This is a genomic window from Streptomyces sp. NBC_00354 (assembly GCF_036106915.1).
GTDB lineage: Bacteria > Actinomycetota > Actinomycetes > Streptomycetales > Streptomycetaceae > Streptomyces.
This window is the reverse complement of sequence record NZ_CP107983.1, coordinates 7,720,706-7,834,492: the sequence shown is the minus strand read 5'-3', so window position 1 is coordinate 7,834,492 and position 113,787 is coordinate 7,720,706. Positions and strand designations below refer to the sequence as shown.

Below are 113,787 nucleotides of genomic sequence, written 5' to 3'. Positions count from 1 at the left end.
CGCTGCGTCCGCGAGGAGGAGCAGCGCCGGATCCACGACCCGTTCCCGCTGCCCGTACGGTGGCGGTCGGCGCCCGAGGATCTGCTGGACCACTGGGACAACATCCGCGGCACTCCCCCCGGGGCCGTCTCCACCCCGCTGTCCCTGGACGGCGGCCTCGCCGACATCGCCGACGTCTACCGGCGCGTCCGGTCCGGACGGCTGGTGGTGCTCGGCCGGGCCGGCTCCGGCAAGACCGTCCTGATCCTGCGGTTCGTCCTCGACCACCTGATCAAGCGCTCCGACGGCGAGCCCGTCCCGGTGGTCTTCAGCATCGGATCCTGGGACCCGACCGCCACGACGCTGCGCGACTGGCTGATCGACCGCATGCTGCGCGACCACCCGAACCTCGACGCGCGCGCACCGGGCGGCTCGACGCTGGCCGCCGCCCTGGTGGACGCCGGATGGATCCTGCCGGTGCTCGACGGGTTCGACGAGATCGCCACCGGCCTGCTCGGCCGTGCCCTGCAGGAGCTCAACACGAGCTCGCTGCCGCTTCTGCTGACCAGCCGTACCGAGCAGTTCGCCGAAGCCGTCACGGTCGAGGTGCTCCGCAAGACCGCCGGCATCGAACTGATGGACCTGAACACCGACGACCTGGTCCACTACCTGCCCCGCACCGCGCGCCCGACCGCACCGACCGACCGGGACGGACGGGACGGAAGAGCCGCCACCGTGTGGGATCCCGTCCTGGAGCGGCTGCGCACGGACCCGGACGGCCGGGCCGGCGCCAACCTCGCGAAGGTGCTGAGCACTCCGCTGATGGTCCTGCTCGCCCGGACCGTCTACAGCGACACCCTGGCCCAGGACCCGGCCGTACTGCTGGACACCACCCGCTTCCCGACCCCGGAGGCCATCGAGGAGCACCTGCTCGCCGACTTCGTGCCGACCGTCTACCGCCGCCGCCCCACCACCGCGGCCGGCGCCCACCACCTGCGCCGCCCCCGCACCTGGGACCCGCAGCGCGCCCGGCACTACCTGGGCTATCTCGCCGAACACCTGGACCGGCCCGAGCAGCACGAACGCCAGGACCTGGCGTGGTGGCAGCTGCGGGACTCCCTGCGACCGTCCTCCCGCATCCTGGCCGTGGTAATCGCCTGCTCCCTGGTCACCGCCGTCGCCGACTGGCTGGTCTTCCCGGCCAAGAACCTCGCCGCCGGCCGCAGCCCCGCGTTCGCACTGGGCGCGGGCCTGCTGGACGCGCTGCTGTTCGGCCCGGCGGTCGGCCTCGCCTTCGGGCTGGTCTACGGGCTCATGACCGCGTTCCGGATCAAGGCGTTCGAGCCGTCCCGGGTGAGAATGCGGCTGCCCGGCCGCGGCCGGCGGGCCGTCGGCCCCTCCGCCCGCCGATTCGCCACGCTGTCAGCCGGGCTGCTCGGCGGCTTCGTGATGGGCCTCGGGTGCGGGCTCGGCTCCAGTGCGGTACCGCAACTGATCAACGGCCACCTGGTGGTCAACCCGGCGGTGATCGAGGCGACGGTCGTCAACTCGCTCGTGTACGGGCTCACGTTCGGCCTGGCGGGAGGACTGGTGCTCGGGCTCGTGGCTACCCTCGAGACCCCGATCGACCTCGGCTCCGCCGCCACCCCGACGGACCTGCTGGCCATCAACCGCAGCATCGTGGTGCGCCAGACCCTGTTCCTCGTCCCCATGCTCACCCTGATGATCGCCCTCGGCGGGCGGCTGATCACCGCGCTCCTCCAGGGCCTGGCCGGCCCGCTCCTGTGGCCCATGGCCGACGGGCTCGCGCTCGGCGCCGTCGGCGGGCTGGCCGGCGCCCTCTCCTACGCCCTGGCGTTCACCGCCTGGGGCCAGTGGGTACTCCTCACCCGCATCTGGCTGCCGCTGACCGGCCGCCTCCCCTGGGCCACGGTCGCGTTCCTCGACGACGCCTACCACCGCGGCGTGCTGCGCCAGGTCGGCGCCGTCTACCAGTTCCGCCATGCACGCCTCCAACGCCACCTCCTCACGTACGGCTGATCCCGTGCCCGATCTCCGCGGCGACCTCGGCGTGGGCGAGGTACTCCTCGATGCTGTGCGCCCGGCCGTTCGCGTTCTCCACGGCCATGTCGGTGAGCTTGCCCCAGGTCTCCCCCAGCGGACAGCCCAGGGCGACCGTGTCGGTGGGACACCAGGCATTTACCCAACGACGCACTCTGGCCGACAGGTTGGGGCCGGGCGGCAGCAGCCGGCTGTACACCGTGTCCAGACCCAGCGGGCTGCCGGTGCTGACGAGCAGTGAGACGTCCAGCCGCTCCGGGAGCCGGTGGACGAGGTCCATCCCGACGACCGTGCCGAGGCTGTGGGTGACCAGGACGATTTCACCGGAGGACGGCAGGGTGTCGAGCACGCTGGTCAGGACTGCGTCACGGACGGCTCGGTCGTCCAGGTACGCGTCGACGTCACGGAACCGGGTGGCGATGGCCAGCGCGTCCATGTCGGTCGTGGCGGCCAGCCAGCTCACCGCCTGGCGCAGACGTCCGGCCAGCAGGCTCCCGATGCTTTCGTCGGCCGTGCCGCCGTCCTGCGGCATCCCGGCTTTCGCCGCCGCCTCCAGGATGAGCTGCTCGTACAGACCCGTCGTCGACTCGGCGGCGAAAGCCTCCGCTGCCGAGTGGCCGTTCAGCTCCTCGAACGGGCCGGCGGCGGAGACTGCCTCGTGGCCTCCGGCGCTCTCCCTTCGTCTGATGGCCTCGATGATCCGGTCCGCGTAGAAGGGGAACCACACGTCCGCCGGGTCCACAGTGGGGAGACCGGCGCGGGTGAGTCCGTGGTTCAGCCCTGCCGTCCAGCCGCGGCGGAGCTCCTCGGGTTCGTGCTCGTGCTGGCTGCGGCCGTGGAGGAAGACAAGGTGCCGTCCGCCCGCGGAGGGAGCGCCGCGGGCGGGCAGACCGCTGCGGATCACTGCGGTGCCGATCGGCCCGGCCGCCTCGTGCGGGGAGCCCGCGGCGGGGAGCGGGGATGGGGCCTCCACCACCGGTGCCGGGATCGAGGCCGGGATCGGGGCGGAGACCGGAGCAGGGACCGGAGCGGAAACGGGAGCGGCGACGGGAGCGGCGACGGCGGGGCCTTGCTGGAGGCCGGAGTCCGGCCCCATCTCGGCCAGCAGCGCACTCCGCTCGGGTTCCGGCTCCAGCGCGGCGAGATGCTTGAGGATCGAGCTCACGCGCGCGCCCTCGTTCGCGATGTAGTCGATGGCGTCGTCGGGGTCTCCGGGGCGCGCGATGCCGCCGTTCTTGAGCAGCCTGTTGCCTTGGGCGTCCTCCCTCGCCACACCGCTGTGATGGAGGGCCACGACCTCCCACTGGTCGTTGAAGACCGGTGATCCGGAGTTCCCGCGCTCGGTGTCGGTCGTGTAGTGGAGGAACTCGGGCAGGCGGTCCTGCACCGTGTTGTCCCTGAAGGCGACCTCCTTGAACCGGCCCCCCGGGTGGCCGATGACGTTCACCCGTTCACCCAGAAGCACCTTGCCCTGCTGGATGCTCAGCCGGTTCCAGCCGAAGATCTCACCCGGGAGGCGCCCGTCGGCTGCCGGGGCGACCGCCACCAGCGCGAAGTCGAGGTGCTTGTCCATGACGAACAAGGCCGCAGGATCGAGAGCGAAGCGGACGGCCGCGTCGGGGGTGTTGTCAATGGTGTTCTGGACGGCGAACTCGACGAAGCAGCGCTGGCTGAACGCCTCGTGCAGCAGGACGTGCTGGTTGGTCATCAGCAGTCGGGGCGAAACCATGAAGCCGGTGCCGTGCGGCTGCTCGCGGCCCTCCGTGCGGATGGAGATCCGGGCGACGGTGGCGGCGGCGCGCACGCCCCGTGGCAGGAAGCTCCACGGCTGGGACTCGTTGGCGATGTTGATGATGCGCTCGTTGGCGTCGGCCTCGGTGAGCGGCGCCGCGCGAACGCCGTCAACCACGGCCGAGGCCGGGACGCCACCTCTGTCGATGAGCCTGCCGGCCCGCGCGGCCACGTACTCGGCCGAGTCCGGGAACCGTGTCCCCTCGGCCTGACGCTCTTCCACGACACGGCGCGTGCTGCTCGCGTCACGATAGCGCCGGCTCGCCGCAGCCTGCTGCCGCTCGAGCGCCTCGCGTGCTTCGTCCATCTCCGGCAGCTGAGCCATGGGATCCGCCGTTCCGTCGTCGAACAGGTCACCTTCCAGGGAGCAGCCGCGGGACCGCGCCCGCAACAAGTGCGGGGCCACTTGAGTCGTCCCGTCGATGGAGCGGTCCCGCCCCCGCCCCCATCCCGTACGGGGTGCAGACCGCGGGGCGTCTCATGCGTACGGTCCACCCCGGATGCGGCACCTGCCGGAACCGGGCCATGCTGGCCGAAACCCCACAGCAGGCAGTCCGCAGCCGCGCAGCAGGCGGAGGAGGAGTCTTGGCAACTCTGGCTCGGATTCCGTTGGACGGCGGGGGCAGCCTTCTGGTCGAGGCCCCGGCCGGGTTGGCGGGACCGGTGAAGGCCGGTCTCCTCAGTGATGCCGTTCACGACCTGCCGGGCAGCCTGCAGGAGGCGCTGGGACCGATCACGGAGGCGGCGCGCGCCACTCTGGAGCAGCTGCGCAAGGCCCGCCCCGATGCGATCACCGTCGAGTTCGGCGTCGACCTCGCGGTCCAGGCCGGGGCCGTGATCACCAAGACCGGAGCCAACTGCCACTTGAAGGTGACGGTCCAGTGGACGAGCAAGGGCCCGTCCTCGACGAAGTGAACGGCATGTTCACCGGTCGGGCTCGGAGTGCCAGTGGACTGCACCCGTGCCCAGGGCGATCGTGACGCGGGGCCGCATGGGCTCGTCGCCGCGGCGGGACAGCAGCACGATCTCCTCGACCCGCGCCGGCATGCTGCCCAGCCGGGCAGCGCACTCCACCGCCAGACGCCGCGGCTCGTGGGTACGGCCCAGTGACAGGTGCGGTGTGAAGGTCGGGAATCGCCCGCCGCAGAGCGGGAACGGCTCCCTCAGGGCACCCTCCAGCGCCGTCCAGGGCGCGAGGCCGGCCGCGGCCGGGTCGAGCCACACGGTGGCGTAGGCGCGGTGGCGGAAGGTACGCACCCCGCTCAGCCGGATCTCGAAGGGCTCCGTTTCCGCGACGGCAGCTGCCAGCAGTGGGGCCGCCGCCGGAAAGTCGGCCTCCGGGACGAAGCCGAAGACCAGGTTCACATGGGGCGGCCAGCGGCGGATCTGGGGGTCGTGCACCGTACGGATGCTCTGGATGACGGGCCACAACCCGGCCGGGGGCAGCCACACCACGGCGGTCCGTGGTGTGGGAGCCACCTCCATCGGTGCGCCGATCAGCCGCGGCCTCCGTCGGCGGGGCCGCGCACCGGGGCCGGGCGCCAGGGTGCGAATGCGCTCGCCGTGCGCGGCAGCAGGCCCGCCAGCTCGGGACAGTGCCGCAGGACGATGCTCGTCATGCCGTTGCGTTCGATCCAGTCCATGCCGAGCGGTGTGTAGACCTCGGGCCGGAAGTCGACCGTGAGGAAGCGGTCGCTCTGCAGCCGCCGGCTGGCCATCAGGATGAAGATGCGGAAGGCCGTGTCGCTGAAGCCGAAGCCCTGGGGCGGATTCTCGGCGAACAGCCCGACCATGGTGTCGATCTGGTCCACGTCACGGTAGACCTCCTTCAGCCGCGCGACCGTGTCCGGATCGGAGGAGAGGTCCTCGAAGCGGCGCAGGCGCGGCTTGTGCAGACCGGCCCGGAAGTCGTTGTACCGCGGCACACCGCGGCGCCGGGTGCGCACCAGGTCGACCACGGACAGGTCGATCACCTCGCCGTCCCGCTCGAACGCCTGGAGGGCACGGGGGTAGTTGTGCAGGGTGATCGCGCCGGGGTGGGCGATGCCGAGTGAGTACAGCGAGTTGGCCAGACCGGTCTTGCGGATGAGCGGCTCCGCCGCGGTGCCCTGCAGGTCGTTGAACCCGAGGGTGTCGAGCCTCCGGCCGAGCCGGTGGTCCACGATCTCGAAGTCGTCCGGCAGCAGCGGGTGCATGCGGTAGACGGTGACGAAGTCCTCGGTGAGGGAGTACGGCGCGGCGTGGTGGTCCGGCAGGGTCTTCGGGATGCCGGTCAGCGAGTGTGCCTCGAACAGCCACAGGCCCAGCTGCGTGAGCCAGTTCTTGGGCGGTCCCTGCCAGTTGGTCTTCAGCCCGATGTCGATCGTCTCGGTGGCGAGAATCGCGGGGGTCCACTCGACCGTGTGGATCTTGGCGATGAGAGCGGAGACGACGAGCCGTGCCGTGTGGTAGATGCGGTCCTCGTCCAGCTGTGGGTACTCCTGCCGCAGCGCCTCGCATACGGCGTTGTGCTCCCGGGCGAAGAGGGTGTGCATGGCGCTGAGGCCGAGCCACCAGCTCTCCGCGAAGCCGGTGAGGGGGAAGCCGTTCGGGCTGAAGGGCAGGTGCCCGTCCTCCAGGCGCAGCGCGGCGCCGCCGTCCGGTTCGCGCAGGGACGTTCCGGCGTCCTTGGTCCCGCCGTAGACCTCCGAGCCGTCCCACCAGTGCGAGGCCGCGTTGCCGAACAGGATGGGCGGCGCTTCGCCGTCGGCGGCGCCGAGGCTCTCGTTCTCGGCGAAGCGCATCACCGTCTCGGGCCGTCCGCCAGGGGTGTTGCTCCAGGTGACACCGGGCGGGAGCGGCACCTCGACGCTCTTCGTACCGGTCGGGTAGCGCTTGTGGTTGACCCAGTCGTGCACCTGGAACTGGATCCACGCGGCGGCCAGGATGTTCAGCGACCGTGCGGGGATGAACGCGTCGCGCTGGAGCAGCTCTCTGCTGACGGTCACCGGGTTGGGCGTGTCGAACAGGTCGGGCCGGTAGACGGGCGGGAGGTTGCGGCCGAAGGCCGATCCGACAGCCCCCATCTTCGGTGCGGACAGGTCGTTGTAGGTGCCGTCGTAGCTCCGCGCGACCCGCATCTGCTCATCGACGGGTGCGGGCACCGGCTGGGCCTTGGGCGGAGCCTCGTGGATCTCGGTGTCGATGAGGTTGTACCGGCGCAGCGCCTGCCGCAGCGTCACGAGGTTGAGCAGGCCGAGCCGGGTGGGCAGCCGATGCCAGGGGACGAACCGGTTGAGGGCCTCGAAAGCGGCGTCGAGCGGTACGCCCAGCACGGCGTTGCGGTGCGGCTCGGTGGTGAGGAAGCGGTGGCCCAGGCGGTGGGCGCTGCTGGCCTCGTAGGCCACCTTGCGGGCACGGTTGAGGTTGCCCAGAGGCCGGAACTCCTCCGTCGTGTTCCACGGGTTGAACACCAGCTGGTCGACCCGCACCGCGGCGGCCCGCGCCTGGGCACTGTCGATGTCCTGGCGCGGGATCGTCAGCGTCGCCACCCGGACGACGGGCGCATCCGCCTCCGTCCACTCGCTCGCTCCGTCCTCGATGGGCGTCCGGCGGGAGTCCACGTAGCGCTGGACGTACAGCTCGAAGACGACGTCCGCCTTCTTCAGTCGCTGTGCGAGCTCGTGGTGCAGGTGGTCGGGGTCGGTACGGGAGGGGCTCGGGGCCGGTGACGCGTGCGCGGCGGGGCGCAACTGGTAGCGCACGGGTCCCTGATCGCCCCACAGGATGGCGCCGCGGCTCCAGTACGTCTCGAGCGCCAGGCTGTGTACGGTACGGCTCGTTCCGGCGCGTACGTTGCGCCGCATGCGCGCGGCCGTGGACCAGCCGACCGCGAGGGGCAGGGTGAGGAACAGCCCGGATGCCTTGCGGAGCGTCGTATCGGCACCTGCCATGGCCTTGGCGAATTCGACGAACTCGCGTGCGTTGCGCGCATGGGAGACCGGGAAGCTGGTCATGAGGAGGTCGTGGGCCTCGTCCGGCCCCACCTCGATGCGCAATGCCGCTCCCCGCAGGTCGGGGGTGTAGTCGGGCATGCGGGCGCCGTTCGCATTGGACAGCCGGACGGTGACCGGGTATTCGGCCGCAGGACTCGCGAAGCCGGTCCGCAGGTCCTGGGGCAGGTCGTCGACGAACGCCAGCCGGGCGTTCTCCACGCCGAGGACGGCCTTCGCGTGGAACGCCCGCTCGATGCCCGCCGCGCCGCTGCGCTTCCTGGCCTTGAGCTGGACCCGCATGAGCTCACGGGCGAGCCGCTCGAAGACGAGCCGTTCCGCTTCGGGGTTGCCGCCCACGTAGCGCTCGTACTGCCCGGTCTCGTGCATCTGTGCCCCTTCGCGAAGGCGCCGGCCTCGTCGTCCGGATGCGATGGTGCCAACGATGACGAGGCGACGTTGAACGGCTGCCCGTGACGGTGGCTGCGGGCATCTTCGTCACACGCAGCAACTTTGACCCACCCGTGGGGCTACGTCGCGCGGAGCAACGCAGACGGGTACATCGGGGTCGCATCCTGCCCGTCGCGCTGCGTTCCCGCCCACGAGCCTCTTCACCCGAATGGACCCGCGCGATCAGCCCGACCGGGTCTCCGCGGGGAGACTGATACGCAGGATGACGGCACAGCACGGCATCGGATCGTCGTCCTCGCCCGATGCGGCAGGGCACGGATGAGGGAGTGCCGATGAGAGTCTACGAGGCCATCGTCAAGGGGCTGGAAGGCATCGGGGTCCAGGCCGCATTCGGCGGTGCCGGCGAGAACGCCGCCGGCCTGATGCTGGCGCTGAAGCATTCCCGGCAGATCCGACCGGTCATCACGCGGCACGAGCAGGCCGCGTCCTTCATGGCCTGCGGTTACGCGATGTACACGAATCAGCTGGGCTTCTGTTTCGCGACGGCCGGGCCCGGTGCGTTCAACCTGTTCTCCGGGCTGGCCGTGGCGATGTCCGACTCCTACCCGGTCCTCGCCGTCTCGGGATACGCGTCGATGAAATGGCAGGGGTGGGGTTCGCTCAACGAGACCTCGGGCCTGAACCGCACGCCCGACTCCCGGGCCATGTTCGCGGCCACGACGAAGAAGTCCTTCCTGCTCACGGATGCCGCCGACACCTGCGACGTCCTCGAGGAAGCGGTCAACACCGCCTTCGAGGGGCGGCCCGGTCCGGTACACATCCACGTACCCGAGAACCTCACCGAGCGCGGCATCGAGGTCACGGACTTCCGGCACATCCGGCTCGACGTCAAGCCGGTCGTGCCCGATCCCGCACGCGTGGAGGAGATCGCCTCGGTTCTGGCGGACGCGCTCACCAGGCGGAAGCGGATCGTGGCGCTCGTCGGCTTCGGCGCCGTCCGCAGCGGAGCGGGAGCGGAGGTCAAGCGCCTGATCGAGCGGTTCCAGATTCCGCTGCTCACCACGCTGGACGGCAAGGGCATCGTGTCCGAAGGGCACCCGCTCTCGGTGGGCGTCTTCGCCGACAGCGGCCACTCCAGTGCGTGGAAGGCCTTCCGCGAGGCGGACGTCGTGCTGTGCATCGGCAACTCCCTCAACCAGCACGCCACGTTCAACTACCGCGAAGACCTCTTCGAGAACAAGGTGCTCATCCATGTGAACATCTCCGAGGCCGAGTTCCACAAGGCCTACCGCCCCGACCACGCGCTGCTGTCCGACGCACGGCTGGGGGTGGCAGCGCTCGTCGAGGCCCTGGACGGGAAGGTCGGCGAGGTCCCGAGGGCCGATGTCGACGGCAGGGACTACGAGGCCCGGCACATCACCCACCTGACGGGGCACATCCACCCCGGAGAGCTCGCCCAGGCGATCGGCCGGATGCTGCCCCCACAAGCTGTTCTGCTCGCCGACGCAGGCGCCCACCTGGCCTGGCTCGGCTACTACGTGGAGCTCGAAGAGGGGCAGCACTTCCGCAAGGCCGGTTCGTTCGGACCGATGGCCGGCCATGTCAACGGCGCCATCGGCCTGAAGGTCGCGCACCCGGAGCGGACGGTCGTCGTCGGCTGCGGCGACGGATGCTACTCGCTGTCCGGGTTCGAGCTGATGACCGCCGTCGAGAACGAGATCCCCGTCATCTGGGTCATCTTCGACGACCAGGAGTTCAAGCTGATCAAACTCTTCCAGCTCACCACCTACGGAGAGACGGGGCTGGTCGAGTTCCAGAACCCGGACTTCGCCGCCTACGCGCAGGCGTGCGGCGCCGACGGCTACCGCGTCGAGACGCTGGAGGAGTTCGAGAAGGCGTTCCGTGCGGCGCTGACCTCCGGCCGGCCCACCGTCATCGACGCCAGGATCACGCGGTGGGCCGTCCCGCACTACAGCCCCTCACCCGACGGTGTCATCGCCGGTCTCGTCGAGACCATCGAAGCACGTCTGCGCGACTGACCGCCGGCCGGCTCGGCAGCCCTCGGGAAGGGGCAGGAGCATGACAGACCTGACGAACACAAACCGCCACACCGGGCTCGACGCCCTCATGAACCGCCCGCTGATCACGTCGATCTGGCGCCGCCGCACCCACCGGGTCAGCCGCGGAAGCTCCGTCGAAGCCGGCTCGATGAGCTGGTCCTCCACCGAGGCACGGGCACCGCTGACGGAGCTCGAGGAAGCGGTCCTCATCGCCATGACGGGGTGCACCGGCCTCACCATGCCGGACCGCCCCTTCGCCGACCCCCGCAACGGCAAGCCGATCATGGCCAAGCCGAACCTCAACATGGCCGGACGGACCGCGGGCAGCCCCGACAACGCCCAGGGCACCCACTTCTTCCTGATCAACGACACCGGCACCTACTTCCTGCGCAAGCTGCCTCCCCCCGCCGACGGCTCGCAGGCCACGTTCGACGCGGAGACCCTGTGCTCACGCGCCGCCGAGGCGAAGGTGCAGCTGCTCGACCACCGCATCGACGTACCGGACGGGAAACGCGACTTCCCCGCCTACCTCGACTCCAACCGGTTCCTCTCGAACCTGCCGGGCACCACCGTGCTGTTCCCGGTGGTGGACCTGTCGCGGCAGTACATCAACGGGATGATGTACCTGCTCACCCAGCCCGAGGGCGCACGGCCGGCCATCGTCGACGACCGGAATCTCTACCGTTCGGCGGGCGTGAGCAAGTGGGTCAAGTCGGGGTTCCTGAACAAGGACATCAAACTCCCGCTGGGCGCGATCTGGGCGATGCGCACGCAGATCGAGGCCGACCTGCTGCTGCAGAACATCATGCTCACCGCCGACGCCATGGGGCTCGGGGCATGGATCCATGCCTCGCTCGCCCCGCCGATCATGCTGGGCGACCCTAAGTTCCGCCCCACGTACGGTCCGATGCTCGGCTTCGACTGGACCACGCCCCGGTGGCGGCCGGCCGACCTTCTGCGCTGGCAGGTGCCGCTGCCGCGCTACTCCACGCTGCGGGCGACCACCGTCGGCCTGCGCCACAACGGGGAACACCTGATCAAGGCGATGTGCCCGCCGAACTACGCCACCATGAACGACGCCGTCGACGCGGTCGTGGCGGACAAGTTCGGGCCGCAGGGCATCTACACCGACGAGGGCTTGTTCGAGCGCATCTACCGGGGCGAGTTCGGCGCCCAGTACCTGCGCGAGGCCAGCAACTACTCGGCCGATGTCATCGCCTGCACGCGCGACATCTGCACGTACATCTACGAGACCCACGGGCGGTTCCCCGCACACTGCGACACGATCCACGTCCCGGGGGTCTGGCTGCAGGCCCACCATGTCGAGATCGCCTACTACGAGCGGTTCTTCCGCGACGGCCTGACCGAGGCCCACCAACTGCACGATCGGCAATGGCACGGCTGATTTCCTTGATCCAACCCCTTCGAGCTCGCCGCGTTCGCCCACGCCTACCGTGCGTTCGCGCTGCGGCACCCCGGACGCTATGCGGCCACGCAGATCCAGCTGGAGCCCGGCCAGGTCGCCGACTCCCCCGGCCACCTGCGCAGCATCGACCTGACGTACGGAATGCTGGCCGGCATCGGCGGCACCCTGAAGCCGATGCCGGACCCGGCCGGACTGCCACCTCGCGCGGCCGAGATGATCGGCCGGCTGAACGCGAACTTCCCGGTCTTCATGGAGCACGAGCTGCGGCAGTTCACGTCCTACGTGCCCGACGAGGCCGCGCTCGCCGCCGTCTGCGATCGGCTGGTGCTGGCCGCGGGACTCGAGACCCGCGGGCATCTGCCGTACCGCCCCGCGGCGGCGCTCGCGGACCGGCTCGGAGGCAAGGTGACCGAATTCCCGGGCGGGCACAGCGGCTACACCGACGCCCCGGAGGAGTTCGGACAGCGGCTGCTGGAGGTGCTGAGCAGCCGGTAGGGCGCGTCGGCGGCCAAGGGCCAGATCGTGCACACCGCGTCGGGCAGGGTCCTGGACGTCACCGGCGGCGCGACCGCCAACGGCACCCCGGTCCAGCTGTACACGGCCAACACCAACAAGCGGCAGGTCTGGGTGACTCCCAAGTAGCGCATCCGCGAGCCTGATCGTCGCCCGGGGTCCTGGTGCAGTCCGTGAGGCACCGCACCAGGACCCCGGCTGACCAGCGGTCAGTCGGCCGGACCGAGCTCGTACGAGAGGTGGCGCGGAGCCAGTGAGCGCAGGAACGCGTGCGCGTCGAAGATCTCCCCGGGCGCGACCACCCCGACCGTCCCGGCCTGTCCCGCGAGGATGCGGCTGACCGCTTCCACGACGAGAGGCGCGCTGACGGCGTAGATGTCCTGTCCGCGGGCCACCGCCCGGCGCCGGGTGCCGCCCGCGCGGACGACGACGTCGACGAGGAAGGTCTGCGCCGACCGCCCTCGCTCGTCGACCGGCTTCGGAGGTCCGGCGTCCGGGGCCAGTACGTCCTTGACGGCCTCGAGCGTCATGCAGGTGTGGATGTCCGGGGCGGACAGGTGATGGGCGATGGTCACGCTGTCCGTGGTGGTGAACTCGCCGATGACGGGCCGGTCCCCGACCGGAGCGGGAAACGTCCACCGGCCCGTGGGTGCCTCGTCGGTACGCAGCTCCAGGCGGCCCTTCGCGTAGACGAGCCGCCGGCCCTCGCGCCGGCTCCGGGAGACCTGGCTGGAGCTGCGCGTCCCGGCCGTGGGCTGCCAGCTGCTGAGGGCGAACGCGAGGTGAACCTCGTCGGCCGCCGGGGCGTCGCCCAGCGCGGCGGTGGCGAGCAGGTCGCCGAGGCCCCCGTAGAACGCCATCGCGGGCACGACCACGATGCCGGTGTCACGGGCCCGGTCCGCGAAGTGCGCGAACGTATCGGCGACCGCCTCCACCTCCCCCGCGACGTCCAGGTAGGCGATCCGTGCGCGCAGCGCCGCCTCGATGACCGGTGCGGCCGTCACGGCGAACGGACCGGCGCAGTTGATCACGGCTGCCGCGCCGTCCAGTGCACGGTCGAGCGAGGCCGGATCGCCGGCCGAGGCCGGCCGGACGTCGAGTCCGGGAAAGTCGCCGGCCAGTGCCCGGAGCTTGTCGGAGTCGCGGCCGGACAGGATCGGGGTGAGCCCCCGCTCCAGCAGTTCGGACACGACGAAGCGTCCGGTGTGCCCGTAGGCACCGAACACCGTTACCGCCGCCGCTCGACTCGTTCCCATGAGGTTCCCCCGTCTCGTGCGCGAATGATCACCGGATGCCATCGTGCCTCCGGCAACCCGCGGCCGGGAGTGGCAGCAACGCCACGCCCCGTACACTTTCGGACATGAGCCTTGTCGCGCTGGCCGTCACACCCGGGGTACCGCACTTCGAACTCGCCGCTGCCTGCGACGTGTTCGGCGTCGACCGGCCGGATCTCGTGGATCCCTGGTACGAGTTCACCGTGTGCGCCCCGGGCACCGTGCCCGTCGGCGACCGCTTCCGGCTCGAGCCCGACGCGGGACTCGACCGGCTCGTTCATGCGGACACCGTGATCGTCCCGGCGTGCGCCGATCTGGACGCGGACCCACCCGCCGAACTGGTCGATGCCGTGCGCGCGGCACACGAGGCCGGTGCCCGGGTGGCCTCACTGTGCACGGGCGCGTTCGTACTGGCCGCCGCGGGTCTGCTGGACGGGCGGCGCGCGACCACGCACTGGCTGCACGCCGGGGCGCTGGCCGAGAGATACCCCGAGGTGGAGGTCGATCCGGACGTGCTCTACGTCGACCACGGCACCGTGCTGACCTCGGCCGGCAAGGCCGCCGCGATGGACCTGTGCCTGCATCTGGTCCGCCTCGACCACGGCTCGGCCGTCGCCAACGAGGTCGCGCGCCGCCTCGTCGTCCCGCCCCACCGGGCCGGGGGCCAGGCCCAGTTCGTCACCACCCCGCTGCCCGAACGCCGCGACCACCCCCTCGGCGCACTGCTGGCGTGGGCGATGGAACGCCTCGACCAGCCGCTCACCGTGGAGGACCTGGCGCGCCGGGCGAACATGAGCTCACGCCACCTGGCCCGGATCTTCGCGGACGTCACCGGCACCACTCCCCTGCGCTGGCTGCTGACGCAACGCATCCACCGCGCCCAGGGACTCCTCGAAACCACCGACGACACCATCGGCGCGATCGCCGCAGCCACGGGCATGGGTACGGACGCCACCCTGCGGCGCCACTTCAACCGCACGGTCGGCGTGCCCCCGGACACCTACCGACGCACCTTCCGCAGCGCTCGTCCGGACCGCGCAGGCTGACCGTACGCGGTCACCCCCGGGGCAGGGCCTTTTTCAGTTGCTCGTGCAGGCGTTTGGCGAGTTCTTCGTCGGAGGGCGGCTTGTCGCCCTGGAGCCGGGCCAGTTGGGCGGTGAACGTCTGGCTGAAGGCGCCGTAGAGCGGGGTGCGCGGCCGCTGGACGGCGTTCTCCAGGGCCGGCAGCAGGGTGCCGCGCGCGTACCCGGGGCGGCCGTTCGCGTCCCGAGGCATGTGGTCGGTGCGTTCGCTCGTCGGGGCTGCGGTGGCCTGGCCGGGTGGCTTCGCCGCTTTGCAGGCCAGTTTGTCGTCCACGTATGCGGAGATCCTGGTGGCCGCGAACCCCGCGTCGAGCAGGCAGCGTTCGTTCTCCCTGTTGGTGAGGAACTCGACGAGCTGCCCCGCGGCGATGCTCCGCTGCGACCCCGTGGCCACGGCCAGGTTCTGGCCGCCCAGCACCGCCCTGCCGGGCAGCGGGGCCACGCCGAGCTTGTCTTCGGGCAGGGACTGGTGGAGCGTGCGGTAGGCGTACGGCCAGTGGCGGAGGAAGCCGGTCCGGCCGGCCGCGAAGTCGGTGAGCGTGTCCGCCTCGTCGGACTGGGCGGCGGCCGGCAGGGTGTAGGCCGCCTCGGTGCGGTTGCGCAGCTCGTTCAGGCCCGCCTTCAGTTCGTCCACGGAACCGGCGTAGCGGCCCTCCTTGTCGGTGAGGGTGAATCCGCCGGAGGCCGAAGCGGAGGCGAAGGCCTCGATGCCGTTGACGGTGAGTCCTTCGTACGACCCGTCGAGCTGCGAGGTCCAGCCCTTCTCGTAGGCCTCGGGCAGTCTCTTGCGCGCCGCGTCGAGGGCGCGGATCAGCTGCTGGACGACGGGCCAGCCGCCGGTGCCCTTGCTCAGGTCGGTCTCCGTGACGCCCGCGGTCTGCAGGTAGTCGCGGCGGTAGAACAACAGCCCGACGTCACTGTTGAAGGGGACCGCGTAGAGCTTGTCCCCCCAGCGGGCGGTGGCGGCAACGGACTTGATGACATCGGAGTCGACCAGCTTGTCGGGGAGCGGCTGGACGAGACCCGCGGCGGCGAACTCCGGCACCCAGGTCACATCGAGGTTGACCACGTCGTACTCGGCGCTGCCGGACTGCAGTGCGCCGAGCAGCTGGCTGCGCTGCTGGTCCGCCGAGCCGGGCAGCTCGACCAGGCGGGCCCGGTGGCCGGATCCCTTGCCCTCCTGCTCCCGGTTCCACTCATCGATCAGCTGCTGGCGGATGCCGCCCTTGCCGGTCACGTCCCGGCCGCTGGCCAGCACGATGTCGCCGGGTTGGTCGGCGGCGGCCGCAGCGCCGCTCTGCCCGCCGCCGGTTCCGTCGTCTGCGCCGGCGTCGCAGCCTGCGGCGAGCAGCACGACGAGGAGCATGGCGGCCGCGGCGCGCCCTGCGGGCCCCTGCCTCATCACTGATCCCCCGTTCCGGTCCTCGCGACCTCGTCGCGCAGCCGCGCGACGAGGTCGTTCTTGGTGTCCAGGCAACGGCCGCCGCTCGCCTCGGAGACGGCCGCATCCGGTTTGCCCTTGTCGCAGCCGGCGCTGTCCAGGGAGGCCATGACCACCGGGATCCTGCGCCCCGTCCGCAGGTACTGGAGCAGAGCGCCGAGCCGGCCGCCTTCGGCCAGCTGCTTGTTGTCCTCGTCATCCGTGATGTAGACGATCAGCTGCGGACCACGGCCGTCGGTACCGCGCTGCCTCATGTAGTCCAGGGCCGCGACCAGCGCCTTGTCGGGATCGGCTTCGAAGTCCTTGACCTGTGCGTTGGCGGTGATGGCGCTCTGTGCCTCCTTGCGCCCGTACTTGCCGAACTGCAGCACTTCGCTGTACGGGCGGGAGCTGTTTGGGTCGTTGGCAACCGCCCAGACGCCGTACTCGTCCCGCTCGCCGAGCCCGGCGAGGGACTGGGAGATGATGCCGGGCGCTCCGCCGGGGCCCTCCCACAGGCTGCCCATGGACCCGGACGAGTCGAGCAGGAAGAGCACCCGGCCCGGCCCGTTGGCCTCCCGGTAGCCCTTCAGCGCCGCAGTCATCGCGGCCGGCAGGGCGGGGCCGGTGAGCGGGCCGGGGTCGTCCAGGGCCCCGAAGTTGCTGAAGACGACACCTTTGTCGGCGGACGGTTCGGTGCCGTTGCCTAGGGGCTTGCGAGCACCCGATGCACTACGGAAGCCGTCGTTCCCGAAAACGGCGAGTCCGCCTCGGACGGCGGACGCCGAGGTCTTCGCTTCGTTCTTCGCGGCCGCCCCCTTGCCGGTCAGCCACGCGTGGAAGCGCTCCGCGGCGCCGTCCCGCGCGTCCTTGTCCCGTTCGGGGCCCAGCCAGCGCACTCGCACGAACGTCGGGCTGAGGCCCGGAACGTCGACGGGGTACTCCGCCATCCGGCGGACCCGGATCGTACTGTTGCAGCCCACTCCGGTTCTGAGCAGGAACTCCGGTATCAGCGCGGTGGTTCGCTTGTCCGCGTTGTCGTCGTCGGGCAGGCTGCACAGCAGGTCCCCGCCGGTGCGCGCGGGCGGGCCCGGCTGGGCCACACCCTGTTCGGCGGCGGCCGGATTCTGCGCGCCTGCGCCGTAAAGGCCGACGGTCGCGAGCAGGCCGGCGTCGGTGTTCTCCGGGTCCGTACGCCGTATTTCGGACGTCGGCTGGCGCTTCCTGAGCGCGTCCGTCAAGGCCGCGAGAGCACCCACCCGCTCGGCGACCGGCTCCGCCGCCGGGTCCTGCGGTACGGCGAGCACGACCGGCGAGTACGCGAAGGGCTCGGGATCCGCCTCCAGCGCGACATAGGTCCGCTCGCTGGACGCAGTACGGGCCCGGTCGACGCTCGCGGACGAGCCCGGGATCCAGATGTCCGGCTGCGGGCCGATGTCGCGCTGCGGGTTGGTGTCGTCGGCCACCGGCCGCTGCCACGGGTCGGACTGCCGGTTGAACGCAGCGACCGCCGCAGCGGCTCCGGCGCTGTAGACGGTGATGCCGGCGCGCCTGCACCCGCCCTCCGACGTGTTCTCCGCCGACGTCAGGTACGCCTCCGCGGCCTTGCGGACGGTGGGCTCGAGGTCGGGGTCGGTGAGCAGCCGGAGTTCGAGCGGCGGCTTGCAGGCAGCGCCGTCCCCTCCGTCGAGTGCGACGATGCCGGTGGCGACGAGTCCGGCGATCACCGCGGGCACGCCGATGGCGGCCGCGAGTCTGCGGCCGGTGAGGGGACGGAGCCTGCCGAGCCAGGCTGGTCTTCGGGCAGGGGCGGGGCCGGGGCCTGGCGACTGCGGCGAAGACGGCCCGCCGCCGGACCCGTCCGGGGCGGAGTCGATTTCCTGCGCGGGCGGCGCGTCCGGCGAGCGGACGGGAGGGGCTGCGAGCAGCACGTCGCCCCCCGAGGTGGCCGCGCGGCTCTGCGGCTCCCATCTCTCGGCGGGCTCGCGCAGCGTCGTGTGGTGCTCGGACATGTGGGCCCACAGCTCTTGGGCCAGCTCGACGAAGCCGACTTCGCCGCCCTTGCCGGACAGGCCCTCGCGCAGGAAGCGTGCGAGTTGGGCGGTGTACGGCGTCGGCGAGCCACCGTCGCCCGCGTCGATGCGGTTGTTGGCCTGGACGCTCATCAGCAGCGAGGTCCGCTGCCGCTGGGCCGTGCCGAGCGCGTTCCATGCCACCGAGGCGTTACCCGCGTAGCAGCAGTCGAGGATGACGACCACCTGCTCCGCCCGGGAGCGGGACAGCACGGTGAGAACGCCCTTCCAGGGCGTGGCGCCGCGGAACACGGACTCGTCGCCCGGGACGATCGTCGCCCGCCGCATCAGCAGCCAGAGCTCGTCCCCCGTACTGGGCACGGCGCCGTGGCCGGAGAAGTAGAGCAGGAGCAGCCCCTCGGCCGCGTCGACCGCGGCGTCCAGCTGCTGGTCGAACTCGTCCACGGTGTGCGGCCGGGTGACGGTGATCCCGTCCTCGGCGAACACACCGCCCTCGCGGAGAGCCTGTTCCAGTCCGGCGAGGTTGTGCTCGACCGCGCCGAGGTCGCCCGACACTCCGAAGGGGTGCTCGGGCTGCTTGAAGTCGTACTCGGGGACTCCGACGAGCAGCGCCCGGTTCACTTTCCCTCGCGGGTCGAAGCGCGCCACCGGGCTATCTCCCGTCGCTCTCCGGCGCGACCTCGACCTCCGGGGGTTCGCCGCGTTCCACGGATCGGCGGTTCTCCCGCCACGCGCGGACCCCGCTCTTCACCTGCTCGAACACTTCGTCGAATAATTTGGAGGCGGCTGCTCCGATCAGCACCAGCGTGATCTCCATCCCGGCCCCCATCGGGCTGCCGGGCCCGCCCTCCGTCCCGGCGCGCACGTGGATCTCCAGCACGCCGTCGTTCCTGTGCGCTTCGAGCTTCTGCTCCCGCTCGAGCCACGCCTTCAGCGCCCCGATGTCGCTCTCGCTGGCACCCTGTGTCAGGCGCACGCGGATAGCCGTATTCGCCATAGCCTCCCCCTCAGCCACAACTCAGCATCATGACATGCGTGTTGCACAGAGGGGCACCCTTTGGTCACGAACGGGATCACGCCACGGCGCCGGCGCCTTCAGCCGGCCGCCGCCGCCCGGTAAGGGCGGAAGAACTCACGCAGTTCCGCTGCGTAGAGCTCGGGCTCCTCGAACGGTGCGAAGTGCCCGCCGCGTGCGGGCTCGGTCACGCGCACCACGTTCGCCGTACGCTCCAGCCATGCGCGCGGCGGGCGGACGACGTCGCCGTGGAAGAGCGAGAAGCCGGACGGCACCTCTACCCGGCGGGCGTGCTGCGCGGGCGGGATCGCGGCGTTCGCCCGGTACATGCGCATCGACGAGCCGATCGTCCCCGTCAGCCAGTAGAGCGTGACGTTCGTGAGGATCTCGTCCTTCGTGAAGCTCCGCTCGATGTCGCCGTCGCAGTCGCTCCACGCCCGGAGCTTCTCGACGATCCACGCGGCGAGCCCGGCCGGCGAGTCCGTGAGCCCGAACGCGGCGGTCTGCGGCTTCGTACGCTGCAATGCGGAGTACGCGCCTTCGGTCGCGCCCCAGGCTGCGGCGCCCTCGAGCCAGGCGCGCTCCTCGGGCGCGAGGTCCGCCGGGTCGCCGGTGAAGAGGGGCAGGCCCGCGTCGGTGCGGTGGACGGCCACGACCCGGTCGGGGTGGTCGAGCCCGAGGTAGCGGCTCACGTGGCTGCCCATGTCCCCGCCGGCCGCGCCGAACCGCGCGTAGCCGAGGACGCCCATGAGCTCGGCCCACAGGCCGGCGACGGCGATGGAGTCGAGGGGCGGGCCGGTGGGGCGGTCGGAGTACCCGTAGCCCGGCATGTCGGGCACGACCACGTCGAACGCGTCGGCGGGATCGGCGCCGTGGGCACCCGGGTCGGTGAGGAGCGGGATGACCTTCGCATAGCGCCAGAACGAGTCCGGCCAGCCGTGGCTGAGTACGAGCGGCAGCACGGGGCCGGCCGGCGCGGCGGCCCGGACGTGCACGAAGTGGATCCCGAGGCCGCCGAGCGGGACGCGGAAGTGGGGGAAGCGGGCCAGCGCCGCCTCCTGCGCCGGCCAGTCGAACCCGTCCGCCCAGTAGGCGACGAGCTCGCGCAGGTAGCCGAGGTCGGTTCCGAACGACCAGCCGGCGTCCTCCGGCACATCGGGCCAGCGCGTCGCGCGCAGTCGCGCGCGGAGGTCCTCGAGCGCCGCGGGGGCGGTCTTCGGGGTGAACGGCTCGGGGCGGGGAGCGACGTCCGGCATGCGACGCATGCTAGGCGGTCCCGCGCCGAATGAGCCGCCCCCGACGCGGCGTCGGGGGCGGCTCGTTCGGCACGGCCGGTCAATCGGCCGATCGGCCGGCCGGTCAGTCGGTGCCGGACTCCATCGCGGCGCGGTCCAGCACCTCGTCCTCGGCGGAGACCTCGCCGCGGGAGGCGATGGCCTCGGCGCCGCCCTCGGGCATGGCTCCGATCAGCCCGGTCGCAGCCGCCTGCGCGGCGCCGACCAGTTCGGGGTGGGCGGTGCCGACGATGCCGAGGCCGGCGTACTGCTCGAGCCTGGCGCGCGAGTCGGCGATGTCGAGGTTGCGCATGGTGAGCTGGCCGATCCGGTCCACCGGGCCGAACGCCGAGTCCTCGGTGCGCTCCATCGACAGCTTGTCCGGGTGGTAGCTGAAGGCGGGGCCGGTGGTGTTCAGGATCGAGTAGTCCTCACCACGCCGCAGCCGCAGCGTCACCTCGCCGGTGACCGCCGAGCCGACCCAGCGCTGCAGCGACTCGCGGACCATCAGCGCCTGCGGGTCCAGCCAGCGGCCCTCGTACATCAGCCGGCCGAGGCGCCGTCCCTCGTTGTGGTAGTGGGCGAGGGTGTCCTCGTTGTGGATCGCGTTGACGAGGCGCTCGTACGCGGCGTGCAGGAGCGCCATGCCGGGCGCCTCGTAGATGCCGCGGCTCTTCGCCTCGATGATCCGGTTCTCGATCTGGTCGGACATGCCCATGCCGTGGCGGCCGCCGATGGCGTTGGCCTCCATCACCAGGTCGACCGGGGAGTGGAACTCCTTGCCGTTGATCGTCACCGGGCGGCCCTGGTCGAAGCCGATCGTCACGTCCTCGGCGGCGATCTCGACCGACGGGTCCCAGAACCGCACGCCCATGATCGGCTGCACGGTCTCCACGCCGGTGTCGAGGTGCTCCAGCGTCTTGGCCTCGTGGGTGGCGCCCCAGATGTTGGCGTCGGTCGAATACGCCTTCTCGGCGCTGTCGCGGTACGGCAGCCCGTGGGCGACCAGCCACTCCGACATCTCCTTGCGGCCGCCGAGCTCGTGGACGAAGTCCGCGTCGAGCCACGGCTTGTAGATGCGTAGGTGGGGGTTGGCGAGAAGGCCGTAGCGGTAGAACCGCTCGATGTCGTTGCCCTTGAACGTCGAGCCGTCGCCCCAGATCTGGACGTCGTCCTCGAGCATCGCCCGGACCAGCAGGGTGCCGGTGACGGCGCGGCCGAGCGGCGTGGTGTTGAAGTAGGCGCGGCCGCCCGAGCGGATGTGGAACGCGCCGCACGCGAGCGCGGCCAGGCCCTCCTCGACCAGCGCCGCCCGGCAGTCGACCAGGCGCGCGATCTCGGCACCGTAGGCCTTCGCACGGCCGGGCACCGACGCGATGTCGGGCTCGTCGTACTGGCCGATGTCGGCGGTGTAGGTGCACGGGACGGCACCCTTGTCGCGCATCCACGCGACCGCGACGGAGGTGTCGAGGCCGCCCGAGAAGGCGATGCCGACGCGCTCGCCGGCGGGCAGGGAGGTGAGAACCTTAGACATGGGAAGAGTATGCACTTAAACGCATGTCTATGCAAACACGCCCTGGCCCTCCGCCCGCCGATCGGCCATCCGGCCCGGGTGCCGGCTCCTTCGTGCGGGTGCAGTCCCGGTTCAGCGGAGTGGCGCAGGCCGTGCGGCGGGCGGGCCGGGAGCATGATCGCCGCGAAATCGCTGGCACGGCGGAGCCCGGACGGCGGCCGCGTACTGCTCCCGTACGAGGAGAGGAACTGCACGATGGCGGGACGCCGGGATGTTCTGCGGTGGGGGGCCGGAGCAGCGGCGGGCGCCCTGGCCGGCGGTCTGGCCGGCGGGCACGGTGCCGCAGCCGCCGCCGTCACGCCCTTGCAGTGCCGGCCGCGCGAGGTCGCCGGCGGGTCCCCACCGGAGGCGGGGGCCTGGCGGCAGCTGCGCCGCAGCCTCAGCCCGGCGGCCGGCCTGTACCGGCCGGGCAGTGAAGGCTTCGGCCTGCTGGCTGCGCCGGACAACCTGCGCTACGCCCATGTGCTGCCGGCGGGCATCGTGGCCTGCGCAACGGCGGGCGACGTACAGGCGGCGGTCCGCTGGGCGGCGGCGCACGGCGTACCCCTCGCGCCGCGCTCGGGCGGCCACAACTACGCCGGGTACTCCACCACCCGGGGCATCCTCATCAGCCTGCGCCGGATGAACAGGGTGGGCGTCCGCGGCACCCGGCTGCTGCTGGGCGGAGGTGCCACCAATTCGGACGTGTACGCGGCCAGGTCGGCGAACCTGTACTTCCCCGGCGGCCGGTGCGGCGGTGTGGGCGTAGCGGGACTGGCCCTGGGAGGCGGTCTCGGCTTCAACGACCGCAAGTGGGGCATGACCTGCGACCGGCTGGCGGAGACCCGCGTGGTGCTGGCCGACGGCACCCTGGTGCGCGCCGCGGACGACGAGAACGCGGACCTGTACTGGGCCTGCCGTGGCGGAGCCGGCGGCAATTTCGGCATCAACACCGGCTTCGTCTTCGACGCCACCGACGTCGGCGACCGCATCGCCACGGTCTTCGACCTCTCCTTCGGTCTGGAGGCCGGGGTCAGGCTGGTCGCGGCGGTGCAGGAGATCCTCGCCGCCGACGACGCGGGCGACTTCGACGTGCGCATCGGCTTCAAGAACGCCGGCGACGGACAGGCCGCCTCCGTCGTCCTGCTGGGCCAGTTGCTGGGCGACGGGACGACGCTGCGAAGGATCTTCGCCCCGGTACTGGCACTGCGGCCCACGCGTGAGTTCATCGAGCAGCGCCGGTTCTGGGAGGCGCAGGACTACCTGCTGGAAAAGCCCGGGGCGCCGGACGACTACGCGTCCAAATCCCTCGTGCCGGACCGGTGGCTCGGCCCGGGGACGGTCGAGTCGGTGGTCGAGTGGGTGCGCGACTGGCAGCCGGGCGCGCCCGGCAACGCGGGTTACGTCACCCTCTTCGCGATGGGTGGCGCCAGCGGCCTCCCGGAGCCGGGCGAGACCGCCTACCCGCACCGCGGCGCCACGTTCGTCGTCGACATCGGCACCCACTGGAAGCCGGACACCCCGCAGGACGGCGTCCGGCAGCAGCTGGCCCGGACCCGCGCCCTGCACCGTACGCTCTCCCGCGACCTGGAGACCCGCGCCGCGTACGTCAACTTCCCCGACCCGGACCTGCGCGACTGGCAGTCGGCGTACTACGGCGACAACTACGCCCGCCTGCTCGAGGTCAAGCGCCGGTACGACCCCAGCGGGCTGTTCCGGTACGCCCAGGCGATCGGTACGTAGCCGGCCGGTGCCGGGCGGCCCGCTCCCCGCGCGGTGCTCAGGCGGTGTGCCCGGAGGGATGCTGCCTGAGCATGACGCGTACGAGGCACCGCCGGCGGGCGGGGTCGGCGTGGTCCTCGTAGGACGTACGGCCGTGCAGGACGCGCCGGTCGTCACACCGGACCCGGATCCGGCCGTCCGCCTGCTCGAACACCGGCGCCCACACCACGGGAGACTCCCCCGGCGGCGTGACATGACGACGGTCGAAAGCGAACCGGGTGCCGAGCCGGTCCAGCAGATCGGGGAACTCCGCGCGGCCCAGGCGGTACAGCGTCCAGCCGTCCACCAGCACCGACGCGCCGCCCTGCCGGGCCCTGCGGTGGGTGAAGAGGGCGATGACGTCGGGTTCCTGGCCGAAGGGCCGCACCGCCCGGTCATTGTGAAGGTGCAGGTAGCCGCGCGACTTCGACGTGTAGGCGTCCTCGTGGAACCGGCGGTCGTCGGTGTGCGCCGACACGCCCTCGTCCCTGACCAGCCACCCGAGGGCCGTGTCCGCGCCCCGGCCCTGCGGGAGCGGCTCCCCGAGGTGCCGGAGCATCGAAACGCCGAACTCCTGGGCTTGTCCCGTGCTCATCGTGGCGAGGGGCGTGCCCGTGACCAGGGCGAAGCCGGGGCCGTCGAGCAGCGCGTCACGCACCCGGCGGGCGAGCGCCTCGTGGTCGCGTGCGTAGGGGAGACGGAATTCCCGGGAGGAGGCGAAGCTCTCGCGCACCCAGCCGTCCGTGACACCTCGGGACATGAGCACCATCCTCCTGCCGACTGTGCCAACTCGCATATGAAGCCTAGGAGTCGGGGACAAACGCCGGGAAGACCGCCTTCCGCGCGCAGCGTTGCCGGGGACGGGGGACACGGAACGGAGGATCGGATGCGGAAGCGCCTGGGCCACGACGGCCCGCTCGTATCGGCGATGGGCCTGGGCTGCATGGGCATGTCCGACTTCTACGGGTCCGCCGACGAGGCGGAGTCGGTCGCGACGGTCCACGAGGCGCTCGAGCGGGGTCTCACCTTCCTCGACACGGCCGACATGTATGGCCCTCACACCAACGAAGAGTTGGTGGGCCGGGCCATCGCGGGCCGCCGCGACCGGGTGTTCCTCGCGACCAAGTTCGGCGTGGTGCGAGGTGAGGACCCGCGGGCGCGACGGGTCGACTCGAGCCCGGCCTACGCCAAGCGTGCCTGCGAAGCGTCATTGCGACGCCTGAACGTCGACCACATCGATCTGTACTACCTCCACCGCCGCAATCCCGACGTCCCCGTCGAAGACACCGTCGGCGCCCTGAACGGGCTGGTCCGCGAGGGGAAGATACGCCACATCGGCCTGTCGGAGGTGAGCGCCGACACCCCGCGCAGCTGGACTCGATCGGCGAGGCGATCCCGGAGGCCGCAGGCGCCCGCGCACCCGACCTGTCCCGTCTGGAGCAGTAGCGTGGTGGCCGACAGGTACGGTTTGGCCATGGATCTTTCCACGAGCGCTACCGATGAGAACTCCACGCAGTCGGCGGTCATCAAGGCCACCGCGCGCCAACTGCTGGTGAAACCGGGCGCCGCAGGGCTGTCCCTGGATGCCGTTGCCGAGGACAGCGGTCTTGCCGTCAGCGACGTGGCAGGCGTGTTCCCGCATCGGGACGACCTGCTGACCGCACTGGTCATCGACGCCTACAACGACTCCGCCGCCGCGATGGAGCAGGCCGACCAGGCCGCAGGCGCCGCCGGTGCGACGGCCGGCGCGCGGCTGCTCGCGGTGACCCGCGCACTGCGGAAGTGGTCCTTCGACCACTCCGCCGAATTCACGCTGATCTACGGCTCCCCCGTCCCGGGTTACCACGCCCCGCAGGACACCGTCCCGGCCGCCTCGCGCACCCCCGCCGTGCTGGCCGGCATCGTACGTTCCGCGCTGGCGGCCGGTGAACTCACCCCGCCCCGGCGGACGGTGCCCGGGCCGCCGCTGCTCCGGCCGGAGGCCGTGGAGCTTTTCGGCGGCGTGCCCGAGGCCCCGTTCTCCGACCTCATCGAGCGCGGCATCGTGCTGTGGAGCAATCTGATCGGGCTGCTGGTGTTCCAGGTGTTCAGCCGTACCCACGACAGCGTCCGGGACGAGTCCGCGTACTTCGACTTCGCCATCGCCGTGGCGGCCGAAGGCATAGGCCTGACGGTCCCTCTGGAGGGGAATTCCCCCGCAGAGTAGACGGTTCTGCCGCGCGCGCGGCCCTTCGCCGTCCCCGACGTCACCGGGTGCCGGAAGTCTGCACACCGGCCGCGGCGTCCGTCGGGGTACGCGGCCGGTAGCGGGACACCGCCACGCCGGCCAGGCACAGCACCCCACCGAGCAGGGTCAGCCAGGCGGGGACCTCGCCCAGGAGGGCCCAGCTCAGCAGTACGACGATGGCCGGGACGGCATAGGTCGTCGCGCCCAGCTTCCCGGCCGGCATGCGCGCCAGGGCGTAGGTCCACGTGGTGAAGGCGAGGGCGGTCGGCACGACGCCCAGGTAGACCATGTTGAGCGTCGCGGACACCGGCGCCCTCGGCAGCTCCGCGACCAGCTGCCCGGTGAACGGCAGGCAGGCCACGGTTCCGGTCAGGCAGCTGTAGGCGGTGATCTGCAGGGGCGTCCCGAAGGACAGCGCGGGCTTCTGCGCGATGACGCCGCTCGCGTAGGCCACCGCCGCGAGCAGGCACAGGACGACCCCGAGCACCGAGGTCGAGCCGTCGCCGCCGGACGACATGGACAGGCCGACGACCACCGCCCCGACGAAGGAGACGGCCATGCCGGCCAGCAGCCGCGGCGGCAGTGCCTCGCCGAGCAGGCGGGCCGCGAGCAGGGCCATGAGGATGGGCCCGGTGTTCACGAGCAGGGCGGCCGTCCCCGCGTCGACCAGCCTTTCGCCCCAGTTCAGCGCGACCGTGTAGCCGCAGAACCACACCAGCCCGGAGATCAGGATTCCGCGCCGGGCTCCGCGCGGCGGCAGGCCTTGGCGGCGGATCAGGAGCAGGGCGGCGAGCACCACCGAGGCGGCCAGCAGCCTGCCGAGGGCCAGGGCCCCGGGTGAGTACGCGTCGCCCGCGCTGCGGATGGACACGAAGGCCGACGCCCAGGCGAACACGGTGAACGAGACGGCGGCGACCGTGAGGACGGCGGGCGGAATGGAGCGCAGGTGGAACGTCATGAGCCCCACCCTATGAGCACAACACTTCGGTGTCCACCGAAATATTGCACGGGACGCTTAGGTTCAGCTCCAGGCCTCCGGGCCGATCCCCAGCAGGTCGCCGAAGGCCCGTTCCCCGGCCTCGGTCACCTCCAGCCCCCGCCCGCCGGCGGCCGGCCGCACCACCCATTCCTCGCCGAGCGCCCTCGTGCACAACCGCGCCCCGGCCAGGCCTCCCAGGTGGCGGCGCCGCTCGGTCCAGTCCAGGCAGGAGCTCGCCAGCGGCCTGCGCCCCTCGTGGACGAGGCTGACGCCGGCCCTGGCACACCACTCGCGCCCGGCCTCCGTCAGCTCGAAGACCCCGTCCGTACGGAGCAGCCCGCGCCGTTCCATGGCGTCGGTCACCGCCATCCCGAGCCGCCCGGCGAAATGGTCGTAACACGTGCGGGCGCGGGCGAGCGGGTCGGGCGCAGCCACCACGGGCACCGCGTGCGCCGCATCCCGGTCCGGGATCGCGTACGAGGCCAGCTCGTCGAGGAGGCGGGCCGTCGCGGCGTCGGCGATCCGCACGTAGCTGTGGCGGCCCTGCCGCTCGGTGACGCAGATGCCCGCATCGAGCAGGCGTGTCAGATGGCCGCTCACGGTCGACGGCGCGACCGCGGTGATCCGGGCCAGCTCACCCGCGGTCCAGGCACGCCCCTCGAGCAGCGTCATACAGATGGCGGCGCGGGTTTCGTCGGCCAAGGCTGCGGCGAAGGCGGCCAGGCGCGCCGCGGGGGCGCCACCGTCCGCCGGCGTCCCGGCATGCAATGCATTCATGCTCCCAGGATGCCCCAAGAGTTCGGTGAACAGCGAATGATCAGCCGTTGATCCGCTCCAGCGGTCGGACCGTGACGGGGTCGCCCTCCTCCTTGCCGATCGCCCTGCGGGTCTCGGCGGTCGCTGCTGGTCCATGGCGGATGGCCTCCGGCGTCACGGGGAGGGCGCTGGTGCCCCCTGGCAGCCGACTGACGGCGGGCCGGACGCTTCGACTAGGGTCGGCGGGACAGCGCACGACGATCAACCATCGACCACGAGGAGCAGCCGTGAGCCGGCCGGCGTCCACCGTTCTGCAGCAGGAGATCGCCCGGGAACTCCAGGTGTCGGAGACTTTCGACGCACACCGGGAGATCGAGCGCCGGGTGGCCTTCCTGGCGGACCGGCTCACCTCCACCGGCCTGCGCTCCCTGGTGCTCGGGATCAGCGGCGGCGTGGACTCCACCACGGCCGGACGGCTCTGCCAGCTCGCCGTGGAGCGCGCCCGGGAGAGCGGCCACGAGGCGACGTTCTACGCGATGCGGCTGCCGTACGGGGTCCAGGCCGACGAGCAGGACGCGCAGCTCGCCCTCGGCTTCATCACGGCGGACCGGGTGCTGACGGTGGACGTCAAGCCCGCCAGCGACGCCGCGCTGGACGCCGCCGTCGCCGGTGGCACCGTCTTCCGGGACGCCCACCACCAGGACTTCGTGCAGGGCAACATCAAGGCCCGCCAGCGCATGATCGCCCAGTACGCGGTGGCCGGCGCGCACGACGGCCTGGTGGTCGGCACCGACCACGCGGCGGAGGCCGTCTCCGGCTTCTTCACCAAGTTCGGCGACGGCGCGGCCGACCTGGTCCCCCTGACCGGCCTGACCAAGCGCCGGGTACGCGCCGTGGCCGACGTCCTGGGCGCCCCCGCGGAGCTGGTCTGGAAGACCCCCACGGCCGACCTGGAGACCCTGGACCCGGGCAAGGCCGACGAGGACGCCCTCGGTGTCACGTACGACGACATCGACGACTTCCTGGAGGGCAAGCCGGTCGACGAGCGCGCCTTCGACACGATCGTCAGCCGCTACCGCCAGACCGAGCACAAGCGCCGGCTCCCGATCGCGCCGTAACGGAACGCCTGGCCGGGACAAAGGGGGCAGCTGTGCCGCGAAGGGTCTGGCGCCGGGTGGTGGCGGGCTGGGTCGCCGTCGTAGTGGCCGGCGGCGCATACACGCTGTACCTCGACGACTCGACGAGCGCCACGCCGGAGCCGAAGCGGTGGGAACGCAGCCCGTCACCGAGTGACGCGCCGCTCCCGTGCCCCACCACCCAGAGCGGCGAGGTGGCTCCCACCGCGGCCTCCTGCAGCTACTGGCAACGGAGCTAGGGAAGGCGGAGGTCGCGCGCCGGGGTACGGCGCTCCTACGATGGTGGGAGCACCTCGGGGGCTCGGGGAACGTCGTCCGATCGACCCTGGGCAAGGTGACCGATCATGGGCAGGTACCGCCCGTTCCGAGGGCGCCGGACCCGCCGGACGGCCGTACCCGCCGCGGTGGTGCTTCTGCTGGCCGCCCTGTGTGCGGGCACCGGCCCCGACCGGCCGGCCGTCGGCTCCGTACGCGAGAACTTCGATCCCGCCACCGTGCAGAAGCTGGACGCGGCGATCGCGAAGGTGATGAAGCAGACCGGCATGCCGGGCCTCAACATCGGCCTGTGGATGCCCGGCCGCGGCGTGTACGAGAAGTCCTTCGGCGTCGCGGACAAGAAGACCGGCACGCCCATGAAGTCCGACCTCTACTCGCGGATCGGCAGCGTCACCAAGACCTTCACCGTCACCGGCGTCCTCCAGCTCGTCGACCGGGGCAAGGTCGGCCTCGACGACCCCATCTCCCGGTACGTTTCCGGCGTCCCCGGCGGGGACGCCGTCACCCTGCGCCGGCTGGCCGAGATGCGCAGCGGCCTCTTCGACTACACCAAGGACGAGAAGTGGCTGGCGGAGCTGCGCGCCGACCCGCACCTCACGTACACCCCGCGGCAGCTCCTGGACGTCGCCTTCCGCCATCCCCCGAACTTCAAGCCCGGCGCCAAGTGGGAGTACAGCAACACCAACACCGTCCTGCTCGGGATGCTGGTCGAGAAGGTCAGCGGGCAAAGCCTCGGGGACTACCTCCGGGATCACGTGACAGCGCCGCTGAAGCTGAACGACACCTCGCTGCCCACCGACAGCGCCATGCCCGACCCGCACGCCCACGGGTACACCGACTTCACGCCGAAGGGCACCGTTGCCGACGCCACCGACTGGAATCCCTCCTGGGCCTGGGCCGCCGGCGCAATGATCTCCGATCTCGACGACCTTCACACCTGGGCGCCGGCGCTGGCCGACGGCCGGCTGCTGACCAGGAAGACGCAGGCAGAACGGCTCCGGACGCTCCCGGTCGGGGTCGTCCCCGGCGCCTCGTACGGCCTCGGCATCCTGAACTTCAACGGCTGGCTCGGCCACAACGGGGAGCTGCCCGGCTACGAGACCATCGCCGTCCAGCTGCCCGCCGAGAAGGCCACCCTGGTCGTGCTCGTCAACAGCGACATCGACTACCAGGGCAAGAACCTGTCCGGCATGATCGGGAACGCGGTCACCTCCATCGTGACCCCCGACCATCTCTGGCCCGCGCCGGTGACCGCCCCGCCGAAATAGTCCCCGGACGGCCTGGGCATGCTCACTCGCCCGCCGCCCTCGCAGCGCGCACCGTGGCGGAGTTGCGCATCGTGACGGCGTGGAGGGAGGCGGCCACGACCATGCCGCTACGGGACCTCGCGCGGGGAGTGGGCGCGTGCCCGTGTGACCATGGCCCCTTTGGCACATCCGCACCTCATGGGGGGACCATGCGCACCCGTACCACCACCGTCTCGACCGGCATCGCCGCCGCACTCGCGGCGTTGCTCGTCCTGGCCGGCTGCACCTCGCCCGGTGGGAGCCCGAAGCAGAAGCCGGGCAGCGCGGTCGCCACCGCTCCCGCTCCCGCCGCGCCGGGCAACGGTTCCGGGTACGAGGGGCCCCGACCCCAGGACCAGAACCTCCTGGCCTGGACCGGCGACCCCAACGACGCCGGGCACGTCACCGCCCAGTCCGCTGCCGGGGTAGGTGGACGGGTCACCCTCGTACGGATCGTGCTGCGCGAGCAGATCACCTGGTCCAACATCTGGCTGGGGCTGGCCGGCATCGACCCGAACGCCCAGCTCTCCCAGTCCTACCTCGGCGTCTACGACGCCACCGGGGCGCTGCGCGCGTCCACCGCGGACATCTCGCCGCAGCTGATGACCGACGCGATCGCCAAGCCGCTGCCGCTGGCCAAGCCGTTCACCGCCGCCCCCGGTACGTACTTCGTCGCCCTCCTCCTCAACGGCAACTGGGCCACCAACGCCCTCACCCTCAAATCCACGGGCGCCGGGATCTCGGTCAACGCAGGCCTGACCCCGCCGAACCTCCGCTACAGCACGGTTCTGACCGGCCAGACCTCCCTGCCGGCCACGCTGAATCTCGCCGAGCAGTCCACGAGCACCATCAACACCGGCTGGGCCAGCCAGTGGTACGGAGTTTCCTGAACCGGGTCCTGACGCCGGCCCGACCGGCGCCGGAGCGGGTCCGTGTCGGGCATCTACCGGACCCGCTTCAACCAGTTCGACTCGATCGTGCGCCCGTTGCTGAGGTGGGCTCATCGATCAGGGCGTGACGCTTCGACCGGACACGCGGGTCACCGACCTCGCCCTGTTCACCGTCGAGTACTCCGTACGCACCGCCTGGACTGCGGTGGCCACCCTGCTCGGCCTCGACAGGCAGCCGCCACCGGTCTACAAGGGGCAGCACCGCCCCAAGGTCCTCGTCGAGGCCCTCGAGACACTCCACCGGCGGTGACCCGCTCTTTGCCCGGCCCCCGGCTCTCCGGGGCCGGGCCCGAGAGCCGACGGACGGCGCCCCCCGCCGCAGCGGGTGCGGGGTAGGTCCGGATGGGGGAAGCTGGGGACGGGTGCAGCACCTACGGCAGACGGATGACCCGAGGAGGTCCCGTGGACGTTTCAGGAGACGGCGGGCTCGCTGCTGCACGCCGAGCCCGGGTGCGGACGGCCACGCTGCTGTGCGCGGCTGCGGCCCTCGTGGTGGGCTCCGTGCCCGCCTCCGCGCAGACCCGGGCCGCCCCGGAACCGGATCCCGAACCGGTCGTGGTCGTGGACTGCTTCTCCGAAGCCCAGGTACGCCCCGAGGAGTACCTGCTGGCCTGTGGCGACGGAAACAACCGCCTCGTCCGGCTGAACTGGGACACCTGGGGTCCGCGGAAGGCCACGGCCACCGGCACCGACATGGTGAACGACTGCAAGCCCTATTGCGCGGCCGGCCGTTTCCACGCGTACCCGGTCACGGTGACCCTGAGCAAGCCGGAGCCCTGGCCCGGGCATCCCGACATCCAGCGCTTCACGACCATCAGGCTCTTCTATCCCGACACCGCGCCGTCCCCGGTCCCCAAGGACGTCACGTACAAGCTCGTCTACTGAACGGGCAGCGGTGCAGCGGGCCGTGCCACGGCAACCGGCGGGACGCTATCCGCCGACGCGGGCACTGATCAGGTAGTCGGCCTCCTCTAACAGCCGTGCCCGCCGCTCCTCTTCCCGGGCGCGCTCGAGCTCTCCCCGCAGCGCCAGTTCGGTGCGCAGGACCGCCGCCCGCGGTACGGGGATCCGCTGACCGGGTTTCTCGGTGAACGGCTGCAACTCCGCGGCCGACACCTGGGCGTCCTCCGACGAACCGCGGCGGAGCGAAAGGAACACCCGGGCCAGCCAGTCGGCCGGGATCTGGACCATGAGATCAGTCATATCCGGAAAACGACAGGCGACCCCCGCCGTGACTCCCCCTCCCCCGACCGGCTCAGTGGGCAGGGGTCGGACAGCGGTCGGACAGCGGCCGACCCGCGGTCACTTGGCGGTCACTTCGCCGAAGGCTCATGGCACGCAACGGCGATGGCCGACATCCAGGCGACGGCCGCCTCGCGCTGCTGCGGCGTCAGTCCCGCCTCGAGCGCGGCCTCCCGTCGCTGGACGGCCGGCAGCGCGGCCTCGTAGCGGGTCTCGCCGAGATCGGTGAGGTGCAGCTGGTGCGTCCTGCGGTCGGTGGGGTGGGGAGAGCGGGTGATCAGGCCGTCGCGTTCCAGCGCCGCGAGCATCTCGTTGGCGGCCTGGCGGGTGCTCCCGACCGAGCGGGCCAACTGGGCCACCGACATGCCCGGCGACTCCTTGACCATCATCAGGGTCGCGAACTGCGGCACGGTGAGTCCGAATTCCTCCAGCTCGGCCCCGATCGCCGCCCGCATGCCGAGCCACGTGTGGCGGACCAGGAAACTCAGCACTCGGTCGTGGCTCTTCTCGCCCACGAGGTGACCTCCAAACTCTTGATTGACAGGAACTTGACGAGTTTGCCACGATGGCCAGAACGTCAAGTACCTGTCGATTCTAGGCGCACGGCAGCGCCGGAACCCTCTTGATCCGAAGGTAGTCACGTATGTCATCCGCCATGCCACCGACGCCGTCCACGCCACAGCGCAGCCGCCAACGGCTCATCCTGGGCGTCCTCGTCTTCGCGCAGGTCCTCATCTGGCTCGACGGCACCATCCTGTCCACCGCCTTCGAGACGCTCACGGACCCCGTCCGCGGCCTGGGTGCCACACCCGGCCAACTCCAGTGGGCCACGGGCGCGTACACCCTGGCCTTCGCCGGCCTGATGTTCACCGGGGGTGCGCTCGGAGACCGGTTCGGGCACCGCAACACCCTGCTCGCGGGCATGGCCGTGTTCGGCGCCGCCTCCGCCTTCGCCGCGTACGCGTCCACGCCCGGCCAACTCATCGCAGCCCGGGCCGTGATGGGCGCCGGGGCCGCGTTACTCGTACCGGCCACCATGGCGGTCGTCAGCTGGACCTTCGAGCCCGAGCAGCGGCCGGCCGCCTACGGCACGCTGTCGTCCTTCGCCGGAGTCGGGATCGCCGCGGGGCCGATCCTGGCCGGGGGGCTGCTGGCGAAGTTCTGGTGGGGCTCGGTGTTCCTCGTCAACGTGCCGGTGGTCCTCCTCGGCCTCGGCTTCATCGCCCGGTACGTGCCGAACTCCCGTAGCCCGCAGGTCCGCCGCCTCGACCCGGCCGGACTCCTGCTGTCGACCGGCGGCCTGGGCCTGCTCGCGTACGGCCTGATCCGCGCCGGCCAGGAGGCGTCCTTCACGGAGCCGCGCGTCTGGGGATGCACCGCCGCGGGCATCGCGCTGATCGCGGCGTTCGTCGTCACCGAGCTGCGGATCGCCCACCCCAGCTTCGATCCCCGGCTGCTGATGCAGCGCCGCTTCGCCGCGGGGAACGTTACCCTGATGATGGTCTTCCTGACGATGACCGCGGGCTCGTTCTACCTCGCGTTCTACCTGCAGGGCGCGCGCCAGTACTCGGCGTGGGACGCCTCGCTCCTCGGCCTCCCGGCAGCGCTCGGCGTGGTCGTCGGCTCGCCGATCGCCGTCCGGCTGACCCGCCTGACGTCGGTGCGGCTCGTCGGTGCGATCGCGCTGACCGTCGCGAGCCTGGCGATGGGGTCGTTGGCCCTGTTCGACGCGACCACACCGATCGCGTGGTACCCGGTGGTCATGCTGGTCCAGGGCACCGCGATCGGCATGGTGATCGCTCCCGTCACGGGCGCGGTTCTGGGTTCCCTGCCGCTGGAACGGGCCGGAGCGGGCAGCGCGGTCAACAGCACCCTGCGCCAGACCGGCAGCGTGCTGGGCATCGCGGCCGGCGGCACGATCACCTCGATCGCGTACCGGCACTCGATCGAGGGCTCACTGACCGGCCTTCCGGATCCGGTCCGGCAACAGGCCCGGGTCTCGGCCGAGCTGGCCCGGCACGTGGCGGCCGCCACGCACGACCCCGCCCTCGCCAAGGCGGCCGACGCCGCGTTCATCCACGCCATGCACGTCGGCGCCCTGTGGACGGCGGGATTCGCCCTGATCGGCGTGGTGGTCCTGGTACTCGGCTTCCGCCCGGCCCGCCGCACACCCCCGCCCGCCCCGGCCCACCCGACGCCCCTCGCGACGAGTTCCACGGCGTCCTGACCCCCGCGCAGCCCAAGAGCCGCAGCTCCAGCCGCAGCCGCCGCGGAACCCGCTGGTTCCGGGGCGGCTGCGTGGAGGACGGCCGGTATACGGCTCGGTCAGCTCTTCTTGATCTCGTCGATGCAGAGCACGAACTGCTTGCCCGAGCTGCGGCGGGAGCCCCTCATCTGCTCCTGGTAGCCGATGTCCGATTTGCCCTGGCACTGCTTCGTGTCGAGCGTGTCGGGTATCACCTTGACCACCTTGAACTCGGCGTCGGCGCCACCGCACTTCACCACCTGCAGGTCAGGGGTCACCGTGCTCCCCTTGTTCGTCAGGCAGTCCCCGACCTCCGCCTTGTCCGCGTCGTCGCGGCTCGCGAAGTAGCCGACCGCAAGCATGATGACGACAACCACGCCGACGATGATCTTGAGGATCTTCATGATCCCCATGCCTCCGCGCCGGGCCGGCGGAGCCGGCGGTGCCGCGAACTGCTGCGGGTGCGGGTACTGCTGGGGCGCGACTCCGTAAGGGGGCTGGGCCTGCTGCTGCGGGTATCCGTATCCCGGCTGGGGCGGGTACCCCTGCGGCTGCTGTCCGTTCGGGACAGGCTGGCCGTACGGGCCGGGGCCCTGCTGAGGCGGATAGGTCATATGGGAATCCCCCGTGAGCGTGTGCATCCTACGTAATTTGACGTGCGCACGCTATATCAACCTGCTGTCACCAGCCGCATTGCACTCACGGCAACGGCGGTGTCAGGAACCCGCCGCGCGGAAGGCCGTGGCGCGGACACTGTTGCCGCACAGCGCGAAGTTGCCGCCGTCTTCCGGCGCCAGCTGGTACCTCCCGCCCGCGACACCCACCACCATCGACGGTGCGACGGTGGGATCGGCTCCGGAGTCGCAGTAGCCGTCCGCCTCACCGAGAACCGGTGTGTAGGTGAGCCGCGCCGAGGCCTCGCCCCCGGGCGCCAGTTGCACCGGCCGCGCCTTCCCCTGGCGGGTGACCTGAAGGGGCCTGTTCTTGTCCGGTGAGCCCTGGCCCGCGAGAGCCACGGTGGGGAAGCCGTTCAGTACGCACGGCTTCGAACCGTGGTTGCTCACGGTGATCAGCACATGGGTGAAGTCGGTTGGCTGCGCGCTGTCCGCAACGATCTGGCTGCTCGTGCACGGGGCCGCCGGGGCGAGACGCAGGGCGTCCGCGGCTGCCGCTGTGCCGAAGCCGGCGCCTGCCAACAGGCCTCCGGCCATGGCGCCCGCCACGAGCAGCACGGACGAGACCTTGACCGCGCCACTTCGCGTTGCGCATTTCATGGGTTGTCCTCCACGCTTCCACGGCACGGCCCACAGTCCGGGCCGGCCTCCTCCCAGCGTCCCACCCACCCGCACCATCGGCGCGGCACGGGCCCTGTCGCCCCCGATCGACACGCCGGACCGGGCGGGGGACGATGGAAAGGACGGACACACCGCTTTTCCCTCGGCTTTCTCGGGAGGAAGCATGTTGAACCGACGCATACGCCTGCTGCTGCTCACCCCTGTGATGGCCGGCGTATTCATCGCCGCACCTGCCGCCCTCGCATGGAGCACAGCGGCCGCCGCCCCCACGGCCACCTGCTCCATCTCCGGCGTCTTCGACAACGGCAAGGTGCACCTGTCCGGCGGCGGCTTCACACCGGGGACCGCGTTCCTGTCCTCGCCGACCGCCGCAGGCGGATCCTTCACGATCGGAGCCGACGGCGGGTTCCAGATGCTGAACGTGGAGAACGCCCAGTACACCGTCTCGCAGGGCAACGAGCGCACCGATTGCAGCGGCTTCAACGGCGGTTAGGGGCGACCGGAGCCAAGCGCGACCGAAGCCGTTCCAGGTCACGCCCCGGCGTGAAGATGCGCGGCCCACAGCAGCGGGGTGCCCCTCCGGTCGTAGCCGGGCGGCAGGTCGTCACCGTCCCGTAGTTGTCGTACGGCCTCGTGCAGTGCACGGGCGGCCCGGTCCGGGTCGACGGCTGCCGAGTCGGTCCCCAGGCCGTCGTAGAAGGCCCGGGCGATGCGGACGGCGGTCTGGTCGTCGATCTCCCACAGGGTGCCGATGACGTGCGGGAAGCCGGCGAGTTGGAACGCCGAGGTGAGGTGGATGGCCTCGTCGAGCAGGTCGACGGTGTCGACGGCCGCGGTACGGCAGGCGGAGAGGTAGGCCAGCCTGACGTGGTCGAGGGCGACGGGGGCCAGGCTCTTGACGGTGAGCGGGTCGTCCTCGTGGTCGTGGAGCAGCAGCCGGCTCTGTGAGGGGTCGGCGGGATCGCTGCTTCCATGGCAGGCGAAGTGGGCGATCGCGCAGTGGGGCAGCCGCGCCAGTACGCGGGCCTTCGTCGGGGTGGTGGCCGGTGCCGGGTCCGCCTGCCCCCCGCCGTGTTCCGTCTCTCTGAGGACCACGGGATCGGGAAAGCGGGCCTCCAGCATGGCGACTTCGGCGTCGACGAACCGCAACCGGCCCTGCCCGGGCAGTCCGGGCGTGGTCGGCATGGCGACGACCAGCGCCCGGCCCGCCGTGGTGGGGTCGTTCCCCTCACGCCGGCTGCGTTCGCGGGCGTAGCGCAGCGCGCGCACGGTCGGGGTGTAGGAGGAGACGACCCGGTCCATCACGGTGCGCCGGTGCGGGTCGTCCGGCGCGTCGGTGTGATGGCCGGCGGCGTGGAGGGGCAGGAGTCCGAGCAGTCCGCCCGGCACCCACCACACGCGTGGCATGACGTCATCTGCCCGTTCGGTCGTGGGCGGGGAACCTTTGTGTCCCAGGGCGTCCAGCACGGGGCCGGCGGCGGCGTTCCAGAGCCATTCGAGGACGTCGACGAGCACGGACTGCGCCTGTTCCCGCTCCTGCCGGTCCGCTCCTGCCAACGCCGTGTGCTGTGCCTGCCGGAAGGCGTTGACCCGATCGACCACGGTGGTGTACTCGAGCTCGGGCAAAGGGAGGCTGGTGATGCCCTCGGCCGTGAGCAGCAGTGCGTCGCTACGGTGGCTGCTGACGTTGAACACCACGATCGGCCCGTGGGACGCCTCGGCCCTGAGTTCGTCGATGGTGGGCGGGAGGGCGAAGGAGGCGAAGCCCTCCAGGGTGCGGATCTCCGCCAGGACGGCGGTGAACTCCTCTGCCAGCCGGTGCCTGTTCTGCACGGCGAGGTCCTGGCGCAGCCGGTGTGGCGCCCCGTCGCCGTCGTCTTCGACGGCGACCTGAGTATCGGCCGGCTGGTCCATTCGGTCACGCAACTCGGCGAACCTCTGCGCCAGTTCGGGATGGCGTCCGCGCAGGTCGGTCAGATCGCTGCGGATCTCCAGTGCCTGGCCGAGCAGTACCGCGCGGCCCACCTCCAGCAGCCCCAAGGCACGCTCCGCCCGCCCGTCCGCGGTCCCGCCCGGAGCCGCGAGCACGAGCGCGGCGGCCGTGGCGGTCATACCCGCCGTATTACCGATGACATGCTGCTGATCCTGGCGCTCCAGCCGGCGCGGGGCCAGCCGGGGCATCAGGCGCACCGCCGCATCCGCCGTGTCGGCCGCCCGCTCCGCATCACCGGACTGCGCCAGGAGCCGAGCCGCGGACAGCCCTGCGTCGACCCGGACGGACACGGTTGCCGATGCCGTTGTCGACACCGCCGACCAGGCGGCCACCGCCGCCTCCCGGTCCGCCGCATCTCCGTCCTGCTGAAACCGGGTCAGCAGCGCATCTCCGAGGTTGTTCAGGTATGGGGCGCGCTCGGGGTGGTCCGCGGGAGCGGTCCGCACCGCCTGCCGGCCCACGTCGATCGCGGCGTCCAGGTCCGATCGGAGGCCGGTCCGGCCGAAGCGGGCCCTGAGCGCGGGGCCGAGGTTCGACAGGTACCGGGCACGGTGGGGGTGGTCGGCCGGGACGGCCTCGACCGCCTCCCGATGGCGGACGATGGCGGCGTCCAGGTCCGCGACGACGCCGGTCCGTGCGAACCGGACCTGCAGCGCTCCCCCGAGATTCGACAGGAACATCGCGCGATGGTGATGACTCGCAGGCGCCGCGTCCACCGCCCGGCGGCCCATCTCGATGGCGCCGTCCAGGTCCCCGATGTCGCGGGTGCGCTCGAACCTGGCCCGCAGCATGTTCCCGAGGTTGGAGAAGTACCGTACGCGCTCGGGATGGTCGGCGGGCACGGCCTCGACCGCCTCCCGAAGGCGGTCGATCGCGGCGTTCAAGTCCCCGAGCGCGCCGATCCGCTCGAACCGGACCCGTAGCGCTCCCCCGAGGTTCGACAGGAACATCGCCCGGTCCGGATGCCCGGGTGTCGCGGCCTCCACCGCCTGCGACCCCACCTCGATGGCGGAGTCCGCGTCCGCGGGGAGGCCGACCCGCGCGAACCGGTCCTGCAGCGAGACCCCGAGGTTCGACAGGGCCATCGGGCGACCACGGTGGCCGACGGGCAGTGCGTCCAGTGCCTCCCGTCCCGCTTTGACGGCGGCCTCCAGGTCCCCGATGGCGCCGGTCCGCTCGTAACGGAGCCTCAGTGCGTTGCCGAGGTTGCACAGCGCCACGGCCAGCGGCTCGCGACCGCCGGCGGTGGCCGCCTCGACCGACTGCCACCCCGCTTCGATGGCGGCCTCCAGGTCCCCGATGGCGCCGCCGTGCTCGAACTTGGCCCGTAGCGCGTTCCCGAGGCTGGACAGGACATCGGCGCGGTCGGGATGGTCGGCCGGCATCACGTGCACCGCTTCCCTGTGCAGGACGATGGCGCTGTCCAGATCCGCGGCCGCTCGGGCTCGGGCGAACCGGGCGTGCAGCAGGTTCCCGAGCCCGGTCAGCATCGTCGTGCGGTAGAGGGGGCCGTCCGAATCGTCCTGCAACGCCTCCCGGAGCAGGGCGATGGCGCTCTCGAGATCCGCGGCCGCTCCGGCTCGGTCGTACCGGACGCGCAATGCGTCTGCGAGGTTGAAAAGGTACATGGCGCGGCCGCGTTCCCCGGAGGCCGATGACAGCGCCTCCCGGAACCGGTCGATCGCGGCGTCGAGGTCTTCCGGGGGGCCACCCCGTTGGACCATGAGGCGCAGCGCGTTCCCCAGGGCGGTCAGGTGGATGGCACGGTGGGGGTGTCCGACGGGGACGGCCTCTACGATGCGCTGCCACAGGTTCACCAGGCCGGAGAGCCGTGCCCGGTCGTCCCACTTCCATGCGTCCGCGAGCAGTGGCAGTGCGTACCCTGCCGCATTCTCCGCGAGCAGGGGCACCAAGGGCTCCGGCAGATCGCCGACGCCGGCCAGGAAGCACGCGGTGAACGCCGTCACGGCATCCCGGAGGTCGGGTTGGTCCTGGTCTGCCGGTACGGGTACGGCCTGGTGGCGGAACCAGTAGAACCAGCCGAGCAGATGGTGGACGGGGAGGCCGTCCCCACCCGGCAGCAGCTCCGCAAGCAGCTGCGCTTCCCGGAGGGCGCCGGCTTCCAACACCGGTGCCAGGTCCCGGGATTCCACAACCCGCCGGAGACGCACCTCCATTGCAGCCAGTCGTACGGCGCGCTCAGGGCCCCCCGGATCGCTCATGCCCGGTGATGCTAGTCCCACGACCCGTGGAGCGACGGGTAGTTCCTCGGATACGCTCCGCGACAGCGGGACACCGAGCCGCCGGGGGCAGAGCATGACCGAGGCCGACGAGACGGCACGCCGACTGGGGATCGTATGCGCGAACGCGGACCGTATCCGCGGGCGTCTGCGCCGCGGTCCGACCGGAAACGACGCAGTCCTGCAAGAGGTGCTCACCGCGGTGCAGGACGGGCGGGAGACGGCCCGTCCGGTCGACGACCTGCATGCGGTCCTGCAGTCCTTGGGTGACAACCAGGGCCTGTACGCATACGGAGGGACCGGGAGCACGACGGAGCGCCGGGTCCATGCCGCGGGTGTGCACCGCGACCGCTCCGGCGAGCCGGTGTACCTGTGCCCCGCCGACCGGTGTACGCGCTACGGGTGGCCGGGCCACGGACCGGCGCCGGTCTGCGCCGTCAGCGGCGAGCCGCTGCGCCTGGATCGGCTCTAGCGGTGGGGACCCTGCTGGGAGAACTCGGCAAGAAGCTTGCCGAGCGGTGGCTGTCCCTGCTGGTGCTGCCCGGCGCCCTCTACCTCGCGGTCGCCGTCGCGGCCCGGACGCTCGGCCAGGCTCGTCCCTTCGCCGTGGAGCGCCTGACCGGCCAGATCAGCGCGTGGGCCGGTGCGCCGGTCGCGCGCACCGCCGGAGGCCAGGTGGTGGTCCTGGCGGCGGTACTGGGCGGCGCCGCCGCCCTCGGGGTCCTCGCACAGGCTCTGGGCTCCGCCGCCGAACGGCTCCACCTCGCCACGGACTGGTACACCTGGCCGGCTCCGGCCCGCGCGCTCGCGCACCGGATCACCGTCCACCGTCAGCACCGCTGGCGGACGGCGGCCGAAGCCTGGCACCGGCACCGGGAGGAAGCCGCAGACGCCCGCACCCGCGGCGCACGCGTGGACCCCGCCGGGCGGCATGCCGCCCGGGCGGCGATGCTCCGGATATCCCCCGAGCGGCCGGACCGCCCCACGTGGAGCGGCGACCGCATCCATGCCGCGTCCGTGCGCGTGGACCGCGACCACCACCTCGATCTGGCCACCCTGTGGCCCCACTTGTGGCTGGTCCTGCCGGACACCACACGGACCGAGATCACCGCCGCGCGCCAGGCCCTGACGCGTGCCACCACACTGTCCGCCTGGGCGCTGCTCTACCTGCCCCTCGCCCTGTGGTGGTGGCCCGCGGCCGTGATCGCGGCCGCTCTCGCCGTCACGGCCCGGCAGCGCACCCGTACCGCTGCCGAGGGCTACGCCACCCTGCTCGAGGCCGCCGTGCGCCTGCACGCCCGTGACCTGGCCGGCCCACTCGGGATGGCCCCGCCCGGTCCCCTCACCCCTGAGGTCGGGGACGCGCTGGGCCTCCACTTGGCACCCAGCCCGCCGCCGCCACCGTACGACGGGGCTGTGTGAGAGGTGAGAGCGACCGTCAGACCGTTTCCCTGTGCTTGACGGCTTCCGACGCTCCGGAGGCCCGTTCGTCTCCGCCGGCGGGCACGAACACGAGCCGCGTGCCGGACCGCAGCGGGGATTCCCAGGCGGCTTCCACCTCGGCCATCGGCACGGCAACCGCCTCGGTGGCCGGCACCAGGTCGGGCAGGCGGTCGAGCAGCTCGCGCAGGGCGGCATCGCGGCGGGCGCCCGAGATCGAGCCGAGTCCGCTCCCGCAGACGCTCACGTCCCCCTTGCGCAACCACGCGGACGGCACGGTCATGTCGGCCCCGGCCGCGGAGCCGACCTGCACCCACCGCAGGGGTCGGGTGAGATCGGAACGGTGGCGGAGGATTCCGTCGAGCGCCAGCTCGGCAGGCCGATCCCACAGATAGTCGAGCACGATGTCCACGTCGGCGGCCGCCGCGCCGAAGGCGGCCGCGATGTCCTCGTCGGAGCCCTCGAGAGCCACCGTACGGTGGGCGCCCAGGGCTGCCGCAGCCTGCAGTGCCAGCGGATCGCGCCCGGCCGCCACGACGGAGCCCGCGCCTTGGTCCAGGGCCAGCTGGATCGCGGCCCGCCCGGCGTTGCCCGTGGCACCGAGTACGAGTACCGAATCGCCCCTGCGCAGCCGGCTCCGCTCACGCAGCGCGATCCATGCGGAGGACGCGGGGTTCATGACGGCGGCGACGGTGACCGGGTCGAGCCCCTCCGGTACGGGCATGAGCGCGGCGGCCGGTACGGCGACGCGCTCGGCCATCGTCCCGTGCGGGGGCTCCAGCCCCGAGATGTAGACGAGTTCACCGGCCGCGGTCCGGCCCACCCCGTCGAACCCGGGGATCAGCGGCAGTGCCTCGCCACCCGTGTAGTGGCCGCCCGAGGCGAACGAGCGCACCAGCGGGTACAGCGCGGCCGCCAGTACCTCGACGACCACCTCGCCGGCCGCGGGGGTGGGCTCGGGCACGGACTCGTACCGGGGCGGCTGCCCCAGGGCGTGGACCACGGCTGCGTACATGAACTGGCCCCCAAATGGGTGATTAAGCGGCACGGCGGACAGCCCCGATTGTGACGGCTCCCTGCCGGACGCGCCCGCTGCGCCACGCGGCAGAGGTTCACCGGCCCGCCGTGACGAGGCGGTGCGCCCCGGCCGAGTGGACGAAGTCCGTGAGGGAGACGGTGTAGTCCCCCTCGCCGGGGCGGTAGGCGGTGCAGTACCGCGTGGGGTACCAGCCGGGGATCCGCCAGGCGGCCGGCTGGGGAACGGCCTCGCAGGTGCGGTGGCCGGGCGAGGTGCGGTGCCGTTGGAGGAAGTCCCGGGTGAGCATGGGCTCCATGAAGATCAGGTCGCCCGCGTAGGCCCCGTAGATGAAGGTCTGGCCGCTGAGCGTGCCGGTGGACGGGGGGCGGCTGTCCAGGTGCGCGCCCATGGCGCCTTCCGCGGTCTGCGGGCTGCTCGCGGGGTAGCCCGCCGGCAGGTACGCGGCCGGGACGGGCCTGCCGGCCGTGGCCAGTTGGCCGCAGGCGATGAGCAGGGCGCAGCCTCCGGTCTTGATGCCCGACCGGACCTCGCGGGGGACGAGGTAGAAGTGCACGTCGAAGTGGGCGACGTCGTAGCGGCCGTGCGGGTTGTGACCGTGCGGGTTCCAGTTGAACAGCACCCACCGGAAGGGCAGGCCGGCCGAGGCGGCCGGGGCGGTCGGCAGGGCGAGTTCCAGGCTGTGGCCGCCGACGCACTCGTGCGTGTCGTCGACGCTCCCGTCGGCGTCCGCGTCGTAGCAGTGCTTGCCGTCGGTGGGGGTGCTGGGCAGGGCGGTGACGGCCGGGGCGGTCAGGGAGACTCCCAGGGTTCTGGGGATCCCGCCCTGGTACTCGCCGTACGTACGGACCGTGCCGCGGCCCAGACGGACGGCGGGACCGTACGTGGAGCACACCGCGCCGCCGGCGTTGTCACCGCAGTCGGGCAGGCGCGCGGCCGAGCCGGAGGGCGCCGGCGGGGCCGCGGGCCGCCCGGTGGCGGACAGGAGGGCCGCCAGCAGCGCGGCGGAGGCGAGCGCGGCGGCGGAGGTGGACCGCAGACGGGAGTTGTTCATACGGCGACGCTCCAGGAGGAACGCGCATTGAGCGCGGTGGCGTCCACGCCGGTGACCTGGCGCGTACAGGACTTGATGCCGTCCAGCCTGTCTTCCGGCAGGACGTGGCGAATGTCGAGGAAGCCGTTCGGGGCAAGGGCCTCCACCTGGCGGAGGACCGGGTCGGGTTCCAGCCGGCGGTGCGCCGCGAGGAGGAGGGTGGTCTGCGGGCGGCGGTCCGCCTCGTAGCGTGCCAGGGCCTCGTCCACGTCGTGGTGGGCGAGCGCGTACGCCAGGACGCGGGCGTCGACGACGGCCTGCGAGGCGCCGTTGGAGCCGGTCGGGTACAAGGGGTGGGCGGCGTCGCCGAGCAGGACGACACGGCCGTCCGTCCACGCCGGCAGCGGGTCGCGGTCGATCATCGGGTACCGGCCGATGCGGGGCGCTTCGGCGATGATGCCATGGAGGTCGAGGAAGTCGCTGCGCCAGCCGTCAAGGTGCACGAGCACCTCCTGCGGCGGTACCGCACGGTCCCAGTCGGCCCCGCCTCGCGCGTCCTCGACGCCCAGGCCGTCGTCGGTGCGGCTCTCCACCACCCAGTTGAGCAGGCACCGCCCGCTCCCGTCGGGCCGGGACACGGGATAGGCCACGGCCTTCACCCGCGCGTTGCAGCCGACGATGACCATCGTGCGCCCGTCGAGGAAGGGCGGACCTTCGGTCACCCCGCGCCACATGGATATCCCGTTGCCGAGCGGCGGGCCCTCGTCCGGATACATGGTCGCACGCACGGCGGAATTGATCCCGTCCGCGCCGATGAGCAGGTCGCAGGAGAACGGGCCCGGCCGGCCCTCCACGTACGCCCGTACGGTGGGCCGTCCCTGCTCCCGGCCCTGCTCGTACCGTACGAGGCGCTCTCCTGTGACCAGCGCCCCGGGGCCGAGCCGGTCCCGGACCGCCGACAGCAGGATGTCCTGCAGGTCCGCCCGGTGCACCGAGTACTGCGGCCAGTTGTAGCCGGCGGCGCGTCCGCGCGGCTCCGACCAGATCAGGCCGCCGTAGCGGTGGTGGTACTCCAACCGGGCGGTCGCCACCGCGACGTCGCCGAGCGCCTTCGCCAGACCGAGTTCCGTCAGCTCGCGCACGGCGGCGGGCTGCAGATTGATTCCCGCGCCGACCGCGCGCAGGTTCGGACACGCTTCCAGGATGAGCACATCGTCCAGGCCTGCCGCATGAAGGCTCAAGGCCGTTGTCAGTCCGCCAATTCCGGCACCGGCGATCACGATGCGCGGAGAATTCTTTCGGCCGTACGGAGACATGCCCTCTACCTCCTGGGAAAGACGCCTTCCGTTGAAAGTGCGGTACTTCACCGATGAGTACAACCACGGTTGCAAGAGGTCAAGATGCCCAGGTCAGGCATCTCCGTTCACCCGATCAGGCTACGGCCAAGTGCCGCCTGATGGGTGACATGGCTTTAATCGGGTGTCGGCAACAGAAAGGCTGCGACATGCATCAAGTGACGTTCGAACCGTGCGACGTCCAGCGCCTCCAGCATGCTGTTGACTACGCCCTCCACGCCTCCAAAAAATCACTGGACGCTCTCCTGCCACCCTGGATACCGGGTGATCTCAAACGGGAAATAAAGAGCGGATGCGTTGTATCGCATTGCGCAACGCTACTGTTCCCGGAAACAGTGGAATCCGCTCTCGAGTACTTCGAGGAGAACGGCTGGCCCGCATCGACCACCATACCGAGCGTGCTGGTGAAGCGCCGTCTGGTGGAGCGTCACCGGCTCCCGGGCGATGCGGACATACGGGTGACGCGACTGCGCGTCACGAGCGGCCTGGCGCCCGAGGTCGAGGTCTTCCTCTTCCCGCGGTGCAGCCCCGGCTACACGGACGACGTGGGGGCGCAGGAGCGCGTCCACGGTTTCGAGAACCACGTCGGCCTTTTCATGGACAGGCCCGACGCGAGCGCGCTCGCCCGCCTGGCGGACCGCCTCGAGACCACCGGCCGAATGGTGTACGAGGGTTCGGCGCACAACCCCCACGAGAACACCACCATGCTGTATTTCGCCCCCAGCGCGTCCGTGGCCACGTCCCGGCGCCGCTTCCCGCGATGGGAGCTGCAGTGCGCAGGCGATCTGACGGCTTTCGCCGACCGGCGCCCGGTCCGGAGGCAGGCGCTGTCCAGCGCGTACGCAGCGCTCAGGGCGAACCACGTGGACGGCGGTACGACACGGTCCGCCCGCCGCCCCGTTCCGGCGGCGGTGCCGAACGGCTGACCACCGCGTGTGGGCTCCCCTCTTCGGCGTGCTGCCGCGTACGAGGCGGGGAGCCCTTCGCGATACCGGGGCCGTCTGGGCGGCCGCTACGGAATCCGCCACTGCTGGGCTTTGCTCCCGGAGCAGGCGACCACCGTCAGCTGGTTGCCGGCGCCGTTGTCCGTCAGACAGCCGCCCTGGAACGCGATGTCCTTGATGTAGTAGGCGCCCGCCGTGGGAGCCTTCTCCAGGTTCCACCACCCGTCTCCGGCGAACGGGCCGGCGAGCTCGACGCGCACGGTCTCGTTGAACTGCGTGAGCGCCCGCGTCATCGAGATGCCTGACGGGCCGCACGTCTTGAAGCTGTCGTAGTTGTTCTTCTCGTGGAGCCAGCCGAATGCAGTGGTACCGCCCATGATCACCTTGGCGTTTCCCTGCGGGGCGGAACCGCTGAAGCCGATCTTGAGCCCGTCGCCGACGTTGATGATGGCGCCCCAGCCGGCTCCGCCGCAGCCCTGCGGCGGGTTGGACCCGCCGTTGCCCGACCCTCCCGGGGTCGAGCCGCCGCCTCCGGGCGTGCCCCCGCCCCCGGCGCCGCCGCTCGGCCCCGAGCCGGGCTGGCTCCCGCCGTTGCCGGATCCGCCTGCGGCCGGCTGGGGGTTGGGGACCGGCGCCGCGCCGCCGACGCCGCCCGCGGCGGCGCCACCGCCGCCGCCCTGCGCGCCCGCGTTCTCGCCCGGCGGCGGGGGCGAGGCATCGGGCGTACCGGCTGCCGCACTCCCCGAGGGGGACGCGCCGGGGCTCTGGCTCCCGCTGCCGGATGCCGGCGGGGACACGGAGGCGGAGGGGTGCTGCCCCGGCCCGTTCGCATCGGTCTGCCGCGCCCCGGGATCGATGTAGAAGACGGTGACGGCCACCGAGACCGTGATCGTCACGCTGAACCCGATGGCAAGCGGCGCGGAGACGGACGCGGGGATGCGCAGCCGGTCCCGCCACGACCGCCGCAGCTCGGCGCCGGCCCCTGCAGCCGGGGCGGTCCCCGCGACGACCGGTCCCGCCGGTGCGTCGAGCTCGCCGAGCGGCCGTCCGGCCGCCGCGCGCCGCGCCGCCGCAGCCATCACCGAGGCGTCGGCGTACCGCTCCTCGGGCCGCTTGGCCAGCGCCCTGGCGACGAAGGCCCGTACCGGCCCGGGGAATTCGGCCGGAAGGTCCGGGACCGGCTCCCTGATGTGCTTGAGCGCGATCTCGACGACCGATTCACCGGTGAACGGCGGTTCTCCGGTGAGCAGTTCGAAACAGACCACGCCCATCGAGTACAGGTCGGACGCGGCAATGGCCCCGAGCCCCTCCGCCTGCTCGGGAGCCATGTACAGCGCCGTCCCGAGGACCGCGTGCGAGTCGGTGATACCGGTGCTGGCCGCGCTGGAACGGGCGATGCCGAAGTCGGTGACCGTCACTCGGCCGTCCTCGCCCAGCATCAGGTTCGACGGCTTGATGTCGCGGTGCGTGACACCCTGCAGGTGCGCGGCGTGCAGTGCATCGAGGGCCTGTCCGGCGATGTCGAGTGCCTGCTCGACGGGGAGGGGCCCGGACTGCGCGCGGACCTCGTTCAGCGTCCGCCCCTCGACGAGGTCCATGACGATGTACGCGACCTGCTCACCGGATTCGATCCGGCTCTCGCCGTAGTCGTGCACGTCGACGATGCCCGGGTGGCTGAGCGAGGCGAGGACCGTGGCCTCGCGGCGGAACCGCGCTGCGAACGAGGGGTCGTCGAGCAGCGCGGGAAGCAGGACCTTGACGGCGACCTGACGTCTGAGCACGTCGTCGTCGGCGCGCCAGACCTCGCCCATGCCACCGCCGCCGATCCGCTCGGCCAGTGTGTACCGGTCCCCGAGGACCGTCCCCCGCCCCCACATGTCTGCCCCTCGCCGTCGCGGTTCGCTGGTGGTCAGCCAAAGTCCGTCCGGGTGAGGATACTTGGGCGCTCGCGAGCTTCCACGTCCCCCTCGGGCATCGTGATCAATCGTGATCGGACGATGCTACCGAAGTCGTTCGGGGGTCCAGTTCAGTCGTCCCGTGTGGATCAGACGGAGTTGGCGACAGGCGGTTCGCGTGACCGCGGCCCACTCCTCGCCCTCCGGGCCGGCGGCCAGGTAGGCGGAAACGGTCATCACCATGTGGTCGACATACAGCCGCGCCAGCATGAGCAGGTCGTCCGCGCTCCAGCCCGCACTCAGCGGATCGACGCCGAGGCGCTCGGCCACCTCGTCGGCGAACGCGTCGAGCTGGCCCGCCACCGCTTCGCGCACCCTGCGCACGCCACCGTGCCGTTCCCGCACGATGAAGCGGATGTGCCCGGGGTACTCCCGTACGAGTTCGGCCATCAGGCCCACCGTCGTGTCGATCCGCTGCTCCGCGTCGCCGGAGGCGGTGAGGGTCGAGCGGACGGTGCCGTGCAGACTCTGCAGCGCCTCGTCCACCAGCGCGATGCCCAGCTCCTCGGTGTCGCGGAAGTGCCGGTAGAAAGCCGTCGGGGTGACCCCCGCGACGCGGGTCACCTCCCGCAGGCCGAGGCTGCCCAGGCCCTGCTCCTCCAGCAGTGACAGGGCCGCGTCCAGCAAGGCCCTGCGGGTTTTGTTCCGTTGGGCCTGGCGCGCCCCAATGGTCTCACTCATGACGAAAAGTCAACCCCCGATTCCCTGAATCCACGCGCTTGCATTTAGACTGAGCAGTCAGTGCACAACTGTCTCCTATTTCTTTGGAGTGAGCACGATGGAGGAAGCACGATGCTCTTCCTGATAGCGGCCCTCATGCTGATGGGGGTCGCCCTGGGAACCGTGGCCCATGTGCCCGTTGACATATCCCTCGCCGCCACCGCCGCGATCGCCTGCTGGTTGCTGGTCTTCGCAGTGCGCGAGCGGACCGCCCGGCGCCACCGACCGGCCGGCCGACAGGAAGGATGATCATGAATACCCCCGGTACCGCGCTCCCCGCTCCCGTCGGCCGTCAGGCCGACGGGATGGCGGTGGCCTCGTTCGTGTTCGGCCTGGTCGGCCTCCTCGCGATGAACCTGTTCCTCGGGCCGACCGCGATCGTCCTCGCCGCCCTAGCTCTGCACCGCAGTACGAGCCGTCCCGGACGCGCCCGGCTCGGCCTCGCCCTGGGCGTCGCCGACCTCGTCGTCCTCGCCTGGGTGGTCAGCGCGGACCAGACCTGGTCGTGGAGCATCTGACCGTCACACCCTGACACCCGCCGGACCTGCCGGACCCGCCGACCCGCCCGGCCCCGCTACGGCAGCGGGGCTCCGCGGGCGGCGATCCACAGCTCGTACCACTCCTCGTGCGTGAGATCGGGTTCGCGCAGCGCGGCGTCGCGGCAGGCCCGGATACGCTCCGGGCGGCCGCTGCCCACGACGGGGGCGACGCGGGCGGGATGCCGCTGCAGCCACCACAGCAGTACCGTCTCCGGCGTCGTGCCCTTCGCATCGGCCAGTGCCCGCACGAGGCTGGCCGTTGCGTGCTCCTCCGAGCTCTCCTGCCGCCCCGTGAACCGGCCCTGCGCCAGCGCGCCCCAGGCCTGCAGGCGGACTCCGCTCTCCAGGCAGTACTCGAGCGTCCCGGCCGGGAACCCGTTCCCCGCTGCCGCGGCCGTGTTGACGAGGACGCCGCCCTCGAGCCAGTCCCGCCGGTCCAGGCTCATCTCCAACTGGTTGACGACCAGCGGGAACTCCAGATGCCGCTGGAGGGCGGCGATCTGCGCGGCGTTCATGTTCGAGACGCCGAACCGGCGGACCAGTCCCTGGTCGTGCAGCGAGGTGAGGGCCGCCGCGATGCCCTCCGGGGCGGCCAGCGGGTCGGGCCGGTGCAGGAGCAGGACGTCGACGACGTCGGTGCGAAGGCGGCCGAGGCTCTCCTCGACGCGCCGCACGATGGAGGGGCCGCGCAGGTCGTACATGCCGGGGAGGTCGCCGTCCGCCAGCCGGATCCCGCACTTCGTCTGCAGCACGATCCGCTCGCGCAGGCCCGGGGTGCGGGCCAGGACCTCTCCGAAGACGGCTTCCGCCTTGCCGCGCCGGTAGATGTCGGCATGGTCGAAGGTGTCGATTCCGCTGTCCAGCGCCGCCGCGATCGCCACCTCGGCCGCATCGATGTCGGCGGGGCCGTACGTATCGGTGTCCCAGCTGCCGCCGAGCGCCATGCATCCGTACAGCAGCCGGGTGCCGTCCTTCTCCGGTGGTGTGATCGCCATCCCGCCACCCTACGAGGTCGCGGCCCGACCCCGTATCCGGGCTCCGCGCGCGGGCGTCCGGGCCGCCGGCTTCGTGGCGGGCCGGGGGCGCGGGGCTTCCACGGGCTTCTTCTGCGGCGGAGGCGTCCTGGGCGGGTAGGAGGGCGGCACCTTCGGTCCGCTCGCACGGGTCGGCTTCGTAGTCATACCACCACGCTACGGGCCGGGCCGCGTTCCCGGGCCGGGGTCCGCCACCGCAAGGAAGCAGCACGGCCCACCACCGCGCGGGGGACGCGGTGGCGGGCCGGAGTGGCTGCTGCGCTGCCGTCGTTACGGAGCCATCTCGTACGACCCGGACAGTGCCGCGACACGGTCCCAGACCCGGGCCGAGCGGGCTGCATCGATGACCGGACGGCGGACCGCACCCATGGCCCAGCTCTGCTGCTCGTCGGTGGCGGAGTCCTTTCCGTGCAGTTCGACGGCGTGCGCCGAGAAGTCGCGTACGAGGACCGCGAACAGCTCGTCCAGGACGTCCTCGTCCAGGCCGGTCAGCTGCGCCTGCTCCAGGATCAGCTGGCCGTGGACGACGAGCGCGAAGAGCTGCCCGACGGCGAGCAGGAGGTCCAGGTCGCGGCTCTGCTGCTCGTCGGGGGCGGCGGTGGTGACGAACGTGCACAGCGCGTCCGCCTGCTCGCGGAAGCGGGCGACGTTGGGCAGGGCCGCGTACGCGTCGAAGGCGGGGCGCCAGTCGTGGAAGCGTACGGAGCCCAGGCCGCGGGCCGGGCCCTGCCGGAAGAGGAAGTCGTCGTCGGCCGCGTCGAGGCGGGTCGGGACGGGCGCGTACTGCGCCGGGTCCAGCAGGTGGTTGCGCATGAACTTCAGGATCAGCGCGAGGTTGACGTGGACCGTGCCCTCGAGCTTCGGCAGCCCGCGGATCTCGACGGCGGCCTGGGCGAAGTAGTTGTCCTTCTCGAAGCCCTTGGCGGCGATGACGTCCCACATCAGGTCGATGACCTTCTCGCCCTCCGTGGTCACCTTCATCTTCGTCATCGGGTTGAAGAGAAGGTAGCGGCGGTCCTCGGGGCCCGCCGTGCGGAAGTAGTCGACGGCGCGGTCGCTGAACAGCTTCATCCCGACGAGACGGACGTACGCGTCGGTCAGCTCGCGGCGCACGTGCGGGAAGGCGGTGACGGGGCGGCCGTACAGGATGCGGTTCTGCGCGTGCGTGACGGCCTCGTACATCGCGTGCTCGCAGATGCCGATCGAGGCGGTGCAGAGGTTGAACTTGCCGACGTTGACGGTGTTGAGGGCGGCGTCAAAGGCGGCGCGGCCGGTGTGCAGGACGTCGTCCGGGCCGACCGGGTAGTCCTCGAGGCGGAACTCGCTGACGTACTTGGAGGAGTCGACGACGTTCTTCACCAGCTGGTAGGCCGGGTGGCGGCTGTCGGCGGCGAAGAAGACGTACCCGTCCGGGCCCTCGACGTCGGTGCGGCGGCCGAAGACGGACACGAGAGCGGCTGCGTTGCCGTTGCCGATGTAGTACTTGGAGCCGGTGGCCCGGAATCCGCCGTTGCCGTCGGGCTCCAGCAGCATGTCGGTGGAGTAGATGTCGGCCCCGTGGGCCTTCTCCGACAGGCCGAAGGCGAACACCTCCCCCTGGGCCAGGAGTTCGGCGGCGCGAGCGCGGGCGTCGGCGTTGTCGCTCTGCCAGACGGGGCCGAGGCCGAGGATGGTCACCTGCCACGCGTACCAGTAGTCGAGGCCGTAGAACCCGAAGATCTCGTTGAGGGCGGCGGTCCGGGCGGTGTCCCAGCGCTTGTCGGCGTGGCCGTCGGCGGCGGAGGCCGGGGTGAGGAACGTCGCGAACAGGCCTTCCTTGGCGGAGAAGGCGAGGAAGTCCGCCAGCCAGGCGCGGGAACGGTAGTCCTCGATCAGCCGGCGCTTGCCGCGCTCCTCGAACCAGTCGACGGTGGCGCGCAGCAGCCTGCGGGTCTCGGGGTCGAAGTGCTGCGGGTCGTAGGTGCGCGGGTTGAACAGCAGGCCGTCGGCCATGGAGGTCCGCCTTCCGAGGGGTCGGGTCGAGGGGTGAAGGGTGCTGGTTCGGGATGCGGGGGGGACGGCTCAGCTGCGCGGGCGGGGCGCTGCGAGCCGGTGGACGGTGGCGAGCACGTCGTCGAGCCAGGCGATCGTCATCCGTTCGTACGCGATGCCGCCGCGGAGCACGACGTGCTGCAGTTCCTGACCGGCGTCGGGCGATGCGGGCGCCTCGGGCCCGGTGAAGTCGCGCAGTTCCCCGGCGAGGTAGTGGGCGAGCCGGTCACGGTGTACCTGGCGGTGCCGCTCGACCTCGTGGACGAGCGCGGCCGGGTCGTCGAAGGCCGCGCCGCGGATCTTCACGGCGAGGTCGTGCCGGAGGCTCTCGGGTTCGATGGGCTCGTGCAGCCACCGGGAGAGGGTGGTGCGGCCGGGGCCGGCGACGGAGTACTCCTTCTTGTCCGGCCGGCCCTGCTGCGCCACCTCGCGGACGGCGAGCATGCCGTCGGTCTCCATGCGCTTGAGAACGCGGTAGATCTGCTGGTGGGTAGCCGTCCAGAAATAGCCGATGGACCGGTCGAAGCGGCGGGCCAGCTCGTAGCCTGAACCCGGCTTCTCCAGCAGCGAGACGAGGATCGCGTGTTCGAGCGCCATACCCCCGATCTTTCTATGCAACTCGTTGCATAGACAAGCCGCAGCACCCGGGTGAGACGCGGCTCACCCACGGGCGGCGGGGCGGCCGCCGCGAAAGCGGGACCGACTTGTCACGCGATTTCGGCCGGAACCGCCGCGCACCGAGGTCCCTGACGCGAACGAACACTTTACCCGCCCCTCATGGCATGCTCCGGTCAAATCTGCCAGGCTCTTCCGGCAGTCGTCGCCCTGAACCCCAGGGGGACACCGCAGCAGATCTCACTCAGCGCTCGTGCAGACGATGCGCACAGCCCGCGGCTGCCCTCCGGCGCACCCGAGCCGACCGGGCAGCCACCGAGCAGGCCGGAATCCCGGCCGCCTCAAAGGAGTTCCGTGTGAGACCGACCCCCCACAAGGCTCTCGCCGCGAGCGCATTCGCCCTCGCCGCGCTGGCCGCCGCCGCACTCTCCGTCACCCCCGCGGCCGCCGCACCGCCCAAGGCACCCCTCGCAGCCGCCTGCACCCCGGCCCAGGTGGTCGCCAACGGCGACTTCGAAAGCGGTACTTCGCCCTGGACCCAGTCCCAGACGGGCCTCGTCACCAACCGCGCCGGCCAGGCCGCCCACGGCGGCACCACCTTCGCCTGGCTGAACGGTGTCGGCCGGACGCACACCGACACGCTCTCCCAGAGCGTCACGATCCCCTCCGGATGCAGCACGGCCACCCTCACCTTCTGGCTGCACATCGACACCGCCGAGACGACCACGTCGACCAAGTACGACAAGCTGACGGCGAAGATCGGCGCCACGACGCTGGCGACGTACTCGAACCTCGACAAGAACACCGGCTACGTGCAGAAGTCGTTCGACGTGTCGGCCTTCGCGGGCCAGACCGTGAGCGTCGCCTTCACCGGAACCGAGGACTCCAGCCTCCAGACGAGCTTCGTCGTCGACGACGTCGCCCTCGCCACCTCCGGTGGCACGGTCCCGCCCGCCGACTCCACACGTACGCCGGCCGCACCCTCGTACGCCGTCAGCCTCAGCAGCAACACGAGCGGCACCGTCTGGACCGGCCACGAGAGCGCGACCTTCACCAACGCCTCCGCCACCCCGCTCAGCGAGGTGTACCTGAGGCTGTGGGACAACTACCACGGCACCTGCTCCGCCATGCCGATCACCGTCGGCAACGTCACCGGCGGCACCGCGGGCGCCCTCTCGGTCGGCTGCACGGCCCTGAAGATCGACCTGCCGGCGCCGCTGACCCAGGGGCAGACCGCCACGATCGGCTTCGACCTGGGCATCACCGTGCCCAGCGGCGCCGACCGCTTCGGCTACGACGGAGCCTTCAGCTTCATCGGCAACGCCCTGCCCGTACTCGCGGTCAGGGACGCGGCGGGCTGGCACCTGGACCCGTACACCAACAACGGCGAATCGTTCTACTCGCTGGCCGCCGACTTCCGCGTGGCCCTCGACCACCCGAACACCCTCCTGGTGCCCGCGACCGGCGGCTCGGTCGACACCCCGGGATCGAGCGGACGTACGGTCACCACGGCAACCGCCTCCAAGGTCCGCGACTTCGCCTGGGCGGCCGGCCCGTTCAGCAAGATCTCCGGCAGCTCGGCCGCCGGTACCCCGGTCAACGTCTACTCCGTCTCGGGCATCAGCTCGGCCGACGCGCAGTCGATGCTCACCACCGCCAAGTCCGCCGTGGACGCGCACGCGGCCCGGTTCGGCGCCTACCCGTACGGCGAGCTGGACGCCGTGATCGACAACAACTTCTGGTTCGGCGGCATGGAGTACCCCGGGTTCGTCCTCGACCTGGTCAGCACCACCGCACTCACCCACGAGATAGGCCACCAGTGGTGGTACGGCATCGTCGGGGACGACCAGTACACCAGCCCCTGGCTCGACGAGGCGTTCACCGACTACTCCACCGACCTGGCGCTGAACAAGACCGGCGCCAACTGCTGGAACAGCGTCTCCTGGGCCGGATCGGCGGAGAAGATCACCAACTCGATGGCCTACTGGGACGCCCACTCGTCCCGGTACTCCACCGTCATCTACGGCTACGGCAAGTGCGCCCTGCACGACCTGCGGCGCGTCCTCGGCGACAGCGTGATGGCCAAACTACTGAAGGACTACGCCACTTCGCACTGGTACGGCGTCTCGACCACCGCCGAATTCAAGGCGGCCGCCCAGGCCGCCACGACCACGGACCTGACCTCCTTCTGGACGCAGCACCGCATCGACGGCTGACCTGACGTCGACCCCCCTGGCACGGTTCGCCGCGGGCGGGCGCCTCCTGGCGTCCCACCCGCGGCGAACTTGTGACGTCTCCGACACCCTAGCCGTCACCTGTGACATGTGAAATATTACCTGCGCTTCGACCGAACTCACGGAAAGGTCAGCCACGTTGCGCAGACTCCCCGCGGTGGTAGCGGCGATATCCCTCGCCCTCCTCGCCACCCCCGCGCTCGCCGCACCCGCCCCGCCGCCCTCCGCGGCGCGGCCGGCCCCCGAACTCTCCCCGGCCCCACCGCCCGCACCGCTGGAGCTCCAGCGCCAGAGCCTGCGCCGCCAGGCGCTCGAGGGCGTCGCCTCCGGCGCCACCGCGGCCGAGGCGGACGGCACACTCCCCCGCCGGGCCACGGTCGGCAAGCGGTACGTCGAACTCGCCCAGGAGCGCAAGGACAAGGTCTTCGTGATCCTCGCCGAGTTCGGCGACCAGGTGGACACGACCACCGAGTTCGAGGGCAAGCCGCGCTTCGGCGGCACGCCCGGCCCCCGCCACAACACCATCGGCAAGCCCGCGAAGAGCGACAACCACACCCTGTGGCGCAAGGACTTCAGCCAGGCGTACTACCAGCAGCAGTTCTTCGGCACCGACCCCGGCGCCGTCACGCTCCGCAACTACTACCGCTTGCAGTCCTCCGGCCGCTACGACATGGACGGCCAGGTCAGCGACTGGGTACGGCTGCCGTGGAACGAAGCCCGGTACGGGACCGACAACTGCTCCGAGCCCGGCCAGTGCCGCACCAACTGGGACCTCGTGCGCGATGCCACCAACGCCTGGTACCACACCGAACGCGCCAAGGGCCGTACCCCGGAGCAGATCAAGGCCCAACTGGCCGAGTACGACGTGTGGGACCGCTACGACGCCGACCACGACGGCAACTTCGACGAGCCGGACGGCTATCTCGACCACCTCGTCGTCGTCCACGGAGGCAAGGACCAGACCTGGGGCGGCGGCGACCAGGGCAAGGACGCCGTGTGGGCGCACCGCTGGTTCGCGTACTGGGACCAGGCCGGCAGCGCGGGGCCCGCGGACAACAAGGCGGGCGGCGCCCCGGTCGGCGACTCCGGCATCTGGGCCGGCGACTACCTGACCGGCGGCGAGAACAGCGGAGTCGGCCTGTTCGCCCACGAGTTCGGGCACGACCTCGGGCTGCTCGACCTGTACAGCTCCGACGGGGACAACAGCGTCAACTTCTGGTCGCTCATGTCCTCGGCCTCCTACCTCGGCAAGGGCCGCAACACCACCGGCGACTACCCCGGCGACCTCGACCCCTTGAGCAAGCTGCAACTGGGCTGGCTGGAGTACACCGAGGCCGACGCGGGCCGCAAGACGCGCGCCGTGCTCGGGGTCTCCGGCTACAACACCGAGGATCCACAGGCGTTGTTGGTGCATCTGCCGCCATCGGTGACCCGCACCGAGCTGGCCGACCCGTACGAGGGCGGCAGCCAGTGGTGGAGCGGCACCGGCGACTTCATGGACAACACCCTGACCCGGACGGTCGACCTCTCCGGGGCGGGGCAGGCGGCCCGGCTCGACGCCCGCGTCTGGTACGACATCGAGCAGGACTTCGACTTCCTGACCGTCGAGGCCTCGACGGACGGCGGCACCACCTGGACCGCCCTGCCGGGCACGGTGGGCGGCGCGGCGATCCCTGCGAAGGGGGTCTCCGGCACGTCGGGCGGCTGGGCCGAACTCGCCGTACCACTGGATGGGTTGGCCGGTCGCGGCATCCAGCTGCGGCTCCGGGTGACCTCGGACGGCAACACGCACGGCAAGGGCGTCGCCTTCGACGACATCCGGATCACGGCGGGTGAGCGGGAGCTGCTGCGCGACGGCGCCGAGCAGGGCGCGAACGGCTGGAACGCGCTGAAGTGGTCGCGTACGCAGGGCCGTACGGGCACCGCGGAGCACCCGCGCGCCTACCTGGTCGAGAACCGCCGCTACACCGGCTACGGGGCCTACCTCAAGAGCGGCCCGTACAACTTCGGCGCCGGGAACGACACGGTGGAGTTCTACCCGTACCAGCAGGGCGTGCTCATCTGGCTCTGGGACACGGCATACAGCGACAACACCACGAAGGCGCACCCGGGTGCGGGGATGCTGCTCCCCGTCGACGCGCGGCCGCAGCCGCTGCGCAACGCCGACGGGACCCTGCTCAACGCACGGGCGCAGACCTTCGACGCGACGTTCTCCACGCGCCCGAGCGACGAGATCGTGCTGCACAAGGCGGGCGTACCGGTGCTGATCCCGGCGCGGCCGGGCGTCCCGGTCTTCGACGACCGGCGGGGCGGCTACTGGAACGCCGACCTGCCTCAGGTGGGCGTGAAGGTACCGGACACCGGGACCCGGATCGCCGTGGTGAAGGAGGCCTCCGGGGGCGCCCTGACCACCGTCCAGGTCAGCCCGTCCCCCTGACGCACGGCGGCCGGACCGGTCCTCTCGGCGTTGGGGCGCCGAGAGGACCTGGTGGGGGCGACCTCGTACGACTCAGGGCGTTCGGTCCAGCGATGCCTCCAGGTCGAGTTCGCCTTCACGGGTCTGGGCGCCGGCCGCAACGGCAGCACGCATGCGCGCGACCACGGAGTCCGGCGCCGGATACACCCCGCCCAATGCCCTGCTCTCCTCGTCGAGCCCCTCGGGCAGGCTCCCGCTGGTCGCTGCGGCTTCGACCGACACCGTCATCGCCAAGGCCACCACCACCTTCCGGACCGGCCGCCCCTGCCCCTGACCAGCGCGGTGGCCGTGGCTGATGCCGGATCCGGCTTCCGGGTGGCCGCTTCAGTCGCTGCGGACGGCGAAGGGGCCGCCGGTGCCGAAGGCCAGTTCGGCGAAGCGGTCGGCCATGCGGCGGTGCGTGGCGGCGTCCGGGTGGAGCTGGTCGGGGAGCGGGAGGTCGGCGAAGTCCGCCTCGCCGTAGAGCTCGCGGCCGTCGGCGTAGTGCAGGTGGGGGTCGTCGGACGCCCGCTGTTTCACGATGCGCGCCAGCTCCTCACGGATGACGTTGAGCGTCAGCTTCCCGGCTGCGCGCTCCGCGGGGTCGCCTTCGGCCCGGAACTGCAGCCTCCCGGCGCTGAGGGTGCTGAAGTCCGGGGCGGTGGGGCCGGGAGTGTCCTCGTGGATGGGGCAAAGGATGGGCGAGACGACCAGCAGGGGCGTGCTCGGATGCCCCTCGCGGAGGGTGTCGAGGAAGCCGTGCACCGCCGGGGTGAAGGCGCGCAGACGCATCAGATCCATGTTGACCAAGTTGAGGCCGATCTTGACGCTGATCAGGTCCGCGGGGGTGTCCCGCATGGCCCGGGCGGTGAACGGATCCAGCAGGGCGCTGCCGCCCAAGCCCAGGTTGACCAGCTCCACATCGCCGAGGGAAGCGGCCAGTGCCGGCCAGGTCGTGGAGGGGCTCGCGGCGTTCGAGCCGTGACTGATCGAACTGCCGTGGTGCAGCCACACCCTGCGGCTCCCCTGCGGTACGGGCTCGACGGGGGCATCCGTACGCAGGGCGACGAGCTCGGTGATCTCGTTGTAAGGCAGCCAGATCTCGACGTCCTTCGGTCGGTCGGTCAGACCGGCGAACCGGACGGTGCCGACCGGGCCGGGGCGGGTCTCCGCGGACCCGGTGGTCATGTCCACCATGAGGACGTGGCCGCCGGTCACCCCGGACTGCCCGGCCAGGCGGCCGTCGACCAGGAGGTCGTACACGCCGTCGGGGCGGGGCGGGGCGCCCACGTAGGCCATCTTGGTGCGGAGCGTGTCCAGCTCGACGACGGTGGCCCGGGTGCGGAACACCAGCCGTACGCCGGAGGGCTGGGCCTCTGCCATCGCCAGCTGCCCGTCGGTGCACTGGGCGCGGGCCCTGGCCGGCAGCCGGTGCGGGAGCACACCGTGCTCGGTGCGCTCCAGGTCGAGGGCGCCGCGCAGGAGTTCCGCGGTAATGGGTGTGGTGGTCGGGTCGTTCATGACCTCAGCCTGTCAACCGGACGCCGGATCCGCACATCAGTTTGTGCCGATTCAGCCGGCCGTCGTGGAGCGGGCCGGGCTGTCGGCCGGGGTGCTACGGCGCTGGGGTGCCAGGAAGAAGACCATCGTCGGGACGAGGTAGAGGCCCCACACGACCACTTGGAGGACGGTCGGGTCGGGCTGGAAGTTGAACACGCCCTTGAGGAGGGTCCCGTACCAGCTGCCGGCCGGGACGGTGTCGCTGATGTCGAAGGCGAGGGTGTGCAGGCCGGGGAGGAAGCCGGCCTCCTGGAGGTCGTGGAACCCGTACGCGAGGACGCCCGCCGCGACGACGATCAGCATGGCTCCGGTCCAGGTGAAGAACTTGGCCAGGTTGATCTTCAGCGCACCGCGGTAGAACAGCCAGCCCAGCACGACGGAGGTCAGCAGTCCGAGCAGTGCGCCGATCAGCGGGCGGATGCCGTCACCGGTGGCCTGGACGGCCGTCCAGATGAACAGGGAGGTCTCGAGCCCCTCCCGGCCCACTGCGATGAACGCCGTGAGGACCAGGGCACTGGTGCCCATGGTGAGGGCGGCGTCGAGCTTGCCCTGCAGGTCGCTCTTCAGGTGCCGCGCGGTGCGTCGCATCCAGAAGACCATCCAGGTGACCAGGCCCACCGACAGGATGGACAGGATGCCGCCGAGGGCCTCCTGGGTCTGGAAGGTGAGCGTGGATGACCCGAACTGAAGGGCGGCGCCGAAACCTAGCGACAGGCTGACGGCCAGGGCGACGCCGAGCCACACGGGCACCAGTCGGTCCTGGCGGCCGGTCTTGACCAGGTAGGCGATCAGGATGCAGACGATGAGACTGGCCTCGAGTCCTTCGCGCAGGCCGATCAGATAGTTCCCGAACACGGCGTGGGGGTTCCTTCCCGTGGGGTCAGCTGAGCAGGGACCGGCCCCACCAGTCGTCCTCGTCGCGGACGCCCGGCGGAACGGCGAAGACGGCCGAGCCCACGTGCTGGATGTACTCGTTGAGCACGTCGCTCTTGGCCAGGCTGCGCTGGATCGGGACGAAGCCCTTGCGGACGTCGCGCTGGTAGGCGAGGAAGAACAGGCCGGCGTCGAGGCGGCCCAGTCCGTCCGAACCGTCGGTGAACGAGTAGCCGCGGCGCAGGATCGTGGCCCCGCTGTTGCTGTCCGGGTGCGCGAGGCGGACGTGCGCCTCCGGCTTCATCGCCTTCAGGAACGGCTCGTCGCGCTCCTTCGACCTGCCGGCGGGGGCGCCTTCGCCCTTGTCGCGGCCGATGATGTCCTCCTGCTCCTGCAGGGAGGTCCGGTCCCAGATCTCGATGCGCATCCGGATGCGGCGGGCCACCAGGTACGAGCCGCCGGCCAGCCAGTCGGCGCCGTCGCCGGGGCCAACCCACACGTGCTGGTCGAGGGCCTTCCGGTCGGTGCCGGAGATGTTCCGGGTGCCGCCCTTGAAGCCCATCATGTTGCGCGGGGTCTGCTCGTCCGGGGTGGTGGACGAGGTCTTGCCGAAGCCGAGCTGGGACCAGCGCACCGCCGTCTTGCCGAAGCCGATCCGGGCGAGCTGGCGGATCGCGTGCACCGCGACCTGCGGGTCGTCCGCGCAGGCCTGCACGCAGATGTCGCCGCCGCTCCTGGCCGGGTCCAGGTTGTCGCCGGGGAACTGCTCCAGGTCGACCAGGGCCTCGGGGCGCCTGACCTCCAGGCCGAACCGGTCCTTGGCGAAGAGGCCCGGTCCGAATCCGATGGTGAGGGTGAGCCGGGAGGGCTTGAGGCCGAGGGCCTCGCCCGTGTCGTCCGGCGGGGCCTCGGGGAGGCCGCCGACCGCGCCCTCGCCGACGGGGAGTCCGGCGGTCATCCGCTCGGCGGCCCGCGTCCAGTCCTTGAGGAGCTGGACGAGCTCCGCGCGGTCCTTCGTCTTCACGTCGAACGCGGCGAAGTGCAGCCGGTCCTGGACGGCGGAGGCGATACCGGCCTGGTGCGCGCCGTGGAAGGGCACGGCTGCACCGCCCGTGCCGGGGTCCCGGGGGACGGACTTGCCGTGGAAGACCGCGACGGCACCGCCGGCCACGGCAGCGCCCAGCGCCAGACCGGCGCCGCCCCAGCCGAGCAAAGCCCGCCGCGATGTCCCGCCCTCGGCTGCGTCCGTCCTCGCGCCGCTCCCCCTCCAGCTGCCCGGATCCGGGTCCGCTTCGGACATCACTGCTCTCCTGCCCGCTGCTGGTCCGCTGCCCGGACCCGTGCCCGGGCTCCGTGGCAGCTGCTGCCTCGCGCTCGGTCAGCGGTTCGGCCGGCGTGTCGAGGCCCTCCCCGAGTCGCTTTCGCTCTGGGGAGCCTGCCCTCGTACGGGGTGTTCCGCGCGGCGAACCGGGTGTCGACCGTCCTGGCGAGCGCCGGGCGGGAAGGTGGGGACACGGGTGCTCCCGGGGATGGCAAGGCGGCAAGGTGGCCAGGCCACGACAGGCCGCGGTAAGGCAAGGCTGCCCTTCTGTCTACGGAACTTTAGGCGATTGCGGACGATATGGCCGCTTACCGGGGCGCCTGCGGCGGCGACAACCGCCTGATGTCACACACGCTTCGCCGCGGCCACTGCCCCTGCGGCGGTCAGCCAGGTCAGGGCGTAGAGCCAGCCGCCGAGGACGTCCGTGGGCCAGTGCACGCCGAGGTAGATCCGGCTCAGGCCCACGGCGATCGCCCAGCAGGCCGCCAGAGCCCAGCAGAACCGGGCGGTGGCCGGAGTCGCCGTACGCCATGCGGCCCAGGCCAGCAGCCCGGCCACGATCGCCGAGGTCGTGGCGTGACCGGAGGGGAAGGCGAACCCCGTGGCGAGCGCCGCCCAGTCGGCAACGGGCGGACGCGGCCGCGCCACGCCGTACAGGACGGCGTGGCGTACGGCCTGGACGAGCACCAGGAAGCCGAGTGCGCCCGCGGCGGTCAGCACCCGGCCGCGGGTACCCCGGCCCGCGACAAGCCCGGCGCCGACGGCGCACACGTACGGGACGGGGCCGCTGCCGGTCGCCGTGATACCGCGCGCAAAGGCCACCACGACCGCAGGGCGGTGCTCCACCGACCACTGGTGCCAGCTCTCGTCGAGGGCGTACGGGGTGCCGTGCCGGGCCACGACCAGGGCGGTCAGCAGTGCGAACAGCGCGGCGCACAGCACTGCGGCCAAGGCCCGGCGGGTGGGTGATTGTGCCTGGCCGGTCTTCATCAGGGGGCTACCCGAGGCCGCCGCGGCGGCGTGGCGCCCGGTCGTCGTACGAGGGAGGCTGCCATGGGGAACAACTCCCGTGCGGTGAAGGGGTGAGAGCCGAGGACGGTTCCCGGCCGGCCGGCGACCACAGCCCCGGAAACGTCCACGGAAAGGTAGACGATCGAGGTGCGCAGCACGTTCCCCCGGCCGACACGAACCCGGACCGGCCCCGGGCGGGGGCGGCCCCGACCGTACGCGAGGTCAGGGCTCCAGCGCCGGAAGAGCACCGAGCCCCGTGTCGCGCACGATGCGGTCGACGGTGTCCGCCAGTACTCGGCGTACAGGATCCCTTCGAGGACGACGTGGTAACCGGCGTCGAGCGAGTATCGCGCGACAATGTCGACGAGGCCGATGTTCGCTGCCCCGAGCCGGTCGCTGACCAGGGGGTGCCTATCCGATGGCGACCACGCGGGCCCATGCGGGCGGCGAGTCCGGCACGTAGTCCGGGTCGTCCTCGTCCCACGACTGCTGTCGGGGAAAGAGGCCGACCACCGTCCGGCACGGCGGTCGTGTGCTCGGCCAGGGGGTCTGCCCGTCGGTCAGGACCACGATGACGTCCGGCCGGGCCCCCGCTCGGAGCGCCTTCGCGAAGCCCGAGCGCAGATCGGTACCCCCACCCCCCAGCAGTGCAATTCCCTCGCCACGGCACAGGGGGTGGGCGATCCGGGCCGCCGCGTCGCACGCCACCACGGTGACCAGGTCCCGACGGCCGCCCACGGCACGGGTGATCGCGGCGACCTCCAGGAGCGCGCTGCCCAGCTCGGCGTCACTGACCGATGCGGAGGTGTCGATGACCACGGAGACCCGGGGCGGCCTGCGCCGCAGACTCGGCAGAACAGCGCCGGGCAGCCCGGCCGAGCGCCGCGACGGGCGGCCGTACGAATAGTCCTCGCCCGCGCCGGACCCGGAGGCCGCCGAACGGACCGCCGCTCCCAGCAGCTCCCGCCACGGCTGCGGCGGGTGGAACGCCTCCTCCGCCCAACGCTTCCACCCCTTCGAGGCGTTCCCCGGACGGCCCCTGATGCCCTGCGCCACTCGGAACCTCACCGCATCCCGTTCCTGTTCGCTGAGTCCGTGCGCGCCGTCCTCCCCGAGGTCCCATTCCCGTTCCAGCCCGTCGGCGCCGCTGCCGCAGTCCAGCCAGGCCATGTGCTGCGTACGGGGCCCGAGCGTGAACTGGCGCAGGTAGTCCTCCATGAGCTGCCCCTCGGACAGTCCCAGGGACAGCGGATCGACGACGTCTTCGGGCCGGACCAGCCCGTCGCCGAAGACGTCGTCGTTGATCTCGCAGTCCGCGGCGATGTTCATCCGCAGCCGCTCCGCCCGGCCGTGCAGCCCGCGCTCCCGCGCGACCCGGTCACCTCGCCCGTGGTGGTCGCGCAGCAGGTGGGACACCTCGTGCACCCATACCCCGGCGAGTTGCTCCACCGGCATGCGGTCCACGAAGGCCGGTGAGACGTAGCACCGCCAGTGCCGGTCGACGGCCATCGTCGGTACCCGCCTCGATTCCACGGTGTGCAGCGCGAACAGCGCGGTCGCCAAGTAGGGCCGGGCCCGGGCGGCGTGCAGTCGGGCGGCGAAGAGCTTGTCGCGGTCGAGTGCCCGCGGTGTCTTCCCGGTCATCGTCGGCCCAACGCGTCGGCTGCGGCCCGGGCGGCCGCGTGGTCCGCCCGCCGGGAGAGCGACACCGCTCCGGCGAGCCGCTCGATGGCGGCCGGCACGTCCCACTCCTCGCGGCGCAGCGAGGCGAGCGTGGACGCGGGGACGACCACCAGGTCCGGGGCTCCCGTCTCCAGCGCCCGGACCAGGAGCGCCCATGCCGCGTCCCAGCGCGTCTTGTCGGGGCGCTTGCGGACCGCTTCCACCACACCGTCGAGCACGGCTTGGCGCAGATCGCCCCGCTCGGGCAGGACCGCGCCCGCCGGATCGGCGAGCAGCACCTCGGGATCCGGGAGGTCCATGCGGTCCAGGCTCGCCAGCAGTTCCAGTCCGGGGCCGTCCCCCACCGTTCCTCTGACCAGCAGGGACAGCACGTCCCGGGAGGAACCGGCGGCGGTCGCGAAGGCGATCAGACTCAGGGTCATCTCCCAGCTCCGAGGCGACGGCCAAGGGCCGCCCCGGCGGGTTTCGCCGCTGGGCAGCCGGTGTACGAGCGTGGGGCGGGCGGCGAGGAGCCCGCACACCGCGCGGCGGGCGAAGTCCACGGCCTGCGGAAGCATCGAAGGGTCGAGCCGCGGCAGCGTGGCCCGGGGCCACGTTCCGCCGAGGCCGCGTACGACGACGTCTTGGTCGTGGGTCCACTGGAGATGGACGAAACGGTTGGCGAGCGGCGGGCTCAGCTCCCAGCCGTCGGCCGCCGAGGACCGCGGATTGGCAACGGCCACGATCCGGACCCCGGGCGGCAGTTGGAGGGCGCCGATCCGTCGCTCGAGTACGAGGCGGAGCAGGGCGGCTTGTACGGCCGGCGGCGCGGTGGACAGCTCGTCCAGGAACAGCAGCCCCCGGCCGGCTCGTACGAGGCGCACGGCCCAGTCCGGCGGGGCCATCGGAACGCCCTGTTCCGCGGGGTCGTCCCCGATGATGGGCAGGCCGGAGAAGTCGGACGGCTCGTGGACGCTGGCGATGACGGTGGTCAGGGGCAGGTCCAGTGACGCGGCGAGCTGGGTCAGGGCGGCGGTCTTGCCGATCCCCGGCTCGCCCCACAGCAGGACGGGCAGGTCGGCGGCCACGGCGAGGGTCAGGGCCTCGAGTTGTGTGTCGGGGCGCGGTTCGGTGGTCGTGTCGCGGAGCAGGGCCAGCAACTCGCCGGCGACATCGAGCTGGGAGGCGTCGGCGGCCGGGTCGGCGGGGGTATTGCGTACGGCGAATGGGGCGTATGCGGGCATGTTTGATCACCTTTTGCGGGTTCGTTGTGCGTTGAGGGAAGGACGGCTGCGGGGTGCGGGGTGCGGTCCCCGGCCCCCGGGTCAGCGGCCTGCCGTATGGCGTGGATGCGAGCGGTGCCCGCGGGGGCGGCTGGGGCCCGGGCGGATGCGGCCGGGCCCGGGTCCGGTCAGGCCCGCTCTGAACAGCCCGTACGTGATCCGCTGCCGCGCGGCCGCCTCCAGTTCGTCCCGGAGGGCGCCGTCGCGCAGCAATGCGTCGGGGCCCAGCAGGCTCTCGACGACGGCCAGTGCACCGGCGGTGTCGCCGTGGTCCAGGCGTTCGCGTACGCCGGTGAGGCAGTCCGGACGACGGTGCGCCTCGTCGATCGCCTGCAGGCAGGGCAGCGGGGTTCCGGTCAGGGCAACCAGCAGTTCCTCCCGGCGGATCTCGGCCGGGTCGTGGTCGAGTGGTGCCAGTACCCCGTCGACGAGGCCGATCCGGTGCTGGGCGCCCCGGCACTCGACGAGGTGCGGTTGGCCGGCCCGCTCCGGAACCCGGGACGGGGCGGTCGGCGCGTGATGCGGTACGAGTGCCGACGCGACCAGCGGGTGCAGTCGATCGGCGTCGATGGAACCGGTGCGGAGCAGGTCCAGGTCGGGCAGCAGCCAGGTCGCCGCGTCGGGCAGGATCGGGGGCGGGCAGGCGCCGGGATGCATGGGCGCCGCCGAGATCCGCAGTACGGGTGGCTCGTTGTTGTCCCTGCTGTCCCCTCCGTCCGTGCTGTCCCCTGCGTCCGTGCCGCCGCTGCCGTCCCTGTCCGCGGCAAGGTCCAGGTCCAGCCGCTGCCGGGACCCGAGCCGTACGGTGAAGGTCCGCGTGGAACACCCGTCGGTCCGGAGCAGGATCCCCGCCTCGGCCGCCCACCGGTCGACCGCGCAGCGACGCCCCTGTGGCACGAGCCCGAGCACGTCCGGGTCCGTTGCGGGGGTGCCGTCGGCGGGTGACGGCTCGGCCCCGGACCGGTTGCGGAGCTCATCGGTCCTGCGCGCGTCCCACAGGTGGCGGTGCAGGTCGAGGCGGAACCGGGGGTTGGGGTGGGGATGCGGATGACGGCGTGCGCCGGCGTCGTCGGGGGATCCGTCCCAGAGCGCGAGGCTGATCCGCTGACCGGCATCCGCCCATGCCGGCAGAGTCCGTGCCACAAGGTGTACCGGGCGTGGGCCGACGGCCCCGGGGTTGTCGTACCGGGCCAGGGAGATGGTCAGGCCCGGGCGCAGCAGTCCGTCAGGAGCGATCCTGGGCATGTGCCAGCGCAGCAGGTCGGGAGCCAGGTGGCGGAGATCGGCCCGAATCCGGGCCGCGAGTTCGCGCCCGTGGGTACGCGCCACCGAGCGCAGGTTGAGATCGACATCGATACCTGCGGCGGCGCACGCCCCGGCCCAGTCCCCGGCAAGACGGCGGGCGGTCGCAGTCTCGATCATGGACGGCGGCACGGCGAACTCGCGCACGCGCAGCCAGAGGGAAAGGTGCCGGAGGGAAAGAGGGGATTCCTCGTTCGCGGTGTGAGTGGCCATCAGCACTCACCTTGCGCGGACGGGACCCCCATTCCGTGAGTGGTGTGAGTCATCATCGCGATGACCATACGGGCCCTCTCCCTGGTCTGCCAGGTGTTTTTGTCAGTGCGTACCACTACCGGCGAGCAGGAGGAGGCACACCCTTGTAGCTCTGGAGAGCTACGCGCCGATGCGGCTCCGTGGCGGGACGCCGCCAGGTGCTTGGCTCCGTAACCTCGTGTGCGGATGAACGGCTGGAAGGAATTCCTGTGAACTGCGCACACCTCGAGGAACCACTGCGTCACGATGAAGGACTGCGGCACGATGAAGGAAGTACCCGTGACCGGGCGTGATCTGGTGTCCGAGCCCGATGTCGGGGCGGCGGCAGGCCGGTTCACGCTCCGTGGCCTGCGGGCGGACCTGTGGACCACCCGTGCTCAGCCCATGCCGCCCGTGTCCTGGCCGCAGTGGCTGCGGTGGCTGCCGCAGGTCCTGGTCGTCCTCGGCGCCGGGGCGCTTTCGGCCACCGGCGCGGATCTCACCGCCAGGGTCCTGGCCTGTGCCCATGCGGCGACACTCGTGGTGGGGCTGCGCCGGCCGGTGCCGGCGTGGTGGCTGTCGCTGGCGTTCACCGCGGGCATAGCCATCGGCCATCCCCCCACCTACGACAATCAGTTGTGGTCGTGGACCGTGCACGCCGGAGCTCTCTTCCTCCTCTCCCTGCGCATACCGGTGTCCTCGGCGGCCGTGGCCGCTCTGCTGAGTGCCGTGCCGGCGTTCTGGCTGAAGGCGGCGGGCTACGCCGTCGGGTCCTTCACTTTCCTCGCCGGTGTCTGCGCGCTGTTCTCGCTGGCCGTGCTCGTCGGCTCGTTCGCACGTGGCCGCCGCGAGGACCGGGCGCGGCTCATCGAGCAGATCGCCGTCACGGCGCACGAACGGGCACTGCGTACGGTGCTGGAGGAGCGAGCCCGCATCGCACGCGAGCTGCACGACGTGGTCGCCCACCACATGTCGGTCATCTCGATCCAGGCGGACGCAGCCCCTTACCGGGTTCAGGATCCTCCCCAGGAGCTGGTCAAGGAGCTGGCGGCGATACGTGCCAACGCGCAGGAGGGTCTGGCCGAACTGCGCCACATGCTGGGCCTGTTGCGGTCCGACGCCACCGGCGAAAGTCCGGAGGGCACCACCCCGCAGCCCTCGCTGGCCCAGTTGGACGCGCTGCTGGCCAATGTGCGTGGCGCCGGAGTTCCGGTGACCGCGCGGGTTCGAGGCAGCCGCCGGCCGCTGCCGCCGGGCGTGGAGTTGTCGGCGTACCGCATCGTGCAGGAGGCACTGAGCAACACGTTGCGCCATGCGCCCGGCGCCGAGGCCGCGGTCGAGCTGTCCTTCACCCGCGCCGGGCTGAGCGTGCGGGTGGTCAACTCGCCTGCGACACACGCCGCCGCGCCGTCCGCCGGCGCCGGACACGGACTGACCGGCATGCGGGAGCGCACTGCGATACTCGGCGGGGCCTTCTCCGCCGGCCCCACTCCCGACGGTGGATACGCCGTGGCGGCGAGCCTGCCCGCCCCCTCCCGTACCCGCGACAAGGAAGCCTCCCTGTGACGATCCGCGTGATGATCGCCGACGACCAGGCCATGGTCCGCGAGGCGTTCTCCATCCTGCTCGGCACCCAAAGCGACATCGAGGTCGTCGCGACGGCCCAGGACGGCATCGACGCCGTGGCCAAGGCCGACGCCCTGCTGCCCGACGTCATCGTGATGGACATCCGCATGCCCGGCCTCGACGGCATCGAGGCGACCCGCCGTATCACCTCCCGCCCGGGATCGGACACGAAGATCCTGGTCCTGACCACCTTCAACCTCGACGAGTACGTGTACGCGGCGCTGCGCGCCGGGGCCGGCGGATTCCTCCTCAAGGACGCCTCCGGGCTGGAGCTCGCCGAGGCCGTCAGGGTGGTGGCGCGCGGCGAGGCACTGCTGTCTCCCGACCTCACGAAGCGGCTCATCGCGGAGTTCGCCCGCACGAGCGGCACCCCGAAGGCTCCGACCGGAGTTCGGATCGGCACGCTGACGGACCGCGAGAACGAGGTGCTCACGCAGATCGCCCAGGGGCTGTCCAACGCAGAGATCGCGGGAAGGCTCGCCGTTGCCGAGGAGACTGTCAAGACCCACGTGGGCCGCATCCTGCACAAGCTGCAGCTGCGCGACCGTACTCAAGCCGCCGTCCTCGCGTGGGAGAACGGCCTGGTCGCTCCCGGCACCAGCAGCCTGTGACGCACCCGTACTCAGCGGTGTCCCTCTCAAGAGCTACGTGGGACATTGGCTCCGCCGGGGGACGCGTGGGACGGCCCCCGGAAGGGACATTGGTGAGGCAGCAGAAGGGGCCCGTAATCGCCTCCCGACCCACACGCCTCGCACCTCGCAGGAGCACCGCCATGTCCCTACGCAGCATCCCGACACCGACCGCAGGGGCCGTCCCTTCCACCCCCGCGCCCGGCCCGCTCAAGCGGGTCGGACGTGTGATCGTCGCCCTGATCGGCTCGTTCCTGGCCTTCCTCGTTGCGGCGATCGTGCTCGGGGCGTACCTACCGGCGATCCCGAAGGCCGGTGTGATCGGCCCGGTGCTCGGCGGCCAATACCCCTTCCACATAGCGGTCATCGCCCTGCTCGGTGTCGGCCTCGGTGTGCTGGCCGGGCGCAGCGGTCTCGTGCGCTGGGGCCGCACGGTGACCGTGATCACCGCACTGTCGAGCGCCGGCGCGCTGACCATAGGCGGCATCCAGTTCGCCGCCGCCCGGCAGGCCGGCACGGAGGTGTCCTTCGGCCAGGTCTTCAGTGGGCTCGGCTACCCCGACAGCACACCGGATACGACGACCACGTATGCGGGCCCTGACGGCAAACCCCTGAACGCAGACCTCTACCTCCCGAGACAGACCTCCGGACGCCCGGCCGGGAAAGTACCGGCCATCGTGCTCGCGCACGCCGGCGGATTCCACACCTTCGACAAGAGCGACCTGCGGGGCACCGGCCGCTGGCTCGCCGACCACGGGGTCGCCGTCGTCGCCGTCGACTACCGCCTGGCGGCACCCGGCCACCCGACCTGGAACGAGGCCCCGCAGGACCTGGTCAGCGCGCTCGGCTGGGTCCAGCAGAACGCCGAGCACTACGGCATCGACGCCTCCCGGATCTCCCTCGGCGGCATGTCCGCCGGCGGCACCCTCGCGATGAACGCCGCGTACCGGCTCCAGGCAGGCACCATCACCCCCAGCGCCGGTGACATGCCCAGGCCCCCGGCCTCCGTCGTCGGCTTCTACCCCGGCACCGATGTCACCCAGATGTGGAAGGACGACATAGCCGGGACCCGCGAGGCAGCCGAACTCTTCACGGGCGGCACGCCGCAGCAATACCCCGAGCGCTACCGCGAGGTGTCCCCCACCACCGGCATGCCCTCCGACCTCCCCCGCACCCTGCTGGTGGTCGGCGACCGCGACCGCAGCGCCCGCCCGAAGACCGTCACCGACTTCGCCGACGCGCTGCGCGCCCAAGGCATGGACGCCCAGGTGAAGAAACTCCCCTTCGCCGAGCACGCCTTCGACGACGCCTACGGCAGCCTCACCTCGCAGACCAGCCGCCAGATCCTGCTCGACTTCCTCATATGATGCCGCCGGAATCACGGTTCACGGGCGTTCCGTGAGCAACTCCGCCAGGCGATCCGTCAATGCGGTGAGCCAGTCCAGTCGTGGTCCGCTGCGGGCGATCCGAAATCCGTGGCGGCGCCCACAGAACGCAGCCTGGACAGCATGGAACTGGGCCCGGCGCTCGCCGTGGATGAGGGTGTCCGGCTGGGCCGGGCCCAGCTCGCGAACGGTCGCCACAGCGGCGTCCACCACATGATGCGACAGGGCGTGCGCCGGCTCCACGGCGTCCTTGCGCGCAGCTGCCTCTCCCAGGCATCGGCCTGCTCCTGCAGCCGAGGCAGGCCAGCCGGTGCGGGAATGGCCAGGCGGCGATTGAGCCGCCCGTCGTCGCGCTCTTGCAGCACTACAGCCCCGCGCCCACCCCCCGCCGCGAACGCGTCCGGCTCATGGACGTTGCCGGGGTGTGGAGAGGACACCTTCAGCGGCGGGCGAGACATCGTCTGACGGCGGCCTTCACCGGTACCGGTGTGCCGCGAAGACGCAGGCGCCCCAGAAGGCGTTCACCGGATCCGTAGGCCGGACGACGCGATCCGTGGTGAAGCCGTGCTCGGCGAGGAGGCGCACCCAGCCGGACACGGAGTACATGTGCCGGACGGTCCACATGGACCGGGCGGGACCGGTGCGCACCAGCATCTGGCGGCGCCCCTCGGGCATCCCCGGCGACCGGGTGAGGCATGAGAAAACGAGGCGACCGCCGAGACGGATGCGGCGGGCGAGGACGGGCAGCAGGTCTTGCGGATCGGCGAACCACATTGCCCCGAAGACGGAGAACGCGACGTCGAGGTCGGGCAGGTGCGCGGCCGCGGTGACGGCGTCGCCGAGCCACCACTCGACCTGGTCCACGTCGACGAACGTGAACGCGGCGTCACCGAGGCGGACCGGCGACACGTCGATGCCAATGCCTCGGTCGATCCCGCACTCGGCCAGGCTTGCCAGGTGCCGGCCCTGCCCGCAGCCGAGTTCGGCGACCGTGGCGCCTCGTACGTCACCCAGGAGTTCGGGCCCAGGTCCCGGAGCCGGCCGGAACAACCAGTTCAAGGGCCGGGGCGTCGGATTGCGGCTGCTGACGATGACGTCCCATGTACGGGCGTTCAACGCTGCGTCGCGATGGCTGCGGGTGGTCCGTTCCACGGTTGGTACCTCCTCGGTGGGCGAACACATCGCACCCGGGCGCCTGCGTCCGGAGTCCGAGGTGTCGGCGGCCCTCGTTGCGTCGGTTGTCGACGAAGTCGGCTCGGTGGGGATGATGCCCAGGCTCAGCGTGATTGCGTGACCTTGGCGCGATCGGCGGTGCACCGCGTGATGTATGCCGCGGGCTGGGGTTGCCGGATCGTGATCCACGGGGTTTCGATCACGCATACGATATTTGGCATGATCATGCTGTCCGTCGACACCACCTCACAGAGTTATGCCGCCGGCCGGGTTGTCGGGGTGTCGCTGGCTGCAGCCGTTGCCATCGTGCTCGTCTGGCGCCTCACCACCGCCTGGCGCAACCCCAGCCCCTCCAGCGCCGCCGAGGCCGCGGCGCTGCGTGGGGTGCGGGCCAAACGCCGCGCCCTCATCGTCGCCGTCATGGTGCTGATCGCCGCCGCCGCGGCGGTGAAGGCCACGACCTCGTACCACCCGGAGCCTCCGGCCGCACAGACACAAGCCGGCAGCGACAGTATCGATGCAGGGGCCTCGCCCGGCTGACCCTCGTACGCCGCAGGTGACGGGCCGCGCGACGGCCCTCCCGTGGGGAGTGCGGGAGGGCCGTGTGCCCGGGATGGTCCGGAGCCACACCATATGCACTGGTACGCGCAACGCGACAGGCATATGACACGAGGAATTCCGGATGTACGGCACGCCATGCCGGCCGCGGCGGTGCTAGGGCTGCACTGGCAGATGGTTCCGGTGCCGGCCGGCGCGGCGGTCGCCCTCCTCTTCGCCGTGGCGCCGCTGCTGCGACGGCGTACCGGGCGGGTGGCGCGCATGGTCTCCGACGCCCTCGCGGACTACGCCGGTCTCGGCGGCGGGCGACGCCGGCGAGGACGAGAAGCGGGCGGCCCGCTGGACGGCGGTCCGCGCCGCGGATCTCAGCTGCGTACGCATCCAGCTGGGCCGCATCCACCGCGACGAGCTACCGCCTCACCGTCCCCGGAGCCGCACACCTCACCTTCACGGACACCCCCCTGTACCTGCCGCCCCTCCCCTCACTCGTCGGCTCCCTGGACCGCACAGAGGGCCCACGCATCACCGCCGCCGCCGGCCTCGCCTTCCTCGACAGCACCCTGCGTGACGACGCCCCTGGCGACCCGGCCACAGCCCTGTCGGGACCCCAAGTCCGCTGCGTGAACAGTCGGTTGATCTCCCGGTGGGCCGCCCCCGCGGCGCATATGCTCCCCCCTTACGTCAGTACCTCCAGCCGTAAGGGGACCGCCGCGTGAGTGTCCGCATTCAACCCTCCTCCCAGGTCGACGAAACGGCCGAACTCGGGGACGGGACCACGATCTGGGATCTCGCGCAGGTACGGGAGGACGCGCGGCTCGGGCGCGACTGCATCGTGGGGCGGGGGGCGTACGTCGGGCCCGGCGTACAAATCGGCGACAACGTGAAGCTGCAGAACTACGCACTCGTCTACGAGCCCGCCGAACTCGGCGACGGGGTTTTCATCGGCCCGGCAGCCGTGCTCACCAATGATTTCTATCCGCGGGCAGTCGACCCCGACGGCCGGCAGAAGCGCGGCGGCGACTGGGAGGCCGCCGGTGTCGTGGTCGCCGAGGGGGCCTCACTGGGCGCCCGTTCGGTGTGCGTGGCCGGGGTGCGCATCGGGCGGTGGGCACTGGTCGCGGCCGGCGCGGTCGTGTCCCGGGACGTACCGGACTTCGCACTGGTCGCAGGGGTACCGGCCCGCCGCATCGGCTGGGTGGGCCGGGCCGGGGTCCGCCTGGTGGAGCGCGAGGGCGAGCCGGGCGTGTGGGAGTGTCCGCGCACCGGTTCGCTGCACGAAGAGAAGGACGGAACCCTGCTCGAGCGGACCTGACGGTACGTCGGCAATTTAGGTCAGCGGCATTTCCTCAAAACCGCAATCAACGAACACCCTTGGGCATACCTTGTCCCTGTACACGGGATCTGAGCAGGCAACAGGCTTTGTTCAGTGGGGGGTTGTACACGACGAGGGCATCGCGGACCAAGTGACGACGGACGGCGCGCAACGCGCCCGCCCGACGCTGCCGTTCGCGCGTGCTCCGGTCCTGGGCATCGCTGGGGGGATCCAGTGGGCGGCCCCGGACGGTTCGTGCCATCGGGGGAATTCACACCGCCGGCACGTGCGCCGTCATGCGCATTCCCCTCCGCGGAACGACGACCGCCGGGTCTGTCCGAGGAGCGATCAGAGGGGGTAGGTGTGTTGGAGCCGTACAGCTCGGACATACGAGGTGCGCGCAGCACACAGGGAACCGGGGTGGGGACCCGGTGACCACAGCACGAGCAGCACGATTAGAAGCACTGGCCCACGAGGACCCGTCGCTGCACGCGCTCGCTGAGCGCCTGCTCGCGCTGGCCGAGGCGGGACTGCCCGAGATGTACCTGGCGGGCTCCGACACCTTCGTGTTCACCAGGGTGGGGACGGTCACCTCCGACGGCATCCGCCGGCTGGAGGGGCGCGGAACCAGCACCCGCTACTCGGCCATCACCGCGCTGGGGGCGCGGTTCCTGCCCGAGGAGCGGCAGCGCGCCCTGTTCGGCGGACACAGCGTCGAGGAGTACGCGGGGCTGCTGGTGGAGCGGTTGCCCGTGGTGACGAACCTCGGGGACGCGGCGCTCATCGCCTGGGCCGCCGCCGAGACCGGGCACCCGAAGCTGGCGGACGCCCTCGCGCGGGTGGCCGCGCTGGACGTCCCCGGACGGCCGCAGTACACCGTCGAGGCGGCCTGGGTGCTCTCCGCCCTCGCCGCGGCCCGTACCTCGGCGGACGTGGAGCACCGGCTGGCGGCCGCCCGCGACCGCCTGCTGGCGGCCAGGGCTGCGGGCAGTCCGCTGTTCCCGCACGCCACCGGGCCGGGGCTGGTCCCCGGGTACCGCTCCCACGTGGCCTGCTTCGCCGACCAGACCTATCCGCTCCAGGCGCTGGCCCGGCTGCACGCGAGCGGCCCGGACCCGGAGGCCCTCGCGGCCGCCGATGCCTGCGCCGCCCGGATCTGCGAACTCCAGGGGGACGGCGGACAGTGGTGGTGGCACTACGACGCCCGCACGGGCGGCGTGGTGGAGGGCTACCCCGTCTACAGCGTGCACCAGCACGCCATGGCCCCGACCGCCCTCTTCGACCTGGCCGAAGCGGGCGGCACCGACTTCGGCGCAGCCATCCGCCGGGGGCTGCGCTGGATGACGGACGTGCCCGAGATCAGAGGGCCCGGCGGCTCCCCGCGCGAGCCCATGATCCTCGAGAAGTACGGGGTCACCTGGCGCAAGGTCTACCGGGGCGACCCGGCCAAGGCCGTCCGCGCCGCCCGCGGAGTCACCACCAAGGTGGCCCCGCAGGCGCGGCTGGCTCCGCTCGACCGGATCTTCCGCCCCGTCGTGATCGACCGGGAGTGCAGGCCGTACGAGTTCGGCTGGCTGCTCCACGCCTGGCTCGGGGGTCCCGGGAGATGACCCACCGAAAGCCCCGGCCATCCCGCCAGACCCTCTTCGGGGTCACGCTCGACGCGCTGACCATGGACGAGACCGTGCAGCGCTGCCTCGAGGCGGTACGGCGCGGTGAACAGATCGAGATCGGCATGGTCAACGCCGCCAAGCTGGTCAACATGCGGCGCGACCCCCGTCTCGCGGCGGCGGTCTCCGGCTGCGACCTCGTCCTGGCCGACGGCCAGGCCGTGGTGTGGGCGGGCCGCGTCCTCGGCGTCCGGCTGCCCGAACGGGTCGCGGGAATCGACCTGTTCATGCGGCTGCTGGCCGCCGCCGAGACCGCGGACGTCCCCGTCTACCTGCTCGGCGCCCGGCCGGACGTACTGGACCTGATGCTCGGCCGGATCGCCGAGCGCTTCCCGGCGCTGCGCGTGGCCGGCAGCCGCAACGGCTACTTCGAGGACTCCGACCAGGCGGCGGTCGCCGACGCCGTCGCGGAGAGCGGCGCCCAGCTGCTGTTCCTCGGCATGACCTCGCCCAAGAAGGAGATCTTCACCGCCGGCTACGGCAAGCGCACCGGCGCCCACGTGGTGCACGGCGTCGGCGGCTCCTTCGACATCCTGGCCGGCATCACCAAGCGGGCCCCCGTGGTCTGGCAGCGCATGGGCCTCGAATGGTTCTACCGCGCCCTGCAGGAGCCGCGCCGCCTCGGCAAGCGCTACCTCACCACCAACACCGCCTTCCTCGTCATGACGGTCCGGGAACTCATCCGCCGCACACCGTCTGCCGTACCGTCTGCCGGTTCCGCGAACAGGAGTCACTGATGCGCGTCGTCGTCGTGGGACAGGGATACGTAGGCCTCCCGCTGGCCATCAGGGCCGCCGAGGTCGGACACCAAGTGGTCGGGTACGACGTGGACGCCCGGCGGGTCAAGAGCCTCGCCGCCGGCGAGTCGTACGTGGAGGACGTCTCCTCCGAACGCCTCACCCGGGCGCTGGAGCGCGGCTCCTACCAGCCCAGTGAACTCGCGCGCGACTGCGGCGGCTTCGACATCGCGGTCGTCACGGTCCCGACCCCGTTACAGGACGGTGCCCCCGACCTGCGCTACATCGAGGAGTCGGCACACACACTGGCCCGCTTCCTGCGGCCCGGCGCGACCGTCGTCCTGGAGTCCACCACCTACCCGGGCACCACCGAGGAGCTGTTCGGCCCGATCCTGGAGGACGGCTCCGGCCTCACCGCCGGAGCCGACTTCCACCTCGGCTACAGCCCGGAGCGGATCGACCCCGGCAACACCGTCTGGGGCTTCCAGCAGACGCCCAAGGTCGTCTCCGGCGTGGACGCCGCCTCGCTCAAGGCCGTGGAGACCTTCTACGGAGGCCTCGTCGACAAGACGGTGCCGGTGCGCTCGCCCAGGGAGGCCGAGCTGGCGAAGCTGCTGGAGAACACGTTCCGGCACGTGAACATCGCCCTGGTCAACGAGATAGCCATGTTCGCCCGCCACCTCGACATCGACGTGTGGCAGGCCATCGAAGCCGCGTCCAGCAAGCCGTTCGGCTTCATGAAGTTCACCCCGGGCCCCGGAGTCGGCGGACACTGCCTGCCGATCGACCCGTCGTACCTGTCCTGGCGGGTCCAGCGCGAACTCGGCCAGAACTTCCGCTTCGTCGAGCTGGCCAACGACATCAACAGCCACATGCCCGAGTACGTCGCGCGCCGCGTCATCGACGCGCTCAACGCGAAGCGCCGCTCGGTCAACGGCTCCCGGATCCTGCTGCTGGGGCTGGCGTACAAGAAGAACACCGGCGACGCCCGGGAGTCGCCGGCGGTACGCATCTCCCAGCTGCTGCTCGACATGGGCGCCAAGGTGCGCGCGGCCGACCCCCACGTGGTGGAGGGCCTCAAGGTCGACGCCCGCCTCGTGCGGGTCGAGCCGACCCGCAAGGAGCTGGCCGCCGCCGACGTGGTCGTCCTGCTCACCGACCACGACTCGTTCGACTACGCGATGATCACCGAGCACGCCTCCTTCGTACTCGACTGCCGCAACCGGGTCTCGGGTCCCGCCGTGGAGGTGCTCTGACACCATGCCCAGGATCATCTGCGTGGCCGGAGCACGGCCCAACTACATGAAGATCAAACCGGTGATGGACGCACTGGAGCGCCGCGGCGCCGAGGTGATCCTCGTCCACACCGGTCAGCACTACGACGAGTCCATGAACGACGTGTTCTTCCGCGACCTCGGCATCCGTCCCCCCGACCGGTACCTGGGCGCCGGGTCCGGTACCCACGCCCAGCAGACCGGCCGGGTGATGGCGGCCTTCGAGCCGCTGGTCGACGAACTGTCCCCGGACGTCGTGGTGGTGGTCGGCGACATCAACTCCACACTGGCCTGCGCCCTGGTCACCGCGAAGGCCGGCCCGCTGCTGGCCCACGTGGAGGCCGGACTGCGCAGCCGGGACTGGGGCATGCCGGAGGAGGTCAACCGGGTCGCCACCGACCGCGTCAGCGACTACCTGCTGGCTCCGTCTCCCGATGCGGCCGCGAACCTGCGGTCGGAGGGGTACCGGGAGGACCAGATCCACGTCGTCGGCAACGTCATGATCGACACCCTGTTCGCCAACCTGGACCGGGCCCGGGCCTCGGACGTCCTGGACCGGTACGGGCTCACCCGGGGCGGATACGGCCTGGTCACCCTGCACCGGCCGGCCAACGTGGACGACCCCGGGGCGCTGCGCGGCCTGCTGAAGGCATTGGGCGAGATCGCCGACCGCTGCCCGCTGCTGCTGCCCGTGCACCCGCGGGCGGCGCAGCGGCTGGCCGAGATCGGAGTCCCCGGCGGGATCCGGATGGTCCCGGCCGCCGGATACCTCGACTTCATCGCCCTGCAGGACGCCGCCCGGGTGGTGCTCACGGACTCCGGGGGCGTCCAGGAGGAGACGACCGCCCTCGGGGTGCCCTGCGTGACGCTGCGGGAGAACACCGAGCGGCCGATCACCGTCGAGGCGGGCACCAACGTACTGGCGGGCACCGACCCGGGGCGCATCACGGCCACGGTGCACCGGGTGCTCGACGATCCGCCCGCGCCGCGCTGCCCCGAGCTCTGGGACGGCCGCGCGAGCGAGCGCATCGCCGAAGTCCTGCTGGACGGCGGGACCGCGGTGACCCGGCTGCGGCCCACCGTCCTGGCCCCGTAGCGCGGGCGCCGGTCCGGACAAGAACCACCAAGCAACACCGTAAGAACGCAAGAACCGTAATCGCCGGAATGAAAGAGCGGCGGCGCGTGGAGGACACGACGCCGCCGCGAGGGAGAAGACCATGGATCTCGCGGAGATCTGGCGGGTCATGTGCAGGCGCTGGTACGTGCTGCTGCCCGGACTGCTGCTCACGGCCGCGCTCATCGCAGGCGTGTACGTGCTGGTCCCGGTGGAGTACCGGTCACAGAGCACGGTGACGCTCCTGAACTCGAAGAAGGCCACGGTGGCCTTCGACGGCAACCCCTTCCTGAGCACGCAGGCCTCGCTGACCGGCATGGCCGACGGCCTGGCCCGCAATCTCAACTCCGACGACTCCCGGGCCGACCTCAAGGCCCAGGGCGTCACCGGGGAGTACGAGGCGAAGATCGCCGACAACGCGCAGGGGCCCTTCATGTGGCTGAGCGTCACCGGAACCGAACCGGCCGCCGTCCTGAAGTCGGACCAGGTCTTCACCGCCTACGCCGAGAAGCGGCTGCAGGAGTTCCAGGCCCAGCAGTCGGTGACGCCGGAAGCCATGATCCGCATGGCGACGATCGTCCCGCCGCAGAAGCCGGAGGCGCAGACCAAGACCCGGCTCCAGTACCTGATCATGGCAGGGGCACTGGGCTTCGTACTCAGCCTGGTGGCCACCTTCTTCGTGGAGGCCCGCCGCCGCAGGTCGGGCAAGCCGGGCCGGCACCGGCCCGCGCCGGCCGAGACCACCGCACTCGGCGACACCGAGTCCGAGGCGGTACCCGACACAGCGGACACCGCGGGCTCCGGGACGAGTACCTCCCGTACCGGCCGGGCCTCCGCCGGATCGTCGCCGTGACGGGGATGACGGGGACCGACACCGGTACCCAGGCCCCGCCCGAGGCGCCGTCGCTGGGGCGCAAGGTCGGCTCCGCCGCCCGGTGGAGCCTGGTCAACACCGTGGTCATGCGCCTCGGCAACTTCGTCACCGGCATCATCCTCGCCCGCTTCTTCCTCGGTCCCGAGGCCTGGGGCGTCTACGGGATCGCCCAGACTGTACTGCTGGTCCTGCTCTCCGCGAACGAGCTCGGCGTCTCCCTCGCCATCGTGCGCTGGGAGGGCGACCCGCGCCGCTTCGCCCCGACCGTGCTCACCCTGAGCGCATCCTCCAGCTGCCTGCTCTACGCCGTGCTGTTCACGGCCGCCCCGGCGGTGGCCCGGGTGCTCGGCTCGCCCGAGGCGTCCGGGATCCTGCGGGTGATGTGCGTCTGCGTGGTCCTCGACGGGCTGTCGCAGGTGCCCGCCGGGTTCCTCACCCGGGAGTTCGCGCAGGGCAGGCGGATGGCCATCGACGCCGTCAACTTCGTCCTCAGCACCGGGGTGACCCTGCTGCTGGCCGTCGAGGGCTGGGGCGCGATGAGCTTCGCGTGGGGCTCCGTGGCCGGCAACGCAGCCGCCCTCGTCGGCTGCTGCCTCGCCGCGCCGGGCACCCTGAGGTTCGGCTGGGACCGCGAGCAGGCGCGGTCCCTGCTCCGCTTCGGGCTCCCGCTCGCCGGGGCCAGCATGCTCGCCCTCGGCGTCGTCAACGTGGACACCATGGTGGTGGGTTCCGCCCTGGACCAACTGGCCCTCGGCTTCTACGTGCTCGCGTTCAACATCTCCGGCTGGCCCGTGCGGATCATCTCCGAGGCGGCCCGCCGTGTCTCCTTCGCCGGGTTCTCCCGGCTGGCCGACTCGCCGGGGGCGCTGGCCGGCGGATTCGGCCGCGCCCTGGGGGTCGTGATGACCGGCACCGTCCCGCTCTGCGTCCTGCTGGCCGCCCTGGCCGCCCCGATCGTCGGGCTCGTGTACGGCGACCGATGGCTGCCCGCGGCCGCCGCGCTGCCCTGGCTGATGGCGCTCGGCCTGGTCCGGATCGGCTGCGAACTGGCCTACGACTGCCTGGTCGCCATCGGCCGCCGCCGCTCGCTCATCGGCGTCCAGGGACTCTGGCTCGTCATCCTGATCCCGGTCCTGGTGGTCGGCGCCGGCGCCGGCGGGATCGTGGGTGTGGCCCAGGGGCACGTCCTGGTCGCGGGCGCGGTCGTGGTGCCGGTGTTCCTCTACGCGCTGCACCGCGGCGGCGTGGCCTTGCGAACCGTGGCCCGGGCCTGCGCCTGGCCCTTCCTCGGCGGCGCAGCGATGGCCGCCGTGGTCCTCGGCATGGAGCGGCTCCTCGGCGACGGCGTCCTCGCGCTCCTCGCGACCGCGGCCGCAGGCTCTGTCTGCTACGCCCTGTGCATCCTGCCGAGCCTCGGCTTCCTGCGCGGCTCTCCGCCCGCCGGAGCGACCGCGGCGGCCGGGGGCTAGCCGCGATGGCACGCAACCGGAGGCGGCGCCTGGGGGCCTGGCTGCTGGCGTTGCTCGTACTGGCCGTCGTACTGGCCCTTTACGAGGCCGACCGGACCGGGGTGAGCGAGCCCTCGGCCGGGCCCTGCCCGGACAGCGCCCTCCAGTGCCCAGGCACCAGCCCCGCCCCTGGGCCCACGCCCACGCCCTCGCCCTCCGCGGACCCGTCCGCGACCGGCAGCCCGAGCCCGTCCGCCACCACGGCCCCGTCCGCCGCCACACCCTCACCGGGGAGCGGCGGAGCGCCCACCACGGGCCCCTGCTCCTCGCCCGGCGCCTGCGGATTCCCCGACGCCCGCACCACCGGCCCGCGGATCGCGCTGGAGCGGCACGACACGGGGAACACGTCCGTCAAGACCGACGGCACGGTCATCAAGGGCTGGGACATCCGCGGTGCGCTGGACGTCTACGCCAACGACGTCACGATCATCGACAGCCGGATCACCTCCACGAACTGGTGGGGGATCAACCTCCGCCCCGGCTACAGCGGCCTGCGGGTCCTGCACACCACCATCACCGCCGTACCCGGCAAGGGCCCCGACAACGGCGGCGTCGACTACGCGGTCTCCAACATGGGCGGCAGCTCGATCGAGGTCGGCTGGTGCGACATCTCCGTGTTCGGCAACGCCCTCTCGATGGGCCAGGGCGAGCTGCACGACAACTACGTGCACGACATCGTCGCCTTCCGCAACCAGGGCGGCGAGTGGCAGCACACCGACGCCGTCATCAGCGGCGGCGGCAACAAGGGCCGCCTCACCATCCGCCACAACACCCTGCTGAACCCCGTCCCCGTGGAGCAGGGCGCCAGCGCGGCCATCGGGCTCTTCGCGGACACGGGCAGCGTCTCCTCCGTGGTCGTGGACGGCAACTGGCTGGCCGGCGGGGCGTACGCCCTCTACGGCGGCGGGTCCGGCGCCACCGGCATCCAGGTCACGGACAACGTGTTCTCCGCCCAGTACCACCCCAACGGCGGTGCCTACGGGCTGGTCGCCGCCTGGAACGCGGGCGGCGCCGGGAACGTGTGGCACGGCAACCGCACGGCCGACGGCCGGCCCGTCGTCCCCGAACCCACCCCCTGAACACCGTGCCCCCTGACGATCGAGAGGACATCATGCACCGCATCGCCAGGGCCCCTTGGGAGCTGCTCAAGCGGGCCTTCGGCTGGCTGGTGCTCTTCGAGGCCAGGAACAAGGTCCTGCTCGCCCCGTCCGCCGTGCGGCTGCGCCGTTTCGAGGCCGCCGAGGCCACCCGGCTCGCCGCCGTCCTGGGCAGCCCGCCGGCCGCGCTCGTGGCCACCGTGATCGCCACCCACCGGCGCCCCGAGGCGCTGCGCGCGGCGGTCCGCTCGGCCCTGGACCAGACCGTCCACGACCAGGTGGTCATCGTCGTCGACGACGGCGCGGGGCTCCCCGAACTACCTTCGGACCCAAGACTGTTCGCCGTGTCACTGGCCCGCAACACGGCCACGGCCGGAGTCGTGCGCAACGTGGGCATACGGCTGACCCGCTCGCGGTACGTGGCCTTCCTGGACGACGACAACCTGTGGGAGCCCGACCACCTGGAGCAGGCCCTCGCGGTGCTGGAGCCGTCCGGCGGGCCCGACGCCGTCTACACCGCGCTGCGCCGGGTGCTGCCCGACGGCTCCGAACGGGACGTGCTGTCGGTGCCGTTCGACCGGCGCCGGGCCGCCCGCGAGGCCTTCCTCGACACCAACGCCTTCGTGGCGCGCCGCACCCGGTCCCTGTACTTCAGCCGGCTTCGGCGCACGCCCGAGGTACTGCCGCGCGAGGACTGGGAACTCGTACGCCGCTACGCGCGCCGCCACGAGGTCCGCCACGTGCCCCGGCCCACCGTCCGTTACCTGGTCAACCCGGCGAGCTTCTACACCGCCTGGGACGGGCAGACGCCCACCGGGTGATCCGGCGGCCGCCTCAGGGCCCGGGCGTGGCGCGCAGCGCGGACGGGCTGGCCAGGGCCCGGGCCGCCGCCCTGTTCGCCGGCCGGCCGAGCGCCGCCCGCGAGGTCTCGCGCAGCAGGACGGCCCCGCGGAAGGCGGCGGTGGCCGCCGCCCCGTGCCGACGGCTGTAGAGCCGTACGCGGTTGAGGGTCAGCAGCGTCCACAGGCGCGGCGACACCTGCGAGTCCCCGCCGAGGTGGACGGCCGAGGCGGCGGGCTCGAGCCGGGTGGCGAAGCCGCGGTCCCCGGCCCGCAGGCAGTACTCGGTCTCCTCCGAGTACAGGAAGAACGACTCGTCCCACGCCCCGCAGGCGTCCAGGCACGGGCGGGAGAGGGCCATCAGCGCACCGGTCGCCCAGTCGGCGACGGTCGCCCGCCCGTACGCGGAGGGATCGGTGACCAGCTCGCTCCACCGCGGGAAGCGCCCGGCCCGGCGGTTGCCGATCACCGCCTCGCCCAGGGCCCGCGTCACGCGCGATTCGCGGCGCAGGGAGTGCTGGAGCGTGCCGTCCTCCTCGTACAGCAGCGGGACGGTGATCCCGACCCGGCGTCCGCCGGACAGCGGGGCGTCGAGTGCGTCGACGAGGAGCCGGGCGCAGCCCTGCCGCATCCGGATGTCGGGATTGCACACGAGGGCGGCGCCGAAGCCGCCCTCCCACGCGGCGGCGGCCTCCAGGGCGGCGTTCACCCCGGCCGCGTACCCGGCGTTGCGGCCGGTCTGGACGACCGTCGCGTCCGGGGCCAGCGACCGGACCAGCTCGACGGTGCCGTCGGCCGAGTCGTTGTCGGCGACGACCAGGCGCCAGTCGAGCCCTGCCATGCCCTCCGGCAGGGAGTCCAGGAACTCGGGCAGCACCCGGGCGCTGTTCCAGGTGACGACGAGGACGGCTACGGGACCGGCTGCACGAGATCCGGCCGGGTGGCGGCGGGAGGGCATGGGGACTCCACGGTTGGGGGCTTCGGCGCGCTGCGCCGGATGAAGCCGAGGTAACTGCCTCCGGCGGCGATCGTCAGGAAGAACATCCCGGCGAACATCGGGAAGCTGAGGGCGTCGAAGGTGGCGCTGCTGACCAGGGCGACGAGGGCCGAGGCGAAGAACGCCTGGCCGAGCTCCCGGTCGGACTCGTCGGCGGCGATGCGGCGGATGGCTCCGCCCTGGTGGATGCCGGTGAAGAACAGCGCCAGGAGGGCGAGGAGGCCCAGCAGGCCCATCTCGGCCAGGGTCAGCATGTACTGGTTGTCCGTGAAGAAGTAGAGGTCCGGAGTGAAGGTCCCCAGGCCCCGCCCGAACAGCGGGCGTTCCTCCAAGTAGGGGACGATCGCGCTGTACTTGACGGTACGGGCCTGGGTGCTGCTGTCGGAGTTCGACAGGAAGGACCCGAAGAGCGTGGTGATCGTGCCGATCAGCCCGGGCACGAGGACCTTGAAGCAGGCCACCGAGCCCAGCAGGAGGCCGATCGCGGTCCAGCGCCGCTGCGGCTTCCAGCGCGGCACCATCACCAGCACGACGATGAGCGCGCCGATGATGGAGGTGCGCGACACGGTCAGCGGCAGGGCGCCGCCCATCAGGGCCACCGGACCCCAGCGCCGCCAGCGGCTGAGGTGGCTGCGGACCGGGTCGAAGGCCTGCTGTACGGCGAAGGGCAGCAGCAGGGCGAGCATGCCGCCGAACTCCAGCGGCTGCGCGGTGGTGGAGCGCGGCCTGGTGAACGCCCCGCGGTCCAGGGTGGTGATCTGGGCGACGCTCGAGTGGAGGCCTGGGATGCTGATGTGTTCGGCGATGTTCGTCGCGGTGAAGAAGTCGTAGTAGCCGATGGCGGCGACCACCGATCCCATCACCACGGCCCGCCGCAGCAGGACGTCGAGGCGGGCCCGGTCCTGGATGCCGGCGGAGACCAGCACGACGATCGACACCCAGACGAGCAGCCCGATCAGGCCGCGGTCCGCCCCCAGCACCTCCTTGTGCGAGCTGCCGCGGGCGGCGTTCGCGAGGTACGAGGCCAGCACCGAGACGGTCAGCAGCCACATCACGACCCGGGGCAGCCGGGTGCCCGCGGCCGGCCGGATCCGGCCGGTCAGCCAGGTCGCGAGGTACCAGAACAGGCCGAGGAGCGCGAACACGTTGGCCGGGGTGCCCACGCCGCCCATGCCCGGCAGGGTCAGGTTCGAGGGGATGAAGAAGGCCAGCCCCAGGTAGCCGCTGAGCAGGGCGGCGGCGTCCGGCTGCCGGCCCCGCAGCCTTCTGCGGACGCGCTTGCGGGGTGCGCCGGCCGCGGCGGCGGCCTCGCGCCTGCGGCGGCGGGCCACCAGCAGGGTCTCCGTCACGAAGGAAAGCGTGAAGCCGGCGGTGACGGACGCGATGACGACGCCCAGCACCTGCTGGTAGCGGCTCTTGAGCTGGGGTTTGGGGGTCTGCGGCAGCACCACCGGAGCCGTCTGCACGAAGTACGCGGGCTGCACCTTGGCCGCCGCCTGGAGCGCGTTGAGCTGCTCGCCGGCGAAGGTGGTGAGCGTACTGGTCTCCTTGAGCACCTTCGCCCGGTCGGTACCCGTGACGGTCAGGGTGAGCATCGGGCCCGAGGTGTTCGCGGCGAAGCCGACCGTGTACGGGTCGGTCACGCCGAGGCCGTGCAGATCGCGCGCGGCGTCCGCCCCGGACAGGGTCCTGATCAGCACGTCCGCGGTCACGACGAGGGAACCACCCGCGTTCGAGATGGGGTTGCCGAAGGCAGGGGCCAGTTCCGCCACCGCCGTGGAGTCGAGCAGCGCCACCGAGCTCTGCGACTGGTACGCCACGGGCACCGACCGGTACAGGTGCAGCCCCGCGAGGAGTCCGATCAGCGTGAGGGGCACCATCACGTACCAGCGGCGCCGCAGCACGGCGGCTATTTCACCGATGCTCACGAACACTCCCTTGCGCCTGCCGGAACCGATGGCGGGCCGACCCGCGTCCTGGGAAGATCGAACGCGACGGAAGGAATCCTGTGTCGCCTGGTGAGTTGTTCCGCACGCTTCGCCGCCGCTGGTACGTCCTGCTCTTGGTGGCGGTGCTCGCGGGCGCCGGGGCCCTGCAGGTGCTCCGCCCCACCGTGACCTATGTGAGCTCGGCGATCGTCGTGCTGAAGCCGCCGGTGACCGGCAGCCAGCCGAACCAGCTCGCCAATCTCCAGCCGCCGCTCGCCGCCGTGTCGTACGCGGCGGTCCAGCAGCTGGAATCCCCCGCCGGGGCGGCCGAGTTGCGTGCCGCGGGCGTGACGGGCACGTACCGGCTGATCCCGCGGAACAGCGGCACCAGCGTCACGCCCCGCTATCTGATCCCCTCGCTCCAGGTGCAGGCGGAGCACGCGGAACCCGCCGCGGCCAACCTGGCCGTGCTCAAGGTCGTCGAGGCCTATACGAAGCGCCTCGCGGACATGCAGGCCGAGCAGCGGATCCCGGAGCCAGCGCGGATGAGCGTGACGCTCCTCGTACCGCCGACGGCGGTGGCGCAGACCGGGACCAAGAGCCGCGGGCTGGCCGGGACGGTGCTGCTGGCCGGGGTCTGCGCGGTGGCCGCCGCCCTGTGGACCGATCAGGTCGTGACGCGCCGGAACCGGCGCCGGCGCGAACGCGCCGACACCGGTCCGGAGAACGAGGCCGAGCCCGAGGCCGGGAGCCGGATGCCCGCGGCCGCGGCGGCCCACTGAGGAAGCGGGCCGCCGGGCCGGTGGTGCCCCGAGCACGGGGCGGTGGTGCAGTTGGTGCTGTCGGTACTGCTGGTTCATCAAATCCCTCGGCGTTTCCAGGACTGCCACCAGAGCCACTCGCGCCCCCGGTCGGCGACGGCCGAGAGCACCAGAGGCTGGAGGTACGGCATCACACGGGCCCCGATCCGGCGGCGCCGGCGCAGCGCCCGGTACTCGGCGAGCGCGGTGTACTCCGGCAGGCACTCGGCGGCGAAGGCCTCCAGCTCCTCGACCGGAACCACACCGGTGCGTCCCCGGTCGTACGCGCGGTAGGCGCGCCGCAGCGCGTACCGGGCGAGCCGGGTCCGCGCCAGGGCCGCCAGCCGGCCGGACTCCGGGAGCAGCCCGGAGCACTTCTCCAGGACCGAGTCGAAGGCGACGAGGCGCTGGCGCAGGTCGTCGAGCTGCCCGCCGAAGTCCGTGGTGGACATGTTGTTGCCGTGGACGCGGTAGAAGGCCTGGTCGGCCCCGCGGACGTAGCCCACGTCGGCGTGCGCCGCGAGCCGCATCCACATCTCGATGTCGCCCGCGTGCGGGAGGTCCGGGTCGTAGCCCCCGACCTTGCGCTGGAGGCTGGTGCGGACGACCACCTCGGGCGAGGTGATGCACCCGGTGCCCTCCCGGAAGCGCCGCTCCAGCCACCACCGTCCGGGGTAGACAGCCGAACCGGTGCTCCGGGTGCGGGCCGCGGGCAGCGGTCCGCCGTGCTGGAACCTGAGCGGCCTGCCGTAGGCGAAGCCGGCTTCGGGGTGGGCGTCGAGCAGCGCCGCGGCGCGTACCAGGGCCCCGGGGACCAGCCGGTCGTCGGCGGAGAGCAGGGCGACGTAGTCCCCGTCGGCCCACTCCAGCAGGCCCTCGTTGTAGGTGGCGATGTGGCCCTGGTTGCGCTCGTGGACCCGGACCTCGATACGGGGGTCGGCGGCGGCCAGCGCCCGCGCGACCTCCGCGGAGTCGTCGGGCGAGGCGTCGTCGATGATCAGGACCCGTACGTCGACGCCCGGCTGCTCGTCCAGGACGCTCTTGACGCAGTCGGCCAGGAAGTGGCCGTACTTGTAGCAGGGGATCACCACGCTGACGGTGCTCACTGGCCGGACACCTCCGTGGAGCCGTCCGTCGCGAGGCCGGCCGGCGCCGTGGTGGTGAACACCGGGCCGACCCAGTAGTTCACCGAGCCGAAGGTGTTGGTCGGGAAGGCGGTGGAAGCACCGTACTTGTAGAGGCCGTTGGCGCCGCCGCTGCCGTCGGCCGGGGCGACCAGCGGGTAGGAGCGGTGCGCGGCCGTGAAGTAGCCGCCGTCCACGGAGTACTTGCCGTTCGGTGCGTGGTAGGAAGCCACGTAGCTGGTGCCCGCGGTGATGGGCACCGGGGTGGCGAAGTGGAGCTGCTGCCAGCCGGACAGCGTCTCGCTGCCGAAGGTGCCGGTCGCGAGGAGCGTCCCGTCGGCCGACCACAGGCTGCCGGTGTGCGTGCCGGTGTTCCCAGGGCCCTTGTAGAAGGTGATGCCGGTGACGTATCCGCTGACCGCGGACTGGAAGCGGGTGCCCAGTTCGACGGAGTTGGTGTCGTCGCCGACGTTGGCGGTGCTCGGCTCGGCGGTGGGACCCCACAGGGTGCAGGGGCAGTTCACGGTGGGCGGGCTCGCACTGGTGGTGAAGGTCCAGGTGACGGGCGCCGTCATGGTGTTGCCCCACAGGTCGGCGGCCTGCACCGACGCCGTGTACGTGGCGTTCAGCACCAGCTCCGTGGACGGGGTGAAGGTGGCGCTGTTGGAGGCGCTGAGTACCTTGCTGCCCGGGACGGCGGCGCCGCCCGGGTCCTTCAGGGTGAAGGCGAGGGTGTCGGCGTCGATGCCCTCGCTGAAGGTGGCCTTCACCGCTGCCGTGATCGCGGTGCCGGTCGCCGCGGACTGCGGCGTGATCGAGGTGACGGTGGGCGGTGTCGTGCTCGCGGTGGAGGTGTCCAGGACCGCGTCGACCCAGTAGTTGCTGCCGGACGAGGCCGTGGAGGGGAACCCGCCCGTGGCGCTGTAGCGGTACACGCCGTTGCCCCCGTCGGTACCGCTGCGCAGCGCGGTCAGCGGGGCCAGACCCGCGTCGGCGGAGGCGAAGGTGTTGTCGAAGGAGTATCCGCCGTTGGGGGCGAAGTAGGAGGCGATGTAGGTGGTGTTGGCCTTGACCGGGACCGGCGAGGAGAAGTTCAGCTGCTGCCAGCCGGACGCCGTCTCGTTGGTGAAGGTACCGGTGGCCAGGCGCTGGCCGGAGCTGCTCCACAGGCTGCCCGTGTGGGTGCCGGTGTTGGCCGGGGACTTGTAGAAGCGGACGCCGGTGATCGAGCCGGGCGCCGAGGAGCGGATCTTCACGCCGAGTTCGACGGCGCTGCCGTCGCCGGCGTTGACGGTGCCCGGTACGGCCGCGGCCGGCCAGACGGTGCAGGGGCACTGCTGGGGGCCCACGGTCAGCGGTACGGTGGTGGTGGCGCCGATGTTGACGCTGTCGTCCACCGCGCGGACCTTGATCTGCACGGGTCCGGGCGTGGTCGGGGTCCACTTGTAGCTCCAGGACCCGACGCCGGTGGCCGCCTTCCAGGTGGTCCCGCCGTCGGTGGAGACCTCCACTCTGGCCACGACGCCGCCGCCGCTGTCGGTCGCGGTGCCCGTGATGGTCACCGGCCGCAGCGCCGGCACCGTGGCGTTGGGCGCCGGGCTGGCCACCGTGATGGCCGGGCCCGTGGTGTCCGTGGAGGCGGTCGCCGCGACGAGGTTGCTCTGCAGGGACTTGGGCTGGACACCCATGTCGGCGAAGACGTTCACCGTCGCCTGCTGCATCCGCTTGTCCTCGGTGACCACCGCGTCGTCGGGGTTGCCCGTCGGCATGTTGGTCAGGCCCCAGGACCACTGCACGGTGCCCGCGCCGAAGACCAGGGCGTGCGAGGTCTGGTCGCGGAAGGCGACCAGGCTGTGCGTGGCGGTGCCGTTCCCGTACGTGTTGCCGTAGTCGAGGCGGAGCTTGCCGTCGTTGATGTCCACCGTGGTGGACGACAGCTGGATCTGGCCGGGCGGCCGCGCCGCGTCCTCCGCGTCGCTGTCCCACTCGTAGCCGAGCGTGCCGGCCGGGAACGTGGCGGTCTGGGAGGGGGTCAGGCTCGCGACGGTGGTGTTCCGCCACAGCCGCATCTTGGCGAACGCGCCGGGCACGGTGAGTGCGTCGCTGCGGTAGCCGTTCACGCTGAACAGCGAGCCGGTCAGCTGGTTCTGCGGCTGGTAGGGCCGTCCGTTCGTGGAGCTGGCCGGGTCCATGAAGGTGCCGGTCCAGATCCCGCTCGGGTCGGGGATGCCGTTGGGCTGGGGGAAGGAGAGCTTGGTCTCCTTGTAGCAGACCAGTGTCCGGTTGGCCGTGGCCGCGCCGTCGATGCTGGGCGCGAGCCGGGTCTTCCAGAAGACCTCGTTGCCGCTGAAGTACGTCTGGTGGAGCCCGGCGCGGCGGGCGTTCAGCGCGTTGGTGAACTGGTCCTGGGTCCAGTACTCGTCGTGGCCCGAGGACATGAAGACCTTGTGGTTGCCGAGCTGCGTCGCACCGCGGGTCGACATGTCGATTCCGGACATGTAGCTCACGTCGTACCCGTTGCGCTCCAGCCAGGAGATCATCTGGTACTCGGACCCGTAGATCCCGTTCTCCCCGCCGATGTCCATCGGCCGGTTGTAGCTGACCTCGTACGCCCGGCCGTCCGGCGCGGGTCCCCCGCCGTCGTACAGGTCCTGGCCACCGTAGTTGTTGTACGCCTGCCAGGTCTGGTCGCTGGTCTGCACGACGATGTCGGAGTGGCTGGAGTCGTTGCGGACGACGAACGGATAGGGCATCACCCCGTTGCCGTCCGCCTGGTCGAGGTTGGCGATGTACAGGCCGGAAACGGCGTCGGCCGGGACGGTCCACGTCGCGGTGACGGGCCAGTTGCCGCAGTCGACCAGGCCGGTTGCGGCCTTGGTGGTGCAGCTGTGCGGGTTGCCGCCCGGCAGGAAGTTCGCCGGGTAGGTCTGGGCCGCCTGCGCCGCGGTCGACATCAGGCGGGCCCCGTCACCCCCGTAGTGGCCCAGCCGGTAGACCGACACCCGGTACGGGGTCGGCGACTGGACCTTGAACTGCACCGTTTCGCCCGCCTGGACGCTCATCTGGGCGCTGAAGCCCTTGATGTCGCCGTAGGCGCTGGGCGCGAACCAGTCGGACATCGGCGTGCCCGGCTTGGAGTTCTCGCACACGACGGCGTTCGTGCCGGGACCGCAGGGGTCCGCCGCACCCGCCACCGAGGACGGAGGTAAGACCGTGGCCATCAGGGCCGCGACCACGGTGAAGAGGCCGTACCGGAGCAACCTTGTCCGTCTGTTCATCTGTACCTCATTTTTGTACGTCGGCGCGGCGCAGGGCGTCAGCGCAGCGCGTCGGTGAGCACGTCCACGACCCGCTGCTGTTGGGCGGCGGTGATCTGCGGGAAGAGCGGGAGGGAGAGCATCCGGTCCGCGGCCCGCTCGGCGTGGGGGAAGTCCCCGCGGCCGTGTCCGAGGTGGCCGAAGGCCGGGGTGAGGTGGACCGGGGCCGGGTAGTGCACGCCGGCGCCGATACCCTCCGCGTTGAGCTTGCCGACGACCGCGTCGCGGTCCGCACCGCTGACCCGGACGACGTACAGGTGCCACACGTGGACGTTGCCGTCCGCGGTGACCGGCAGGGTCAGGCGTCCGGCGGCCGCCAGGTCGCCCAGCAGCTCGTCGTAGCGGGCGGCGGCTGCGCGGCGGGCCGCGTTGCCGTCGGCGAGGCGGGCCAGCTTGGCCCGCAGGACCACGGCCTGCAGCCCGTCCAGCCGGCTGTTGAACCCGGCCACGTCGTGCCGGTACTTGGCGGTGCCGCCGTGGTTGGCCAGGGCCCGTACGAGGTCGGCCTTCTCCTCGTCGTCGGTGACCACCGCGCCCGCGTCGCCGTACGCGCCCAGGTTCTTGCCCGGGTAGAAGCTGGTCGCGGCGATCCCGCCGCTGCCCGGGGAGCGGCCGTTGCGGGTGGCGCCCTGGCTCTGCGCGGCGTCCTCGACGACCTTGGCGTACGAGGGCAGTTGCGCGGCCAGCTCCGCCGCGGGGGCGCACTGGCCGTACAGGTGGACCGGGACCACGGCGCGTGTGGCCTTGCCGACCGCGTCCAGCGCGGCCTGCGGGTCCATCAGCAGGGTGTCGGGGAGGCAGTCCACCAGAACCGGACGGGCACCGATCCGGGCGACGGCTCCGGCGGTGGCGATGAACGTGTTGGCGGGCAGCACCACCTCGTCGCCGACGCCCACCCCGCTTGCGCGCAGGGCGAGTTCGAGCGCATCGGTGCCGTTGGCCACGCCGACGCAGTGGCCGACCCCGGCGAAGGCGGCGTACTCGCGCTCGAAGGCGCGGACCTCCTCACCGCCGATGAAGGCGGTGTCGGCCAGCACCCGGTCGAATCCTGCGCGCAATTCCCGCGCGACCTCGGCGTGTGCCGCCTTCAGGTCCACGAGCGGTATCTGGTTCATCCGACTGTGCTCCCCCTTCGTGTTTCCGGCCCTCTGCGTGTCTCGGGCCGCATCCGTGTCTCCGGCCCCCGGCCGGTCTCCTCGCCGTCGGCCCGCAGCTCGTCGAGCGCCGGGACTCCCGCCTCGCGCAGCCGGCGGGCCGGACTTCCGGCCCACACCTCGCCGGGCGGCACATCGGCCAGGACCGTGCTTCCCATACCGGTCAGCGACCAGGCGCCGACCGTGGTGTTCTCCCGTACGAGGGCGCCCGCGCCCACGTACGCCCCCCGCCCCAGCCGGACCCCGCCGCCGAGGCGGACCCCGGAGGCGAGCGTCGCGAAGTCCCCGACCGTGTCGTCGTGGGTGAGGACCGCGTGCGGCATCACCGCTACGTGCGCGCCCACGCGTACGGCCGCGGTCAGCACGCAGTGGGCGAGCAGCACCGAGCCCGCGCCGAGCACCGAGGACTCCGAGACGGCGGCCGTGGGGTGGACCACGGTCGCGTACCGGCTCTCGGACAGCGCCAGGCGCCGCACCATGCGGGCCCGTACCGCGTAGTCGCGCGGACTGCCCACGCAGATCACGACCCGGGCGTCCCGGCGCTGGTGCACCAGCTCGCTGCCGCCCAGCACCGGCACGCCGTCGACGTCCCGGCCGTGCAGGGCCGGGTCGTCGTCCAGGTGCCCGGCGAGCCGCCACCTCGGGGCGCGGCCGCGCTCCCGGTCGGCGGCGACCGCGTCCCGTACGGCCTGGGCGGTCTCCCGGGCGAATCCGCCCGCGCCGACGATCAGCAGGTCCTGGGTGGCCGGGCCGTTCGGGGCGGTCATCCGCCGGCCTGTTCGCGCAGCACCGCCACCACCCGGTCCTGCTGGTCCTGCGTCATGGTGTGGAACAGCGGCAGGATCAGCGAGTCGCGGCTGATCCGCTCGGTCACTGGCAGCGGCGCCGCGTCGTGCCCGGCGTACGCCGGTTCCAGGTGCGAGGCCATGATCCCGCGCCGGGCCGAGACCCCGGCCCCGGCCAGCACCGCGAGCAGCTCGTCCCGGCCGACCGGGAAGTCCTCGGCCAGCAGCACCCAGTACGACTGGAAGTTGCCCTCGCCGTGCCCGGGGTCCCGGACCGGGCGCAGGCCGGGGATTGCGGCGAGCAACTTCCCGTACCGGGCGCCCAGTTCACGGCGGCGGGCCACGATCGCGTCCAGCTTGCCGAGCTGCACCAGGCCGACCGCGGCCTGGATGTCGGTCATCCGGTAGTTGTAGCCGACCTCCAGATAGCTCTCGGCGATCGGCTTGCTGCTGGCGTGCCGCTGCGCCGCGGACACGTTCATGCCGTGTTCGCGCAGCCGGCGCAGCCGCTCCGCCCACTGGGCGTCGTCCGTGGTCACCATGCCGCCCTCGCCGGTGGTGATGACCTTGCGGGGGTGGAAGGACCATGCGGCGAGGAGTGCGCCGTGGCCGACCGACTTGCCGCCCACGGTCGCGCCGATGCCGCAGGCGGCGTCCTCCACGAGCGGGACGCCCCACTCGGCGCAGGCGGCGCGCAGGGCGTGGACGTCGGCCGGCACCCCGCCCTGGTGGACGGCGAGCACCGCCCTGGTCCGCGGGGTGCGTACGGCGTCCACGGTGGCGGGGGTCAGGTTGCCCGTGGCCTCCTCGACGTCCGCGAACACCGGGTGGGCGCCCACGTAGCGCACCGCGTTGGCGGTGGCGATGAAGGACAGCGAGGGCACGACCACCTCGTCGCCCGGCCCGATTTCCAGCGCGATCAGGGCCAGGTGCAGGGCGGTGGTGCACGAGCTCACGGCGATGCCGTGCTCCGCGCCCACCCGCTCGGCGAAGGCCCGCTCGAACTCGGCGACCCGGGGGCCCTGGGCGACCCAGCCGGAGAGCACGGCGTCTGCGGCGGCCTGCGCCTCCTCCTCGCCGAGCCAGGGGACCATGACGGGGATGCGGGCGGGGGCCGGGTCCTGGGCGCTCATCGGCCGGCCTCCCCGGCCGCCGGCTGCGCGGCCGCGTCCGCCGCGCGTTCGGCCCGCCACCAGTCCACCAGGTCCCGCAGCCCGCGGCGCATGTCGATCTCGGCGGTGAAGCCGAGGCGCCCCGAGGCCTGCGAGGTGTCCGCAAGGCGCCGGGTGACCCCGTTCACGGCGCGGGCCGGTCCGTGCTCCGGGACCATCCCCTCCGCGCCCATGGCCTCCAGCAGCCCGAGGGCCAGGTCGCGCAGGCTGGTCTCGGACCCGCTCGCGACGTTGAACACCTCGTCGGTCAGGTCCGATTCGGCGGCCAGCAGGTTGGCCCGCGCTATGTCCCTGACGTCGGCGAAGTCCATGGTCTGGGTGCCGTCGCCGAGGATCAGCGGCGGCTCGCCCGCGGTGATCCGCTCCATCCAGCGGATCAGTACCTCGGTGTACAGCCCGTGGATGTCCATCCGGGGCCCGTACACGTTGAAGTAGCGCAGCGCGATGTAGTCCAGCCCGTACATGGCGTGGAAGCTGCGCAGCACCCCCTCGTTGAAGGCCTTCGCCGCCCCGTAGAAGGTGTCGTTGTTGTACGGGTGGTGGCGCTCGGTGGTCGGGAAGGCCTCCGCCAGCCCGTACACCGAGGCCGACGACGAGGCGATCACCTTGCCCACCCCGGCGGCGACCGCGGCCTCCAGCACGTTGAACGTGCCGTCGACCAGCACCTCGTTCGCCAGCCGCGGCTCCTCCGCGCACTGGGTGATCCGGATGGCGGCCAGGTGGAACACCAGGTCGGCGCCCTCGGTCGCCTTGCGTACGGTGGTCGTGTCGCGGATGTCGCCGTCGACGACCTCCACCACGCCGCTCTGCAGGGCGCGGGCCAGGTTGGCGGTGCGCCCCCGCACGAAGTTGTCGAGCACCACGATCTCGCGCGCCCCGTTGTCCACCAGCAGGTCGACCACGTGCGAGCCGATCGTGCCCGCCCCGCCGGTGACCAGAATCCTCTTGCCTCGTACGCTGCTCAACGCCCTGCCCCTACTGAGTCGGTCATGGTGTTTCCTGCTGCGCCCGCCGCGGTGCGCGCTGCCGCGGGCGCGGGCGGTCCCGTGGAGGGTCCCGCCAACGGTCAGCGCCCGGTGCGCAGTCCGACGACCGCGCCGCGGAACTCCAGGCTCCGGGAGGCCGCTTCCAGGATGTCGAGCACTTGCAGGCCCGCCCAGCCGTCGGTCAGCGCCGGCCGCCGCGTCCTGATCGCAGCGGCGAACTCCTCGACCATGCTGCGCAGGGCCTCCTTCTCGACGAGCGCGGGCGCCACCATGTCTCCGGTCCGGTAGGAGACGAGCGTGTCGCGGCGCTCGTCCGCGCCGATCTCCTGCGGATGGGTCATGTCCACGCCGCGGTCGAAGACCGCGACGCGCTGCGTGGGGTTGAGGTCGTCCCACACCAGGGTGCGCTTCGAGCCGCTGACCATCGTCGTGCGGACCTTCACCGGGGACAGCCAGTTGACGTGTACGTGGGCGATGGCGCCGGTGTTGAGCGTGAGCGTCAGATAGGCCACGCAGGACTGGCCGGCGCCGATCGGGTCCGCCCCGTGGGCGGCGACGGCGACGGGCCGGATGTTGTCCGGGAGGATGAAGTCGAGGACCGAGAGGTCGTGGGGGGCCAGGTCCCACAGGACGTCGATGTCCTTCTGGACGAGCCCCAGGTTGATCCTGACCGAGTCGACGAACTGGATCTCGCCGAGTTCGCCGGAGCGGACCATGTCCCGGATGCGGGCCACCGCCGGGGTGTAGCAGTAGGTGTGGTCGCACATGAGGGTGAGGCCGCGTTCCTCGGCCTCGGTCACCAGCTTCAGGCCGTCCTCGTACGTGGCGGCGAGGGGCTTCTCCACGAGGACGTGCTTGCCGGCGCGCAGGGCGGCCAGTGCGACGTCGAGGTGGGTGCCGGCCGGAGTGGCCACGGCGACCGCGTCGACGGCCGGGTCGGCCAGGACCGCCGCATAGTCGGAGGTCGCCTGGACCGTGGAGTAGCCGCCGAGCACCTTCCGGGCCCGGTCGGCGTCCAGATCGCAGAGCCAGCGGAGCCGGAACCCCGGGCTGGACTGGAAGTTGCGGACCAGATTGGGGCCCCAGTAGCCCGCTCCGATGACAGCAACGCCTAACGGCTTGGTCGGCCACGCACTTGCGATCGCGGCGCGCCCCGCACCCGTCGCAGTGTCCTTCCCGGATTCCTTCTCCGGTTCCTTCTCGGATTCCTTCACAGCGTTCCCCTTTCCTTCGGCGCACGCCCGAGGGCGTATCGACAACCCATGGCCGGGACGCGTGCGAAGGAAGGAGGTGCCGCCGACGGCCGGCGCCGGGCGCATGCGCGACCCGTGCGTGACTGCCGAACGGTGATGGCCCCCCACGACCGATGCCCTACGTGTTGCGACGTACTTTCCGCCCCCCGGCCGCCCGGCACCCCTCGCCGGTCCGGCCACGGGCAGGCGGCCTGTTCCCCACAAGCCGCCGAACCCGCATTTCCCCAACTGCCCTGCTCCGGCTGGATTTCAGCGTCGCCGAAGCACGCCGAATCCGGTCGGCTGCGCTCAATCTAGACCACCGGGCCTACCCCCGTGGAGAGTTGGAGGAAACGGTCGGCTCGGCTGTTCGAGCGTGCATACTTCCGGGGTGACCAGCATCGTGATCCCGGCCCACAACGAGGGCCGGGTCATCGGCCGGCTCCTCGACGCGCTCCTGGCCGACACCCCGGCATCCGGGCCCGACATCGTCGTGGTGTGCAACGGCTGTACGGACGACACCGCCGCGGTGGCGGGTGCGCGGGGCCCCCGCGTCCGGGTGGTGGAGATACCGACTCCCTCCAAGTACACGGCACTTCGGATCGGGGACGAGCACGCGCGGGGTTTCCCCCGCCTGTACGTGGACGCCGACGTCGAGTTCGGAGCGGCCGGCGTACGGGCTCTGGCCCTCGCCCTCGCCGCCGGTCCGGAACTCCTCGCCGCGGCCCCCGGCCGCGACATCCCCCTCTCCGGCTGCGCCTGGCCGGTCCGGGCGTACTACCGGGTCTGGCAGCGGCTGCCGGCCGTCCGCGAGGGGCTGTTCGGGCGCGGCGTCATCGCGGTGTCCGAGCCGGGGCACGCGCGGATCGCCGCGCTGCCCCCGCTGATGGCCGACGACCTGGCGGCCTCCCTCGCGTTCGCGCCGGAGGAGCGGCGCGTGGTCGAGGCGGCCCGGGTCGTGGTGCATCCGCCGCGCACCTGGGGTGACTTGATCAGGCGGCGCGTCAGGGCGGCGACCTCGTCCGCCGAGCTGGAACGCTTCCAGGCGGCGGAGGCGGCCGGGAGCACGGAGGGGGCGCATGCGCCGTCCGCGCGCACCGGTACGGGCGACCTGCGCGCCCTGCTCCGGGACCGGCCGAGCCTGCTCCCCGGGGTCGTGGTGTTCGTCGTGGCGGCCCTCGCCGCCCGCCGGGGGGCCCGCAAGGCCATCCGGACCGGGGACTTCTCCACCTGGCTGCGTGACGAGAGCAGCCGGCAGGGCTGAGCTGCCCACGAGCCGAATCAGGCCGTACACCACCCAGTTGGCCCGTACCACCACTAGGGTTCCACTCGCACGTACGAGTGACTCAGACCGTCGGCACCGGGAGCTCGAGAGCATGTACCTCGCGAACCGCTCCGCGCCGGCCGGCGCGAAGACCGTACCGGAGACCACACCGGACGGCGGGCCCGTCCGGGCTCCCGCAGTCGCCTCGGCCGTCCTCGCGCTGGGCACGGTCAGCCTGATCACCGACGTCTCCTCCGAGATGGTCACCGCAGTGCTGCCCCTGTACCTGGTCGCCGGACTGGGGCTGAGCCCGCTCGGCTTCGGCGCGCTCGACGGCGTCTACAACGGGGTGAGCGCGCTGGTGCAGCTGACCGGCGGCCACCTCGCCGACCGGGTCCGCAACCACAAGCTGATCGCCGGCATCGGCTACGGCCTGTCCGCCCTGTGCAAACCACTGCTGCTGCTCGCCCACAGCCTCGGTCCGGTGGGCGTCGTCCTCGCCCTGGAACGCACCGGCAAGGGTCTGCGCACCGCCCCGCGCGACGCGCTGATCTCCCTTTCCACACCGGCCGAGTTACAGGGCCGCGCGTTCGGCGTCCACCGCGCCATGGACACCACCGGGGCCCTGCTCGGCCCGCTCGCCGCCTTCTTCATCCTGAACATGGCGGTGGGCGGCTACGACGCCGTCTTCGGCGTCAGCGCGTGCGTCGCCGTGCTCGGCGTGGTGGTGCTCATGCTGTTCGTCCCGTCGGGCGCGGGCCTCGGCCCGAACGGGCCGGACTCCGGCACCTCTCCGAGGCCCACGGCTCCGGAGCCGGACGCCCCGAAGCCCGCGGCGGTGAACCTGCGGGAGGCGGTGGCGCTGCTGCGGCTGCCCCGGCTGCGCGCCCTGGCGCTCTGCGCCGCCCTGCTGGGCCTGACCACGGTCAGCGACGCCTTCCTCTACCTGCTGCTCCAGGACCGCACCGGCATCCGCGAGCAGTGGTTCCCGCTGCTCCCCCTGGGCACCGCCGTGGTGTTCCTGCTGCTGGCCGTGCCCGCCGGCGCCCTGGCCGACCGGATCGGGCGCCGCACCGTGTTCCTCGCCGGGCACGCCCTCCTGCTGGCCGGGTACGGGCTGCTGCTCTGGGCCCCGCACTGGCCCGCCCTCCCCTACCTGGTCCTCGTACTGCACGGCCTCTTCTACGCCGCGACCGACGGGGTCCTGCCCGCCGCCGTCGGCGCGATCGTCCCGGCGAAGCTGCGGGCGACGGGCCTCGCCGTCGTCGGAACCAGCCAGGCACTGGCCCGCTTCGGCTGCTCGCTCACCTTCGGCGCCGCCTGGACCCTCTGGGGCGCCGGTCCGGCGCTCGCCGCCGCCGCGGCCGGTCTGTGCTGCTGCGCGGCCGTCGCCGGCTTCGTACTCCGCCCGGCGGCGCCCGACTCCGCACCCGAACCGGCCCGACACCCCCGAGGAACCCGATGACCCGCTCACGCCGGCTGCTCGTACTCGCGGTGGCCGTGCTGCTCCTCGGGGGCCTCGGCACCGCGCTGGTGCTGCGCGCCGCCGCCCGGTCCGAGCAGACGCACGAGGGGGACCCGACGGTCACCCAGGGCCCGGTCACGCTCGGGCGCCAGGACCGGCTGGCCTTCCTCAACGGCGCGCAGGGCCCCCACCGCGGGGCCCTCGTCTCGGTCCCGGGGCAGTCGCCCCAGGCCGAGCGCACCGCGTCGGGACTCACCTGCCAGCGCTTCCACGCGGCCGCCGGAACCGGCGTGTGCCTGAACTCCTCCCCGGGCGCGCTCGCCCAGGACAACCGGGCCCTGATCGTCGACTCCGACCTGCGCACGCTGCGCAGCTTCCCGCTCGCGGGCACCCCGTCCCGGGCCCGGGTATCGCCGAGCGGCCACTTCGCCGCCTGGACGGTGTTCGTCTCCGGTGAGTCGTACGGCGCCGCGTTCTTCTCCACGCGCACCGCGATCGTGGACACCCGTACCGGCTCGATCGAACCGGACCTGGAGAAGTTCTCCATCCAGCTGGACGGCCGGCCGTACGCCTCGGGCGACGTGAACTTCTGGGGCGTCACCTTCTCGAAGGACGACGACACCTTCTACGCCACTCTCGGCACCGCCGGCCAGACGTACCTGGTGAAGGGCTCGCTGTCGCGGCGCAGCGTCACCACCCTCGCCCAGAACGTCGAGTGCCCTTCCCTGTCCCCGGACGAGACCCGGGTCGCGTACAAGAAGCGCGTCGCACGCGGCGCGTCGCTGTGGCGCGAGCACGCACTGGACCTGGGGACGCTGCGCGAGACGCCGCTCGCGGAGAAGCGGAGCGTGGACGACCAGGCCGTCTGGCTCGACGACCGCACCCTGGCGTACGCCCTGCCCGCCGAGGGCCGGGCGGACACCACCGATCTGTGGACGGTCCCGGCGGACGGCACGGGCGCCCCGCGCATCCTGACCCCGGCGGCCTCGTCCCCGACGCGCCTCGGCTGACGGCCGTACGCGCGGATACGAGGGCCACCGGCCTGACGCCGTGGCCCTGTCGGGAACGCCCCGGGCCCGCGTTCGTGCAGACTCGGACCTCGTGGGCCGGGCGCCCTGGACCCGACCCGCACCTCCTCGAGGAGCACCGCGTGGACCTGCATCTCACGGACAAGGTGGCGGTGGTCACCGGAGCGAGCAAGGGCATCGGCCTGGCGGTCACCCGGGCGCTGGCCGGCGAGGGCGCCCGGGTGGTCGCCGCCGCCCGAACGGTGAGCGGCCCACTGACGGAACTGGCCGCCGGCGGGCGGGTCCGGCCCGTCGCCGTCGACCTGACCACACCGGACGGACCGGAGCAGGCGGTACGGGAAGCGGTCTCGGCCTTCGGCGGGCTCGACATCCTCGTGAACAACGTCGGCGCCGTGCGCCCGCGGCTGGGCGGCTTCCTGTCGCTGACCGACGAGGACTGGACCTGGGCCCTGACCATCAACTTCCTGACGGCCGTCCGCACCACCCGGGCGGCCCTCCCGCACCTCATCGAGCGCGGCGCGGCGTCGATCGTCACGGTCGGCTCGGTCAACGCCTTCCTGCCCGACCCCGCGGTGATCGACTACAGCGCGGCGAAGGCGGCGCTCACCAACTTCTCGAAGGCGCTGTCCAAGGAGGTCGGCCCGCACGGCGTACGCGTCAACACCATCAGCCCCGGCCCGGTCGAGACGGCCCTCTGGCTCGGGGAGCAGGGCGTCGCCGCCACCGTCGCGGGCGGTACGGGGAGCACACCGGCCGACATCGTCGCGGGAGCCGCCGCCCAGAGCGTCACCGGGCGCTTCACCCGCCCCGAGGAGGTCGCCGATCTCGTCCTGCTGCTGGCCTCGGACAGGGCCGGCAACACCACGGGCTCCGACCACACCATCGACGGCGGACTCATCACGACGCTGTGAGCGGCATGCCGCGTCGGAAATGGCCGCAGAAACCCCCCTGAGCGCAGCCGAATTCGCCCTCGTGAGGGCCTTCCGCAGGCCTGTGGCGACACTCCGGGCCCGCCCGCAACCACCCGGGAGCCACCTCGTGCACGGGAGCCGCGCAGACGCCGCCCAGGCTCCCCGCACACCCCCTCCGACCTGGGCTTTCACTCGTTCTTCCATAGAATGGGACACGTCCCCGCGCAAGATCGCCCGGAGAGGATCCTTCATGAACGAGACGTCGTACGACGCCAGTTGCATCCAGGTACTGGAAGGCCTTGCAGCCGTGCGCAGGCGGCCGGGCATGTTTGTAGGTTCGACCGGCGAGCGCGGTCTGCACCGCATGGTCCACGAGGTCGTCGGCCACGCACTGGCGGAGGCTCTGGCCGGCCACGGCGACACCATCGATGTCACGATCACGGCCGACGGCGGCGTGCGCGTAGTCGACAACGGCCGGGGCATCCCGGTGGCAGTGGAAGAGCCCAGCGGAAAGCCGGGTATCGAGGCCGTACTGACCGAACTCCGCGCCTGCACCCTTCACGACATAGGCATCTGCGTGGTCAACGCGCTGTCGAGCCGCCTCGAGGTCGAGGTCCGGCGCGACGGCTTCCGCTGGACGCAGGAGTATGCGAGGGCCGTCCCGCTCGCCCCGCCTGCCAGGCACGAGGAAACGACCGGAACCGGCACCACGATCACCTTCTGGCCCGACGCCGACATCTTCGAGACCACGGAGTTCTCGTTCGCCACACTGTCGCACCGCTTCCGGGAATTGGCCTACCTGAACAAGGGCCTGGCCCTCTGCCTCACCGACGAGCGGGACACGACCCGCACGGTCCGCCACTCCTACGAGCAAGGCACCCGGGACTTCGTGAGCCACCTCAACTCCCGCAAGGGCGAACCGATCCACCCCACCGTCATCGCCATCGTGGCGGAGGACGAGGACAGCGCGATCTCCGTCGAGATCGCCCTGCAGTGGGACACGTCCGACAGCGAGAGCGTCCGCTCCTTCGCGAACAGCATCCGTACGCATGACGGCGGCACCCACGAGGTGGGCTTCTGGACCGCGCTTCCGGAGGCGTTCAACGCGTACGCCCGGCAGGAGCAACTGCTGCCCGAGCCGGACGACGACCTCACCCGCGATGCCCTCGGCAGGGGCCTGACGGCAGTCATCTCGGTCAAGCTCGACGACCCCTGCTTCGAAGGCGCGACCAGAACCAGGCTGGGCGGCACGGCGGCGAGGACCTACGTCCAGGAGGCCGTGCACGAACACCTCACGGCCTGGCTGAACCGCAACCCGACCGAGGCCGCAGCCATCATCCGCAACGCCACCCACACCCGCACCCGCACTTCCGACTCGGACGCACCGTAGGGCCGGCGGCGGGTCAGATGCGTTTGTCGGCGAGGATGCGGTCCGCCGCGTAATGCGGGCACGATGCGGTGTGCCAGGTGACCGTCAGCATTCCGGCCTCCGCCGACAGGGTCCGGGCCGTCCCGTCCTTCGGGCCGGCCTGGCAGTACGGGCACACCAGGGCTCGCGGCTTGGGAAACTCCAGCATGATCATGCCCTTCCCGCTCAGACGCACTGGCGCACCGGTTACGCCAACTCCTATCAAACTTGGGCGGAACACGGTCCCATACCGGCCGGTAGGACCTGAATTCCCGCAACCCGGACGAGGATGCACGTAGACGGTGACGTAGCGTTTGGGCATGAGCATGACCCCGCCCCATCCGCAGCAGCAGGCGTACCCGGGGTCGGGATACCCCGGGCAGCCCTACCCTCCGCAGCCGTACCACGGCCAAGGAGGCTGGGGGCAGCCGCCGATGGGACCGCCTCCGGGCAGCGGCAGCCGGACCGGCTACGACTCCAAGGTCCGCAACCCGGAGCCCGCCACCGCCCGGTACACGTCCGGCTCGCCGAAGGAGCCGGGGGTCCTCGCCCTCTCGGGCATGTACGGCCAGTTCAAGGACCCGGCAGGCAGCCGCAGGAAGATGACGGCCGGCGCCACGAGCACCCTGCCGATGTGCGCCCGGGCGGACGAGAACACGAGTGCCTCCGTCGCCGTGGTCACCGCCGAGATCACCGAGCAGGATCCCGCCTCCGTCGACCTCGAGCAGCCGGCCAGGGCCACCGTCAAGGTCCGCGCGGAGGCCAGGCAGCCGATCAACTGATCGGGGTCCGGCCGCCGTCGGCCGACTGTGCGGCGTACACGTGATCGAATGGGTGTGCAGACAGTCGAACGGGAAGAAGGCGGGCCGTACCTGTGTCAGACACTCCCCATCCGGATGGCCGGCTCAGCGCCGCCGACCCGAACGCCCAGGTACGGGAAGGCGGCGGCCCTTCCGGTGGCGCAGCCCCGTGGCTCCCGCCGCAGGGCTGGCCCGCTCCCCCTGCCGGGTACGTTCAGCCCCCTGCCCTCGTGGCCGCGCCGGCCGGTTCCGAGTATCACGAGCAGGCGAGGAACGGGCGGCAGGGCGCACTCGGGCGTCTCGGCGAGGTTCTCCTCGTCACGGTCCTCCTGGCGGTGGGCCTCATAGCCGTCACCGTGGCCGGCATCGCAATCGGCCACGCGCTGGGCCTGAAGCTCGCCCCCGACGGCAGTGACCGGGTGCTGTCCGACCCGCTGGCGGACGAGGCCATGGGGCTCGTGGGCCTGGCGGTCGGCATTCCCGTTGTCCTGCTGGCGGTCCGTGCGTGTGGCCGTCGGCCCGCCGGAACGGTGATTTCCGTCCTGGGGCGGCTGCGCTGGCGCTGGCTCGCCCGCTGTGCTGCCGTGGCATTCCCCCTGATAGCCCTCCAGATGGGCATTCTCGTGCTCTGGGGCTGGTTCGAGGACGGCCCGGAGAGCCTCTCCGGCGAATTCCCCGGATGGCTGCCGCTGCTGCTCGGCCTCGCGGTGTTCCTGGTGCTGGTCCCCTTCCAGGCCGCGGCCGAGGAATTCGTCTTCCGCGGCTGGCTCGCCCAGTTCTTCGGAGGGTTTCTCCGGTCACCCTGGCCGGGGATCGTCGTCGCCTCGTTGCTCTTCGCCCTCGCCCACGGGTTCGGTGCATGGTCGGGGTTCGCGCTGCTCTTCTACTCCGCGGTGTGGTGGGGCTGGCTCGTCATCCGTACGGGCGGACTGGAGGCCGTGATCGCGATCCACACGGCGAACAACGTGCTGTCCTACGGCATTGCGCTCGCGCTGGGGCAACTGGCCGATTCCGGAACCGCAGCAGATGCCCCGTGGCAGGCGCTCGTCCTCGAGCTGGTGTGCGCACCCGCCTACTGCCTGCTGATCTCGAAACTGAGCGCCCGGCACGGCGTTGATAGCCGCGCCCACGGACCCGCCCGACCCTTCGCCTTCCACGACCTTCGAGGGAATGCGCGAGGCCGTGGGTGACGGCCTTCGAACCGGACGGCAGCCCCACACCGTTGTGGGGCCGGGACGACCTGCCGCTGCCGGTCCGGGGCGCCGTCAGGCCAGCAGCTTCGCCTTGGCCTGCTGGAACTCCTCTTCGCTGAGCGCGCCCTTGGCCTTCAGCTCGGCGAGCTTGGCCAGCTCGTCCGCGCCACCCGCTCCGCCCGCCGAAGGGGTGCCTGCCGTCTGGCGGATGTAGTCCTGCAAGGCGGCCTCGTTGTCCTTGGCCTGCTTGACGTCCCGCTGGGTCATGCCCTTGCCGCGGGCGATGACGTAGACCAGTACGCCGAGGAAGGGCAGCACGATGACGAAGATCAGCCAGCCCGCCTTGCCCCAGCCGCTCATTTCGTGGTCACGGAAGATGTCCGTGATGATCTTGAACAGCAGGAACAGCCACATGATCCACAGGAAGAACCAGAGCATGGACCAGAAGATGCTGAGTGCCGGGTAGTCGTCCACGGATGCCTCCTTCGGGCGGGCCCGATGCCCGCGATCAGCAGTATTGGCTCGCCTACCGCCTTCCGCATGTCGAGCGGCCCCGTACGGCTTCCCCGGTGCCTCACCGAACGGCGCGGCCGCCGTGCTCGGGGGCCGCGCCGCAGGCCACGGATCGCATCGACGGCTCTCACCCGGTCGGGTCACCTCCACTCGCCGGATCGAGCGGGCCGGGATTGTGTGGCATACGACCCCTAGGAGGGCTGTCATGCCGGACGACGAAAGCCAGAGCGAGCTCGCCGCACTGCGGGCCCGGGTTGCCACACTGGAGAGCGAGGCCGCGAAGCGCCCGCCGCCCCACCACCGGGTGCGCGCGTTCCTGTCAGCGCTGCTGATCGTCATCGGCTGCGTCCTGGCCCCACTGGGCATCGTCGCCGCCTGGACGTCGGACATCGTGGGCGACACCGACCGCTACGTCGCCACCGTGGCCCCGCTCGCCTCCGACCCCGACGTACAGGCGGCCGTCGCGAACCGGGTGACGGGCGCGGTCATGGAGCACATCGACCTTGCCTCCCTGCTCGAGGACGTGGCGCCTGACCAACGGCCGCTGCTGCAGAAGGCACTGGGGAAGCTGGGCAACGGGCTCGAGGGAGCCGTCCGGAGCTTCGTGCACGAGAAGGCGCAGGACGTCGTCGCGTCGAATGCCTTCGAGACGATCTGGACCGGCGCGAACCGTGCGATCCACACCTCGCTCGTACGCGCGCTGACCGGCAACGACGAGGGAGCCGTGCAGATCAAGAACGACTCGGTGACCCTCGATCTCGCCCCGGTCATCGAACAGGTGAAGACCAAGCTCGTGGACGCCGGGCTCAGCGTCGCCGGCAAGATCCCCGAGATCCACACCGACTTCACCGTTCTCCGGTCGGACGACATCGGCCGGGTCAAGACGGGCTTCCGGCTGCTCGAGCTCCTCGGCCTGTGGCTGCCGATCCTCGCGGTCATCCTCGCGGCCGTGGGCGTCCTGCTCTCCGCCCACCGGCGCCGCACCCTGATCGCGTCCGCCCTCGGCTTCGCCGCCGCGGCGCTCATCCTGGGCATCGCCCTGACGGTCTTCCGTACGGTCTATCTCAACGCGCTCCCCGACACCGTCTCCCAGCCGGCCGCCGGCGCCGTCTACGACGCGATGATCCGCCTCCTGCGCATCACCGTCCGGACGGTCGTGGTCCTCGGCCTGTTGCTCGCGCTCGCCGCCTGGCTCTCGGGGCCGGGGCGGTATGCCACGGTGGTCCGAGAGGTGTGGCATTCCGGTATCGCGGCCACCCGGGCCACGGCCGACCGGGCGGGCCTGCGTACCGGCCCGGTCGGCTCGTTCGTCGGTCGCCACCGCGGCTGGATCACCTGGATCCTGGTGGCGGCAGCCGTCCTCGCCTTCATCCTGTGGCCGCATCCGACCGGCTGGGTCGTCCTGGGTATTGCCCTCGTGCTCCTCTTCGCCCTTGCCCTGATGGACTTCATCGCCGAGGACGCCGGGAGCACGGCGACGCCCGGAGGAAAACCACCGCGTCCCGCGTAGGGCCTCTCTTGCGGATCAGGGGCGCGCCGACCCGGGCTGGGTCTCGGGGATGCGCTGGGTGAAGAACAGCGCCGTCAGTGAGGCCAGGGCGAGGATCGCGAGGGCGGCCCGCAGGCCGTCGATCCGCGCGGTGGCGTTCGCGTCGAGTGCAGCCTGGGTCACCGCCGTTTCCGCACCGGCCTCGTCGAGGGCGGCGGTGAGCTGGGCGTCCGACAGGAAGGGAGCGCCTCCCGCGAGTCGGACGTTCGCCTGGCTCGTGACCTCGGCCGGGATCGCCGGGTTCTGCTCGATGGTCGCGAGGAACGACGCGGTCAGTACGGTGATGAGGATCGACCCCGCGACGGCGGTGCCGATCGACGCGCCGAGGTTCGTGACGGTGTTCTGGATTCCGCCGACCTCGGCACTCTGCTCGTCCGGGACGGCCGAGACGGTGACCGCACCGAGCTGGGAAGCCAGCGCCCCCATCCCCAGTCCGATCAGCAGCAGCGGGACGATGACGACGGCCGCACCGGAATCCGCGTCCAGGGCGGCCAGCAGGACCACGGCGCCGGCGAACATCGCCAGGATCCCGAGCTTCACCACGCGCCGCGGTGAGACGTCCGGACGGAATTTGGGAATCCCGATCGCGGTGGCCAGCAGCGAGACGGAGAGCGGCAGGATCAGCACGCCCGTCTTGACGGCGGACAGGCCCAGCGCGACGGACAGGTAGAGCGGGACGACGAAGAACACGCCCATCTGTACGAGGTACTGGAAGAGGAACATCGTCAGGCCACCGGTGAACTGCCGGTTGTGCAGGAACTCCGGATCCACGAGCGGTTCGGTACCTCGTGCGACAAGGCGTTCCTCCCAGCGGAAGAAGAGCCAGACGAGGAAAACACCGGCCAGCATCAGCCAGACGACGGGTGAGAGGGCGAACCAGGACGGTGCGCCGGCCTTGGGCAGGAACCAGCCCCATTCACTCGTGCGCAGCAAACCGTAGACGAACAGCCCGATGCCCACGGCGGACAGGACCGCGCCCAGAAGGTCGATGCGCGGTCTGTGCTCGGGGGGCGCGTCGGCCGCCCGGCGGGCGAGCACCAGGATGACCAGCACGACCACGACTTCCCCGGCGAACACCCAGCGCCAGGAGAAGAACGTGGTCGCCACACCGCCGATGAGCGGCCCGAGCCCGATGGCGATCGCCGCCGCCGCTGCGATCAGGCCGTAGGCGGCCGGCCGCCGCTCCACAGAGAAGTTCGAGGCGACCAGCGCCACGATCGCCGGCAGGATCAGTGCCGCCCCCACGCCTTCCAGGAACGACCAGCCGAACATCAGGATCGCCAGGTTCGGGGCGATCGACGTGGTGAATGATCCGCACCCGTAGATGACACAGCCGATCGTGAACGCCCGTCTGCGGCCGATGAGCGCGCCGACCTTGCCACCGCTGATCATGAGCATGGCCATGACCAGGGTGTAGGCCGTGATCGCGCCCTGCATGCCGGCCACCGTGGTGCCGATGTCTTCGGCCACCGTCGCGATCGAGACGTTCATGACCGAGCTGTCGAGGGCCATCAGGAACTGCCCGGCCGCCAGTGTCAGCAGGACGAGCCTCGCATCTTTCGCATTCCCGGCCGCGGGTGCCTCGGCTGTCATGACCGGAGCCTCCCACGGTCACGACGGGCGACGTGTCGCCTCGCCGGGCAGGTCAGCCGACTGGCAGAGAGGCGGGGCGCCCGTCGACGTTCACGCCGATTCCGCCGCCACCCGGCCCGAGGCCACCGCGTCCACCAGGGCCTGGTGGTCACGCTCGTTCAGGTCGGCATAGGTTTCCGCGAACCGCACCAGCGCCCGGTCGAAAACGTCGCCGCTGCCGAGATAGGTGGCGATGCCGATCCTGTCGCCGGACCGGGCGTGGGCCCGGGCCAGGGTGGCGCTGCACACGTCGCCGAACGCCCGCATGCCGCGCGGCGCCATGAGCTCCGGTTCGATGCTCCCCTTCCAGTCCCGCAACTGCCGTACGTAGAAGTCCCGCTCGCGGCCGTCGATGCCCTTGGCCCGATGCCAGCCCAGGAAGATGTCACTGGCTGCCTGCATCAGGCGCTGCCCGGCCACCACCCGCTCGCCCTGCATGGAATGCTCACCTGCGCCGACGTACGGGGCGAGGACCGACTCGCCGGCCTCCTTGGCCTGGAGGATCAACGGGTCGTCGCCGTCCCTACCCACGAGCAGAATGATCCAGCACCGGGTGCCCACACTGCCGACGCCCACCACCTTGCGCGCCATGTCGACGACGGTGAACTGCCGCAGCAGGTGCCGCCGGTCCGAAGGAAGGGTCTGGCCGTACTGCTCGACCATGTCGCGGATCTGCTCCTCCAGCGTGCTGCGCTCGTTGTCCGGCAGCAGCTCCGTGAGCGGTGTGACCAGGGGCGGTGTCGACGTGAACCGGCGCTCCCCGGCGACCACCTCGGTGAGTTTCCCGGCCGCCTGCAGGCTGTCGCGCCCGCGTGCTTTGGCCAGTGTCTCGGCCAGCCGCTTGCGGCCGCGCGAGCGCAGTTCGGTCGCCCCCAGCGTCTGGAGCTGCTCCGCGTCGACCCTCGCGTACCAGACGTCGAGGTGGCGCATGGCGGCGTAGCGGCGCATCTGCTCGCGGTAGGACCTGCCTGCGGACTGGACGATCTCAGCGCGCTCGATATCGGTGAACCCGTTCTCCCGCCCGGCGATGGCCAGGCTCACGGCCAGCCGCTTGACGTCCCACTCCCACGGTCCGGGCAGCGTCTCGTCGAAATCGTTGACGTCGAACAGCAGATTCCGCTCCGGGGAGCCGAGTAGTCCGTAGTTCAACATGTGGGCATCGCCGCACAGTTGGACCCGAAGGCCGGAGTCCGGGGTGTGGGCCAAGTCGGCGGCCATGACGGCGGCGGCGCCCCGGTAGAAGCGGAATGGTGACTCCGACATGCGCCCGTAGCGGATGGGCACCAGCTCCGGCACCCGGCCGGCCGACTGCCCTTCGAGGATGTCCACGGGATCCTGCCGGTGCGCGGACGGCTCGAATTCCCCGTGCCCGGTGCGCGGCGTCCTGCTCCGGGCAGCGCGGCCGCGTTCGGCCCGCTCCACGGCGGACAGCCGGAGCATGCCGTTCTCCGTCTCTGCTGCACGCTTTGCCATCGCTGCGGACCTCCAGGCCACTCGGCCCCTGCTGCCCAGCATGGCACCCCTGGCACCGCGCTGCCGTACGGCGCCACGCGGGGCCGGAGCGCCGGAGCTCAGCCCTGCTCCGTCCGCTGCGGGCTCGGCGCCGGACTGTTCAGCCGGCGGGCCAGGTACGGCTCCTGCGCCAGGACGGCGCCCACGGTGACACCGCCCGCGACGGCCACGCACAGCACGATCAGCCACGACAGCAGGACGAAGATCGAGCCGGCCGAACCGTACTCGCTCAGCGCCCGGTTGAGAGCGCGCGGCATGTAGAAACCGGCGGTGACCGACAGGGCGGTCATCGCGCCGGCAGTGATCAGAGCACCCGGCAGCAGGGGCATCCAGCCGACGAGGCGGCCCAGCAGGAGGTGCTGGGTCCACCACCACACCAGCGTCTGGAAGACGAACGTGAGGGGGACACCCAGCCAGAGCCCGACGCCGAACCCGCTGCGCACCGGTTCCTGCACGACCAGCAGACCTATCCAGGCGGCGATCCACGCGAGCCAGCGCCAGACCGCGATCCGCGCCCCGGTGCGTGGAATCTCCCACGCCCGCTTGCACAGCCGCTGCATGGCGCGGCTCACGGCGGTCGCGGACAGCAGCACCATCAGGGAGCCCACCACCCCCACCGCGTTCTGGAGCTCCGCGTCGGAGCTGCGGAAGATCGCGGACAGCTGGTCGCTCGCCTCGCCGTTGAGCCCGAACACCGCACGGATCGATGCGGCCATCTGCTCCCGCACGGCCTGCGGGGCGACCGACGCGACGACGAAGACCAGGGGGACGGCGGTCAGGAAGCACTGCGCGGCGAGGCGGGTCGCGGAGTCGAAGATGTTCACCGACACCATGCGCTCCGCGATGTGGGTGATCACCGGAAACCGGGTCTCGGCCCGGCGCTGGAGCCGCCGGGCCTTGGCCGCCGTCCGCCGCGAGCGGGTTCGCCACCACTCGGAGTGCAGGACGGCGCGCTTGCTCCTGCCGGAGGTCATCAGCACACCGGGGAGGCAGTCGGCGCAGCGGGAGACGGACGGCTCGACGCCGACGCGAGGGCCGGTGGACAAGTCGTCGTCATTACGGTCTCCTTCGTGTGCGTCCAGATTGAAGGACACGGCCGGGAGCGGCATCTCGAACGGCTCCGGCCGACCGCGCTTCGCCCGTCCACCGAACGGCCGCGAAAAGGTGTCGGGGCCCGGACCCGTGCGTAGTGTCGTGCCTCGTCACACGATTGGGGCGCCATGGTCCTCGACCTCTTGCTCATCGCGCTGGCCATCACCGTCGATCCGCTGCCCATCATGGCGTTCGTGCTCGTGGTGTCGTCCGCCAGGGGCGTGTGGAAGGGCCTCGCCTTCATCCTGGCCTGGCTCGCCTGCCTCGTCGCGGTGATCGCGATCGTACTCACCGTGACGGACGGCCAGCCCCCGGCACCGCGCTCCCCGCCCGGCATCGCGGGGGTGGCGGCCAAACTGGTCATCGGACTCGGGCTGGTGTTCTACGGGCTCCATCGCCACCTCCTCATGAAGGCGGGCACCGCCCCGACCGGCTCCACCACCCCGCTCGGCCGCGACGTGCAAGGCGGATCCTCCGAAGGCGCAGCCTCCCGCGTGGACTCGAGCTCTGTCTGGGCGGCCGCGGGCCTGGCCGTGCTCGTCCAGCCGTGGGGCTTGGTCGCGGCGGGCGCGACGACCGTGCTCGAAGCGAACACTTCGCACACGTCCACCTATCTGGCCCTGTTCGGCTTCTGTTTCCTCGCGACCGCCAGCCTGCTGGCCGCCGAGCTGTACATCGTGTTCGCACCCGAGGTCGCGCACGACCGGTTGATGCGCCTGCGCGGCTGGCTGGAGGGCCACACACAGCAGGCGATCGTCGTCATCTGCCTGGCGCTCGGCCTGTGGCTGACCGGCAAGAGCATCTACCAACTGACCGGGTGACCGATCGGCTCGTTCAACGGGTGACGTTCCGGATGTGCGGAGGTGCGTGCGCGGTGCTGGAATGGGCTTAGGCGACGTCCCTCCTGCCCACCGCGTGCCGGAGCCCACCGCCCGCGGATCAGCGGCCGACGCGACGTCTTCCCTCCCCCAGCGCGACAGGAGCAGCCATGAGCAGCGAGGTCGAGGAATCAGGCGGGCTCGGCGACATCGGCGACATCGACGACATGGGTCCCGTGGACTACGTCGTGATCGAGTTCCGGGGCAACCGGATGACGGGCAAGGGACTCCCCATGCTCGTCGATCTCGTCGATCGCGGCATCATCCGCATCTTCGACCTGGTCTTCGTCCGCAAGGACCTGGACGGCTCGGTGACGGCGGTGGAGCTGAACGACCTCGGCAGCGAGGTCGACCTTTCGATCTTCGAAGGCGCCTCGTCCGGCCTGCTGGACCAGAGCGACATCAACGACGCAGGCATCGCGCTGGAACCCGGGAACTCGGCGGGGATCATCGTGTACGAGAACACGTGGGCGGCGCCGTTCGCCCGCGAACTGCGGCGCGGAGGTGCACAGCTCGTGGCCGCCGGCCGGATTCCCGTGCAGGCGCTGCTCGCCTCGCTGGAGGCCATGGAGGTACCGCCTGGCGACGAGTGAGGACGGCCGCAGCCCTGCTTCACCGCACCCCTGGAGATGAGCATCATGCCCGGACTTCTTCGCGGAGTCGCCCGCACGGCCGTCGTCGCCGGCACCGCCACCGCCGTGTCCAACCGGGTGTCCCGCCGGCAGGCCGGCCGGTGGGCCCAGCAGGAGGCGCCACAGGCCGAGGCCGCGCCGCCGCCCCCTCCCCCGCCGCCGGCCCCGGCTGCGGCCCCTGCCGCCGACGACATGACCACCAAGATCGACCAGCTCAAGCAGCTCAGCACCCTCAAGGAGCAGGGCGTGCTGACCGAGGAGGAATTCGCCGAGCAGAAGCGTCGGCTCCTCGGCTGACGGAGCACCCTGTACCGGACGCACCGGTGAGGGACGGGGGACGGGAAGGAACGGCCCCATGACGCAGCCGACGCAGCCGAGTCCGCGTCCGCAGCCGCCGTCGCGGCCCGCGGAGGCCCATAAGGTCGGCGAGCTGCTCCGGACTCCCGGATACCTCAAGACGCTGGTGTTCTGCGGGCTCATCGGCATCCCGGTCTCGCTGGCCGCATTCTGGTTCCTCGCCGGGCTCCAGAAACTGGAGAGTCTGGTGTGGGCGGACCTCCCGCATGCCCTCGGCCACAACACTCCGCCATGGTGGTGGCCCCTGCCGCTCCTGCTCATATCGGGTCTCTGCGTCGGGCAGATCGTCACCCGTTTCCCCGGGGCGGGCGGGCACATCCCCGCGTCCGGCCTGCACCCGGGCGGTCCCGGGGCCGCAGCCCTGCCCGGAGTGGTCCTCGCGGCCGTGTTCAGCTTGCCGCTCGGCGCCACGCTCGGCCCCGAGGCCCCGCTCATCGCGCTGGGCGGCGGACTCGCCATCGCGCTGCGGCACCTGACCGGAACTCCGGAGACACCCATGAGCACCGCGCTGCTGGGCGCGGCCGGATCCGCTGCGGCGATCGCCACCATCTTCGGCAATCCCCTGATCGGCGCGGTGCTGCTCATGGAGGTCGTGGGCGTGGGCGGGCCACAACTGTTCGCCGTCATGCTGCCCGCGCTGCTGTCGAGCGGCATCGGCTCGCTCGTGTTCACCGGTTTCGGCCGCTGGACCGGTCTGGGGACCGGCGATCTGAAGCTGAAGGCGGGCCCGCAGTTCCCCCGTCTGGACGTCGGTGACGTGGTCTGGTCGATCCTCATCGCGGCGGTCATCGCCGTCGGCGTGCACCTGATCCAGTACGGCGGCCGGCTGACGGCCGTCCACGTCGCCAGACGGCCCCTGACCGTCACGGCGCTCTGCGCGCTCGCCGCCGGCGTCTGCGCCGCCGCCTATGCCCTGGGCACCGGCCGCTCTCCCGCGGACGTGGCCTCCTCGGGCCAGGCCACGCTGGGCCAGCTGGCCGGAGATCCACAGGCCTGGGGCGTGGGCGCGCTGATCGCCGTCCTCCTGTGCAAGGGCGCCGCCTTCTCCCTGTGCCTGGGCAGCCTGCGCGGCGGCCCCATCTTCCCGTCCCTGTTCCTCGGCGCCGCGGCAGGCGTCCTCTGCTCGCCGCTGCCCGGCCTGGGCATCGGCCCCGGGCTGGCGGCCGGCATGGCCGCCGCCACCGTGAGTGCGTTGCGTCTGCCGGTCAGCAGCGTGCTGCTCGTGGTCCTGGTCCTGGGCAGCGCCGAGATGATCCCGGTGGCGATCCTCTCCGCCGTCGTGGCCTTCGTGACCGCCGAGCTCCTGCCACCCGGCCCGCAGATCCCGCCGGTAGGCCGCACATCCCGGCCGGCCGCTCCTGCCGCCTAGGTCTTGTCGTC

At 71.7% G+C, this 113,787-nt stretch carries 96 protein-coding genes and 5 pseudogenes (1 of these 101 running past the window's edge); 51 read left to right on the top strand and 50 right to left on the bottom strand.

All coding sequences use genetic code 11. The annotated features are described in order from the left end of the window. Window positions 1-2,019, top strand: partial view of a helix-turn-helix domain-containing protein gene (locus OHT74_RS35910; RefSeq protein WP_328622545.1) — the 3' portion only. 402 nt of this gene lie to the left of the window's left edge; the window shows 2,019 of its 2,421 coding nt (coding positions 403-2,421); the start codon falls outside the window, past its left edge; the stop codon is at window positions 2,017-2,019. Here OHT74_RS35910 and OHT74_RS35905 read toward each other — a convergent pair. Next, complete coding sequence (locus tag OHT74_RS35905; RefSeq protein WP_328622544.1) at window positions 2,006-4,156, bottom strand: trypsin-like serine peptidase; 2,151 nt, start codon at window positions 4,154-4,156, stop codon at window positions 2,006-2,008. The two genes, OHT74_RS35910 and OHT74_RS35905, sit on opposite strands and share 14 nt — an antisense overlap. Before the next feature lie 260 nt (window positions 4,157-4,416). Between OHT74_RS35905 and OHT74_RS35900 the strand changes: the two genes are divergently transcribed. After that, window positions 4,417-4,746, top strand: a complete 330-nt coding sequence (locus OHT74_RS35900) for a CU044_2847 family protein (protein ID WP_266670609.1) — start codon at window positions 4,417-4,419, stop codon at window positions 4,744-4,746. A gap of 9 nt (window positions 4,747-4,755) precedes the next feature. On the opposite strand, the gene OHT74_RS35895 is transcribed toward OHT74_RS35900, so the two are convergent. After that, complete coding sequence (locus OHT74_RS35895) at window positions 4,756-5,316, bottom strand: 2'-5' RNA ligase family protein (protein ID WP_328622543.1); 561 nt, start codon at window positions 5,314-5,316, stop codon at window positions 4,756-4,758. Between the two features lie 11 nt (window positions 5,317-5,327). After that, on the bottom strand, window positions 5,328-8,192 hold the full coding sequence (locus OHT74_RS35890; protein WP_328622542.1) for a peroxidase family protein: 2,865 nt from the start codon (window positions 8,190-8,192) through the stop codon (window positions 5,328-5,330). Between the two features lie 353 nt (window positions 8,193-8,545). On the opposite strand from OHT74_RS35890, the gene OHT74_RS35885 reads away from it, so the two are divergent. The 4 genes and pseudogenes from OHT74_RS35885 to OHT74_RS35870 all read left to right on the top strand — a co-directional run bounded on the left by OHT74_RS35885 (window position 8,546) and on the right by OHT74_RS35870 (window position 12,341). After that, window positions 8,546-10,252, top strand: coding sequence for a thiamine pyrophosphate-binding protein (locus OHT74_RS35885; RefSeq protein WP_328622541.1), 1,707 nt, complete (start codon window positions 8,546-8,548; stop codon window positions 10,250-10,252). 40 nt (window positions 10,253-10,292) lie between these two features. Continuing rightward, the gene (locus OHT74_RS35880) at window positions 10,293-11,678 is read left to right on the top strand and encodes a hypothetical protein (protein ID WP_328622540.1); all 1,386 of its coding nucleotides are present in this window, start codon (window positions 10,293-10,295) and stop codon (window positions 11,676-11,678) included. A gap of 36 nt (window positions 11,679-11,714) precedes the next feature. Continuing rightward, window positions 11,715-12,194 (top strand): annotated as a pseudogene (locus tag OHT74_RS35875) (TetR-like C-terminal domain-containing protein); the annotation flags it as partial. 27 nt (window positions 12,195-12,221) lie between these two features. Continuing rightward, a complete protein-coding gene (locus OHT74_RS35870) occupies window positions 12,222-12,341 on the top strand; it encodes an RICIN domain-containing protein (protein WP_328622539.1) in 120 nt (39 codons plus the stop codon). Between the two features lie 80 nt (window positions 12,342-12,421). Here the strand turns inward: OHT74_RS35870 and OHT74_RS35865 are convergent, their stop codons facing one another. Then, window positions 12,422-13,468: a saccharopine dehydrogenase family protein gene (locus tag OHT74_RS35865; protein ID WP_328622538.1), complete on the bottom strand. Its 1,047-nt coding sequence runs from the start codon at window positions 13,466-13,468 to the stop codon at window positions 12,422-12,424. A gap of 104 nt (window positions 13,469-13,572) precedes the next feature. On the opposite strand from OHT74_RS35865, the gene OHT74_RS35860 reads away from it, so the two are divergent. Further along, window positions 13,573-14,532 (top strand): helix-turn-helix domain-containing protein, encoded by a 960-nt coding sequence (locus OHT74_RS35860; RefSeq protein WP_328622537.1) that lies wholly within the window; start codon window positions 13,573-13,575, stop codon window positions 14,530-14,532. Between the two features lie 10 nt (window positions 14,533-14,542). On the opposite strand, the gene OHT74_RS35855 is transcribed toward OHT74_RS35860, so the two are convergent. The 5 genes from OHT74_RS35855 to argG all read right to left on the bottom strand — a co-directional run bounded on the left by OHT74_RS35855 (window position 14,543) and on the right by argG (window position 21,844). After that, a complete protein-coding gene (locus OHT74_RS35855; protein ID WP_328622536.1) occupies window positions 14,543-15,970 on the bottom strand; it encodes an extracellular solute-binding protein in 1,428 nt (475 codons plus the stop codon). Next, window positions 15,970-18,669 carry a substrate-binding domain-containing protein gene (locus OHT74_RS35850; RefSeq protein WP_328622535.1) on the bottom strand — a complete coding sequence of 900 codons (2,700 nt, stop codon included), beginning with the start codon at window positions 18,667-18,669 and terminating at the stop codon, window positions 15,970-15,972. Before OHT74_RS35850 ends, OHT74_RS35855 begins: the two co-directional genes overlap by 1 nt. A 4-nt stretch (window positions 18,670-18,673) precedes the next feature. Then, window positions 18,674-18,997 carry a hypothetical protein gene (locus OHT74_RS35845; RefSeq protein WP_266670585.1) on the bottom strand — a complete coding sequence of 108 codons (324 nt, stop codon included), beginning with the start codon at window positions 18,995-18,997 and terminating at the stop codon, window positions 18,674-18,676. Between the two features lie 119 nt (window positions 18,998-19,116). Then, window positions 19,117-20,292: an epoxide hydrolase family protein gene (locus tag OHT74_RS35840; protein WP_266670583.1), complete on the bottom strand. Its 1,176-nt coding sequence runs from the start codon at window positions 20,290-20,292 to the stop codon at window positions 19,117-19,119. Window positions 20,293-20,395: 103 nt separating this feature from the next. Then, window positions 20,396-21,844: an argininosuccinate synthase gene (argG, locus tag OHT74_RS35835; protein ID WP_266670582.1), complete on the bottom strand. Its 1,449-nt coding sequence runs from the start codon at window positions 21,842-21,844 to the stop codon at window positions 20,396-20,398. A 153-nt stretch (window positions 21,845-21,997) separates the two neighbouring features. Between argG and OHT74_RS35830 the strand changes: the two genes are divergently transcribed. Next, window positions 21,998-23,605 carry an FAD-binding oxidoreductase gene (locus tag OHT74_RS35830; protein ID WP_328622534.1) on the top strand — a complete coding sequence of 536 codons (1,608 nt, stop codon included), beginning with the start codon at window positions 21,998-22,000 and terminating at the stop codon, window positions 23,603-23,605. A gap of 37 nt (window positions 23,606-23,642) precedes the next feature. Here OHT74_RS35830 and OHT74_RS35825 read toward each other — a convergent pair whose 3' ends face one another. Further along, window positions 23,643-24,383, bottom strand: a complete 741-nt coding sequence (locus OHT74_RS35825; RefSeq protein WP_328622533.1) for a TauD/TfdA family dioxygenase — start codon at window positions 24,381-24,383, stop codon at window positions 23,643-23,645. Between the two features lie 126 nt (window positions 24,384-24,509). Between OHT74_RS35825 and OHT74_RS35820 the strand changes: the two genes are divergently transcribed. Further along, a complete protein-coding gene (locus OHT74_RS35820; protein ID WP_328622532.1) occupies window positions 24,510-25,829 on the top strand; it encodes an aldo/keto reductase in 1,320 nt (439 codons plus the stop codon). A 40-nt stretch (window positions 25,830-25,869) separates the two neighbouring features. On the opposite strand, the gene OHT74_RS35815 is transcribed toward OHT74_RS35820, so the two are convergent. After that, window positions 25,870-26,808, bottom strand: a complete 939-nt coding sequence (locus OHT74_RS35815; protein ID WP_267001919.1) for a DMT family transporter — start codon at window positions 26,806-26,808, stop codon at window positions 25,870-25,872. A gap of 63 nt (window positions 26,809-26,871) precedes the next feature. After that, window positions 26,872-27,606, bottom strand: a complete 735-nt coding sequence (locus OHT74_RS35810; protein WP_328622531.1) for an ArsR/SmtB family transcription factor — start codon at window positions 27,604-27,606, stop codon at window positions 26,872-26,874. Window positions 27,607-27,872: 266 nt separating this feature from the next. Between OHT74_RS35810 and nadE the strand changes: the two genes are divergently transcribed. The 6 genes and pseudogenes from nadE to OHT74_RS35780 all read left to right on the top strand — a co-directional run bounded on the left by nadE (window position 27,873) and on the right by OHT74_RS35780 (window position 32,118). Then, window positions 27,873-28,703, top strand: coding sequence for an ammonia-dependent NAD(+) synthetase (gene nadE / locus OHT74_RS35805; RefSeq protein WP_328622530.1), 831 nt, complete (start codon window positions 27,873-27,875; stop codon window positions 28,701-28,703). A 32-nt stretch (window positions 28,704-28,735) separates the two neighbouring features. Beyond that, window positions 28,736-28,960: a hypothetical protein gene (locus OHT74_RS35800; RefSeq protein WP_328622529.1), complete on the top strand. Its 225-nt coding sequence runs from the start codon at window positions 28,736-28,738 to the stop codon at window positions 28,958-28,960. Window positions 28,961-29,065: 105 nt separating this feature from the next. Beyond that, window positions 29,066-30,265 carry a serine hydrolase domain-containing protein gene (locus OHT74_RS35795; protein WP_328622528.1) on the top strand — a complete coding sequence of 400 codons (1,200 nt, stop codon included), beginning with the start codon at window positions 29,066-29,068 and terminating at the stop codon, window positions 30,263-30,265. Between the two features lie 188 nt (window positions 30,266-30,453). Next, on the top strand, window positions 30,454-31,173 hold the full coding sequence (locus OHT74_RS35790; RefSeq protein WP_266670568.1) for a hypothetical protein: 720 nt from the start codon (window positions 30,454-30,456) through the stop codon (window positions 31,171-31,173). Window positions 31,174-31,321: 148 nt separating this feature from the next. Then, window positions 31,322-31,483, top strand: a pseudogene (locus OHT74_RS35785) (oleate hydratase); the annotation flags it as partial. A 152-nt stretch (window positions 31,484-31,635) separates the two neighbouring features. After that, window positions 31,636-32,118 (top strand): hypothetical protein, encoded by a 483-nt coding sequence (locus OHT74_RS35780; RefSeq protein ID WP_266670566.1) that lies wholly within the window; start codon window positions 31,636-31,638, stop codon window positions 32,116-32,118. 45 nt (window positions 32,119-32,163) lie between these two features. Here the strand turns inward: OHT74_RS35780 and OHT74_RS35775 are convergent, their stop codons facing one another. Then, window positions 32,164-32,424: a hypothetical protein gene (locus tag OHT74_RS35775; protein ID WP_328622527.1), complete on the bottom strand. Its 261-nt coding sequence runs from the start codon at window positions 32,422-32,424 to the stop codon at window positions 32,164-32,166. A gap of 122 nt (window positions 32,425-32,546) precedes the next feature. Beyond that, window positions 32,547-32,990, bottom strand: a complete 444-nt coding sequence (locus OHT74_RS35770) for a MarR family winged helix-turn-helix transcriptional regulator (RefSeq protein WP_328622526.1) — start codon at window positions 32,988-32,990, stop codon at window positions 32,547-32,549. 128 nt (window positions 32,991-33,118) lie between these two features. On the opposite strand from OHT74_RS35770, the gene OHT74_RS35765 reads away from it, so the two are divergent. Further along, window positions 33,119-34,702 carry an MFS transporter gene (locus tag OHT74_RS35765; protein ID WP_328622525.1) on the top strand — a complete coding sequence of 528 codons (1,584 nt, stop codon included), beginning with the start codon at window positions 33,119-33,121 and terminating at the stop codon, window positions 34,700-34,702. 98 nt (window positions 34,703-34,800) lie between these two features. Here the strand turns inward: OHT74_RS35765 and OHT74_RS35760 are convergent, their stop codons facing one another. Both OHT74_RS35760 and OHT74_RS35755 read right to left on the bottom strand, forming a co-directional pair. Next, on the bottom strand, window positions 34,801-35,334 hold the full coding sequence (locus tag OHT74_RS35760; RefSeq protein WP_266670559.1) for an LppU/SCO3897 family protein: 534 nt from the start codon (window positions 35,332-35,334) through the stop codon (window positions 34,801-34,803). Window positions 35,335-35,436: 102 nt separating this feature from the next. Continuing rightward, the gene (locus OHT74_RS35755; RefSeq protein WP_266670557.1) at window positions 35,437-35,994 is read right to left on the bottom strand and encodes a DUF4232 domain-containing protein; all 558 of its coding nucleotides are present in this window, start codon (window positions 35,992-35,994) and stop codon (window positions 35,437-35,439) included. A 184-nt stretch (window positions 35,995-36,178) separates the two neighbouring features. On the opposite strand from OHT74_RS35755, the gene OHT74_RS35750 reads away from it, so the two are divergent. Beyond that, complete coding sequence (locus OHT74_RS35750) at window positions 36,179-36,508, top strand: hypothetical protein (protein ID WP_266670555.1); 330 nt, start codon at window positions 36,179-36,181, stop codon at window positions 36,506-36,508. Between the two features lie 38 nt (window positions 36,509-36,546). On the opposite strand, the gene OHT74_RS35745 is transcribed toward OHT74_RS35750, so the two are convergent. Further along, entirely contained in the window at window positions 36,547-40,230 is a 3,684-nt protein-coding gene (locus OHT74_RS35745) for a CHAT domain-containing protein (protein WP_328622524.1), read from the bottom strand. A 94-nt stretch (window positions 40,231-40,324) separates the two neighbouring features. Here OHT74_RS35745 and OHT74_RS35740 point away from each other — a divergent pair, with 94 nt between their 5' ends. Beyond that, on the top strand, window positions 40,325-40,720 hold the full coding sequence (locus tag OHT74_RS35740) for a hypothetical protein (protein WP_266670551.1): 396 nt from the start codon (window positions 40,325-40,327) through the stop codon (window positions 40,718-40,720). A gap of 2 nt (window positions 40,721-40,722) precedes the next feature. Next, window positions 40,723-41,670 (top strand): hypothetical protein, encoded by a 948-nt coding sequence (locus OHT74_RS35735; RefSeq protein ID WP_328622523.1) that lies wholly within the window; start codon window positions 40,723-40,725, stop codon window positions 41,668-41,670. Between the two features lie 16 nt (window positions 41,671-41,686). Here OHT74_RS35735 and OHT74_RS35730 read toward each other — a convergent pair whose 3' ends face one another. From OHT74_RS35730 to OHT74_RS35720, 3 genes are all read right to left on the bottom strand, one after another. Continuing rightward, window positions 41,687-42,703, bottom strand: coding sequence for a quinone oxidoreductase family protein (locus OHT74_RS35730; RefSeq protein ID WP_328622522.1), 1,017 nt, complete (start codon window positions 42,701-42,703; stop codon window positions 41,687-41,689). 97 nt (window positions 42,704-42,800) lie between these two features. Further along, on the bottom strand, window positions 42,801-43,778 hold the full coding sequence (locus tag OHT74_RS35725; RefSeq protein WP_328622521.1) for a hypothetical protein: 978 nt from the start codon (window positions 43,776-43,778) through the stop codon (window positions 42,801-42,803). Then, complete coding sequence (locus OHT74_RS35720) at window positions 43,775-45,073, bottom strand: flavin-dependent oxidoreductase (protein ID WP_266670543.1); 1,299 nt, start codon at window positions 45,071-45,073, stop codon at window positions 43,775-43,777. Before OHT74_RS35720 ends, OHT74_RS35725 begins: the two co-directional genes overlap by 4 nt. A gap of 374 nt (window positions 45,074-45,447) precedes the next feature. Here OHT74_RS35720 and OHT74_RS35715 point away from each other — a divergent pair, with 374 nt between their 5' ends. Further along, complete coding sequence (locus OHT74_RS35715) at window positions 45,448-46,038, top strand: hypothetical protein (RefSeq protein ID WP_266670541.1); 591 nt, start codon at window positions 45,448-45,450, stop codon at window positions 46,036-46,038. Window positions 46,039-46,124: 86 nt separating this feature from the next. Here OHT74_RS35715 and OHT74_RS35710 read toward each other — a convergent pair whose 3' ends face one another. Both OHT74_RS35710 and OHT74_RS35705 read right to left on the bottom strand, forming a co-directional pair. Then, window positions 46,125-47,933, bottom strand: coding sequence for a protein kinase domain-containing protein (locus OHT74_RS35710; RefSeq protein WP_328622520.1), 1,809 nt, complete (start codon window positions 47,931-47,933; stop codon window positions 46,125-46,127). Window positions 47,934-48,056: 123 nt separating this feature from the next. Next, window positions 48,057-48,692: a TetR family transcriptional regulator gene (locus OHT74_RS35705; protein WP_266670537.1), complete on the bottom strand. Its 636-nt coding sequence runs from the start codon at window positions 48,690-48,692 to the stop codon at window positions 48,057-48,059. A 111-nt stretch (window positions 48,693-48,803) separates the two neighbouring features. Between OHT74_RS35705 and OHT74_RS35700 the strand changes: the two genes are divergently transcribed. Together OHT74_RS35700 and OHT74_RS35695 are read left to right on the top strand one after the other, a co-directional pair. Next, window positions 48,804-48,980 carry a hypothetical protein gene (locus OHT74_RS35700; RefSeq protein WP_266670535.1) on the top strand — a complete coding sequence of 59 codons (177 nt, stop codon included), beginning with the start codon at window positions 48,804-48,806 and terminating at the stop codon, window positions 48,978-48,980. A gap of 2 nt (window positions 48,981-48,982) precedes the next feature. Beyond that, window positions 48,983-49,249 carry a DUF4190 domain-containing protein gene (locus OHT74_RS35695; protein ID WP_266670533.1) on the top strand — a complete coding sequence of 89 codons (267 nt, stop codon included), beginning with the start codon at window positions 48,983-48,985 and terminating at the stop codon, window positions 49,247-49,249. A gap of 56 nt (window positions 49,250-49,305) precedes the next feature. Here OHT74_RS35695 and OHT74_RS35690 read toward each other — a convergent pair whose 3' ends face one another. The 3 genes from OHT74_RS35690 to OHT74_RS35680 all read right to left on the bottom strand — a co-directional run bounded on the left by OHT74_RS35690 (window position 49,306) and on the right by OHT74_RS35680 (window position 52,932). Next, window positions 49,306-50,265, bottom strand: a complete 960-nt coding sequence (locus OHT74_RS35690) for an aldo/keto reductase (RefSeq protein ID WP_328622519.1) — start codon at window positions 50,263-50,265, stop codon at window positions 49,306-49,308. Between the two features lie 309 nt (window positions 50,266-50,574). After that, complete coding sequence (locus OHT74_RS35685) at window positions 50,575-52,296, bottom strand: acyl-CoA dehydrogenase family protein (RefSeq protein WP_328622518.1); 1,722 nt, start codon at window positions 52,294-52,296, stop codon at window positions 50,575-50,577. A 69-nt stretch (window positions 52,297-52,365) separates the two neighbouring features. Then, window positions 52,366-52,932 (bottom strand): PadR family transcriptional regulator, encoded by a 567-nt coding sequence (locus tag OHT74_RS35680; protein ID WP_328622517.1) that lies wholly within the window; start codon window positions 52,930-52,932, stop codon window positions 52,366-52,368. Window positions 52,933-53,306: 374 nt separating this feature from the next. Between OHT74_RS35680 and OHT74_RS35675 the strand changes: the two genes are divergently transcribed. From OHT74_RS35675 to OHT74_RS35665, 3 genes are all read left to right on the top strand, one after another. After that, on the top strand, window positions 53,307-55,166 hold the full coding sequence (locus OHT74_RS35675; RefSeq protein WP_328622516.1) for a M1 family aminopeptidase: 1,860 nt from the start codon (window positions 53,307-53,309) through the stop codon (window positions 55,164-55,166). A gap of 157 nt (window positions 55,167-55,323) precedes the next feature. Further along, window positions 55,324-57,621, top strand: coding sequence for an immune inhibitor A domain-containing protein (locus tag OHT74_RS35670; protein ID WP_328622515.1), 2,298 nt, complete (start codon window positions 55,324-55,326; stop codon window positions 57,619-57,621). A 151-nt stretch (window positions 57,622-57,772) separates the two neighbouring features. Then, the gene (locus OHT74_RS35665; RefSeq protein WP_328622514.1) at window positions 57,773-57,934 is read left to right on the top strand and encodes a hypothetical protein; all 162 of its coding nucleotides are present in this window, start codon (window positions 57,773-57,775) and stop codon (window positions 57,932-57,934) included. A gap of 50 nt (window positions 57,935-57,984) precedes the next feature. On the opposite strand, the gene OHT74_RS35660 is transcribed toward OHT74_RS35665, so the two are convergent. From OHT74_RS35660 to OHT74_RS35625, 8 genes and pseudogenes are all read right to left on the bottom strand, one after another. After that, a complete protein-coding gene (locus OHT74_RS35660) occupies window positions 57,985-59,160 on the bottom strand; it encodes a GDSL-type esterase/lipase family protein (protein ID WP_328622513.1) in 1,176 nt (391 codons plus the stop codon). A gap of 51 nt (window positions 59,161-59,211) precedes the next feature. Further along, entirely contained in the window at window positions 59,212-60,054 is an 843-nt protein-coding gene (gene efeU, locus OHT74_RS35655) for an iron uptake transporter permease EfeU (RefSeq protein WP_328622512.1), read from the bottom strand. A gap of 25 nt (window positions 60,055-60,079) precedes the next feature. After that, window positions 60,080-61,372: an iron uptake transporter deferrochelatase/peroxidase subunit gene (efeB, locus tag OHT74_RS35650; protein ID WP_328622511.1), complete on the bottom strand. Its 1,293-nt coding sequence runs from the start codon at window positions 61,370-61,372 to the stop codon at window positions 60,080-60,082. Between the two features lie 366 nt (window positions 61,373-61,738). Continuing rightward, entirely contained in the window at window positions 61,739-62,383 is a 645-nt protein-coding gene (locus OHT74_RS35645; protein ID WP_328622510.1) for a phosphatase PAP2 family protein, read from the bottom strand. A 308-nt stretch (window positions 62,384-62,691) separates the two neighbouring features. Then, window positions 62,692-62,799 (bottom strand): annotated as a pseudogene (locus OHT74_RS35640) (kinase); the annotation flags it as partial. Window positions 62,800-62,815: 16 nt separating this feature from the next. Further along, window positions 62,816-64,048, bottom strand: a complete 1,233-nt coding sequence (locus tag OHT74_RS35635; RefSeq protein ID WP_328622509.1) for a vWA domain-containing protein — start codon at window positions 64,046-64,048, stop codon at window positions 62,816-62,818. After that, entirely contained in the window at window positions 64,045-65,310 is a 1,266-nt protein-coding gene (locus tag OHT74_RS35630) for an AAA family ATPase (protein ID WP_328622508.1), read from the bottom strand. Before OHT74_RS35630 ends, OHT74_RS35635 begins: the two co-directional genes overlap by 4 nt. Window positions 65,311-65,391: 81 nt before the next feature. Then, window positions 65,392-66,864: a hypothetical protein gene (locus OHT74_RS35625; RefSeq protein ID WP_328622507.1), complete on the bottom strand. Its 1,473-nt coding sequence runs from the start codon at window positions 66,862-66,864 to the stop codon at window positions 65,392-65,394. Window positions 66,865-67,182: 318 nt separating this feature from the next. Here OHT74_RS35625 and OHT74_RS35620 point away from each other — a divergent pair, with 318 nt between their 5' ends. The 3 genes from OHT74_RS35620 to OHT74_RS35610 all read left to right on the top strand — a co-directional run bounded on the left by OHT74_RS35620 (window position 67,183) and on the right by OHT74_RS35610 (window position 70,504). Then, entirely contained in the window at window positions 67,183-68,448 is a 1,266-nt protein-coding gene (locus tag OHT74_RS35620) for a sensor histidine kinase (RefSeq protein ID WP_328622506.1), read from the top strand. 11 nt (window positions 68,449-68,459) lie between these two features. Beyond that, window positions 68,460-69,119 carry a response regulator gene (locus OHT74_RS35615; RefSeq protein ID WP_266673325.1) on the top strand — a complete coding sequence of 220 codons (660 nt, stop codon included), beginning with the start codon at window positions 68,460-68,462 and terminating at the stop codon, window positions 69,117-69,119. A 161-nt stretch (window positions 69,120-69,280) separates the two neighbouring features. Then, a complete protein-coding gene (locus OHT74_RS35610) occupies window positions 69,281-70,504 on the top strand; it encodes an alpha/beta hydrolase (protein WP_328622505.1) in 1,224 nt (407 codons plus the stop codon). An 18-nt stretch (window positions 70,505-70,522) separates the two neighbouring features. Here OHT74_RS35610 and OHT74_RS35605 read toward each other — a convergent pair. Together OHT74_RS35605 and OHT74_RS35600 are read right to left on the bottom strand one after the other, a co-directional pair. After that, window positions 70,523-70,971 (bottom strand): annotated as a pseudogene (locus OHT74_RS35605) (aminoglycoside phosphotransferase family protein); the annotation flags it as partial. 25 nt (window positions 70,972-70,996) lie between these two features. Next, window positions 70,997-71,674, bottom strand: coding sequence for a class I SAM-dependent methyltransferase (locus OHT74_RS35600; protein WP_328622504.1), 678 nt, complete (start codon window positions 71,672-71,674; stop codon window positions 70,997-70,999). Window positions 71,675-71,812: 138 nt separating this feature from the next. On the opposite strand from OHT74_RS35600, the gene OHT74_RS35595 reads away from it, so the two are divergent. Next, window positions 71,813-72,235, top strand: coding sequence for a hypothetical protein (locus OHT74_RS35595; protein ID WP_328622503.1), 423 nt, complete (start codon window positions 71,813-71,815; stop codon window positions 72,233-72,235). A 174-nt stretch (window positions 72,236-72,409) separates the two neighbouring features. Here OHT74_RS35595 and OHT74_RS35590 read toward each other — a convergent pair whose 3' ends face one another. Beyond that, window positions 72,410-72,634, bottom strand: a complete 225-nt coding sequence (locus OHT74_RS35590) for a hypothetical protein (protein WP_328623503.1) — start codon at window positions 72,632-72,634, stop codon at window positions 72,410-72,412. Window positions 72,635-72,965: 331 nt separating this feature from the next. On the opposite strand from OHT74_RS35590, the gene OHT74_RS35580 reads away from it, so the two are divergent. The 9 genes from OHT74_RS35580 to OHT74_RS35540 all read left to right on the top strand — a co-directional run bounded on the left by OHT74_RS35580 (window position 72,966) and on the right by OHT74_RS35540 (window position 82,660). After that, the gene (locus OHT74_RS35580) at window positions 72,966-73,565 is read left to right on the top strand and encodes an acyltransferase (RefSeq protein ID WP_266670497.1); all 600 of its coding nucleotides are present in this window, start codon (window positions 72,966-72,968) and stop codon (window positions 73,563-73,565) included. 431 nt (window positions 73,566-73,996) lie between these two features. After that, window positions 73,997-75,175, top strand: a complete 1,179-nt coding sequence (locus OHT74_RS35575) for a hypothetical protein (RefSeq protein ID WP_328622502.1) — start codon at window positions 73,997-73,999, stop codon at window positions 75,173-75,175. Next, window positions 75,172-75,972, top strand: coding sequence for a WecB/TagA/CpsF family glycosyltransferase (locus OHT74_RS35570; protein WP_266670493.1), 801 nt, complete (start codon window positions 75,172-75,174; stop codon window positions 75,970-75,972). Before OHT74_RS35575 ends, OHT74_RS35570 begins: the two co-directional genes overlap by 4 nt. Beyond that, window positions 75,972-77,228, top strand: coding sequence for a nucleotide sugar dehydrogenase (locus OHT74_RS35565; protein WP_328622501.1), 1,257 nt, complete (start codon window positions 75,972-75,974; stop codon window positions 77,226-77,228). Before OHT74_RS35570 ends, OHT74_RS35565 begins: the two co-directional genes overlap by 1 nt. Before the next feature lie 4 nt (window positions 77,229-77,232). After that, window positions 77,233-78,342, top strand: a complete 1,110-nt coding sequence (wecB, locus tag OHT74_RS35560) for a non-hydrolyzing UDP-N-acetylglucosamine 2-epimerase (RefSeq protein WP_328622500.1) — start codon at window positions 77,233-77,235, stop codon at window positions 78,340-78,342. A 121-nt stretch (window positions 78,343-78,463) separates the two neighbouring features. Beyond that, on the top strand, window positions 78,464-79,213 hold the full coding sequence (locus OHT74_RS35555) for a chain length determinant protein (protein ID WP_328622499.1): 750 nt from the start codon (window positions 78,464-78,466) through the stop codon (window positions 79,211-79,213). 5 nt (window positions 79,214-79,218) lie between these two features. Then, window positions 79,219-80,703: an oligosaccharide flippase family protein gene (locus OHT74_RS35550; protein ID WP_328622498.1), complete on the top strand. Its 1,485-nt coding sequence runs from the start codon at window positions 79,219-79,221 to the stop codon at window positions 80,701-80,703. Between the two features lie 5 nt (window positions 80,704-80,708). Next, complete coding sequence (locus OHT74_RS35545; RefSeq protein ID WP_328622497.1) at window positions 80,709-81,821, top strand: hypothetical protein; 1,113 nt, start codon at window positions 80,709-80,711, stop codon at window positions 81,819-81,821. A gap of 32 nt (window positions 81,822-81,853) precedes the next feature. Continuing rightward, complete coding sequence (locus tag OHT74_RS35540; protein ID WP_328622496.1) at window positions 81,854-82,660, top strand: glycosyltransferase family 2 protein; 807 nt, start codon at window positions 81,854-81,856, stop codon at window positions 82,658-82,660. Between the two features lie 13 nt (window positions 82,661-82,673). On the opposite strand, the gene OHT74_RS35535 is transcribed toward OHT74_RS35540, so the two are convergent. Together OHT74_RS35535 and OHT74_RS35530 are read right to left on the bottom strand one after the other, a co-directional pair. Further along, complete coding sequence (locus tag OHT74_RS35535; protein WP_266670480.1) at window positions 82,674-83,636, bottom strand: glycosyltransferase; 963 nt, start codon at window positions 83,634-83,636, stop codon at window positions 82,674-82,676. Further along, a complete protein-coding gene (locus OHT74_RS35530; protein ID WP_328622495.1) occupies window positions 83,588-85,603 on the bottom strand; it encodes an O-antigen ligase family protein in 2,016 nt (671 codons plus the stop codon). The genes OHT74_RS35535 and OHT74_RS35530 overlap by 49 nt, the downstream gene beginning before the upstream one ends. 95 nt (window positions 85,604-85,698) lie before the next feature. Here OHT74_RS35530 and OHT74_RS35525 point away from each other — a divergent pair, with 95 nt between their 5' ends. Further along, window positions 85,699-86,385 carry a hypothetical protein gene (locus OHT74_RS35525; RefSeq protein WP_328622494.1) on the top strand — a complete coding sequence of 229 codons (687 nt, stop codon included), beginning with the start codon at window positions 85,699-85,701 and terminating at the stop codon, window positions 86,383-86,385. A 77-nt stretch (window positions 86,386-86,462) separates the two neighbouring features. Here the strand turns inward: OHT74_RS35525 and OHT74_RS35520 are convergent, their stop codons facing one another. The 7 genes from OHT74_RS35520 to OHT74_RS35490 all read right to left on the bottom strand — a co-directional run bounded on the left by OHT74_RS35520 (window position 86,463) and on the right by OHT74_RS35490 (window position 96,155). Next, window positions 86,463-87,509 (bottom strand): glycosyltransferase family 2 protein, encoded by a 1,047-nt coding sequence (locus tag OHT74_RS35520; RefSeq protein ID WP_267001826.1) that lies wholly within the window; start codon window positions 87,507-87,509, stop codon window positions 86,463-86,465. Continuing rightward, complete coding sequence (locus OHT74_RS35515) at window positions 87,506-90,805, bottom strand: DUF4082 domain-containing protein (RefSeq protein ID WP_328622493.1); 3,300 nt, start codon at window positions 90,803-90,805, stop codon at window positions 87,506-87,508. Before OHT74_RS35515 ends, OHT74_RS35520 begins: the two co-directional genes overlap by 4 nt. Window positions 90,806-90,843: 38 nt before the next feature. Then, a complete protein-coding gene (locus OHT74_RS35510; RefSeq protein ID WP_328622492.1) occupies window positions 90,844-91,959 on the bottom strand; it encodes a DegT/DnrJ/EryC1/StrS family aminotransferase in 1,116 nt (371 codons plus the stop codon). Continuing rightward, the gene (locus tag OHT74_RS35505; protein WP_328622491.1) at window positions 91,956-92,765 is read right to left on the bottom strand and encodes an acetyltransferase; all 810 of its coding nucleotides are present in this window, start codon (window positions 92,763-92,765) and stop codon (window positions 91,956-91,958) included. Before OHT74_RS35505 ends, OHT74_RS35510 begins: the two co-directional genes overlap by 4 nt. Continuing rightward, window positions 92,762-93,916, bottom strand: coding sequence for a DegT/DnrJ/EryC1/StrS family aminotransferase (locus OHT74_RS35500; protein ID WP_328622490.1), 1,155 nt, complete (start codon window positions 93,914-93,916; stop codon window positions 92,762-92,764). The genes OHT74_RS35505 and OHT74_RS35500 overlap by 4 nt, the downstream gene beginning before the upstream one ends. Further along, window positions 93,913-94,920, bottom strand: a complete 1,008-nt coding sequence (locus OHT74_RS35495) for an NAD-dependent epimerase/dehydratase family protein (RefSeq protein ID WP_267001816.1) — start codon at window positions 94,918-94,920, stop codon at window positions 93,913-93,915. Before OHT74_RS35495 ends, OHT74_RS35500 begins: the two co-directional genes overlap by 4 nt. Before the next feature lie 101 nt (window positions 94,921-95,021). Continuing rightward, a complete protein-coding gene (locus OHT74_RS35490) occupies window positions 95,022-96,155 on the bottom strand; it encodes a Gfo/Idh/MocA family protein (protein ID WP_328622489.1) in 1,134 nt (377 codons plus the stop codon). A 409-nt stretch (window positions 96,156-96,564) separates the two neighbouring features. Here OHT74_RS35490 and OHT74_RS35485 point away from each other — a divergent pair, with 409 nt between their 5' ends. The 5 genes and pseudogenes from OHT74_RS35485 to OHT74_RS35465 form a co-directional block, all read left to right on the top strand. After that, a complete protein-coding gene (locus tag OHT74_RS35485; protein WP_266670461.1) occupies window positions 96,565-97,437 on the top strand; it encodes a glycosyltransferase in 873 nt (290 codons plus the stop codon). Window positions 97,438-97,549: 112 nt separating this feature from the next. Beyond that, window positions 97,550-98,902 (top strand): MFS transporter, encoded by a 1,353-nt coding sequence (locus tag OHT74_RS35480; protein ID WP_328622488.1) that lies wholly within the window; start codon window positions 97,550-97,552, stop codon window positions 98,900-98,902. Beyond that, the gene (locus OHT74_RS35475) at window positions 98,899-99,912 is read left to right on the top strand and encodes a TolB-like translocation protein (protein ID WP_328622487.1); all 1,014 of its coding nucleotides are present in this window, start codon (window positions 98,899-98,901) and stop codon (window positions 99,910-99,912) included. The genes OHT74_RS35480 and OHT74_RS35475 overlap by 4 nt, the downstream gene beginning before the upstream one ends. Window positions 99,913-100,052: 140 nt before the next feature. Next, on the top strand, window positions 100,053-100,841 hold the full coding sequence (locus OHT74_RS35470) for an SDR family NAD(P)-dependent oxidoreductase (RefSeq protein ID WP_328622486.1): 789 nt from the start codon (window positions 100,053-100,055) through the stop codon (window positions 100,839-100,841). A 250-nt stretch (window positions 100,842-101,091) separates the two neighbouring features. Beyond that, window positions 101,092-102,204, top strand: a pseudogene (locus OHT74_RS35465) (ATP-binding protein); the annotation flags it as partial. A gap of 40 nt (window positions 102,205-102,244) precedes the next feature. Here the strand turns inward: OHT74_RS35465 and OHT74_RS35460 are convergent. Beyond that, on the bottom strand, window positions 102,245-102,418 hold the full coding sequence (locus OHT74_RS35460; RefSeq protein ID WP_266670453.1) for a hypothetical protein: 174 nt from the start codon (window positions 102,416-102,418) through the stop codon (window positions 102,245-102,247). A gap of 151 nt (window positions 102,419-102,569) precedes the next feature. On the opposite strand from OHT74_RS35460, the gene OHT74_RS35455 reads away from it, so the two are divergent. Beyond that, window positions 102,570-103,031, top strand: coding sequence for a hypothetical protein (locus tag OHT74_RS35455; RefSeq protein ID WP_328622485.1), 462 nt, complete (start codon window positions 102,570-102,572; stop codon window positions 103,029-103,031). A 248-nt stretch (window positions 103,032-103,279) separates the two neighbouring features. After that, window positions 103,280-104,239: a CPBP family intramembrane glutamic endopeptidase gene (locus OHT74_RS35450; protein WP_266673323.1), complete on the top strand. Its 960-nt coding sequence runs from the start codon at window positions 103,280-103,282 to the stop codon at window positions 104,237-104,239. A 75-nt stretch (window positions 104,240-104,314) separates the two neighbouring features. Here OHT74_RS35450 and OHT74_RS35445 read toward each other — a convergent pair whose 3' ends face one another. Beyond that, complete coding sequence (locus tag OHT74_RS35445; RefSeq protein WP_266670449.1) at window positions 104,315-104,716, bottom strand: SHOCT domain-containing protein; 402 nt, start codon at window positions 104,714-104,716, stop codon at window positions 104,315-104,317. Window positions 104,717-104,960: 244 nt separating this feature from the next. On the opposite strand from OHT74_RS35445, the gene OHT74_RS35440 reads away from it, so the two are divergent. After that, window positions 104,961-106,265 carry a hypothetical protein gene (locus tag OHT74_RS35440; RefSeq protein WP_328622484.1) on the top strand — a complete coding sequence of 435 codons (1,305 nt, stop codon included), beginning with the start codon at window positions 104,961-104,963 and terminating at the stop codon, window positions 106,263-106,265. A gap of 15 nt (window positions 106,266-106,280) precedes the next feature. Here the strand turns inward: OHT74_RS35440 and OHT74_RS35435 are convergent, their stop codons facing one another. The 3 genes from OHT74_RS35435 to OHT74_RS35425 form a co-directional block, all read right to left on the bottom strand. Beyond that, entirely contained in the window at window positions 106,281-107,897 is a 1,617-nt protein-coding gene (locus OHT74_RS35435; RefSeq protein ID WP_328622483.1) for an MFS transporter, read from the bottom strand. Window positions 107,898-107,987: 90 nt separating this feature from the next. Beyond that, a complete protein-coding gene (locus OHT74_RS35430) occupies window positions 107,988-109,409 on the bottom strand; it encodes a DUF2252 domain-containing protein (protein WP_266670444.1) in 1,422 nt (473 codons plus the stop codon). A gap of 98 nt (window positions 109,410-109,507) precedes the next feature. Then, the gene (locus tag OHT74_RS35425) at window positions 109,508-110,494 is read right to left on the bottom strand and encodes a YhjD/YihY/BrkB family envelope integrity protein (protein WP_328622482.1); all 987 of its coding nucleotides are present in this window, start codon (window positions 110,492-110,494) and stop codon (window positions 109,508-109,510) included. A 174-nt stretch (window positions 110,495-110,668) separates the two neighbouring features. On the opposite strand from OHT74_RS35425, the gene OHT74_RS35420 reads away from it, so the two are divergent. From OHT74_RS35420 to OHT74_RS35405, 4 genes are all read left to right on the top strand, one after another. Next, window positions 110,669-111,361 carry a GAP family protein gene (locus tag OHT74_RS35420; RefSeq protein ID WP_328622481.1) on the top strand — a complete coding sequence of 231 codons (693 nt, stop codon included), beginning with the start codon at window positions 110,669-110,671 and terminating at the stop codon, window positions 111,359-111,361. 167 nt (window positions 111,362-111,528) lie between these two features. Continuing rightward, window positions 111,529-112,011, top strand: coding sequence for a DUF6325 family protein (locus tag OHT74_RS35415; protein ID WP_328622480.1), 483 nt, complete (start codon window positions 111,529-111,531; stop codon window positions 112,009-112,011). A 45-nt stretch (window positions 112,012-112,056) separates the two neighbouring features. Then, window positions 112,057-112,347, top strand: coding sequence for an SHOCT domain-containing protein (locus OHT74_RS35410; protein ID WP_266670415.1), 291 nt, complete (start codon window positions 112,057-112,059; stop codon window positions 112,345-112,347). Window positions 112,348-112,405: 58 nt separating this feature from the next. After that, window positions 112,406-113,776: a chloride channel protein gene (locus OHT74_RS35405; protein WP_328622479.1), complete on the top strand. Its 1,371-nt coding sequence runs from the start codon at window positions 112,406-112,408 to the stop codon at window positions 113,774-113,776. Window positions 113,777-113,787 lie beyond the last annotated feature (11 nt).

What these genes read in the sequence shown, in the direction of transcription:
- OHT74_RS35815 (WP_267001919.1), bottom strand. Translation starts at nt 26,808, where the DNA reads ATGACGTTCCACCTGCGCTCCATTCCGCCCGCCGTCCTCACGGTCGCC.
- OHT74_RS35480 (WP_328622488.1), top strand. Translation starts at nt 97,550, where the DNA reads ATGTACCTCGCGAACCGCTCCGCGCCGGCCGGCGCGAAGACCGTACCG.
- OHT74_RS35515 (WP_328622493.1), bottom strand. Translation starts at nt 90,805, where the DNA reads ATGAACAGACGGACAAGGTTGCTCCGGTACGGCCTCTTCACCGTGGTC.
- OHT74_RS35565 (WP_328622501.1), top strand. Translation starts at nt 75,972, where the DNA reads ATGCGCGTCGTCGTCGTGGGACAGGGATACGTAGGCCTCCCGCTGGCC.
- OHT74_RS35855 (WP_328622536.1), bottom strand. Translation starts at nt 15,970, where the DNA reads ATGAGGCAGGGGCCCGCAGGGCGCGCCGCGGCCGCCATGCTCCTCGTC.
- OHT74_RS35555 (WP_328622499.1), top strand. Translation starts at nt 78,464, where the DNA reads ATGGATCTCGCGGAGATCTGGCGGGTCATGTGCAGGCGCTGGTACGTG.
- OHT74_RS35570 (WP_266670493.1), top strand. Translation starts at nt 75,172, where the DNA reads ATGACCCACCGAAAGCCCCGGCCATCCCGCCAGACCCTCTTCGGGGTC.
- OHT74_RS35825 (WP_328622533.1), bottom strand. Translation starts at nt 24,383, where the DNA reads ATGTCCCGAGGTGTCACGGACGGCTGGGTGCGCGAGAGCTTCGCCTCC.
- OHT74_RS35885 (WP_328622541.1), top strand. Translation starts at nt 8,546, where the DNA reads ATGAGAGTCTACGAGGCCATCGTCAAGGGGCTGGAAGGCATCGGGGTC.
- OHT74_RS35720 (WP_266670543.1), bottom strand. Translation starts at nt 45,073, where the DNA reads ATGTCTCCGTACGGCCGAAAGAATTCTCCGCGCATCGTGATCGCCGGT.
- OHT74_RS35535 (WP_266670480.1), bottom strand. Translation starts at nt 83,636, where the DNA reads ATGCCCTCCCGCCGCCACCCGGCCGGATCTCGTGCAGCCGGTCCCGTA.
- OHT74_RS35540 (WP_328622496.1), top strand. Translation starts at nt 81,854, where the DNA reads ATGCACCGCATCGCCAGGGCCCCTTGGGAGCTGCTCAAGCGGGCCTTC.
- OHT74_RS35410 (WP_266670415.1), top strand. Translation starts at nt 112,057, where the DNA reads ATGCCCGGACTTCTTCGCGGAGTCGCCCGCACGGCCGTCGTCGCCGGC.
- OHT74_RS35440 (WP_328622484.1), top strand. Translation starts at nt 104,961, where the DNA reads ATGCCGGACGACGAAAGCCAGAGCGAGCTCGCCGCACTGCGGGCCCGG.
- OHT74_RS35635 (WP_328622509.1), bottom strand. Translation starts at nt 64,048, where the DNA reads ATGACCGGGAAGACACCGCGGGCACTCGACCGCGACAAGCTCTTCGCC.
- OHT74_RS35700 (WP_266670535.1), top strand. Translation starts at nt 48,804, where the DNA reads ATGCTCTTCCTGATAGCGGCCCTCATGCTGATGGGGGTCGCCCTGGGA.
- OHT74_RS35775 (WP_328622527.1), bottom strand. Translation starts at nt 32,424, where the DNA reads ATGGTCCAGATCCCGGCCGACTGGCTGGCCCGGGTGTTCCTTTCGCTC.
- OHT74_RS35510 (WP_328622492.1), bottom strand. Translation starts at nt 91,959, where the DNA reads ATGAACCAGATACCGCTCGTGGACCTGAAGGCGGCACACGCCGAGGTC.
- OHT74_RS35890 (WP_328622542.1), bottom strand. Translation starts at nt 8,192, where the DNA reads ATGCACGAGACCGGGCAGTACGAGCGCTACGTGGGCGGCAACCCCGAA.
- OHT74_RS35545 (WP_328622497.1), top strand. Translation starts at nt 80,709, where the DNA reads ATGGCACGCAACCGGAGGCGGCGCCTGGGGGCCTGGCTGCTGGCGTTG.
- OHT74_RS35840 (WP_266670583.1), bottom strand. Translation starts at nt 20,292, where the DNA reads ATGCCGGACGTCGCTCCCCGCCCCGAGCCGTTCACCCCGAAGACCGCC.
- OHT74_RS35865 (WP_328622538.1), bottom strand. Translation starts at nt 13,468, where the DNA reads ATGGGAACGAGTCGAGCGGCGGCGGTAACGGTGTTCGGTGCCTACGGG.
- OHT74_RS35705 (WP_266670537.1), bottom strand. Translation starts at nt 48,692, where the DNA reads ATGAGTGAGACCATTGGGGCGCGCCAGGCCCAACGGAACAAAACCCGC.
- OHT74_RS35660 (WP_328622513.1), bottom strand. Translation starts at nt 59,160, where the DNA reads ATGAACGACCCGACCACCACACCCATTACCGCGGAACTCCTGCGCGGC.
- OHT74_RS35615 (WP_266673325.1), top strand. Translation starts at nt 68,460, where the DNA reads ATGATCGCCGACGACCAGGCCATGGTCCGCGAGGCGTTCTCCATCCTG.
- OHT74_RS35435 (WP_328622483.1), bottom strand. Translation starts at nt 107,897, where the DNA reads ATGACAGCCGAGGCACCCGCGGCCGGGAATGCGAAAGATGCGAGGCTC.
- OHT74_RS35415 (WP_328622480.1), top strand. Translation starts at nt 111,529, where the DNA reads ATGAGCAGCGAGGTCGAGGAATCAGGCGGGCTCGGCGACATCGGCGAC.
- OHT74_RS35420 (WP_328622481.1), top strand. Translation starts at nt 110,669, where the DNA reads ATGGTCCTCGACCTCTTGCTCATCGCGCTGGCCATCACCGTCGATCCG.
- OHT74_RS35610 (WP_328622505.1), top strand. Translation starts at nt 69,281, where the DNA reads ATGTCCCTACGCAGCATCCCGACACCGACCGCAGGGGCCGTCCCTTCC.
- OHT74_RS35740 (WP_266670551.1), top strand. Translation starts at nt 40,325, where the DNA reads ATGACCGAGGCCGACGAGACGGCACGCCGACTGGGGATCGTATGCGCG.
- OHT74_RS35750 (WP_266670555.1), top strand. Translation starts at nt 36,179, where the DNA reads ATGTTGAACCGACGCATACGCCTGCTGCTGCTCACCCCTGTGATGGCC.
- OHT74_RS35790 (WP_266670568.1), top strand. Translation starts at nt 30,454, where the DNA reads ATGCGCACCCGTACCACCACCGTCTCGACCGGCATCGCCGCCGCACTC.
- OHT74_RS35590 (WP_328623503.1), bottom strand. Translation starts at nt 72,634, where the DNA reads ATGCGTACGCAGCTGAGATCCGCGGCGCGGACCGCCGTCCAGCGGGCC.
- OHT74_RS35625 (WP_328622507.1), bottom strand. Translation starts at nt 66,864, where the DNA reads ATGGCCACTCACACCGCGAACGAGGAATCCCCTCTTTCCCTCCGGCAC.
- OHT74_RS35765 (WP_328622525.1), top strand. Translation starts at nt 33,119, where the DNA reads ATGTCATCCGCCATGCCACCGACGCCGTCCACGCCACAGCGCAGCCGC.
- OHT74_RS35695 (WP_266670533.1), top strand. Translation starts at nt 48,983, where the DNA reads ATGAATACCCCCGGTACCGCGCTCCCCGCTCCCGTCGGCCGTCAGGCC.
- wecB (WP_328622500.1), top strand. Translation starts at nt 77,233, where the DNA reads ATGCCCAGGATCATCTGCGTGGCCGGAGCACGGCCCAACTACATGAAG.
- OHT74_RS35405 (WP_328622479.1), top strand. Translation starts at nt 112,406, where the DNA reads ATGACGCAGCCGACGCAGCCGAGTCCGCGTCCGCAGCCGCCGTCGCGG.
- OHT74_RS35550 (WP_328622498.1), top strand. Translation starts at nt 79,219, where the DNA reads ATGACGGGGACCGACACCGGTACCCAGGCCCCGCCCGAGGCGCCGTCG.
- OHT74_RS35810 (WP_328622531.1), bottom strand. Translation starts at nt 27,606, where the DNA reads ATGAATGCATTGCATGCCGGGACGCCGGCGGACGGTGGCGCCCCCGCG.
- OHT74_RS35455 (WP_328622485.1), top strand. Translation starts at nt 102,570, where the DNA reads ATGAGCATGACCCCGCCCCATCCGCAGCAGCAGGCGTACCCGGGGTCG.
- OHT74_RS35475 (WP_328622487.1), top strand. Translation starts at nt 98,899, where the DNA reads ATGACCCGCTCACGCCGGCTGCTCGTACTCGCGGTGGCCGTGCTGCTC.
- OHT74_RS35665 (WP_328622514.1), top strand. Translation starts at nt 57,773, where the DNA reads ATGCGCGCGACCACGGAGTCCGGCGCCGGATACACCCCGCCCAATGCC.
- OHT74_RS35505 (WP_328622491.1), bottom strand. Translation starts at nt 92,765, where the DNA reads ATGACCGCCCCGAACGGCCCGGCCACCCAGGACCTGCTGATCGTCGGC.
- OHT74_RS35905 (WP_328622544.1), bottom strand. Translation starts at nt 4,156, where the DNA reads ATGGCTCAGCTGCCGGAGATGGACGAAGCACGCGAGGCGCTCGAGCGG.
- argG (WP_266670582.1), bottom strand. Translation starts at nt 21,844, where the DNA reads ATGTCTAAGGTTCTCACCTCCCTGCCCGCCGGCGAGCGCGTCGGCATC.
- OHT74_RS35860 (WP_328622537.1), top strand. Translation starts at nt 13,573, where the DNA reads ATGAGCCTTGTCGCGCTGGCCGTCACACCCGGGGTACCGCACTTCGAA.
- OHT74_RS35820 (WP_328622532.1), top strand. Translation starts at nt 24,510, where the DNA reads ATGCGGAAGCGCCTGGGCCACGACGGCCCGCTCGTATCGGCGATGGGC.
- OHT74_RS35830 (WP_328622534.1), top strand. Translation starts at nt 21,998, where the DNA reads ATGATCGCCGCGAAATCGCTGGCACGGCGGAGCCCGGACGGCGGCCGC.
- OHT74_RS35745 (WP_328622524.1), bottom strand. Translation starts at nt 40,230, where the DNA reads ATGAGCGATCCGGGGGGCCCTGAGCGCGCCGTACGACTGGCTGCAATG.
- OHT74_RS35430 (WP_266670444.1), bottom strand. Translation starts at nt 109,409, where the DNA reads ATGGCAAAGCGTGCAGCAGAGACGGAGAACGGCATGCTCCGGCTGTCC.
- OHT74_RS35880 (WP_328622540.1), top strand. Translation starts at nt 10,293, where the DNA reads ATGACAGACCTGACGAACACAAACCGCCACACCGGGCTCGACGCCCTC.
- OHT74_RS35795 (WP_328622528.1), top strand. Translation starts at nt 29,066, where the DNA reads ATGGGCAGGTACCGCCCGTTCCGAGGGCGCCGGACCCGCCGGACGGCC.
- OHT74_RS35645 (WP_328622510.1), bottom strand. Translation starts at nt 62,383, where the DNA reads ATGAAGACCGGCCAGGCACAATCACCCACCCGCCGGGCCTTGGCCGCA.
- OHT74_RS35730 (WP_328622522.1), bottom strand. Translation starts at nt 42,703, where the DNA reads ATGTACGCAGCCGTGGTCCACGCCCTGGGGCAGCCGCCCCGGTACGAG.
- OHT74_RS35685 (WP_328622518.1), bottom strand. Translation starts at nt 52,296, where the DNA reads ATGGCCGACGGCCTGCTGTTCAACCCGCGCACCTACGACCCGCAGCAC.
- OHT74_RS35710 (WP_328622520.1), bottom strand. Translation starts at nt 47,933, where the DNA reads ATGTGGGGGCGGGGGACGGTCCTCGGGGACCGGTACACACTGGCCGAG.
- OHT74_RS35755 (WP_266670557.1), bottom strand. Translation starts at nt 35,994, where the DNA reads ATGAAATGCGCAACGCGAAGTGGCGCGGTCAAGGTCTCGTCCGTGCTG.
- OHT74_RS35690 (WP_328622519.1), bottom strand. Translation starts at nt 50,265, where the DNA reads ATGGCGATCACACCACCGGAGAAGGACGGCACCCGGCTGCTGTACGGA.
- OHT74_RS35760 (WP_266670559.1), bottom strand. Translation starts at nt 35,334, where the DNA reads ATGACCTATCCGCCTCAGCAGGGCCCCGGCCCGTACGGCCAGCCTGTC.
- efeB (WP_328622511.1), bottom strand. Translation starts at nt 61,372, where the DNA reads ATGTCCGAAGCGGACCCGGATCCGGGCAGCTGGAGGGGGAGCGGCGCG.
- OHT74_RS35680 (WP_328622517.1), bottom strand. Translation starts at nt 52,932, where the DNA reads ATGGCGCTCGAACACGCGATCCTCGTCTCGCTGCTGGAGAAGCCGGGT.
- OHT74_RS35630 (WP_328622508.1), bottom strand. Translation starts at nt 65,310, where the DNA reads ATGCCCGCATACGCCCCATTCGCCGTACGCAATACCCCCGCCGACCCG.
- OHT74_RS35725 (WP_328622521.1), bottom strand. Translation starts at nt 43,778, where the DNA reads ATGAACAACTCCCGTCTGCGGTCCACCTCCGCCGCCGCGCTCGCCTCC.
- OHT74_RS35500 (WP_328622490.1), bottom strand. Translation starts at nt 93,916, where the DNA reads ATGAGCGCCCAGGACCCGGCCCCCGCCCGCATCCCCGTCATGGTCCCC.
- OHT74_RS35895 (WP_328622543.1), bottom strand. Translation starts at nt 5,316, where the DNA reads ATGGAGGTGGCTCCCACACCACGGACCGCCGTGGTGTGGCTGCCCCCG.
- OHT74_RS35460 (WP_266670453.1), bottom strand. Translation starts at nt 102,418, where the DNA reads ATGCTGGAGTTTCCCAAGCCGCGAGCCCTGGTGTGCCCGTACTGCCAG.